General features: G+C 61.8%; 110 protein-coding genes and 1 pseudogene (2 of these 111 running past the window's edge). 18 read left to right on the top strand and 93 right to left on the bottom strand.

All coding sequences use genetic code 11. The features are described from left to right. Positions 1-84 carry the 3' end of a GGDEF domain-containing protein gene (locus HX830_RS11235; protein WP_177100159.1) on the top strand. It extends 843 nt beyond the left edge of the window, so only the last 84 of its 927 coding nucleotides appear in the window; its start codon lies beyond the left edge, outside the window; it ends in the stop codon at positions 82-84. 162 nt (positions 85-246) lie between these two features. On the opposite strand, the gene HX830_RS11230 is transcribed toward HX830_RS11235, so the two are convergent. From HX830_RS11230 to HX830_RS11200, 7 genes are all read right to left on the bottom strand, one after another. Continuing rightward, positions 247-1,011, bottom strand: a complete 765-nt coding sequence (locus tag HX830_RS11230; protein ID WP_152737565.1) for a TenA family transcriptional regulator — start codon at positions 1,009-1,011, stop codon at positions 247-249. Positions 1,012-1,090: 79 nt separating this feature from the next. Beyond that, positions 1,091-3,550, bottom strand: a complete 2,460-nt coding sequence (locus HX830_RS11225) for an EAL domain-containing protein (protein ID WP_177100157.1) — start codon at positions 3,548-3,550, stop codon at positions 1,091-1,093. Between the two features lie 213 nt (positions 3,551-3,763). Beyond that, positions 3,764-5,575 (bottom strand): ABC transporter ATP-binding protein, encoded by a 1,812-nt coding sequence (locus tag HX830_RS11220; protein ID WP_371317487.1) that lies wholly within the window; start codon positions 5,573-5,575, stop codon positions 3,764-3,766. Continuing rightward, positions 5,568-6,170 (bottom strand): DsbA family protein, encoded by a 603-nt coding sequence (locus HX830_RS11215; RefSeq protein ID WP_177100248.1) that lies wholly within the window; start codon positions 6,168-6,170, stop codon positions 5,568-5,570. Before HX830_RS11215 ends, HX830_RS11220 begins: the two co-directional genes overlap by 8 nt. A gap of 36 nt (positions 6,171-6,206) precedes the next feature. Further along, the gene (trhO, locus tag HX830_RS11210) at positions 6,207-7,145 is read right to left on the bottom strand and encodes an oxygen-dependent tRNA uridine(34) hydroxylase TrhO (RefSeq protein ID WP_152737263.1); all 939 of its coding nucleotides are present in this window, start codon (positions 7,143-7,145) and stop codon (positions 6,207-6,209) included. Between the two features lie 117 nt (positions 7,146-7,262). Further along, positions 7,263-7,559, bottom strand: coding sequence for a BolA family protein (locus HX830_RS11205; RefSeq protein WP_100939074.1), 297 nt, complete (start codon positions 7,557-7,559; stop codon positions 7,263-7,265). A gap of 12 nt (positions 7,560-7,571) precedes the next feature. Beyond that, a complete protein-coding gene (locus tag HX830_RS11200; RefSeq protein ID WP_103495908.1) occupies positions 7,572-8,096 on the bottom strand; it encodes a DUF2059 domain-containing protein in 525 nt (174 codons plus the stop codon). 191 nt (positions 8,097-8,287) lie between these two features. Between HX830_RS11200 and HX830_RS11195 the strand changes: the two genes are divergently transcribed. Beyond that, entirely contained in the window at positions 8,288-9,682 is a 1,395-nt protein-coding gene (locus HX830_RS11195) for a class II fumarate hydratase (RefSeq protein ID WP_103495909.1), read from the top strand. A gap of 9 nt (positions 9,683-9,691) precedes the next feature. Here the strand turns inward: HX830_RS11195 and HX830_RS11190 are convergent, their stop codons facing one another. Beyond that, positions 9,692-10,651, bottom strand: coding sequence for a DMT family transporter (locus tag HX830_RS11190; RefSeq protein WP_103495910.1), 960 nt, complete (start codon positions 10,649-10,651; stop codon positions 9,692-9,694). 211 nt (positions 10,652-10,862) lie between these two features. On the opposite strand from HX830_RS11190, the gene HX830_RS11185 reads away from it, so the two are divergent. Next, positions 10,863-11,072, top strand: a complete 210-nt coding sequence (locus HX830_RS11185) for a DUF6316 family protein (RefSeq protein WP_177100155.1) — start codon at positions 10,863-10,865, stop codon at positions 11,070-11,072. A gap of 20 nt (positions 11,073-11,092) precedes the next feature. Here the strand turns inward: HX830_RS11185 and HX830_RS11180 are convergent, their stop codons facing one another. Further along, on the bottom strand, positions 11,093-12,277 hold the full coding sequence (locus HX830_RS11180; RefSeq protein ID WP_177100153.1) for a thiolase family protein: 1,185 nt from the start codon (positions 12,275-12,277) through the stop codon (positions 11,093-11,095). A gap of 108 nt (positions 12,278-12,385) precedes the next feature. After that, a complete protein-coding gene (gene pap, locus HX830_RS11175; protein WP_103495913.1) occupies positions 12,386-13,894 on the bottom strand; it encodes a polyphosphate:AMP phosphotransferase in 1,509 nt (502 codons plus the stop codon). A 140-nt stretch (positions 13,895-14,034) separates the two neighbouring features. On the opposite strand from pap, the gene mnmC reads away from it, so the two are divergent. Next, positions 14,035-16,047 carry a bifunctional tRNA (5-methylaminomethyl-2-thiouridine)(34)-methyltransferase MnmD/FAD-dependent 5-carboxymethylaminomethyl-2-thiouridine(34) oxidoreductase MnmC gene (gene mnmC, locus HX830_RS11170; RefSeq protein WP_177100244.1) on the top strand — a complete coding sequence of 671 codons (2,013 nt, stop codon included), beginning with the start codon at positions 14,035-14,037 and terminating at the stop codon, positions 16,045-16,047. A 20-nt stretch (positions 16,048-16,067) separates the two neighbouring features. Here mnmC and HX830_RS11165 read toward each other — a convergent pair whose 3' ends face one another. After that, entirely contained in the window at positions 16,068-20,927 is a 4,860-nt protein-coding gene (locus tag HX830_RS11165; protein ID WP_256350445.1) for an NEL-type E3 ubiquitin ligase domain-containing protein, read from the bottom strand. A gap of 280 nt (positions 20,928-21,207) precedes the next feature. After that, complete coding sequence (locus HX830_RS11160; RefSeq protein WP_152737258.1) at positions 21,208-22,017, bottom strand: DNA/RNA non-specific endonuclease; 810 nt, start codon at positions 22,015-22,017, stop codon at positions 21,208-21,210. 185 nt (positions 22,018-22,202) lie between these two features. Here HX830_RS11160 and HX830_RS11155 point away from each other — a divergent pair, with 185 nt between their 5' ends. After that, positions 22,203-22,430: a YheU family protein gene (locus HX830_RS11155; protein WP_103495916.1), complete on the top strand. Its 228-nt coding sequence runs from the start codon at positions 22,203-22,205 to the stop codon at positions 22,428-22,430. Positions 22,431-22,433: 3 nt separating this feature from the next. Here HX830_RS11155 and csrA read toward each other — a convergent pair whose 3' ends face one another. The 3 genes from csrA to HX830_RS11140 all read right to left on the bottom strand — a co-directional run bounded on the left by csrA (position 22,434) and on the right by HX830_RS11140 (position 24,016). Then, positions 22,434-22,634: a carbon storage regulator CsrA gene (csrA, locus tag HX830_RS11150; protein ID WP_103495917.1), complete on the bottom strand. Its 201-nt coding sequence runs from the start codon at positions 22,632-22,634 to the stop codon at positions 22,434-22,436. Positions 22,635-22,802: 168 nt separating this feature from the next. Beyond that, positions 22,803-23,135 (bottom strand): YnfA family protein, encoded by a 333-nt coding sequence (locus HX830_RS11145; protein ID WP_103495918.1) that lies wholly within the window; start codon positions 23,133-23,135, stop codon positions 22,803-22,805. Between the two features lie 65 nt (positions 23,136-23,200). Continuing rightward, positions 23,201-24,016, bottom strand: a complete 816-nt coding sequence (locus HX830_RS11140) for an SDR family oxidoreductase (protein ID WP_103495919.1) — start codon at positions 24,014-24,016, stop codon at positions 23,201-23,203. 309 nt (positions 24,017-24,325) lie between these two features. Between HX830_RS11140 and HX830_RS11135 the strand changes: the two genes are divergently transcribed. Continuing rightward, positions 24,326-24,478 carry a DUF3309 family protein gene (locus tag HX830_RS11135; RefSeq protein ID WP_103495920.1) on the top strand — a complete coding sequence of 51 codons (153 nt, stop codon included), beginning with the start codon at positions 24,326-24,328 and terminating at the stop codon, positions 24,476-24,478. A 66-nt stretch (positions 24,479-24,544) separates the two neighbouring features. On the opposite strand, the gene speE is transcribed toward HX830_RS11135, so the two are convergent. The 4 genes from speE to HX830_RS11115 all read right to left on the bottom strand — a co-directional run bounded on the left by speE (position 24,545) and on the right by HX830_RS11115 (position 26,838). Then, positions 24,545-25,420: a polyamine aminopropyltransferase gene (speE, locus tag HX830_RS11130; RefSeq protein WP_103495921.1), complete on the bottom strand. Its 876-nt coding sequence runs from the start codon at positions 25,418-25,420 to the stop codon at positions 24,545-24,547. A 177-nt stretch (positions 25,421-25,597) separates the two neighbouring features. Further along, complete coding sequence (locus HX830_RS11125) at positions 25,598-25,786, bottom strand: hypothetical protein (RefSeq protein WP_100939216.1); 189 nt, start codon at positions 25,784-25,786, stop codon at positions 25,598-25,600. 243 nt (positions 25,787-26,029) lie between these two features. Next, complete coding sequence (locus HX830_RS11120) at positions 26,030-26,218, bottom strand: PLDc N-terminal domain-containing protein (protein ID WP_121138082.1); 189 nt, start codon at positions 26,216-26,218, stop codon at positions 26,030-26,032. A gap of 89 nt (positions 26,219-26,307) precedes the next feature. Next, positions 26,308-26,838 carry a hypothetical protein gene (locus HX830_RS11115; RefSeq protein ID WP_152737256.1) on the bottom strand — a complete coding sequence of 177 codons (531 nt, stop codon included), beginning with the start codon at positions 26,836-26,838 and terminating at the stop codon, positions 26,308-26,310. Positions 26,839-27,100: 262 nt separating this feature from the next. Here HX830_RS11115 and HX830_RS11110 point away from each other — a divergent pair, with 262 nt between their 5' ends. From HX830_RS11110 to HX830_RS11085, 6 genes are all read left to right on the top strand, one after another. Beyond that, entirely contained in the window at positions 27,101-27,877 is a 777-nt protein-coding gene (locus HX830_RS11110; RefSeq protein ID WP_152737255.1) for an ABC transporter substrate-binding protein, read from the top strand. A 92-nt stretch (positions 27,878-27,969) separates the two neighbouring features. Next, positions 27,970-28,659, top strand: coding sequence for an ABC transporter permease (locus HX830_RS11105; protein WP_103495924.1), 690 nt, complete (start codon positions 27,970-27,972; stop codon positions 28,657-28,659). Between the two features lie 14 nt (positions 28,660-28,673). Further along, positions 28,674-29,372: an ABC transporter permease gene (locus tag HX830_RS11100; protein ID WP_103495925.1), complete on the top strand. Its 699-nt coding sequence runs from the start codon at positions 28,674-28,676 to the stop codon at positions 29,370-29,372. 9 nt (positions 29,373-29,381) lie between these two features. Further along, entirely contained in the window at positions 29,382-30,494 is a 1,113-nt protein-coding gene (locus tag HX830_RS11095; protein WP_177100151.1) for a succinylglutamate desuccinylase/aspartoacylase family protein, read from the top strand. Positions 30,495-30,515: 21 nt separating this feature from the next. Next, positions 30,516-31,280: an ABC transporter ATP-binding protein gene (locus tag HX830_RS11090; RefSeq protein WP_103495927.1), complete on the top strand. Its 765-nt coding sequence runs from the start codon at positions 30,516-30,518 to the stop codon at positions 31,278-31,280. Between the two features lie 102 nt (positions 31,281-31,382). Beyond that, a complete protein-coding gene (locus tag HX830_RS11085) occupies positions 31,383-32,291 on the top strand; it encodes a MurR/RpiR family transcriptional regulator (RefSeq protein ID WP_100939052.1) in 909 nt (302 codons plus the stop codon). Between the two features lie 33 nt (positions 32,292-32,324). Here the strand turns inward: HX830_RS11085 and HX830_RS11080 are convergent, their stop codons facing one another. Further along, entirely contained in the window at positions 32,325-32,843 is a 519-nt protein-coding gene (locus HX830_RS11080; protein ID WP_103495928.1) for an ankyrin repeat domain-containing protein, read from the bottom strand. Between the two features lie 327 nt (positions 32,844-33,170). Between HX830_RS11080 and HX830_RS11075 the strand changes: the two genes are divergently transcribed. Further along, positions 33,171-33,443, top strand: coding sequence for a DUF3509 domain-containing protein (locus HX830_RS11075; RefSeq protein ID WP_103495929.1), 273 nt, complete (start codon positions 33,171-33,173; stop codon positions 33,441-33,443). Between the two features lie 94 nt (positions 33,444-33,537). On the opposite strand, the pseudogene HX830_RS32085 reads toward HX830_RS11075, so the two are convergent. The 6 genes and pseudogenes from HX830_RS32085 to aroC form a co-directional block, all read right to left on the bottom strand. Continuing rightward, a pseudogene (locus HX830_RS32085) lies at positions 33,538-33,717 on the bottom strand (helix-turn-helix domain-containing protein); the annotation flags it as partial. Positions 33,718-34,137: 420 nt separating this feature from the next. Further along, positions 34,138-34,821, bottom strand: a complete 684-nt coding sequence (gene mtnC / locus HX830_RS11065) for an acireductone synthase (RefSeq protein ID WP_103495930.1) — start codon at positions 34,819-34,821, stop codon at positions 34,138-34,140. Between the two features lie 29 nt (positions 34,822-34,850). Continuing rightward, a complete protein-coding gene (locus HX830_RS11060; protein WP_103495931.1) occupies positions 34,851-35,396 on the bottom strand; it encodes a 1,2-dihydroxy-3-keto-5-methylthiopentene dioxygenase in 546 nt (181 codons plus the stop codon). Between the two features lie 101 nt (positions 35,397-35,497). Continuing rightward, entirely contained in the window at positions 35,498-36,118 is a 621-nt protein-coding gene (locus HX830_RS11055; protein ID WP_177100147.1) for a methylthioribulose 1-phosphate dehydratase, read from the bottom strand. Continuing rightward, positions 36,115-37,275, bottom strand: coding sequence for an MFS transporter (locus HX830_RS11050; protein ID WP_177100145.1), 1,161 nt, complete (start codon positions 37,273-37,275; stop codon positions 36,115-36,117). Before HX830_RS11050 ends, HX830_RS11055 begins: the two co-directional genes overlap by 4 nt. Beyond that, positions 37,275-38,366, bottom strand: coding sequence for a chorismate synthase (aroC, locus tag HX830_RS11045; RefSeq protein ID WP_177100143.1), 1,092 nt, complete (start codon positions 38,364-38,366; stop codon positions 37,275-37,277). The genes HX830_RS11050 and aroC overlap by 1 nt, the downstream gene beginning before the upstream one ends. Positions 38,367-38,493: 127 nt before the next feature. On the opposite strand from aroC, the gene HX830_RS11040 reads away from it, so the two are divergent. Further along, positions 38,494-39,447: an alpha/beta hydrolase gene (locus HX830_RS11040; protein WP_256350444.1), complete on the top strand. Its 954-nt coding sequence runs from the start codon at positions 38,494-38,496 to the stop codon at positions 39,445-39,447. Positions 39,448-39,699: 252 nt separating this feature from the next. After that, the gene (locus HX830_RS11035; RefSeq protein WP_177100141.1) at positions 39,700-40,494 is read left to right on the top strand and encodes a hypothetical protein; all 795 of its coding nucleotides are present in this window, start codon (positions 39,700-39,702) and stop codon (positions 40,492-40,494) included. A 51-nt stretch (positions 40,495-40,545) separates the two neighbouring features. Here the strand turns inward: HX830_RS11035 and HX830_RS11030 are convergent, their stop codons facing one another. The 15 genes from HX830_RS11030 to HX830_RS10960 all read right to left on the bottom strand — a co-directional run bounded on the left by HX830_RS11030 (position 40,546) and on the right by HX830_RS10960 (position 55,723). After that, positions 40,546-40,938: a DUF2802 domain-containing protein gene (locus HX830_RS11030; protein ID WP_100939041.1), complete on the bottom strand. Its 393-nt coding sequence runs from the start codon at positions 40,936-40,938 to the stop codon at positions 40,546-40,548. Then, positions 40,939-41,421, bottom strand: a complete 483-nt coding sequence (locus tag HX830_RS11025) for a chemotaxis protein CheW (RefSeq protein ID WP_040069887.1) — start codon at positions 41,419-41,421, stop codon at positions 40,939-40,941. It lies immediately after the preceding gene. 73 nt (positions 41,422-41,494) lie between these two features. Then, positions 41,495-42,400, bottom strand: coding sequence for a CheW domain-containing protein (locus tag HX830_RS11020; protein ID WP_152737246.1), 906 nt, complete (start codon positions 42,398-42,400; stop codon positions 41,495-41,497). A gap of 84 nt (positions 42,401-42,484) precedes the next feature. Further along, positions 42,485-43,273: a ParA family protein gene (locus HX830_RS11015; protein ID WP_103495936.1), complete on the bottom strand. Its 789-nt coding sequence runs from the start codon at positions 43,271-43,273 to the stop codon at positions 42,485-42,487. Between the two features lie 51 nt (positions 43,274-43,324). Further along, the gene (gene motD, locus HX830_RS11010; protein WP_103495937.1) at positions 43,325-44,212 is read right to left on the bottom strand and encodes a flagellar motor protein MotD; all 888 of its coding nucleotides are present in this window, start codon (positions 44,210-44,212) and stop codon (positions 43,325-43,327) included. A gap of 10 nt (positions 44,213-44,222) precedes the next feature. Continuing rightward, on the bottom strand, positions 44,223-44,963 hold the full coding sequence (locus HX830_RS11005; protein WP_103495938.1) for a flagellar motor protein: 741 nt from the start codon (positions 44,961-44,963) through the stop codon (positions 44,223-44,225). Beyond that, complete coding sequence (locus HX830_RS11000; RefSeq protein ID WP_177100139.1) at positions 44,963-46,096, bottom strand: protein-glutamate methylesterase/protein-glutamine glutaminase; 1,134 nt, start codon at positions 46,094-46,096, stop codon at positions 44,963-44,965. Before HX830_RS11000 ends, HX830_RS11005 begins: the two co-directional genes overlap by 1 nt. A 52-nt stretch (positions 46,097-46,148) precedes the next feature. Continuing rightward, a complete protein-coding gene (locus HX830_RS10995; RefSeq protein ID WP_177100137.1) occupies positions 46,149-48,413 on the bottom strand; it encodes a chemotaxis protein CheA in 2,265 nt (754 codons plus the stop codon). Between the two features lie 14 nt (positions 48,414-48,427). Beyond that, positions 48,428-49,216, bottom strand: coding sequence for a protein phosphatase CheZ (locus HX830_RS10990; RefSeq protein WP_103495941.1), 789 nt, complete (start codon positions 49,214-49,216; stop codon positions 48,428-48,430). A gap of 22 nt (positions 49,217-49,238) precedes the next feature. Further along, positions 49,239-49,610, bottom strand: coding sequence for a chemotaxis response regulator CheY (locus HX830_RS10985; protein ID WP_003183998.1), 372 nt, complete (start codon positions 49,608-49,610; stop codon positions 49,239-49,241). A 172-nt stretch (positions 49,611-49,782) separates the two neighbouring features. Then, positions 49,783-50,523 (bottom strand): RNA polymerase sigma factor FliA, encoded by a 741-nt coding sequence (gene fliA / locus HX830_RS10980; protein WP_103495942.1) that lies wholly within the window; start codon positions 50,521-50,523, stop codon positions 49,783-49,785. Then, on the bottom strand, positions 50,520-51,353 hold the full coding sequence (fleN, locus tag HX830_RS10975; RefSeq protein WP_040069867.1) for a flagellar synthesis regulator FleN: 834 nt from the start codon (positions 51,351-51,353) through the stop codon (positions 50,520-50,522). The genes fliA and fleN overlap by 4 nt, the downstream gene beginning before the upstream one ends. A gap of 121 nt (positions 51,354-51,474) precedes the next feature. Continuing rightward, positions 51,475-52,803 (bottom strand): flagellar biosynthesis protein FlhF, encoded by a 1,329-nt coding sequence (gene flhF / locus HX830_RS10970; protein ID WP_103495943.1) that lies wholly within the window; start codon positions 52,801-52,803, stop codon positions 51,475-51,477. Between the two features lie 11 nt (positions 52,804-52,814). Further along, positions 52,815-54,944: a flagellar biosynthesis protein FlhA gene (gene flhA, locus HX830_RS10965; protein ID WP_177100135.1), complete on the bottom strand. Its 2,130-nt coding sequence runs from the start codon at positions 54,942-54,944 to the stop codon at positions 52,815-52,817. A gap of 119 nt (positions 54,945-55,063) precedes the next feature. Then, positions 55,064-55,723 carry a hypothetical protein gene (locus tag HX830_RS10960; RefSeq protein WP_177100133.1) on the bottom strand — a complete coding sequence of 220 codons (660 nt, stop codon included), beginning with the start codon at positions 55,721-55,723 and terminating at the stop codon, positions 55,064-55,066. A 544-nt stretch (positions 55,724-56,267) separates the two neighbouring features. Here HX830_RS10960 and HX830_RS10955 point away from each other — a divergent pair. Beyond that, on the top strand, positions 56,268-57,422 hold the full coding sequence (locus tag HX830_RS10955) for a hypothetical protein (RefSeq protein WP_177100131.1): 1,155 nt from the start codon (positions 56,268-56,270) through the stop codon (positions 57,420-57,422). Between the two features lie 38 nt (positions 57,423-57,460). Here HX830_RS10955 and flhB read toward each other — a convergent pair whose 3' ends face one another. The 51 genes from flhB to HX830_RS10700 form a co-directional block, all read right to left on the bottom strand. Continuing rightward, positions 57,461-58,600 carry a flagellar biosynthesis protein FlhB gene (flhB, locus tag HX830_RS10950; RefSeq protein WP_152738527.1) on the bottom strand — a complete coding sequence of 380 codons (1,140 nt, stop codon included), beginning with the start codon at positions 58,598-58,600 and terminating at the stop codon, positions 57,461-57,463. A 3-nt stretch (positions 58,601-58,603) separates the two neighbouring features. Further along, positions 58,604-59,386: a flagellar biosynthetic protein FliR gene (gene fliR, locus HX830_RS10945; RefSeq protein ID WP_103495948.1), complete on the bottom strand. Its 783-nt coding sequence runs from the start codon at positions 59,384-59,386 to the stop codon at positions 58,604-58,606. 1 nt (position 59,387) lies between these two features. Next, complete coding sequence (fliQ, locus tag HX830_RS10940; protein WP_100939027.1) at positions 59,388-59,657, bottom strand: flagellar biosynthesis protein FliQ; 270 nt, start codon at positions 59,655-59,657, stop codon at positions 59,388-59,390. Between the two features lie 15 nt (positions 59,658-59,672). Beyond that, on the bottom strand, positions 59,673-60,425 hold the full coding sequence (gene fliP / locus HX830_RS10935; RefSeq protein WP_152738523.1) for a flagellar type III secretion system pore protein FliP: 753 nt from the start codon (positions 60,423-60,425) through the stop codon (positions 59,673-59,675). Next, positions 60,425-60,859 carry a flagellar biosynthetic protein FliO gene (gene fliO / locus HX830_RS10930; RefSeq protein ID WP_152738520.1) on the bottom strand — a complete coding sequence of 145 codons (435 nt, stop codon included), beginning with the start codon at positions 60,857-60,859 and terminating at the stop codon, positions 60,425-60,427. The genes fliP and fliO overlap by 1 nt, the downstream gene beginning before the upstream one ends. After that, complete coding sequence (gene fliN / locus HX830_RS10925; protein ID WP_103495951.1) at positions 60,860-61,327, bottom strand: flagellar motor switch protein FliN; 468 nt, start codon at positions 61,325-61,327, stop codon at positions 60,860-60,862. It abuts the gene before it with no gap. Positions 61,328-61,383: 56 nt separating this feature from the next. Next, the gene (gene fliM, locus HX830_RS10920; protein ID WP_103495952.1) at positions 61,384-62,352 is read right to left on the bottom strand and encodes a flagellar motor switch protein FliM; all 969 of its coding nucleotides are present in this window, start codon (positions 62,350-62,352) and stop codon (positions 61,384-61,386) included. 9 nt (positions 62,353-62,361) lie between these two features. Beyond that, positions 62,362-62,868, bottom strand: a complete 507-nt coding sequence (fliL, locus tag HX830_RS10915; protein WP_103495953.1) for a flagellar basal body-associated protein FliL — start codon at positions 62,866-62,868, stop codon at positions 62,362-62,364. Between the two features lie 245 nt (positions 62,869-63,113). Next, on the bottom strand, positions 63,114-64,601 hold the full coding sequence (locus HX830_RS10910) for a flagellar hook-length control protein FliK (protein WP_177100128.1): 1,488 nt from the start codon (positions 64,599-64,601) through the stop codon (positions 63,114-63,116). Positions 64,602-64,705: 104 nt separating this feature from the next. Beyond that, a complete protein-coding gene (locus tag HX830_RS10905) occupies positions 64,706-65,050 on the bottom strand; it encodes an Hpt domain-containing protein (RefSeq protein ID WP_152738612.1) in 345 nt (114 codons plus the stop codon). Positions 65,051-65,091: 41 nt separating this feature from the next. Next, on the bottom strand, positions 65,092-66,798 hold the full coding sequence (locus HX830_RS10900; protein ID WP_103495956.1) for an ATP-binding SpoIIE family protein phosphatase: 1,707 nt from the start codon (positions 66,796-66,798) through the stop codon (positions 65,092-65,094). Between the two features lie 6 nt (positions 66,799-66,804). After that, positions 66,805-67,110, bottom strand: a complete 306-nt coding sequence (locus tag HX830_RS10895; RefSeq protein WP_040069840.1) for an STAS domain-containing protein — start codon at positions 67,108-67,110, stop codon at positions 66,805-66,807. Positions 67,111-67,198: 88 nt separating this feature from the next. Further along, positions 67,199-67,648: a flagellar export protein FliJ gene (gene fliJ / locus HX830_RS10890; protein ID WP_177100126.1), complete on the bottom strand. Its 450-nt coding sequence runs from the start codon at positions 67,646-67,648 to the stop codon at positions 67,199-67,201. A 6-nt stretch (positions 67,649-67,654) separates the two neighbouring features. Beyond that, a complete protein-coding gene (gene fliI / locus HX830_RS10885; protein ID WP_177100124.1) occupies positions 67,655-69,013 on the bottom strand; it encodes a flagellar protein export ATPase FliI in 1,359 nt (452 codons plus the stop codon). Further along, positions 69,003-69,785, bottom strand: a complete 783-nt coding sequence (gene fliH, locus HX830_RS10880; protein ID WP_177100122.1) for a flagellar assembly protein FliH — start codon at positions 69,783-69,785, stop codon at positions 69,003-69,005. Before fliH ends, fliI begins: the two co-directional genes overlap by 11 nt. A gap of 10 nt (positions 69,786-69,795) precedes the next feature. Next, on the bottom strand, positions 69,796-70,815 hold the full coding sequence (gene fliG / locus HX830_RS10875) for a flagellar motor switch protein FliG (RefSeq protein ID WP_100939016.1): 1,020 nt from the start codon (positions 70,813-70,815) through the stop codon (positions 69,796-69,798). Next, positions 70,808-72,595 carry a flagellar basal-body MS-ring/collar protein FliF gene (fliF, locus tag HX830_RS10870; protein ID WP_103495960.1) on the bottom strand — a complete coding sequence of 596 codons (1,788 nt, stop codon included), beginning with the start codon at positions 72,593-72,595 and terminating at the stop codon, positions 70,808-70,810. The genes fliG and fliF overlap by 8 nt, the downstream gene beginning before the upstream one ends. Positions 72,596-72,616: 21 nt before the next feature. Next, on the bottom strand, positions 72,617-72,946 hold the full coding sequence (fliE, locus tag HX830_RS10865; protein ID WP_103495961.1) for a flagellar hook-basal body complex protein FliE: 330 nt from the start codon (positions 72,944-72,946) through the stop codon (positions 72,617-72,619). A 132-nt stretch (positions 72,947-73,078) separates the two neighbouring features. Next, positions 73,079-74,491, bottom strand: coding sequence for a sigma-54-dependent response regulator transcription factor FleR (fleR, locus tag HX830_RS10860; RefSeq protein WP_177100120.1), 1,413 nt, complete (start codon positions 74,489-74,491; stop codon positions 73,079-73,081). Further along, positions 74,488-75,687: a sensor histidine kinase gene (locus tag HX830_RS10855; RefSeq protein WP_256350458.1), complete on the bottom strand. Its 1,200-nt coding sequence runs from the start codon at positions 75,685-75,687 to the stop codon at positions 74,488-74,490. Before HX830_RS10855 ends, fleR begins: the two co-directional genes overlap by 4 nt. A 128-nt stretch (positions 75,688-75,815) precedes the next feature. After that, positions 75,816-77,291 carry a sigma-54 dependent transcriptional regulator gene (locus tag HX830_RS10850; RefSeq protein WP_103495964.1) on the bottom strand — a complete coding sequence of 492 codons (1,476 nt, stop codon included), beginning with the start codon at positions 77,289-77,291 and terminating at the stop codon, positions 75,816-75,818. A 171-nt stretch (positions 77,292-77,462) separates the two neighbouring features. Beyond that, complete coding sequence (locus HX830_RS10845) at positions 77,463-77,759, bottom strand: flagellar protein FliT (protein ID WP_177100116.1); 297 nt, start codon at positions 77,757-77,759, stop codon at positions 77,463-77,465. A 10-nt stretch (positions 77,760-77,769) separates the two neighbouring features. Next, positions 77,770-78,165, bottom strand: a complete 396-nt coding sequence (gene fliS / locus HX830_RS10840) for a flagellar export chaperone FliS (RefSeq protein ID WP_177100114.1) — start codon at positions 78,163-78,165, stop codon at positions 77,770-77,772. A gap of 131 nt (positions 78,166-78,296) precedes the next feature. Next, a complete protein-coding gene (gene fliD, locus HX830_RS10835) occupies positions 78,297-79,721 on the bottom strand; it encodes a flagellar filament capping protein FliD (RefSeq protein ID WP_177100112.1) in 1,425 nt (474 codons plus the stop codon). An 82-nt stretch (positions 79,722-79,803) separates the two neighbouring features. Further along, positions 79,804-80,175, bottom strand: a complete 372-nt coding sequence (locus HX830_RS10830) for a flagellar protein FlaG (protein ID WP_177100110.1) — start codon at positions 80,173-80,175, stop codon at positions 79,804-79,806. A gap of 73 nt (positions 80,176-80,248) precedes the next feature. Then, positions 80,249-81,100: a flagellin domain-containing protein gene (locus tag HX830_RS10825; protein WP_177100108.1), complete on the bottom strand. Its 852-nt coding sequence runs from the start codon at positions 81,098-81,100 to the stop codon at positions 80,249-80,251. Positions 81,101-81,292: 192 nt separating this feature from the next. Next, positions 81,293-81,562, bottom strand: coding sequence for a hypothetical protein (locus tag HX830_RS10820; protein ID WP_152738491.1), 270 nt, complete (start codon positions 81,560-81,562; stop codon positions 81,293-81,295). Next, positions 81,559-82,851 (bottom strand): motility associated factor glycosyltransferase family protein, encoded by a 1,293-nt coding sequence (locus HX830_RS10815; RefSeq protein ID WP_177100106.1) that lies wholly within the window; start codon positions 82,849-82,851, stop codon positions 81,559-81,561. The genes HX830_RS10820 and HX830_RS10815 overlap by 4 nt, the downstream gene beginning before the upstream one ends. A gap of 79 nt (positions 82,852-82,930) precedes the next feature. Next, complete coding sequence (locus HX830_RS10810; protein WP_103495971.1) at positions 82,931-83,857, bottom strand: ketoacyl-ACP synthase III; 927 nt, start codon at positions 83,855-83,857, stop codon at positions 82,931-82,933. A gap of 229 nt (positions 83,858-84,086) precedes the next feature. Then, a complete protein-coding gene (gene pseI, locus HX830_RS10805) occupies positions 84,087-85,139 on the bottom strand; it encodes a pseudaminic acid synthase (RefSeq protein ID WP_152738483.1) in 1,053 nt (350 codons plus the stop codon). Beyond that, on the bottom strand, positions 85,132-86,637 hold the full coding sequence (gene pseG / locus HX830_RS10800) for a UDP-2,4-diacetamido-2,4,6-trideoxy-beta-L-altropyranose hydrolase (protein WP_177100104.1): 1,506 nt from the start codon (positions 86,635-86,637) through the stop codon (positions 85,132-85,134). Before pseG ends, pseI begins: the two co-directional genes overlap by 8 nt. After that, entirely contained in the window at positions 86,634-87,344 is a 711-nt protein-coding gene (gene pseF, locus HX830_RS10795; RefSeq protein WP_177100102.1) for a pseudaminic acid cytidylyltransferase, read from the bottom strand. The genes pseG and pseF overlap by 4 nt, the downstream gene beginning before the upstream one ends. Continuing rightward, positions 87,341-87,961 (bottom strand): pseudaminic acid biosynthesis-associated methylase, encoded by a 621-nt coding sequence (locus tag HX830_RS10790; protein ID WP_152738474.1) that lies wholly within the window; start codon positions 87,959-87,961, stop codon positions 87,341-87,343. Before HX830_RS10790 ends, pseF begins: the two co-directional genes overlap by 4 nt. A 34-nt stretch (positions 87,962-87,995) precedes the next feature. Then, positions 87,996-89,165, bottom strand: a complete 1,170-nt coding sequence (pseC, locus tag HX830_RS10785; RefSeq protein ID WP_177100100.1) for a UDP-4-amino-4,6-dideoxy-N-acetyl-beta-L-altrosamine transaminase — start codon at positions 89,163-89,165, stop codon at positions 87,996-87,998. Continuing rightward, positions 89,162-90,163 (bottom strand): UDP-N-acetylglucosamine 4,6-dehydratase (inverting), encoded by a 1,002-nt coding sequence (gene pseB / locus HX830_RS10780; RefSeq protein ID WP_177100097.1) that lies wholly within the window; start codon positions 90,161-90,163, stop codon positions 89,162-89,164. Before pseB ends, pseC begins: the two co-directional genes overlap by 4 nt. A gap of 30 nt (positions 90,164-90,193) precedes the next feature. Further along, a complete protein-coding gene (locus HX830_RS10775) occupies positions 90,194-93,136 on the bottom strand; it encodes a TIGR00180 family glycosyltransferase (RefSeq protein WP_177100096.1) in 2,943 nt (980 codons plus the stop codon). A gap of 53 nt (positions 93,137-93,189) precedes the next feature. Further along, complete coding sequence (locus HX830_RS10770) at positions 93,190-93,924, bottom strand: cephalosporin hydroxylase family protein (RefSeq protein ID WP_370868268.1); 735 nt, start codon at positions 93,922-93,924, stop codon at positions 93,190-93,192. 20 nt (positions 93,925-93,944) lie between these two features. After that, on the bottom strand, positions 93,945-95,015 hold the full coding sequence (locus HX830_RS10765; RefSeq protein ID WP_177100094.1) for a class I SAM-dependent methyltransferase: 1,071 nt from the start codon (positions 95,013-95,015) through the stop codon (positions 93,945-93,947). Continuing rightward, entirely contained in the window at positions 95,005-95,862 is an 858-nt protein-coding gene (locus HX830_RS10760) for an NAD-dependent epimerase/dehydratase family protein (RefSeq protein WP_103495997.1), read from the bottom strand. The genes HX830_RS10765 and HX830_RS10760 overlap by 11 nt, the downstream gene beginning before the upstream one ends. A gap of 5 nt (positions 95,863-95,867) precedes the next feature. After that, positions 95,868-97,094, bottom strand: coding sequence for a class I SAM-dependent methyltransferase (locus HX830_RS10755; RefSeq protein ID WP_103495981.1), 1,227 nt, complete (start codon positions 97,092-97,094; stop codon positions 95,868-95,870). Continuing rightward, the gene (locus HX830_RS10750; protein WP_177100092.1) at positions 97,091-97,651 is read right to left on the bottom strand and encodes a dTDP-4-dehydrorhamnose 3,5-epimerase family protein; all 561 of its coding nucleotides are present in this window, start codon (positions 97,649-97,651) and stop codon (positions 97,091-97,093) included. The genes HX830_RS10755 and HX830_RS10750 overlap by 4 nt, the downstream gene beginning before the upstream one ends. Next, positions 97,648-98,730 (bottom strand): CDP-glucose 4,6-dehydratase, encoded by a 1,083-nt coding sequence (rfbG, locus tag HX830_RS10745; RefSeq protein ID WP_177100090.1) that lies wholly within the window; start codon positions 98,728-98,730, stop codon positions 97,648-97,650. The genes HX830_RS10750 and rfbG overlap by 4 nt, the downstream gene beginning before the upstream one ends. Then, positions 98,712-99,485 (bottom strand): glucose-1-phosphate cytidylyltransferase, encoded by a 774-nt coding sequence (gene rfbF / locus HX830_RS10740; RefSeq protein WP_103495984.1) that lies wholly within the window; start codon positions 99,483-99,485, stop codon positions 98,712-98,714. Before rfbF ends, rfbG begins: the two co-directional genes overlap by 19 nt. A 170-nt stretch (positions 99,486-99,655) precedes the next feature. Then, on the bottom strand, positions 99,656-103,249 hold the full coding sequence (locus HX830_RS10735; RefSeq protein WP_177100088.1) for a glycosyltransferase: 3,594 nt from the start codon (positions 103,247-103,249) through the stop codon (positions 99,656-99,658). Positions 103,250-103,361: 112 nt separating this feature from the next. Continuing rightward, a complete protein-coding gene (locus HX830_RS10730) occupies positions 103,362-104,927 on the bottom strand; it encodes a flagellar hook-associated protein 3 (protein ID WP_177100086.1) in 1,566 nt (521 codons plus the stop codon). Between the two features lie 13 nt (positions 104,928-104,940). Then, complete coding sequence (gene flgK, locus HX830_RS10725; RefSeq protein ID WP_177100084.1) at positions 104,941-106,989, bottom strand: flagellar hook-associated protein FlgK; 2,049 nt, start codon at positions 106,987-106,989, stop codon at positions 104,941-104,943. 10 nt (positions 106,990-106,999) lie between these two features. Then, positions 107,000-108,295, bottom strand: coding sequence for a flagellar assembly peptidoglycan hydrolase FlgJ (gene flgJ / locus HX830_RS10720; RefSeq protein WP_177100082.1), 1,296 nt, complete (start codon positions 108,293-108,295; stop codon positions 107,000-107,002). Positions 108,296-108,305: 10 nt separating this feature from the next. Beyond that, positions 108,306-109,415 carry a flagellar basal body P-ring protein FlgI gene (locus HX830_RS10715; protein ID WP_152738450.1) on the bottom strand — a complete coding sequence of 370 codons (1,110 nt, stop codon included), beginning with the start codon at positions 109,413-109,415 and terminating at the stop codon, positions 108,306-108,308. A gap of 11 nt (positions 109,416-109,426) precedes the next feature. Beyond that, positions 109,427-110,104, bottom strand: coding sequence for a flagellar basal body L-ring protein FlgH (flgH, locus tag HX830_RS10710; RefSeq protein ID WP_177100080.1), 678 nt, complete (start codon positions 110,102-110,104; stop codon positions 109,427-109,429). A gap of 55 nt (positions 110,105-110,159) precedes the next feature. Further along, a complete protein-coding gene (gene flgG / locus HX830_RS10705; RefSeq protein WP_152738447.1) occupies positions 110,160-110,945 on the bottom strand; it encodes a flagellar basal-body rod protein FlgG in 786 nt (261 codons plus the stop codon). Between the two features lie 46 nt (positions 110,946-110,991). Then, positions 110,992-111,732: a flagellar basal body rod protein FlgF gene (locus tag HX830_RS10700; RefSeq protein ID WP_177100078.1), complete on the bottom strand. Its 741-nt coding sequence runs from the start codon at positions 111,730-111,732 to the stop codon at positions 110,992-110,994. A 333-nt stretch (positions 111,733-112,065) separates the two neighbouring features. On the opposite strand from HX830_RS10700, the gene HX830_RS10695 reads away from it, so the two are divergent. Together HX830_RS10695 and HX830_RS10690 are read left to right on the top strand one after the other, a co-directional pair. Continuing rightward, positions 112,066-112,932, top strand: coding sequence for a hypothetical protein (locus HX830_RS10695; RefSeq protein ID WP_103496529.1), 867 nt, complete (start codon positions 112,066-112,068; stop codon positions 112,930-112,932). Next, positions 112,929-113,651: a TylF/MycF/NovP-related O-methyltransferase gene (locus HX830_RS10690; protein ID WP_100938982.1), complete on the top strand. Its 723-nt coding sequence runs from the start codon at positions 112,929-112,931 to the stop codon at positions 113,649-113,651. The genes HX830_RS10695 and HX830_RS10690 overlap by 4 nt, the downstream gene beginning before the upstream one ends. Positions 113,652-113,675: 24 nt before the next feature. Here HX830_RS10690 and HX830_RS10685 read toward each other — a convergent pair whose 3' ends face one another. Further along, positions 113,676-114,245, bottom strand: partial view of a sigma-54-dependent transcriptional regulator gene (locus HX830_RS10685; protein ID WP_103496528.1) — the end only. Its footprint extends 990 nt past the window's final position; 570 of the gene's 1,560 nt are visible here — the last part of the coding sequence; its start codon lies beyond the right edge, outside the window — the gene reads right to left on this strand; it ends in the stop codon at positions 113,676-113,678.

Below are 114,245 nucleotides of genomic sequence, written 5' to 3'. Positions count from 1 at the left end.
ACCGAAAGCCTGCTGCGCCGCGCGGACAATGCCCTGTATGTGGCCAAGCGCGAAGGGCGCAACCGCCTGGCCATGGCAGGTTGAACGCGCGACACAAACCGGAAATTCAAGACTGCACGCAACCCCTGTAGGAGCCAGCTTGCTGGCGATGAGGCCTGTGAGCCTTGCATCGCCTGATCGGCCGCTATCGCCGGCAAGCCGGCTCCCACAGTGACTGCATCGAACTCAGGATCGAGGTGCCACCAGTCAACCCTCGGCGAGAGCGGCCTGGCGCTCGCGGGCGACCGGAGCCTTTTCCCCATGTTCCAACTGCATGCAACGTTCAAGGAACAGATACATGTAGTCATAGCTCTTGCAGATCGCCTGCCGCAGCTCGACCTGCAGTGCCTTGGCGGGATTATTGCCGGCCAGGGTACAGATGATTTCCAGGGCTTCCCACGGATGGGCATCATCGTACTGGGCATGCATCTTCAACCATTTCATCGCACGCTTGCGGTCTTCCTCCGGGAAAGCCGCGGCATAGACCCCCGTCGAACAGACCAGCGCCGACCACTCGCCGGTGGCCCCTTCAATGGCGTAGTTGGTCGCGGCAATCCCGACGATCAGCGCATCGGCCGAACTGGTATGCCAGCACCAATGACTCAGCGCGTGCAGCTCGGGCGCGACCTGTTGTGCCTGCAGGTCCTCGAGGGTCACGCCGTGGGCGCGGCTCCAATGCAGCCAATAGTCGGCGTGGTTCAGTTCCACGCGGATATTGCGCATCAGCCAACGCCGCGCCATGTCCTCGCCGGGATGGCGGGCAAAACGGGTCTTGGTGAGGTTCTGTGCCATGTATAACGCAAACTGTTCAACCACCGGCCAGCCGCCAATCAGATAGTGGCGCATGGTTTTCGCGCTCAACCTGTTGTCGCGCATCCGCTGGTAAAGTTCGTGTTCGACAACCCGGCGCTTGCTCTCGCTACAGTCCTGAATGAGCTGCTGCGCCCACGCGGGGTAGCTGGAGGCCTCCATAAGTGGGCCGGTTCTGCTGAAAGTGTCGATCACTGTCGGGCTCCTTCTGAGTGGTGATTTAAGCAGATCAGCAAAGGTTTCAGCGGAATGTACCAGGCGCCTTGAACAGGAGAGGCCGGGGTCGAGCGGGCCGACACAACAGGCTGTCACAGGTGAACAACTGCGGCCGCTCGACAATATAGCCTTGAGCATAGTCGACACCGATCTCGAGCAGGGCCTGCTCGATCTGCGGTGTTTCAACGAATTCTGCAATCGTTCGCTTCCCCATGACATGGCCGATGTGATTGATCACCTCGACCATGGCGCGGTTAATCGGGTCGTCCAGCATATCCTTTACGAAACTTCCATCGATCTTCAGGAAGTCTACAGGCAAATGTTTGAGATAGGCGAATGAAGACATTCCCGCGCAAAAGTCGTCCAACGAGAACCGACAGCCCAAGTTCTTGAGTTCATTGATAAATCGTATGGCGCTGCCGAGATTGGAAATGGCGCTGGTTTCAGTTATTTCGAAACAAATCATATCCGGCGGAATGCCATGCAGCTTGAACTGCTCATGCAGGAAGCCGAGGAAGCCGTCGTCGCCAATGGTGGTACCCGACAGATTGATCGCGCACATCGCCATCGCGCCCCCGCGCTTCTGGGCGATGCATTCGGCAATGACCTTGAAGACGTTCTGCACCACCCAGCGATCCAGTTGGGTCATCAGGCCATAACGCTCGGCGGCCGGGATAAAGCTGTCGGGCAGGATCATACGCCCGGCCTCGTCGTGCAAACGCAGGAGGATTTCCACATGCCCACCGGTGTGATCGGTGTGTCCCAGGGCGGCAATTTCCTGGGCATACAGGCAGAACCGGTTTTCCTCCAGGGCCATGTGCAAACGCTGGACCCAGGCCATCTCGCCGAAACGCAAGGACAACTCCGAATCGTCCGCGTGATACACCTGGACCCGGTTGCGACCCTTCTCCTTGGCCATGTAGCAGGCCATGTCCGCCGCCCGCAGCGAAGCCTCCAGGGTGGCCGGTGCCTGGGCAATGTGCACCAGGCCGATACTGACCGTGGTCACGAACGGCCGCCCTTTCCAGACGAAATGCAGGTTCTGCACGGTCTGCCGCAGGCCTTCGGCGATCTTTTCCGCGGCCTCCGACGGGCAGTTCTCCAGCAGGATGCCGAACTCGTCACCGCCCAGACGGGCCAGGGTATCGCCCTCGCGCAAGCCGGATTGCAGCAAGGCACAGATGTGCCGGAGCAATTCATCGCCGGCGGCATGACCGCAGGTGTCATTGACCAGCTTGAACTGGTCCAGGTCGAGGAACATCAAGGAGTGGCGTGCCGGTTGGCGGCTCAGGTTGTACAGCGCCTGTTCCAGGCGATACTCGAATTCACGCCGGTTGGCCAGGCCCGTCAAGGCGTCATGGGTGGCCTGCCAGGACAGGTTGGCAATGTACTGGCGCTCCTGGGTCATATCGTGCAGCACCAGCACCGTCCCACTGACTTTGCCGGCGTTGCGGATCGGCGCGCCCACCAGGGTCACCGACACGGTGCTGCCGTCCAGGCGCTGGATCAGCTTGGAATGCTCGCTGCCACCGCTCAGCCGGCCGCTGAGAATATGTTCGATCAGGGTAAAACCTTCCTCCTGGGCATTTTCGTCGAGCAGGTTGAACAGTGCCGCCAGGGGCAGGCCATGGGCCTGTCCGGCCTTCCAGTGGGTCAGGTGCTCGGCGGCCGGATTCATATAGGCGATGGCGCCTTCCACATCGGTGGTGATGACCCCGTCACCGATCGACTCAAGGGTAATCTGCGCCCGCTCTTTTTCCAGTTGCAAGGCATCGGCAAAGGCATGGCGCTGGGCCAGCAACTTGTGCGTGCGCAGCAAGGCCAGGGCGATCAGGCCCAGGGCGGTGGCCAGGTTGGTGATCAACAACAAGCGCAGAATGACCCGCGAACCTTCTCCCAGGGCATCGCTGAAGGCTTTAGCAGCCGGTGTCACGCCATCATTGATGGCAAAGATCTGGCTCTTCCAGCGCCGGATATCGTTGTTACTCTCCTGGTTGACCGAGATCGCCCGGTGCATCTGCTGGGCGACAGTGTCCAGTTGCAACAGATAACTGTCGCCCACCGCCCATTTTTCAATGGCTCGTTCCAGGTAACTGAAGTGCCGGAAGTTCAGGTATAACCAGATGATGCTGGAGGCATCGTCGGGGTGGTTGCCGCCTTGCAGTATCCCACGCCGAGCGGCCGCCAGGTCCGGGGTCGACGAATCCAGGGCGACCCGCAGGTCGTGTCCGCCCTGGGGCACGGCGATCGCTTCCTGGTATTTACGGAAGATCGTTTCGTCGCGACTATCGGCGTACAGGTTGAGGTAGTAGATGGCGTCCTTCTGGCCCTTGGACCAGAGGCTCTCGCCCGCCACATAACCGCGCACGGCGGACAGCACATACAGGCTCAGGCAGCCCAGCAGGGCCTGAAACAGGACAACAGCAATAAATGGCCAGACGATGCCCAACAGCCGTGGCGTTCCGAGAGTCCGCGTTTGCTTCATGAGATCCCTTGCATCAGCACTGCCAGATGAGCACTCGAGAGAAATCCACTTCTGATAGCACAGCCTAGGCTAATTTCCATGACACCGAAGGGATCAACCTCCCCCCTTCCAGATCACCGGAACTCATCCATCGTTCGCACACACAGAGAAAAAAGTCTTTCCTTCAGTCAATTCAACCACTAAGCACAGAAAACCCGATAAAACTCAAGCGCGTCAAATTTTTTGCAGGTGCCCGTACAACTTCGCGTAGAGGCCACCTTCGGCAATAAGCTGCTGATGGTCGCCGTCCTCGGCGATGCGCCCACCGTCGAATACCAGCACCCGATCCGCCTGTTTCACCGCAGACAGCCGGTGGGCAATGATCAGGGTCGTGCGACCGCTGAGAAACCGGCTCAGGGCCTGATGCAGGTTGTATTCGGTGGCTGCGTCGAGGGCCGAGGTCGCTTCATCGAGAATCACCACTTTGGGTTCGGCCAGGACCATCCGGGCAATCGCCAGACGCTGACGCTGACCACCGGACAAACGCACCCCGGAGCGCCCGACAATACTGTCCAGGCCTTGTGGCAACAGGTTGATCGTAGCGTCGAGCTGGGCAATTTCCAGTGCCCGCCAGCAAGCTTCATCGCTGCGCTCGCGGCCCATGGTCAGATTGGCGCGCACGGTATCGTTGAACAACGCCGGGTGCTGTAACACCACCGCGACGTTCTCGCGCACGGTGTCCAGGCCGATCTCGGCCTGGGACGCGCCGCCAAAGCGAATGGTCCCGGACTGGGGCGTGTAAAGACCCAGCAGCAGTTGCACCAGGGTGCTTTTACCGCCGCCGCTGGCGCCGACAATCGCGACTTTTTCGCCAGGGGCGATGGACAGGTCCAACTGATCGAGCACCGGTTCCTCGCCATAGGCAAAACTCAGGCCCTGTACCTCGATACCCACGGTGTCGCGCCCAATGAAAGGATCGACGCCACCGGGGTACTGCGGTTCATCGGCACGTGCCAGCAGTTCGTTGATCCGCTCGAGCGCACCGCCGGCGGCATAGAAGGCATATTGCAGGTTCAGCAACTGCTCCACCGGCCCGATCATGAACCAGAGATAACTGAACACCGCGAGCATCTGGCCGATGGACAGGTCCGAGAACAGCACCGTGAGCATCGCCGCCGCACGGAAGATATCGATGCCGAACTGGAACAGCAGCCCCGTGGCCCGGCTCGAGGCATCGCTTTTCCATTGCGACGCCACGGCGTAATCCCGTACTTCCCGGGCACGGGTCCCCAGACGGCCGAGGAAAAAGCCCTGGCGATTGCCGGCACGCACTTCCTGGATCGCGTCGAGGGTCTCGGTCAGGGCCTGGGTAAAACGCGAGGTGCTGTCGTTTTCCAGCTTCTTCAGATGCTTGACCCGCTTGCCCAACTGCACCGTGGCATAGATCACCAGCGGGTTGAACAGCAGGATCAGCAGCGCCAGCTTCCAGTGCATCCAGACCAGGATGGCCGAGGTGCCCACCAGCGTCAGCATCGCCACCAGAAAGCGGCTCAGGGTCTCGCCGACGAACTTGTCCAGGGTGTCCAGGTCGGTCACCAGGTGCGTGGTCACGGTGCCACTGCCGAGGCTTTCGTACTCGCCCAGGGAAATACGCTTCAAACGCTCGATCAACCGGGTGCGGATGCGGTAGACGATGTCCTTGGCCAGCCCGGCGAACAGCCGCGCCTGGACCACGTTGAACACCAGGGCCGCACAACGCAGGGTCAGGGTCACCAGCAGCATCAGGCCGATATAACCGACGGCGCGCTGCCAGGGATCGGGCAGCAGGTGGTTCATCACCTTGAGCGCGGCATCGCCGTGCCCCAGCAGGACCTCGTCCACCAGCAATGGCAACAGCAGGGGAATCGGCACACTGCACAAGGTCGCCAACACGGCCACCAGGTTGGCGATCCACAGCGCTTTCTTATGGTGCAGGGCCAGACGCCGGATTTCGGCCCAGCTCAAGCGGTCCACAGGGGGTTTGACGGGTTCGGGCTGTTCAAGCACTGGCCGCGCGCTCCAGCCATCGGCCGAGCAGCGGGGCAAGTTCAGCCAGCGGCTGGTAGCCATTGGTCAGCAGCGCCAACTGGCCATTACGTTCGGCCAGCAGGGTCGGGAAACCGGCAATCCCCAGGTCCTGGACCCAGGTGAAATCGGCCGCGGTGGCCGCGTGTTGCTCGGCCGTGTCGAAGGCGCCGGCAAACTCGATGCGCGGCAAACCGGCTTGCTCCGCCAGCTCCACCAGCACGCTGGCTTGGGTGACATCCCGACCCTCGACATAAAAGGCCCGCTGGATCAGCCCCACCAGCGTCCACGCACAGTCCGGCGCCAGGCTACGCGCGGTGATCACGGCGCGGCAGGCAGGCTCGGTGTCGTAGATGAAACCGTCAGGCAAGGCGCCGTCGAGCTTGAACGGTTGGCCGGTGGTCTCGGTGACCGCCTGCCAGTGCTCCATGATATAGCGCCGGGTGGTCGGCTCCAGCGCGGCGCCGCTGCCGGTGCGCAGGCCGCCCATCACCAGGTGCAGTTCGACCCCCGCCGCCTGGGCCTGCTTGACCAGTGCCTCGGCCACCGGGGCAAATCCCCAGCACCAGGAACACATCGGGTCCATCACATACAGCAGGCGCGCGGACATGGCTCAGCCCTCGGAAGATTGACGATAGTTGTAACCGATCGGGTGCGGCTGGTTGCGCGCCTTGGCCAGTTCGATCTGTTTCTGGCGGTCAATGGCGCTACGACGGGTTTTCTCGCTCAAGGTGTCCCAGCAATGCGGGCAACTGATCCCGGCCACGTAGTGCTCCGAGGCACGCTCCTCGACGCTGATCGGCGTACGACAGGCATGGCATTGATCGTAGTCGCCTTCGCTCAGGTCATGGCGCACGGTGACGCGGTTGTCGAAGACAAAGCAGTCGCCCTGCCACTTGCTCTGCTCCTGGGGTACCTCTTCGAGGTACTTGAGGATCCCGCCCTTGAGGTGATAGACCTCGTCGAACCCCTGGCTGAGCATGTAGCTGGAGGCCTTCTCGCAGCGAATGCCGCCGGTGCAGAACATTGCGACCTTCTTGTGTCTGGCCGGGTCGAAATGGGCTTTGATGTAGTCGGGGAATTCGCGAAAACTGGTGGTTTTCGGGTCGATGGCGCCTTCGAAGGTACCGATCGAAACTTCATAATCGTTGCGGGTGTCGATCAGCAACACTTCCGGGTCGGCGATCAACGCATTCCAGTTCTGTGGATCGACATAGGTGCCGACCTGCTTGTTCGGGTCCACGCCCTCGACCCCCAGGGTGACGATTTCCTTCTTCAGCTTGACCTTGGTCCGATAGAACGGCTGGTCGTCGCAATAGGATTCCTTGTGGTCGATGTCGATCATCCGCGGATCCAGCTTGAGCCAGGCGAGCAGGCCGTCGATGCCTTCGCGGCTACCGGAAACCGTACCGTTGATGCCTTCTTCGGCGATCAGCAGGGTGCCTTTGATACCGTTGTCGACCATCGCCTGCAGCAGTGGCTCGCGCAGGGCAACGTAATCTTCCAGGGTGACGAACTTATAAAGTGCCGCCACGACTATGGGTTGAGTCATGGGTGATTCTCTCCAGGTGGCTGCCCTCGCAAAGGGCGAACCGGATGCAAAAAAAACGCGCCGACAGTGCGGCGCGTTGCGGATTCTAGCAAAAAAACACCGGTCAAAAAACCAGCATCAATGCCCTCCGCCGGCGCAGACCGGCGATGCCGGGGCCACGCCGATTTTCACCCACTCTTCAGGGGTGTAGGTATGCAGGGCCAACGCATGGAATTCACTCATCAGGTCACCCAGGGCGGCATAGACCTTCTGGTGGCGCTTGACGCTGTTCAACCCGGCAAACTGTGCGCTGACCAGCACCGCCTTGAAGTGGGTCTGCAACCCACGGCTGTGCATATGGCTCTCGTCCAGGACTTGCAGGTGCTCGGGTTGCAGGGCGCCCAGTGCGGTTTCGATACGTTGCTGCATGCTCATTCCAGGCTCCGCTTACGGCTTTTTCTTGACCGCGGGTGCCGGCGCCTTGGGCGTCAGCTCGTTGGTCATGTCTTCCAGCAGCTTGTTCACCACCGGTACTGCGCTTTCCAGTTTGGCCTGGGTCATCTGGGCCGATTGCTGGGTCAGTTGCGGCATTTTTTCCAGGACTTTCTTGCCCAGTGGCGACTGGTAGAACGCGACCAGGTCCTTGAGTTCGGATTCGCTGAAGTTGTCGGTGTAGAGTTTGAGCATGTCAGGCTTGAGCTTGTTCCAGCCGATGGCCTGGTCCAGGGCGGCGTTGGCCTTGGCCTGGTAGGTGTCGAGCAACGGCTTTTTCGAGGCCGGTGCCTGGGTCTGCTCGAAGCGCTGGGCAAACATTTGCTGTACTTGCGCGTAGACCGGGGTGCCCAGCTTGTCGGCGTGGGCCAACGTCAGGAAAGCCTCGGCACTGGCGTTGTGGCTGGCGGTATCGGCGAAAACCTGGCCGCTGGCGCATACCAGAGCAACCGCGGTACAGATGGCACGAAGACGGGTCATCGAGTTTCCTTTCTAAACAGGCGAGGTAAAACCCCAAGGGCATCCATTCTGCGCCTAACAAAGTGTGTCACTCAACCCCGTGGCCAATGCTCGGGTGTCCGATGGTCGCGAAGAGAGTAAAACCTGGAAGGGAACCCACGCGTTCGATCAGGACCTAAACTGCGCTAACCCGCCATCAGGAGTGAAACCGAATGAGTCGCATCGAAACCGACAGCCTTGGCCAGGTAAACGTACCGGAAGAGGCCTACTGGGGCGCCCAGACCCAGCGTTCGCTGATCAACTTCGCCATCGGCACGGAAAAAATGCCCCTGGCGGTCATGCACGCCCTGGCGTTGATCAAGAAGGCCGCGGCCCGGGTCAACAACCGCAATGGCGACCTGCCCGCCGATATCGCCCGGCTGATCGAGCAGGCCGCCGACGAAGTGCTCGCCGGCGAACATGACGACCAGTTCCCGCTGGCGGTCTGGCAGACCGGCAGCGGCACCCAGAGCAATATGAACGCCAACGAAGTGATTGCCGGGCGGGCCAATGAACTGGCCGGCAAGGGCCGTGGCGGCAAATCGCCAGTACACCCCAACGATCACGTCAACCGCTCCCAGAGCTCCAACGACTGTTTTCCCACCGCCATGCACATCGCCGCCGTCCAGGCGGTGTACCAGCAGTTGCTGCCGGCGATGGCCGAACTGTCCGGCGGGCTGGCGGAACTGGCGGCACGCCATATGAAGCTGGTGAAGACCGGGCGCACCCATATGATGGATGCCACGCCGATCACCTTCGGCCAGGAGGTCTCGGCCTATATCGCGCAACTGAACTACGCCGAGCGGGCGATTCGCGCGGCCTTGCCGGCGGTCTGCGAACTGGCCCAGGGCGGCACCGCCGTCGGCACCGGGCTGAATGCGCCCCATGGTTTTGCCGAGGCGGTTGCCGCCGAACTCGCGGCGTTGTCCGGCTTGCCGTTTATCAGCGCGCCGAACAAATTCGCCGCCCTGGCCGGCCATGAGCCCCTGACCACCCTCTCCGGCGCCCTGAAAACCCTCGCCGTGGCCCTGATGAAAATCGCCAACGACCTGCGCCTGCTGGGTTCCGGGCCGCGTGCCGGATTTGCCGAGGTGAAGTTGCCGGCCAACGAACCGGGCAGTTCGATCATGCCCGGCAAGGTCAACCCGACCCAGTGCGAGGCGCTATCGATGCTGGCCTGCCAGGTCATGGGCAATGACGTGACGATCGGCTTTGCCGCCAGCCAGGGTCACTTGCAGTTGAATGTGTTCAAGCCGGTGATCATCCATAACCTGCTGCAGTCGATCCGACTGCTCGGCGATGGTTGCAGCAACTTCCAGCAGCATTGCATCGCCGGGCTGGAACCCGACCCGGTGCAGATGGCCGCGCACCTGGAGCGTGGCCTGATGCTGGTGACGGCGCTGAATCCGCATATCGGCTACGACAAGTCGGCCCAGATCGCCAAGAAGGCCTACAGCGAAAACCTCACCTTGCGTGAAGCGGCGCTGGCCCTCGGCTACCTGACCGACGCCGAGTTCGACGCCTGGGTCCGGCCGGAAAACATGCTTGAATCCGGCAAGAACGGCTGACGTCGAGCGTTAATTTGCCATCAAACGCACCCGCCGGGCCTTGAGCCCGGCCATCAGCGACGGCCCCAACGCCACCAGCGCCGAGCCCAGCACCACCAGCAACGCGCCGCCATACCCCAGGCCATTGATATCTTCGGGCTGTACGAAGCCGGGCCACAGCCAGGCCGCCAGGGCCACCGCGGCAAAGGTCACCAGCGGCGTGATCGCCAGGGTCGCACTGACCCGCGAGGCTTCCCAGTGCGCCAGGGCCTCGGCAAAGGCACCGTAGGCCACCAGGGTATTGAGGCAACAACCGAGCAACAACCAGCCTTGCAACGGACTCAGTTGCAGGACTTCGCTCGGGTGCACCCAGGGCGTGAGCAACAAGGCACAAAACAGGTAGATCACCATCATCACCTGCAACGAATTCCATACCGTCAGCAATTGCTTCTGGCTCAAGGCATAGAAGGTCCAGACCGTGGACGCCAGCAACACCATCAATACCCCGGCGGTGTAAGTCCCCAGGGAGGTCAGCAACTCTTCCAGGCGCTGATTGAAAAACAGCCCGAAGCCGAACAGCAGCACCAGCAAGCCGAGCCCCTGCCCCAGGCTGAAGCGCTCCTTGAACACGAACAGGCTGGCGATCAGCAGGAAAATCGGCCCCATCTGCACCACCAACTGCGCGGTGCCCGGACTGAGGCGGTTCAAGCCCATGAGGTAAAGCACGTAGTTGCCCACCAGGCCGAGCACCGCCATCAGCACCAGCCAGCCGCCTCGTGGCCCGAGGACATGCCGGCTCGGCAACCGCCGGGTCGCCGCCAGGTACACGAACAGAAAGCCCCCCGACACAATCAACCGGCACCAGGTCACGGTCACCGGGTCCATCACCTGCAATACCTGCTTGAGCTTGATCGGCAAAATGCCCCAGAGCACGGCGGTCAACAGCGCCAGGAACAGGCCATAGCCCCAGCGACCGGATGAGATATGCATGAAGAGTCCTGCGGACGTGTGGGGGAAGTCGCCATTCTAGGCCTTGCCAGGTCGGCAACACAGCCGGGGAAGACAGCCCGATACGACCTTGAGCATGCCAGAAACGCCGCCAATAAACTGGCCATGACCATTGATCGGAGGATCAGGTGAGCTATCTTCATAAGTTTTATGCTAGATTTCTGACAGCTACGCTCACCAGCGAGATTTCGCCATGTTCGGCAAACGCGCACAAGACAACACCGAGGCCACACATTTTCGCAGTGGCCGAGTGACGACCATCAACGGATTGTTTTTTTTCAGCACTCGGGAAAACACACTGGAAGGGCCGTTCTTTACTCGCACCGATGCCGAGCGCGAAACCCAGCTGTATGTAAAACGCATGCAGCGGGCCAATGCCATCCAGGCCAGCCAGACCCTGTAGCAACGGGGTCTGGTCCAGGTTCAGAGCAACGCTTCGAACAGCCCCGTCGCCCCCATCCCACCGCCCACGCACATGGTGACGATGCCATAACGCAACTTGCGTCGTTGCAGCTCACGCACCAGGTGCCCGACCTGGCGCGAGCCGGTCATGCCGAAGGGATGGCCGATGGAAATCGAACCGCCGTTGACGTTGTACTTGTCGTTGTCGATACCCAACCGATCACGGCTGTACAGGCACTGCGAGGCGAACGCTTCGTTCAACTCCCACAGATCGATATCCGCCACGCTCAGGCCCCTGGCCTTGAGCAGCCGCGGCACCGAGAACACCGGGCCGATGCCCATTTCGTCCGGTTCACAACCGGCCACGGCAAAACCACGGAACAAGGCCTTGGGCGTCAGCCCCAGTTCCAGGGCTTTTTCCAGGCTCATCACCAGGGTCATCGAAGCGCCGTCGGACAGTTGTGACGAGTTGCCCGCGGTCACCGAACCGTCTTCGGCAAACACCGGCTTCAAACCGGCCAGGCTTTGCAATGTGGTGTCCGGGCGATTGCAGTCATCACGCTCCACCACGCCTTGCAGATACTGGATCTGCCCGCTGGCCTTGTCTTCAACCGCATAGGTTACGGCCATGGGCACGATTTCATCGTCGAACAAACCGGCGGCCTGGGCGGCGGCCGTGCGCTGCTGGCTTTGCAACGCATACTGATCCTGCTGCTCACGACTGACACCATAGCGTCGGGCGACGATCTCGGCGGTCTGGCCCATGGGGAAATAGATCCCCGGCACCTGCTCCTTGAGCAGCGGGTTGATCAGGTTGTCGGTGTTGACGCTTTTCATCGTCAGGCTGATGGACTCGACGCCACCGGCAACGATGATCTCACTGCAACCGGATGCGATCTGGTTGGCGGCAATGGCAATCGCCTGCAACCCCGAGGAGCAGAAGCGATTGAGGGTCATGCCGGCGGTGCCGGTGCCCAGCTTCGACAACACCGCGACATTACGCCCGATGTTGTAGCCCTGGGCCCCCTCGTTGGAGCCGGCGCCGACGATGCAATCCTCGACGCTGGCCGGGTCTATGCCGTTGCGGCTGAGCAAGGCGTTGACGCAATGGGCCGCCATGTCATCCGGCCGGGTCTGGTTGAATTTGCCGCGAAAGGACTTGGCCAGGCCAGTCCGCACGCTGTCGACGATCACCACTTCACGCATGACCCACCTCGTTGATTGTTGTTGTCGGTTGGAAGGATCGAGCGAGCATAAGCCCACCCGATTCCCGACCGCGACAATCATTCATCCGGCGTATGCGCGGCCATCGTCCTACTTCGACTTACCCTTCTTCCCATATGCTTCGAAGGCGTCCTCGATGGCCCGGTTGATCGTGCGCAGCACCTTGACCCGGGCCCAGCGCTTGTCATTGGCTTCCACCAGCGTCCAGGGCGACACTTCGGTGCTGGTACGGTCGACCATATCGCCGATGGCATCGCGGTACAGCTCCCATTTCTCGCGGTTGCGCCAATCGTCTTCGGTGATCTTGAAGCGCTTGAACGGAATTTCTTCGCGAGCCTGGAAACGCTCCAATTGGGTTTGTTTATCGATGGCCAGCCAGAACTTCACCACGATCACTCCGGCCTCGCTCAGTTGCTCCTCGAAATCGTTGATTTCACTGTAGGCACGCATCCAGTCGGCCTGGCTGCAGAAGCCTTCAATCCGTTCTACCAATACACGGCCATACCAGGAACGGTCGAACACGGTGAACTTGCCACGCGGCGGGATATGCCGCCAGAACCGCCAGAGGTACGGCTGGGCACGTTCGTCCTCGGTCGGCGCGGCGATGGGGACGATACGGTACTGCCGTGGATCGAGCGCCGCGGCGACCCGGCGGATCGCTCCGCCCTTGCCCGCCGCATCATTGCCTTCGAACACCGCCACCAGCGCGTGCCGACGCATGCGCTTGTCCCGCAGCAGACCGGCCAGCCGCGCCTGTTCGGTAATCAGTTGTTCTTCATAGTCGTCCTTGTCCAGGTGCTGACTCAGGTCAAGGCTGTCCAGCAGACTGAGTTCGTCCACCCCCGACTGCAGCGGTGCGGCATTGGTCGGGCGCGGCTTGGCGTCCTTGGTCTTGAGCGCCGTCTGCAAGCCTTCGAGCAGGATCTTGCCCACGGTCAGGCTGCGGTAATGCGGATCGACACCTTCGATCACATGCCAGGGTGCATAGTCGTTGCTGGTACGACGCAGCACCCGCTCACCGAAATGCACGAACTTGTCGTAAGTCTCCGACTGCTGCCAATCCAGCGGGCTGATGCGCCAGCTGTGCAGGGGATCATCCTGGAGAGATTTGAGGCGGGCCTTCATCTGTTTCTTGGACAGGTGGAACCAGAACTTGAAGATCAGCGCACCTTCGTCGCAGAGCATGCGCTCCAGGCGCTCGGCGCCATTGATCGCCTGGTCCAGCACCGCGTCCTTGAAATGGCCGTGCACCCTTCCCTGCAACATCTGGCTGTACCAGTTGCCGAAGAACACCCCCATGCGCCCCTTGGCCGGCAACTGCCGCCAATAGCGCCAGGCCGGTGGCCGGGCCAGTTCTTCATCGGTCTGCTGGTCGAAGGTGCGGACCTCGATCAGACGCGGGTCCATCCATTCGTTGAGCAACTTGACCGTCTCGCCCTTGCCCGCCCCTTCAATGCCATTGATCAGCACAATGACCGGAAAGCGCTTTTGCTGCTGGAGTTCGAACTGCGCCTCCAGCAAGGCTTCACGCAGGGCCGGGACTTCGGCGTCGTAGGTTTCTTTGTCGATGGCGTGACCGATTTCGGCGGATTCAAACATGGGCGACTCCCTTCCAAGATAGAGCAAGACTAACGGATCGGACCACGCTGTGTGGCGGGAAATCCCCAGGCCTTGCCATGGATCAATCCAGCGCCCGGCAATGGGCTAGAATAGCCGCCTTGTTGCCGTCGAGTGCCCCCATGACCCGCGTATCGCCCACTCCTCCCAGCCACGCCCAGATCGACTGGGATGATCAAGGTCGCCCGCACTCTAGGGTCTTCGACGACGTCTATTTCTCCGACCAGTCGGGCCTGGACGAAACCCGCTACGTCTTTATCGAGCAAAATCGTCTGAAAGAGCGTTTCGAGGCCCTCGGGCCGAACGAGCGGCTGGTGATCGGCGAAACCGGCTTCGGCACCGGACTGAATTTCCTCTGCGCCTGGCAGTTGTTCGAAACCTGTGCGGTAGCGGGCGCCCGACTGCATTTCGTCAGCGTGGAAAAGTACCCACTGAGCCGCGCCGACCTGCAACGCGCCCTCAGCCTCTGGCCCGAACTGGCGACGTTCAGCGCGCAATTGCTCGGGCAGTATGTCGCCATTCACCAGGGCTTCCAGCGCCTGCTGCTGGACAATGGCCGGGTGACCCTGACACTGCTGGTCGGCGATGCCCTGGAACAGTTGCCGCAACTGGATGCCCGGATCGACGCCTGGTTCCTCGATGGCTTTGCCCCGGCGAAAAATCCCGAGATGTGGACACCCGAACTGTTCGCCGAACTGGCGCGACTGGCGGCCCCCGGCGCGACCCTGAGCACCTTCACCAGCACCGGCTGGGTCCGTCGCTCGTTGAATGCCGCGGGCTTCAAGATGCGCCGCACGCCGGGCATCGGCCATAAATGGGAAATCCTGCGGGGCGAATTTATCGGCTGGCCCGAAGACACCGCCGAACCGCCGCAGGCCAAGCCCTGGTTCTCCCGCCCACGACCGCCCGGCGGCGAACGCCGGGCCCTGGTGATCGGCGGCGGCCTGGCCGGTTGTGCCAGCGCGGCGAGCCTCGCCGCCCGTGGCTGGCAGGTCTGCCTGCTGGAGCGCCACGATGCCCTGGCCCGGGAAGCCTCGGGCAACCCGCAAGGCGTCCTCTACCTCAAGCTGTCGGCCCATGGCACCGCGCTGTCGCAACTGATCCTCAGCGGTTTCGGGCATACCCGGCGCTTGCTCGAGCAGTTGCACAAAGGCCTCGACTGGGACGACTGCGGCGTCTTGCAACTGGCCTTCGATGAGAAAGAGGCCGAGCGCCAGGCCCAATTGGCCAAGGCCTTCAGCCCCGAGTTGCTGCAGGTCCTCGATCAAGCCCAGGCCCAGGCCCGTGCCGGCGTGGCCCTCGAGCACGGCGGACTGTTCTTCCCGGAGGGCGGCTGGGTCCATCCGCCGGCCTTGTGCCAGTGGCAGGCTCATCACCCGAATATTGAAATACGCCCCCATAGCGACGCCGTCGAACTGCGCAAGGTCGACAACCAATGGCAGGCGTGGGACGCCGACACCCTGCTGGACAGCGCCCCGGTGGTGATACTTGCCGGCGCCGCCGAAGTGAAACGCTTCACCGCCAGCGCCGCGTTGCCGCTCAAGCGCATTCGCGGGCAGATCACCCGCCTGGCGCAGACCGCCGGCAGCGCCGCCTTGCACACCGTGGTCTGCGCCGAAGGTTATGTCGCCCCGGCACGCCTCGGTGAACATACCCTCGGGGCCAGCTTCGATTTCAAGAGCGAAGACCTGACTCCCACCACGGCGGAGCATATCGGCAACCTGGCATTGCTACAGGACATCTCGCCCGACCTGGCCCTGCGCTTGAACGCCGCGGGCTTGGCTCCAGAACAACTGCAAGGCCGGGCCGCCTTTCGCTGCACCAGCGCCGATTACCTGCCGATCGTCGGGCCGCTGGCGGACCCGCAAGCGTTCGCCGAGGCCTACGGCATCCTGGCCCGGGATGCCCGGCAGGTGCCACAGGTCCCCTGCCCCTGGCTCGAGGGCCTGTATATCAACAGCGGCCACGGCTCCCGTGGCCTGATCAGCGCACCGCTTTCGGGTGAGCTGCTGGCGGCGTGGCTGGAGAACGAACCGTTGCCGCTGCCCCGCAGCATTGCCGAGGCCTGTCATCCGAATCGTTTCGCCTTGCGCGCCCTGATTCGCGGCACGGTCAAGCCTCGGACGAACGCCTGAACCGGCGCCCCGACCAGACATCAGAGCGGGGCGGGATGCTCATCCAGTTCGTACTGGGTCAGCCCTTCGAGAAAACGTTGCTCCTCGGCGAGGCGGCTCTCCATCAACATCGACAAACTTCGGGAATACCTGTCGCTGAGCATCTCCGGGGAATTGTTCAGCAGTTGTTCCTCCTGCTCATGAAACGGCCTGTTGAAGAGGGCGAAATCCCGTGGGTACTTCTTCCTCAGGTAGTCGATCCAGAAATCGCGCGAAGCAATAAAGGTCTTCATGGCCGCTGTCGCCTCAGCCTGCCGTATGCGACCGCGGGCTTCCAGGATCTGCTCTTCGCTGACACCGGCAATGGATCTGAAGAACATCTCCTTCGGCTGCCCGGGCAAATACAGCGAACGTCCCAGGCCGACCCGATAGGCCAGATTCACTTCGATCTCATCCACCATACCGGCTGAAGGCCGCTCGGGCTGCTCGTACAGCGCCTTGACATGCTCCCGGGCAATCTCATCGATACGTTCCAGGCGAAACAGGCCCCGCGCCAACTTCAGCAACTCCGTCGGCTCACTACTCCTGAGCGCCAGAAACCGGGCCCTGGCCAGCAACATCCGGACTTCCAGGTGACTGAAGTTGCGTGCGGCGCTGTCCACACAGGTCAGCGGATCGGCCGCCAGGTCGAACAGCTCACGCCGCAACGTGGTGTTCTCGGCGGCTTCCGCCAGCACCTCCCAGACGCGTCGCGTCAAGTCGGCGCGAGTCTTCTGATATTCCGCGCTGCTGCCCAGGCGTCCCAACAACGCGAACAGTTCCCCGGAGCCCTCCTCTTGCCGCAAGTCATGCCACAGGTCGCGCAGGTTGTCGCGGCGCTCGCCCTCCTCGATATCGGCCAGCCAACGCTGACGCGCACTGTAGTCATCCAACGCCAACTCGGTATCGGGAATGCCGAAGGTAATGCCGGTGCGCGCCCGATAGGCGGCCAACAGGTTCTGGTGATACTCCGACAAGGGGTTGTTACGCAGAATGATCCGCCGATTGATCGGCGAAGGTGCCGTGTAGATCGCGTTCGGCACAACCTGAATCCGGTTGTCACGCAGATCCGCCTCGTACAGGCGAACCCGCGTCAACAGGCCCACTGGCAAACCGTCGATACCTGTCCCGCGCAGATGCAGGCGGCGTAAACGCGGCATCTGGCCAACATCCAGCAAGCTGACATCGAAGTTGCCGTTCAGGTTCAGGGTTTCAAGATCGTGCAAACCCGACAGCACACCGACGGCGTTCGGCGTCAGGGTGATCTGGTTGTCCTGCAGATACAGCTCCCTGAGCCGGCTCATATCGGCAATCGCATTCGGCAGGTACTCCAGCCGATTGTTATTCAACTCCAGCAGGCGCAGGTTGGGAAAACGCTCGAGAAAACCTTCTGGGATCCGACTGATTCTCATGTTCTTCAGCGAAAGCTCGGTGACATGATCAAAACTGATACCGGTGGGCAAACTTGGCAGGCTGTCGACGCGCAAGCCCGCCAGGCTCAGGCTGTGACCGATGGCCGCGCCATTTTCGTTGTAGGTAGCCGGTGTCTGCCGTCGCCAGCAACGCTCGATGATCTCGGCCGCCTGTTCACGGCTCTCGGCCATGCCTCCCAACCAGGCATGCGCCCTCACCGTCTGCCCTCCTCGCCAATCGGCCAGGGTCGAGCGCAGTTGCCGGAGCTCCTCTTCGAGCGCCTGGAGCCGAGCTCTGACCTCAAGAGGATCATCGCCAAAAGAAAAATAGAGATTGCGCGCCTCCGCCTCGCAGAGGTCTGGATACAGCCGGGTCAACCGGCGTAACCCGCGTCGCGAGCCATGGACAATGCCACGCCTGACACGCAGGCAACCGCCCATATAGCTGTCGCGCCATGTCGGCGAACGCGTTCCTGGCTTGCGTGGCGGCAGGCCGAGTATCTCTTCGAGCTCAGCCCGTGGACGCAGCAGGATCTTGGACATCAGCAACTGGTGCAGCAAGTCGGCCTCGCCCAGCTTGACCCCCATCGCCTCGCGCTCGCTCACCCGCAAGCCGCTCAATACCGCCGAGCTCAGGGCCTGGGGCCCATTGACCAGCGGCCCCAGGCTCAGGCCCTCATTATCAAAGGCTTGATAGCTCTGTGCAGTCCTGACCAGAACCCGGCGCCGGGGCAAGTCGTCATCGCCCATCTTGAACAACAGGCGTCCGTCGAAGCGCTCCTGGCGAATCTCCCAGCGCACATCCGCCGGCCACCCAACCATCGTTTTCAGGAGGGGCAACTGCAACCTGGCGCCATCCAGATCGCCCGTTTTTTTGAGAAAACCACCGTCCAGCGCGTGATTGACTCGAATCTCACGCCTGCTTTCGCCGGCCTTTTCAATCAATTCCAAGGGCAGACGCCCGCCAAGGCTCAAGCGCCCTTTCAGTACGTCGTCCGTCTGTCCCAGGATTTCACGCAAGACCCCGTCCGGTAAATCGGCAAAGCCTTGCCTGAGGCTCATCGGCAAGCCGACATTGGTCACGCAGCACAAACGGTAGAGGCGCTGGAACACCGTGGGGCGCTGTTCGCGTACATGGGTGCGCAGCAGCCCTTCCAGAAGCGCCGACGTCTGGTCGGGATCCGCCCCCGGACCGAGCAGCATCCGCTGCTCCTGGAGTGTCAGTTTGTCCAGGACCATCGCCAATCCATCCGCCTCGATGTCCCTGGAGCGGAGCATGAGCCGCATCGGTTGCGTTGTCAGATCCGCCCCGTACTCCTTGAGCGGCTTGCCTGCATCGTCCAGCAACATGAGCGTGCGATTCCGGGGCCAGCTCTCGAGGCTGGGCAGAATCTGCAGCTTCAGGTCGAGCACACGTGCCGCGGCCGATCTCGGCGCGGTGGACGGCACCAGCAGCCAGCTCAATTCATTGTCCAACCTGAAGCGCTGTATCGAGTCCATCAGGGAAGCCGGGAGCTTGGCATTATTCATATGCAGGCGACGCAATAGCGATTCGTCGAGTCGATGAATCGACAGGATCTCCTCGAGGTTTTTATCACTCAAAAACCGCACGTCAGGCCCCAGGCGACGCAGCAGGTGAACCGGATCGTGCCACTGTAAAGGCCATTCGTGAGCCAGCCTCCAGGCCCCGGCGCCATTGTGCTCAAGCCAGGGTTCGTAAGCCGACCCACGGTTCGGATGGCACAGACGCCAGGCCCCGGAAGCCTTATCCCGGTAGGCCCGGTAAGGCTCGCCGGCGATATCCAGATAACGGTGTCCATCGCCAGCATCGTCCCCCAGGTAAAAACCTTCAGGGTCCAGCCCTCTTTCCTCCAGTTCGGGGACATCATGGCGATAGGCGCGCAGGTCGGCCTGCCACAGCCGGTAGCGACCATCGCTCGACTTGATCGGCAGCAGGCTGTCAAAAAAGTCCGAGGGCCGCTGAAAAAAACCTTTGAGGGCCTTGCTCCCCCAGTGCATGACCACACCCAGGGCCACCATCGTCGCAATGTCCTCGGCCACCGACATCATGTGCGAGATCGCTTCGTCACGCTCACCGCGCCGCCAATCCTCATAGCCCTCATAGGTCTCCGCCAACAGTTGCCCGACCGCCACCCCCATCATCAGCAAACCCAGCCAGGGGTTGGCGAAGGCGGCCAGGTTGAGCAAGGTCATGCCCAGACCCAACAGCGACTGCCTCCTGGCCTCGCGGGCAGCCTCGTCAACATCTTCGGTCGGGACCGCCACGACCCGCCCATCGTCCTGAAGCCGCAGGATCTGTTGTCGATAGAGGTGAAAAAACAACTCGCCGCTCAGCAACTCCAGCTTCAACGATAAATCGGCAGACGGATTCAGGGACTTGGTGAAGTTTCCATAGGCATCCCGGGTCTCAAGGGTCAGGCGCCCCCTCAACTGCGACAGGAACCTCGGCAGATCGCGCTGGCTGACAAAACCACAGAAGAACGCTTCATACGAGGGCTGCCAAAGACGGCTACGCAGTTCGGCGTGGAATGCCGCGAGCGAGGCATAGAGTTTGAAGCGGGTGAGTGGATCATTGGGAATATGCACCAGTACCCGATCCTTCATCGCGGCCGTTTCGCTCGCTGGCACATTCTGCATCGTGAACAGACAAATACCCGGTAACGAAACACCCAGCACTTTCAATCCATTGACCACCATCCTTGAGCCATCCGGGGCAACGGCGATATTCCATTCGATCAACTTGCAGATCTGTTGATGGGCAATCTGATCGATGTCTTTTTTCATGTAAGCGATATAGGCATCCACCAGCATATCGGCTTTCTTTTGCTGGACGATGGCGGACTCAATGCGAAACTCGTCGTCATCCGCCGACTCCCCCTCACTTCCCTGGAGATGAAAAGCCTGGCACAGGTGATGCTGATAGACCCGGCCCAGATCAAGCTGGCGCACCAGTTCGACGAAATCCTCCAGGCTGACTTTTGGCACCCGCTTCGGGTCGCCACTCAGGCTTATATGGGATTTTGGAGGGAGGCGTTCGTCCGCCTCGAAGTTCTGCAACGCGGCCTCCAGCAAACTGCGACTGGTATAGGTCATCGGAAAGACTTGAGACGACTCGATGGGATAGCGCAGTGACGGCCATCGATCGGCAATTTTCACGTGGTCCCGGTAGATATCCAGGCCCGGCCCGAATCGACTCAGCAACGCGTGCTCCAGAACCGACGCGCAAAACTCCCGGACGGGTTTCAGGTCCTTGAACCGCTCGGACAGTTCCTCCTTGAAAAAAAGACTGCGCTGCAGGTGCTCGCGCAGGCGCGCGATATCTTCGGGGCGGGCCGCCAACAACCAGGGCGGAGCATGGGCATTGATCACATCTTCGTTTTCGCTTTGCTCGTCCAGGGCAGACGGCACAAAACTGGGAATAGCTGACATTTCAAATATCCTTTTTTAAAAGCCCGCCGCCGCGACTGATCAGGGCAGACAAAGGCCCCAGGCCGTTATCCGCCAAGGCCTGGGCCACTCGCGCTCCGGCAAATTGCGCCAGGGGCTGACAATGCTCGAGTGCCGCGTCCATTTCCATCGAGGGTATCAGTCTGCCGAAGCTTGAAACGCTCAAAAAATCTGTTATTTATCAGTAAGTTAAATCAAAAATAAAAATCCTTTCGGATAGCCGGATAACACCTCTGCGCGCAACACGCCGCGCCACCGGGGCTCAGCCCTGGTCGCAGTCGCGTGGCCGGGGCCAGGTACGCGCGGGTTTCTGCGCCTTGACCTCGTCGCTCGCTTCGATGCCGACGGTGTCACTCCCCAGCAAGGCCTCCAGTTCCGCGATGCTGCGGATGTAGCGGTCCAACGGCTCAAGCGTCGCCTGGTTGGGGATGTACCAACTGATGGCCTGGGTCTTGCCATCCGCATCGGTGGTCAAGATGGTTTTCCAGAAGGCATCAGGTGTGCGGATACCATGGGACTCGAGGAAGAAGTCATTCGCCGGGTTATCGTGGATCACCCCGCCGTAGACCTGTACCGGCGCCAGGTCGCGATAGCATTCCGAAACCTCCTCCGTTTGCACCCAGATCCCCTGGTTGAAGCGCGCGGCCTGGGGCACGATATTGCTCATGTAATGGGCCTGGCGAATCGCCAGGCCGCTGTGGTCCATTTGATTGGAGGGCACCAGATGCCCCCGGTCCCAGCCGGGTACCGCGCTGTATCCTCGAGTGGAAAATTGCGTCGGGCAGCCGGCGGGCAGATCAGGGTCCAGTTCAAAGCCCCTGGGCCGCTTGGCATTGCCCTTGTCGGCGGTCAACTGATACGCGTACCTGAGCGCCGTGCGATTTTCACAGTCATAGGTCAGGGTAAAGCCCTCGCGGACCAGGGTGATCTGCCCGGGAGGCGGCGCCAGATCCGGCAATGGCGAGACACAGCCGCCAAGGCCCAGCAACAGCCCCCCCAGGAGCGCTCGGCGGCCGGCACTGGTAAACGCCGCGTACGAAACCGGCCTGATGGGGTGTACTGCATTGTTCATTTTGATGTTCCTCATCAATAACGATCTGCCCTTGGCAGTCCGTCAGGAAGAGAACATTCTTTTGTTGCCTATGTCTGTCAGAACGGGACGAAATGAGCGAGGGGCCTGTCATTACACCTTGGCGTTATAGCCCGACAGGCCCTGGCACAGTAGCATCAGGCCCCTTAGCCGCCAGAGACGATTCCATGCTGATTCCCTACGACCAACTCGAACCCGACACCCTCACCCGCCTGATCGAAGACTTCGTCAGCCGCGACGGTACCGACAACGGTGACGACACGCCCCAGGAAACCCGCGTGCTGCGGGTACGCCATGCATTGAGCAAGGGCCAGGCGGTGATTCTCTTCGATCTCGAAAGCGAGCAATGTCAGTTGCTGCCCAGGCACGCGGTGCCGAAAGAGTTTTTCGACTGATCGTCAGACAACGGAGTCGCGGACAGGCTCCGGCTCCCCCAGTTGGGTCAGGATCCGACGGTAGATTTCCGCACGGTGCACATTGACGTTCTTCGGTGCCTCGACACCGAAACGAACGTGGTTACCGTTAATGGCGAGAATTCTCACGGTGATGTTATCGCCGATGGAAATCATCTCGCCGACGACGCGGCTCAGTACAAGCATGGCACTCAATCCTCAAGGGTTTATGAGCGCCCAAGACTGCCCGGCCCGATGAGCAGCTTCAATGCAGGCACGGCAAATCAGCCGGCCCTGACCCACAGGGCCGACTCGCCCTACAGAATAAGATTACTGGCTGAGCCAGGTCGGAGATTTTACCGAAGAGAGCCGGATTCAGGACGGTGAAAAGCGCGGCCCCAACAGAATGATGCTTGCACCGAGGACACAGAGCGCGGCGCCCAACCAGTCGGAACCGAGGGGCCGGATACGCTCGATCAGGCCCAACCAGGCAATCGAAGCAATGATGTAGATACCGCCGTAGGCCGCGTAGGCCCGACCGGCGTAGGTTGCCTCGACCTTGGTCAGCAGCAGCGCGAACAGCGTCAGGCTCAACAGCGCCGGGGCGACCCACCAGGCGCTCTTGCCCAAGCGCAGCCACATCCAGAAGGCATAACATCCGGCGATTTCAAACAGTGCCGCGAGAAAGAACCACAGGTAGTTGATCACAATAAACGCTCGTCAGGATTGCCCATTGCCGGCAACCCTAACCAGCCGTCGATCCGTGGGCAAGCTCAATGCGGGACTTGTTTGGCCTTGGCCCGCATCTTGTCGGCCATCACGGTCATTTCGTCATAGAGCAACTGCGGATTCTTCTGTTTGAGGGCCCAAGCCATGCGCCCTTGCTCGTGGGGCAGAATCATGAATTCGCCCAGGCCGACCCGGGTATAGATGTAGTCGGCGATGTCGCTCGCGCTGATCGGCGAGCTTTCCAGCAGCTTGCCGACCTGGGCCTTCATCGCCGGCGTAGGCCCGCGGAAAGAGTCCAGCAGATTGGTCTGGAAAAACGACGGGCAGACCACGTGCACGCCGACTTCCTGCTGCGCCAGTTCGATCAACAGGCTTTCCGACAACGCCACTACGCCAGCCTTGGCCACGTTGTAGTTGCTCATGGCCGGCCCCTGCATCAGCGCCGCCATGGAGGCGATATTGATGATCTTGCCCTTGCTCTGTTCCAGCAGCGGCAGGAACGCCTTGCAGCCCTTGACCACCCCCATCAGGTTGATCGCGATCTGCCAATCCCAGTCTTCGAGAGACAACTCGCTGAAGAACCCGCCCGAGGCAACACCGGCATTGTTGACGATCACATCGATGCCGCCGAATTTGACCTCACACGCCTGGGCGAATGCCGTCAACTGGCTGTAGTCGCGCACGTCGCAACGCTGGGTGAAACCATCGCCGCCAGCTTCGCGCACCAGCCTGAGGGTTTCCAGCAGGCCCGGCTCGCTGACATCCGACAGCGCCAGACGCCAGCCTTCGCGGGCCCAGCGCAGTGCGATTTCGCGGCCAAGACCGGAGCCGGCGCCAGTGATCATGATGCGATTGTGCATAGCAGATGCCTTGTGGGTTCTGAGGACGATGAGCGGCAGTGTAGCGAAGGACGCTCGAAGGCCCATGCACCATCAGATTGCTGAATGCTCCAGGCAAAGTGACGACTGAGGGGGAAGGCGCAGCTTTATTGTTCGACACCGCCAAGGTGGGAACGGTCGATCAATAAAACAATAAGACGAGGGGGCGAGAAAGGTCGGAAAAAAACTGAATTTTCTTCTCGGCGCTCAAGTCGGACTTATCAAGCAGCCTGTTATTCAACAGCTGAACGTGCGCGATAGCGTCTCGAAAAACAGAACAAGGAAAGCACCATGAGTCTTATTCTGATCGTCATCCTGATCCTGCTGCTGGTCGGTGGCCTGCCCGTTTTCCCACACTCCAGAAGCTGGGGTTATGGTCCATCGGGGGTGATCGGGACAGTCTTGATCGTACTGCTGATCCTGGTACTGCTCGGCAGGATATGAACCTGCTGGCTTGAGTCGGCTCGCGACGGTCCGGTTGACGATCATCGCGAGCCAGCGAGTGCGGTATCAGTCGTTGCTCGGTTTGTTCACGGCCTGCAACACGTATTGCGGCAAGGCAAACGCACCGAGATGGATCTCGGGATTGTAGTAGCGCGTGACAATACCGCTGCCAGCAAAGCGCTGGCGCAGGGTTTCCAGAGACAACTTGCGCGACGCGGTGTGGGTCGCGCCCCAGGCGAAGGTCATGGCACCGCCGATGTAGGTCGGTATCGCGGCCTGGTAGAAGTGCCAGTCCGGGAACAGGCTGCGCAGGCGTCCCGCGGTGGTCTGCACTTCGGCCAACTGCATGAACGGCGTACCGTTCTGGGTCACCAGGATGCCGCCTTCGTTCAGGCAGCGACGGCAGGCCTGGTAGAAATTTTCGGAAAACAGCACTTCACCGGGACCGATGGGGTCGGTGGAGTCGGAAATGATGACGTCGAACTTTTCTTCGGTGGTGGCGACGAAACGCATGCCGTCGTCGATCACCAGGTTCAGCCGCGCATCGTCGAACGCGCCCTTGGAGTGCTCCGGCAGGAACTGCTTGCACATCTCGACCACGGTGGCGTCGATCTCGACCATGGTGATGTGCTCGACGCCGCGATGCTTGGCCACTTCACGCAGCATGCCACCATCACCACCACCAATGATCAGCACGCGCTTGGCACTGCCATGGGCGAGGATAGGCACATGGGTGAGCATTTCGTGGTAGATGAACTCATCGGCCTCGGTGGTCTGGATGACACCGTCCAGGGCCATGACCCGGCCCATGCGGGCGTTTTCGAAGATCACCAGGTGCTGGTGCCCGGTGCGCACTTCGTGCAGCAGCTTGTCCATGCGAAAGCGCTGGCCGTAGCCTTCGTAGAGGGTTTCCTGGTAGTGGGTTTCAGGCGTATTGCTCATGGGAAGTGCTCCGGTGAAGGCGAGTGGCAACGGACGGTTCCCCGCCCATGGCGGGCTATCGAACAAGCAATGGGCACCAGCGGCCATAGCCTCGATAATCCGGGAAAGGCGCGCATTTTACGTTGCGAACTATGACAGGTCGAATCGTCCCGGGACAAAGGCCGCCGACTTCCACGGTCAAGGAACGAGATATTTGATCAGCAGTGCGGTGACTGTCGACACGGTACCGACAAAGCCAATGGCAATCGCGACCGGGTACCAGAACGTTTCACGGGTCATCTTCCCCGCCTCGGCATTGAGCTTGCGTTGCTCGGCGATAAGCTTGGCAATCTCGACATGGGTTTTCTCAAGCTGGGCCTGTTCCATACTCATCTCCTGCATGGGCTAATCCTTTAGCGTAGGGTTTCGGGACAGGTCCTCCCTTGAAGCCAGAGAAGAGACCTGGGGGCAAAGCTTCCAAGCTTTTTACCCTGCTCGAACCCTAGGACTTCATCCGTGTAAATACCATCAGCCCCCTACAACCAAAATCGTAGGCAATTTCCGAGACGCAACCAGAATGTGCCCCCTCTGCCAGGGTGGCACCTTGTTCAAGCGCGCATTTGACCGCCACTAGCGCAGATTGCCACGCGGCCCGGCGATGGCCCAGATGATCAGGCCGAGTACCGGCAGCAGGATGATCAGCAGGATCCAGAGGATCTTCATCCCGGTTTCGGCGCCGCTTTTCAGCACATTGAGGATGGCCCAGATATCCAGCGCCAGGATGATCAGGCCGATCAGGCCGTTGAAAGTGGAACCCATGGTCTTGCTCCTAGATGAGGATCTGCCCCCATAGGATAGCCGGCCGCCGCCAGGGTTCACTTTATTGCTGCGCGTTCAACCGCGGCGACTCAGACGTGCAGCGCGACTCTCAGGGCTTCCAGGGAGGGCGCGGCGGCAATCCCGACCTCTCCACACAGGGCCAGCACTCGCGGCAGGTCATTGCCGTAGACCAGCACCGCCTGCAGTTCGTCGTCGAGCAACTGGCTGAAGTTCACCAGTACGTAGCCGCCCATCTCCGGGTTCATGCTGCTCAATTGGACCTGGATACGGTTCAAGGCGGTCAAGGCCTCGACCTTGGCCAGCTGCTTGGGCTTGATATTGAAAGGCACGTCCTTGCCGAAGGACTCGACGATCCGGGCGAACAGGTCCATGTAGGTGTCGGCCTGGAACAGCACGGTCTCGGGCAGGCTACCGACCACCACCCACTCGCCCAGGGGAATCGGAAAACTGTCGTCGTAGTTGATGTCCGGATTGGCCGCCAGGAAACCGGCCTGGTCGGCGTAGGCCTGGGCTGCTTCATCGGCGATCTGCAGGATTTCGGCCTCGCTCATGCAGCCGGAGCTGATTTTGCTGATGAGTTCGACGAGGGCGGTTTTCATGGACAGGTCCTGCAGAGGAGAAAATGACGGCCGCGAAGAATACACCAATTCCCCCTGAAGCCGGTCCATCCGCGCCTGAATCCCTGTCGACGGGCTGGCGAACGGTATCACCATGGCACCATTTGGCATTTTTATTTTCATAAAATTGATTTATGAAATAAAACATGTCATTTATAGCCGCGACAAGATCAGGCGGAGCTACCCGCCACGCCAATCCGGACGGCACCTCGCCCACACTTCACAAACAACGGGAGTCAACAATATGAACAAGACAGGACTTCTAGGTGCCCTGGCCCTCTGCGCCTTCAGCATCCTGGCCCATGCCGACGAGGACAGTCTGCGTATCGGTATCGAAGCCGCTTACCCACCCTTCTCCTACAAGACCCCGGAAGGCAACCTCGGGGGGTTCGATTACGACATCGGCAATGCCCTGTGCGATGAAATGAAGGTCAAGTGCCAATGGGTGATCCAGGAGTTCGACGGGATGATCCCCTCGCTCAAGGTGCGCAAGATCGATGCGGTGCTGTCGTCGATGTCGATCACCGACGACCGCCTGAAATCCGTCGACTTCAGCGAAAAGTACTACCACACCCCAGGCAAGTTCGCGATGAAGGCCGGCAGCCTGATCAACGATCCGCTGGTGGATCTCAAGGGCAAGAAGGTCGGCGTGCAGCGCTCCTCCACCTACGACCGCTTCGCCACCGAACAACTGGAGAAAGCCGGCGTCGAGATCGTGCGCTATTCCTCACAGAACGAGGCCTTTCTTGACCTGGCGTCGGGTCGCCTGGACGCCACCCTCGCCGACATCGTCAACACCGACGAGAGCTTTATCAAAACCCCGGCGGGTAAAGGCTTCGCGCTGGTCGGCCGCGACATCAACGACCCGAAATACTTCGGCCGGGGCGCCGGTATCGCCCTGCGCAAGGGTGACACCGCGAACGCCGCGCGCCTGAACGCGGCCATCGATGCGATCCGCGCCAATGGCAAGTACCAGCAGATACAGGCCAAGTACTTCGCGTTCGATATCTACGGCGAGTAAACCTTCCCGTGACCTTGGCGCCGGCTTGCCGCGGGCGCCCTTCTCCCACTTGTCCCGCGCGCCCGACGGCGCTTCGGGCGAGGAGTTTCATCATGCTCCACGGTTACGGATCGAGCATCCTCGAGGGTGCCTGGCTGACCCTCAACCTGGCCCTGAGTGCGATGGCCATGGCCATTGTCCTGGGTCTGATCGGTGCCGCCTTTCGGTTATCCCCGCTCAAATGGCTGGCGATGCTGGGCGAGGGTTACACCACCCTTATCCGCGGCATCCCCGACCTGGTCCTGATTCTGCTGATTTTCTATGGCGGTCAGGATCTGGTGAATCGCCTGGCTCTTGCACTCGGCTACACCCACTACATCGACATCAACCCCTTCATGGCCGGTGTCTGCACCATGGGCTTCATTTTCGGCGCCTATCTCTCGGAAACCTTTCGCGGTGCCTTCATGGCCATTCCCGGCGGCCAGGGCGAGGCCGGGATGGCCTATGGCATGAGTGGCCTGCAGGTGTTCCGGCGGATCCTGCTGCCACAGATGATTCGCTTCGCCATTCCCGGTTTCACCAACAACTGGCTGGTGCTGACCAAGTCCACCGCGCTGATCTCGGTGATCGGCCTGCAGGACATGATGTTCAAGGCCAAGAACGCCGCCGATGCCACCCACGAACCCTTCACCTTCTTCCTCGCCGTGGCGGCGCTTTACCTGATGCTGACCAGCCTGTCGCTGCTGGTGCTGCGTTATCTGGAAAAACACTATTCGGTCGGCATCAAAGCCGTCGAGCTGTAAGTGGAGAGCCACCGATGATTCTCGATTACAACCTGATCTGGCAAAACCTGCCGCTGTATCTCGGGGGGGCCTTGCTGACCCTCAAGCTGCTGCTGATCTCCCTGGCCCTGGGCCTGATGCTGGCCATCCCCCTGGCGCTGCTGCGGGTCTCCCGCTCGCCGCTACTCAACTTCCCGGCCTGGCTGTACACCTACGTGATCCGCGGCACGCCGATGCTGGTGCAATTGTTCCTCATCTACTACGGCCTGGCGCAGTTCGAAGCAGTCCGCCAGAGCCTGCTCTGGCCCTATCTGTCGAGCGCGACCTTTTGCGCCTGCCTGGCCTTTGCAATCAACACCAGTGCCTACAGCGCAGAGTTGCTCGCCGGCAGCCTGAAGTCGACACCCGGCGGCGAAGTCGAGGCCGCCCGGGCCATGGGCATGTCGCGCATGACCCTGTACCGACGCATTCTCCTGCCCTCGGCCTTGCGCCGCGCGCTGCCGCAGTACAGCAACGAAGTGCTGATGATGCTGCAAACCACCAGCCTGGCGTCGATCGTCACCCTCGTCGATATCACCGGCGCGGCGCGCACCGTCAGCGCGCGCTTCTATTTGCCCTTCGAAGCCTTTATCACCGCCGGCCTGATCTACCTGGCCATGACCTTCGCCCTCGTGCGTCTGTTCAAGTTGGCCGAGCGCCATTGGCTGGCGTATCTGGCGCCACGCAAGCACTAAGGAACCCCCATGCAGCAGATCAACTACGTCCTGCCCTGGAGCGCCACGGGCACCGAGCGCCAGCTGTCACTGTTTCGCTTCGGCAGCGGCTCGCGCAAGGCCTACATCCAGGCCTCCCTGCACGCCGACGAACTGCCCGGCATGCGCGTCGCCGTCGAGCTCAAGCGCCGCCTGCGTGAACTGGAAGACCAGGGGCGCTTGATCGGTGTGATCGAACTGGTACCCATGGCGAACCCCATCGGCATCGGGCAGATGTTCCAGGCCACCCATCAGGGTCGCTTCGAGTTCTCCAGCGGCAGCAACTTCAATCGCGACTTCCCGCAACTGACCGACGCCGTGGCCCGGCAGTTGGAAGGCCAACTGGGCGCGGACGCCGTGACCAACGTCGGACTGATTCGTCGCGCCATGCTCACGGTTATCGAGCATCTGCCCCCGGCCACCTCGGAACTTGACGGTTTGCGTCGCCAGTTGTTGCGCCATGCCTGTGATGCCGATGTGGTGCTCGACCTGCACTGCGACTTCGAGTCGATCATGCTGCTCTACGCCCTGCCGCAAAACTGGTCGCGCCTGTGTTCCCTGGCCGCGCGCCTCGGCGCCGGAGCCGCCCTGCTGGCCGAGGATGCCGGCGGCAATGCCTTTGACGAAGCCTGTGCCAGCCCTTGGGTGCAACTGGCCAAACGCTTCCCACTGGCCAATATCCCCCTCGCCTGCATAGCCACGACCGTTGAGTTGCGAGGTATGGCCGACACCGATCGCGAGCCCTGCATCGCCAGCGCCGAGCAGATCCTCGGCTACCTGGCCGAACAGGGCCTGATCAGCGGTCAATGGCCGGCCGCGCCCGCCCTCTGCTGTGAAGCCACTCCGTTCGCTGGAGCGCAATATGCCTACGCGCCACACCCCGGCGTGGTCAGTTTCCTGCAGCCGCTGGGTGCGCGAGTCAAGGTCGGCGACCCGCTGTTCGAAGTCATCGACCCCGTGACCGACCAGCGCAGCGTGGTGACCGCCAGCACCGACGGCATTCTCTATGCCCGCGAACGTCTGCGTTTCGCCCAACCCGGCTTGTGGCTGGCGAAAGTCGCCGGTCGTACCCCTATTCGCCAAGGTCGCTTGCTCAGCGACTGACTTCAGCAGAGTGAACACAGCATGAACAAACTTGAAATTCAGGACCTGCACAAAAGCTACGGTGCTCACGAAGTGCTCAAGGGCGTGTCGCTGGAGGCAAAAGCCGGTGATGTGATCAGCCTCATCGGCTCCAGCGGCTCCGGTAAAAGCACTTTCCTGCGCTGCATCAATTTGCTTGAACAACCCAATGCCGGTCAGATACGGCTCAATGGTGAACAGCTCAAGCTGGTGGCCAACGCCTCGGGCGGGCTCAAGGCCGCCGAGCCGAAGCAACTGCAACGCATGCGTTCGCGACTGGCCATGGTGTTTCAGCACTTCAACCTGTGGTCGCACATGAGCGCCGTTGAAAATGTCATGGAGGCCCCTGTGCAGGTCCTCGGTGTGTCCAGGAAAGAAGCCCGGGAAAAGGCCGAACACTACTTGAACAAGGTCGGCGTGGGACACCGCCTGAACGCCTATCCGGCGCACATGTCCGGCGGCGAGCAGCAGCGTGTGGCGATAGCCCGGGCCCTGGCCATGGAACCGGAAGTGATGCTCTTCGACGAACCCACTTCGGCGCTCGACCCGGAGCTGGTCGGTGAAGTGCTCAAAGTCATGCAGGACCTGGCCCTGGAAGGTCGCACCATGGTCGTGGTGACCCATGAAATGGGCTTCGCCAGGGAGGTCTCCAACCAGTTGGTATTCCTCCACAAAGGCCAGGTCGAAGAACGCGGCAACCCGCGCGAAGTGCTGCGGGGGCCCCAGTCCGAACGTCTCCGGCAATTCCTCTGCGGCAGCTTGAAATAGCCGCCGCCTGACGCCCCGACCATTGCCGGCCCCGCACGTCGACGGCCGGCTTCGGATACACTGGCACCCGCCCTTCCACCCCCAGAACCTGTTGAGCCGGATATGCCGACCCCCTCGAAAAACACTACGGTCTATGCCGCACCGGTCATGCGCAAACTGGCGGAAATCGTTGCCGACCTGCAGCCCTCGTTGCGCAAGGTGGCCGACTTCATCCTGCGCCATCCGTTGAAAGCCGCGACCCTGACCATCGAGGAGATGGCCCAGGCCACCGCCACCTCGCCCGCCGCGGTCAACCGCCTGGCCAAGGCGCTGAACCTGGGTGGCTACACCGGTATGAAAGCCGAGCTGGTGGCGACCTTGCAGCAGATGGTGTCGCCGGTGGACAAACTGCGCAACGAACTGGCGCACCGCCCCGGTGGCGCCTTCGGCTTGCATGAGCAGATCGAGAGTGCCATTGGTAACCTCGGCACCACCGGCACCAACAACCACCCCGAGACCTTCGAAGCCTTTGTCACCTGCCTGACCCAGGCCCGCAAGATCTACATCCTCGGGTTTGGCAACAGCGTCTACATGGCCGGCCTCGCGGCTTCGACCCTGATGCCCTTCTGCGCCGACGCGACCGCCATCAGCATGGAGGGCGGTAACGAAAACGCCGCTTATCGACTGGCCGCCATTACCGACCAGGACATCCTCCTGGCGATCTCGCTGCCACGCTATTCCCTGGATACGTTGCAACTCTCGCGGTTTGCCCACGAGCGTGGCGCCACGGTGCTGGCCATCACCGACTCGCCGGCCTCGCCGCTGACCGGCATCGCCCAGCACGTGCTCTTTGCCCCGGCCGACCACGCCGTGTTGACCAGTTCCAACATCGCGGTACTAGCGTTGATCGAAGGCTTGGTAGCCGGGGTGATGGCGCGCAACAAGGAAGCCGTGAAACTGGCAACCGAACTCACGGAAAGCGTGATGTCCTACCTGCACATACCCGGCAGCAGCAAGCCAACGAAAAAGTGAGCATGGCCGCCGCGTGGTATTTGCAGCAGTGCGTCAGCCGAGGATTTTCTGCAACTGCGCCGCCGTGTCCTGGGCGCCCATGGTCTGTGCCGCGGCCAATGCGGTGACGCCGTTGGCGTCCTGGGCCCGGGGATCGGCGCCCTGGCTGAGCAGGTAATCGACAATCGTGGTGCGATTGAACATCGCCGCCATCATCAGCGCCGTGCGGCCGTCCTTCGACGTCCCCTCGACCTGGGCCCCGCCTTCGATCAGCAACCTGACCATCTCCAGGTCGCCCTTGAACGCCGCGCCGGCAATCGGGCTCTGGCCGTTATCGTTTTGTATCTGCGGATCAGCCTTGTGCTCCAGCAACACACGCACCGCATCGGCATGCCCGTGGTAACTGGCCAACATCAGCAAAGTGTCGCCCTTGTGGTTACGCAGGTTCGGCGGCAGGCCTTTGCTCAACAGGGCCGCAAGCATCGGCGCATCGCCCTTGCGCGCCACATCGAACACCTGTTCGGCGAACTCGGCGGCTTGGTCTTCGGTCATTTGTCGGGCCTGGTCGGACATGGAGCGCTCCTTGGCGTTGCTTGGACAGGGCTGTAAAGGACTCCAGTTTCCCGAGCCTCCTGCTCGCTGTCATGCCCTATTTTTCAAGCGCTTCCATAGAGACAATCAATAAAAGCCAGCGGGAGGTCCGGCGCCAGGCCTGCGCCAAACGACCAGACATCGGCAAAATGCAGGATGCACGATGGCCTTTCTTGCAAAATGCACGACCGCGTAAAACCAACAAAAACATAACTTATTGTTTTATAAGTAATTTTTTAAAATCCCATGCTGGCACAATCACTGCACCTATGACTCCATGCCCTACATGAGCTAAAGGAGTCCATAGACATGAGCCTGATCCAGGAAAAGTTTGCTTCGGTATTTTCCAACTACAAGGTCACGACCCAAGCGCGTCCGGATGGCGGCATCCTGCTGACCCTGCAGGCCAGCGACGGCAAGCAAGTCCGGCGCTCGGTTTCCTACGCGCAATTACACACCGCGGAACAACTCACCTGGGTGATCAGCGCCATTCGCCGCGACCTCGCCAGCGAGCCCGGTGAACTACCGTCGATCGCACTGTTGCAAAGCCAGAACCGCTTCGCACTGCCGACCTATCAGTAAGTCAGTAAGCAGAAAACCACAAGCACCCCGTTGAAGCCTGTCGGACTCTCCCGGCAGCCCTTCCACGGGTGCCATGCAACTTGCCTGCACCCTCTCACACCAAGCCACGATTAACCGCCTCTCCCACGGCATGCGCCCGATTGCTCACACCCAGTTTGTGATAGATATTGCGCAGATGAAACTTGACCGTGGCTTCGGAAACATCGCGAATAACGCTGATTTCCCAGACGGTTTTGCCCGCCCGCGCCCAGCGCAACACTTCCAGTTCCTTTTCGCTCAAGGTTTTGCTCTTTGACAACCGGCACCGGCGGGGCTTGTCCAGCGCGGGCAGGACGACAACGTGGGACGGTGCCTTGGAGGATTGAATAAAATCCTGTTTATTCCGCCCTCGCGAATCGGCAATATCGACCACCCTGCAAGAAACTCTGCGCACGACATCGGCACCCAGCATTTCGGGAACGTTCATGATTGTTTCTCCCTCTGGTTTCAATAGATCTCCCTGCCGTGACCAATGCTTCTTAGCCACAGACAAACACCCATCAAAAAACAGAGAGTTACACAGAAAGGGGATTTAACAAGCAACCACAAACACAAACAGGGATGCCCGACATTTCAACAGGCAATTTCCTACAACTTAAAACACACAAGGCCGACTCAAGTTTTAATCAAGACGACCGTCCATGCTCTGTTTAACCTAAAGTGTCGCCAGATCAATCTCGGCAAAACTGCTCACGTTCGGGTGGCCGGGCAGTTCTCCACCGTCGCGCGCCAGGCCGCAGGTCAGCATGCCAGCCTGGCGGGCGGCATCGAGTTCTTCGACGATATCCGAGAGGAACAGGATCTGGCTTGCCGGGCAACCGATGGCTTCGCTGATATGTCGATAAGACTGGACTTCGCGCTTGGGTCCCGAGGTGGTATCAAAATAACCGCTGAACAAGGGCGACAGGTCACCGGCCTCGGAACAGCCGAAGATCAGCTTCTGTGCCTGGATCGAGCCCGAGGAATACACATACAGCGCCAAGCCCTGCCCGTGCCAGTCCTGCAGCGCCCGGACCGCATCCGGGTACACATGCCCCTTGAGCTGACCGGCTTCATAACCCTGCTGCCAGACCATGCCTTGCAAGGCCTTGAGCGGCGTGGCCTTGCGGTCCTCGGCAAGCCAGTCGAGGAGAATCTCGATCACCCGCTCGACATCCGCCGCCGGCTCACCGCTGTCCAGCCGCACCGCCCCCAGTTGCACCGCCACCTCCGGGCGCTCGGCGTGTTGCCGGACAAAATCCGGCAAATGCCCGGCCGCGTAGGGAAACAGCACGTCGAAGACAAAGCTCACCGCACTGGTGGTGCCTTCGATATCCGTGAGGATGGCTTTGATCGGCATGTCGGATCCTTCTGGGTGGAATGGCGGACTCAGTCTTCGAGACGCGGGAAACGGTTGGCGATGTCCTCGCCGGTGAACTGGGCGACCCAGCCTTCGGGGTTGTTGAACAGGCGAATGGCGACGAAATGTGGGTGTTCGCCCATATCGAACCAGTGCGGCGTACCGGCCGGTACCGAAATCAGGTCGTTCTTTTCACAGAGCACGGCGTAGACATACTCGCCGATGTGCAGGGAGAACAGACCGCGACCGGCAACGAAGAAACGCACTTCGTCTTCGGCATGCCGGTGCTCGTCGAGGAACTTGGCGCGCAACTCAGCCTTCTGCGGGTGATCACTGTTCAGGCTGACGACGTCGACGGTGATGTAGCCGCGCTCGGTCATCAGACGGTCGATCTGTACCTGGTAGGCGGCGATCACCTCTTCCTGGCTGGCACCGGGCTGAATCGGCGCGGCAGCTTGCCAACGGTCGAAACGCACCCCTTGCTCGGCCAGGGTCGAAGCGATGTCGTCGACGTGGGTCAGGACCTTGTTCGGGAGGTCCGGGCTTGAAACGTGATAGACGGACAGGCTGCTCATGGGACTCTATTCCTCGACTGGGCTCTGCGTCGACCTGCTCTGGAGGCCGGTCCGACGCGCCGGATAATCAGATAATCAACAGTTCGTGCAAAAACCGATATTCAGGAAGACCGCAGCGAACGGACTTTCAACTCACATTCAAAGAGAAACTCGAACGCTTCGATCTGGCGCAGGGCGTCGCTCATGCGCGCCCCCCAGGTGTAGAGACCGTGCCCGCGAATCAGATAACCGACGCAATCGGGATGCACCTCGAGCCAAGGCTGCACCTTGGCTGCCAGCCGCGCAATATCCTGGTCATTATCGAAGATCGGTACCCGCACCCGGGACTCATGGGTCGTGACCCCGGAGAAAGCCTTTTGCAGCTCATAGTCTTCGAACTCGATGAACTCGCCGGGCGTCATCCGCGACAACACCGTGGCATTCACCGAATGGGTGTGCAACACCGCGCCGATCTCCCCGCGCCAGGTATAGAGCTGGGTGTGCAACAGGGTTTCGGCCGAGGGCTTCTTGCCCGGCTCCAGGCTGTTGCCCGCCAGGTCGGTGGCGAGCACATCGTCCGGGCCCAACTGCCCCTTGTGCTTGCCGGACACCGTCAGCAGCGCCTGGCTGGCCGACAGGCGGGTCGAATAGTTGCTGCTGGTGGCCGGCGACCAGCCGCGACCATACAGAAAGCGCCCGGCCTCGATGATCTCCAGGCTCAATTGTTCACGGGTCAGGTTCATGGCCGCTCCTCCTCCATGCGTGTGGCAATGATAATGGCCGCGGCCAGGGCCGCGAGGCTGGCGATGCTGAAGGTCCAGGCCGGCCCCAGGCTGTTCCAGCTATAACCGGCGTACAGCGCGCCCAAAGCCCCGCCCGTACCGGCCAGTGCAGCGTACAACGCCTGCCCCTGGCCTTGCTGGCGCGCGCCGAAGCTACGTTGCACGAAATGAATGGCAGAGGCGTGAAAGCTGGCAAAGGTCGCCGCGTGCAGCACCTGGGCGAACAACAGCACCGCCAGGTGATCGGCCAACGCGCCCAGCAGCAGCCAGCGCACGGCGGCCAGGAGGAAACTGGCCAGCAGCACCCGACGGACCGAAAAGCGCGCGAGGACCCGGCTCATGGCCAGGAACATCAGCACTTCCGCCACCACCCCCAGAGCCCAGAGCATGCCGATCAGCCCACGCGTGTAGCCGAGGCTTTCCAGGTGCAGGGTCAGGAAGGTGTAGTAAGGACCATGGCTCATCTGCATCAGCGCGACACAGGCATAGAACGCCAACACCCCGGGGCGGCGCAACTGTCGCAGAAAACCTTCGCCAGGCACTCTCGGGCCCTGGCTCGGCGGCTGGGCATTGGGCACCCAGGCGCTGCTCAGGACGATACCGGTCATGATCAGCACAATGGCCACCGGGTAGATATCCAGGCTCAGGGCCTCGAACAGGCGTCCGAGTGCCACCACCGTGAGGATGAAACCGATGGAACCCCACAAGCGGATCTGGCTGTAACGTGCCGCCTGGCCCTGGACCTTCAGATGGGCCAGGGTGATGACTTCGAACTGTGGCAGCACCGCGTGCCAGAAAAACGCATGCAGGGCCATGACCAGCGCCAGCCAGGCGTAGCTCTTGTCGAAGAAGATCAGCGAAAACGCCAGCAAGGTGCAGACCGCGCCGAAGCGCACGATCGCCAGGCGCCGGCCCGTGTAGTCACCCAGCCAGCCCCAGATATTCGGCGCCACGCAGCGCATCAGCATGGGAATCGCCACCAGCTCGCCAATCCGCGCCGGGGCAAACCCCAGATGGTGGAAGTACAGCGCCAGGAACGGCGCCGTCGCTCCCAGCAAGGCGAAGTAGAACAGGTAGAAACTGGACAACCGCCAGTAAGGGAGCGGCGCCCCCGGCATTACAACTGGCCCAGTACCGGTGTGCCGACCCGCACGTCCGCGTTCTGCCCGCGGTGACGCAGCAGGTGGTCCATCAGTACGATCGCCATCATCGCTTCGGCGATCGGGGTGGCACGGATGCCCACGCAAGGGTCATGACGGCCCTTGGTGATCACGTCCACCGGGTTGCCATGGATATCGATGGAGCGTCCCGGCGTAGTGATGCTCGAGGTCGGTTTGAGGGCCAGGTGCGCGACAATCGGCTGGCCGGAGGAAATCCCGCCAAGGATGCCGCCGGCGTTGTTGCTGAGGAAACCTTCCGGGGTCAGTTCGTCGCGATGTTCGGTGCCGCGCTGGGCCACGCAGGCAAAACCGGCACCGATCTCGACCCCCTTGACCGCGTTGATGCTCATCAGCCCATGGGCCAGTTCCGCATCCAGGCGGTCGAAGATCGGCTCGCCGAGGCCCGGCATCACGCCTTCGGCAACCACGGTGATCTTCGCACCGACCGAATCCTGGTCGCGCCGCAACTGGTCCATATAGGCTTCAAGCTCAGGCACCTTGTCCGGATCGGGACAGAAAAAGGCATTCTGCTCCACCGAGTCCCAGGTCTTGAACGGGATTTCGATAGGGCCCAGCTGGCTCATGTAGCCACGGATAACGATGCCCTGGCTGGCGAGGAATTTCTTCGCGATGGCACCGGCCGCCACGCGCATGGCGGTTTCCCGGGCGGAACTGCGGCCGCCGCCGCGATAATCGCGCCCACCGTATTTATGGTGATAGGTGTAGTCGGCGTGGGCCGGGCGGAACAGGTCCTTGATCGCCGAGTAGTCCTTGGACTTCTGGTCGGTGTTGCGGATCAGCAGGCCGATGGCGCAGCCGGTGGTACGGCCTTCGAAAACCCCGGAGAGGATCTCCACTTCGTCGGCTTCCTGGCGCTGGGTGGTGTGGCGGCTGGTGCCCGGCTTGCGGCGGTCGAGGTCGCGCTGCAGGTCGTCCAGGGACAACTCCAGGCCCGGAGGGCAGCCGTCGACAATGGCGACCAACGCCGGGCCATGGCTTTCGCCTGCGGTGGTGACAGTGAACAGCTTGCCGTAAGTATTGCCGGACATGCAGGGCGCTCCGCGAATCGAGTCTAGATCAAGCGTGGCAGTATACGCGGGCTATCCCCGTAGTTCATCCTCGAACCTTATCCTCGATGGCGAGTCGAACCGACACTCTGTAGATAATGGCGTGATAATGCTGCGATTGATTCTGATGGCCCTGACCCTGTTCAGCGGTTTTGCCCAAGCCTCCGTGCTGCTACAACAACCGATCACCCTGGACACCGGCAGCGGCGAGCTGTTCGGCTCGTTGCTGCTGCCGCGCTCCGACGCACCGGTACCCGTGGTGTTGATCGTGTCCGGCTCAGGCCCCACCGATCGCGATGGCAACAATCCCGATGGCGGTCGCACCGACAGCCTCAAGCGCCTGGCCGGGGTACTGGCCAGTCACAATATTGCCAGCGTGCGCTTCGACAAGCGTGGCGTGGCCGCCAGCCTGGCGGCCGCACCCGACGAGCGAACCCTGAGTATCGAGGGATATACGGCGGATGTGGTGGCCTGGGGCGAAAAGCTCAAGGCCGACCCGCGTTTCGGGCCACTGATCCTGCTCGGCCACAGCGAGGGCGCATTGATCGCCACCCTGGCGGCGCCCAAGCTGGACGTCGCGGCGCTGATCAGCGTCGCCGGCAGCGGCCGCCCGGTCGACAGCGTGGTCCGCCAGCAACTGGCCAATAACCTGCCGCCGGCCTTGATGTTGCGGGCCAACGCTCTGCTCGACAGCCTCAAGGCCGGGCACCTGGACAACGATATCCCCGCGCCGCTGATGCCGATTTTCCGTCCCAGCGTCCAGCCCTACCTGATCAGCCTGTTTCGCCAGGACCCGGCGGCGGCTTTCGCCCGCCTGAAGATACCCGCACTGATCGTCCAGGGCCGCAACGACATCCAGGTCGGCGTCGGCGATGCCGAGGCGCTCAAGGCCGCCAAGCCGGACGCGCAGCTGGCGCTGATTGACGGCATGAACCACGTGCTGCGTATCGTCCCCGAAGATATCAAGAGCCAGCTGGCCTCCTACAAGGACCCGCAACTGCCTCTGGCCGCCGAACTGGGCAGCCGGATCCTGGCCTTTATCGACGGGCTGCCGCATCACTGAGGCCCGGCTTGAGGGCGTCAAAAGCTTCGCGGGCAAGCCCAGCTCCTACAGTTCAGTGTCGTGTGTAAAATTTGTGTTCGACACTGGACTGTAGGAGCTGGGCTTGCCCGCGAAGAGGCCCTCAAGACCGCTACAGGACCGGTGCCAGGCCCAAGGGCACTTTCTGCTCCAGTCCTGCCAAAAACGGCCGATAAGTCATTGCCGGTACCGATATTGTGACCGGCAAGCTGGATACGGACAGGATCTTGCCGAATGACTGAACCCCAAGCCTCAACCGAAAACACCGCCGAAGCCGCCGAGGCCCCGCCCGTGGAGCTGCCGTGGGCGGACGTCCAGGCCGAGCACTTCAAGCTGCTGCGCCTGGCGCCCCTGCCCACCGAGCGCAGCACCGGCGCCCGCCCCCTGCGGTTTGTCCAGTTCGGCTACGCCGAGCGCCATAGCAAGGAACGCAGCCTGCTGCGCCTGGAGATCCAGCTGCCGGGACAACGGGTGCGCAAGGAACAGAACCACCTGGACGTGTGGGTCGACCACAGCACCCAGCGCGTGCATTTCGGACCGGAAAGCGGCTTGCAGGTCGAGCCGATGAATCGCGGTATCGGACGTTTCCTGGCCGCCCAGGCCGCGATCTGGGCCCAGAAGAAAGGCTCACATTACGTGGTCGATGGCGCCACCCTGCAAAACAAGGACGCCTTGAACGAAGACACCCGCCTGCGCCGCGATCACTTCCTGAAAGTCCAGGGTTACGAAGTCGAATACGCGGATGCCCCCCTGCACCTCAAGGGCAGCTACAAGGACGTGCGGGTCGGCGACCTGCGCACGGCGTGGAACACCGAAAAACTGCAATTCGTCGAAATACTCGAAGCGGCGCAGATGCTGCAGACCGCCGAACAGAACCTGCTGGAACAGGAAGTGAAGCTGCGCCAGCAGGAAGAACGCGTGAGCAAATTCAAGCGTGAAGACACCGGCCTGCGCTTCACCATCACCTGCCTGGTGGCCTTTGCGATGTTCCAGGCCGGCTTGCTGATCTGGATCGCGACCCGTCACTGAACCTTGTGGCGCCCATCCAAGGGCGCCAGGGTCAGGCCAACGGCGAAGGCTTCAACCCCGATGCAACTTGCTCATCAGTTCCGCCTCGGCCTGGGTCAGGCCGCAGGACTGCGTCAATTCATCAACGCTGGCCCCCATCCCCACCAGCCGTGCCGCCTGGGCGAAGGACAGGCTCGACGGATCACGCTGCTCCAGCTGGGCAAGCTTTTCCGGCAAGGGTGCGACGACGGCCCGCAGCTCGTGCAGGTCCTCGCCCATGCGCACGGTGCCGTTCTGGAAGTTATCCACGCGCCGCGCCAGCTCCTTGATGCGTTGGTCCCGCAACGCATCGCCCTCGGCCTGCTGCCCGGCAATCAGACGCTGGTTGCGGGCATAGACCACAAACATCCCTACGGTCCCGGCCCACAACAGGGCCAGGAGAATAACGGCGACCTCAAGAATCAATCAGATGCTCTCCAGCTCGGACCATTCTTCTTCGCTCATCATCTTGTCCAGCTCAACCAGAATCAGCAGTTCGTTGTTCTTGTTGCACACGCCCTGGATGAACTTGGCCGATTCGTCGTTACCCACGTTCGGCGCGGTTTCGACTTCCGACTGACGCAGATAGACCACTTCGGCCACGCTGTCGACCATGATACCGACCACTTGCTTGTCGGCCTCGATGATCACGATACGGGTGTTGTCGTTCACTTCGGTCGGCATCAGGCCGAAACGCTGGCGGGTGTCGATCACGGTGACCACGTTGCCGCGCAGGTTGATGATCCCCAGCACGTAGCTCGGTGCACCCGGTACCGGGGCGATCTCGGTGTAGCGCAGGACTTCCTGGACGCGCATCACGTTGATCCCATAGGACTCGTTATCCAGCTTGAAGGTTACCCATTGCAGGATCGGATCTTCGGAACTCTGTGCGGACGACGACTTATTCATACCCCTGACCCTCAATGACCGTTGATACGGTGTGTGCTCTGGCAAGCCTCGCGGGGGGACCGCGAGGACGCCGTTATTTGTTCGTTGGTTTGCTGGCTGGTTTACCGGCCGGCTTGTTCGTTTGCAGATGTTTCACCGCACCGCTGGCGATCAGTTCAGCCAGTTCGGAGACGTCGAGCAACGCACACATGTGTTCGATGACCGTGCCGGCCAGCCACGGCCGCTGTCCACGATGGGTACGCCATTTGATTTCGTTGGGGTCCAGGCGCAGGGAACGGCTGACCTGATGCACCGCCAGCCCCCATTCGTAGCCCTGGACCGAGATCACATATTGCAGCCCCTGGCGGAAATCGTCGCGATAGCGGTCCGGCATCACCCAGCGCGCGGTATCCAGCACTTTCAGGTTGCCGGCCTGGCTCGGCAGGATCCCGAGGAACCATTCCGGCTGTCCGAACAATGGCGTCAGCTCGTGCCCCGCCAGCGAATAGATCGACCCCAGGCAGACCAGCGGCACCGCCAGGGTCAGCCCGGCGACGTCGAACAGCAGGCATTCGAAAGGCTCGGCCGCCCAATGGGGACGCTCGTCGCCCTGCATCGGTGGCGGCGGGATATTCGCCGCGGGCGGCAGATGCACCTCGACCACCGGCTCCACCACCACGGGCGCGACCGGCACAACCTGCGGTATCGCCACCGGCGCTTCCAACACCACTGGCACTGGCGCAGGCGCCGCCACCACGGGAGCGGCAACCACGGCTTGCGCGGCCAGGGCATCGCGGGCCTGCTCTTCGAGCACGGCGGCCTGGAACTCGTCCAGCTCGCTGGCCGCGCTCGGCTCTACCAGCAGCGGTACCGCGACCGGCACCTCGACGGCGACGGCGATTTCCACCGGCAACTCTTCGGTCGCCTCCTGCAGCAGTGCATCCAGATAGGATTGCAGCGCCACTTGCGGCCGTGTGGTGATTTCGACAGGACGGATCATGTGCATGCCCATGGAGATGTCCCGTTACAGTAACCTGTAAAGGGTATCGGCTGGACAGGCAGATGACTTGAGGACTGGGACACGTCAGGCCACCTGCGGAATGAGTTGTTGGGTGAGCAAGTGCTTGAGCAAGGCCCGATAGGCCAGCACGCCCCGGCTCTTGCCGTCGAACTGCGACGGTGTGACACCCGCCCGGCTGGCATCGCGCAGGCGCGTGTCGACCGGAATGTAGCCTTCCCAGATGGTCTCCGGGAACTTGTCGCGCAGGACCCGCAGAGTCCCCATGGACGCCTGGGTCCGGCGATCGAACAAGGTCGGTACGATGGTGTAGGGCAAGGCCTGCTTGCGTGAACGGTTGATCATCGCCAGGGTGTTGACCATCCGCTCCAGGCCCTTGACCGCCAGATGTTCGGTCTGCACCGGCACCACCAGTTGCTGGCTCGCCGCCAAGGCGTTGACCATCAGCACACCCAACAGCGGCGGGCTGTCGATCACCGCGTAATCGAAATCCTGCCACAACTGCGCCAGACTCTTGGCGATCACCAGGCCCAGGCCGCTCTGGCCCGGCGACAAGCGCTCAAGGGTCGCCAGGGCGGTGCTGGAGGGCAACAGGGAAATCCGTTCGTCGCTGGTGGACAGCAGCAATTGCCCGGGCAAGCCCACAGGCACCGTGCCCCGGTGCTGGAACAGGTCGAAGGTGCTGTGTTCCAGGGTATCGGGGTCATAACCGAAATAGCTGGTCATCGAGCCGTGGGGGTCGAGGTCGACCACGACCACGCGCTTGCCCGCCTCGGCCAGCAATCCGGCTAAAGCGATGGAGGAAGTGGTCTTACCGACGCCACCCTTTTGATTGGCTACTGCCCAGACTCTCATTCAGTGTATTCCTCCCGCCCGGCGTCAAGCCGGCCGAGAAATAGCGCCAAGTTATAGAGCAGGTGCCGGAGATTTGACGGCCTTCTCGCGTACCGCTTGCTTTATCGCTGGCGGTGCAGTTTGTGTGCCAGCACGCTTCAAGGCCGCGTCCGGTGTTGCATTGGCCGTACCGGTACCGGTCAGGCTGCGGCGTACGTCGAGATTACGCGACACCACCAGCACCACCCGCCGGTTGCGCGCCCGACCTTCGGCGGTGGCATTGTTGGCCACCGGCTGGAACTCGCCATACCCCACCGATGCCAGCCGGCCGGGGTTGACCCCGTCCATGGCCATCATCCGCACGATACTCGCCGAACGGGCCGAGGACAGCTCCCAGTTGGTGGGATATTGCGCGGTACGGATCGGCTGGTCGTCGGTAAAGCCTTCGACGTGGATCGGGTTGTCGAAGGGTTTGAGGATCTTCGCCACCTTCTCGATGATGTTGAACGCCATGTCACTGGGCATTGCATCGCCGCTGCCGAACAGCAGGCTGGAGTTGAGTTCGATCTCGACCCACAGTTCGTTGCCGCGCACGGTCATCTGGTTGGAACTGATCAGGTCGCCGAACGCCGCGCTGATATCGTCGGCGATGCTCTTGAGCGGGTCCTTGGCCCCCTGGCCGATGGCGGCATCGGTCTGATCGACATCCTTGATCAGCGGGTCGGCAGGCTTGACCGTGACCGGGCGCTCGTCACCGATGGGAATCGGCTTGAGGCTGCGGTCGGCGTCGTTGAAGACCCCGACCAGCGCCTGGGAGATCACCTTGTACTTGCCTTCGTTGATCGAGGAAATCGAGTACATGACCACGAAAAAGGCGAACAGCAGCGTGATGAAGTCAGCGTAGGAAACCAACCAGCGCTCGTGATTCACATGCTCTTCGTGTTGGCGACGTCTGGCCATGTCTACTCCATCACTCCATGAAGCCTTGCAGCTTCAATTCAATGGAGCGCGGGTTCTCGCCCTCGGCAATCGACAGGATGCCCTCGAGGAGCATTTCCCGATAACGCGACTGGCGAAAGGCAATCGACTTGAGCTTGCTGGCCACCGGCAGCAGTATCAGGTTGGCACTGGCCACGCCGTAGATGGTCGCGACAAAGGCCACGGCAATCCCGCTACCCAGTTGCGAGGGGTCGCCGAGGTTGCCCATCACGTGAATCAAGCCCATCACCGCACCGATGATACCGATGGTCGGCGCATAGCCGCCCATGCTTTCGAAGACCTTGGCGGCCTCGATATCACGGCTTTCCTGGGTGTAGAAGTCCACTTCGAGGATGCTGCGGATGGCTTCCGGCTCGGCACCGTCGACCAGCAGTTGCAGGCCCTTGCGCGAGTAGGTGTCGGGCTCGGCCTCGGCGATGCTTTCCAGGCCCAACAGGCCTTCCTTGCGCGCCGTCAGACTCCAGTTGACCACGCGCTCGACGCCGGCAGGCAGATCGATACGCGGTGGAAAGAGGATCCAGATAAGAATCTGCATGGCGCGCTTGAACGCGCTCATCGGCGATTGCAGCAAAGCCGCGCCGATGGTCCCGCCCAGCACGATCAAGGCGGCCGGACCGTTGGCCAGGGCCCCCAGGTGACCACCTTCGAGGAAGTTGCCGCCGATGATGGCGACAAACGCCAGAATCATCCCGATAAGGCTCAACACATCCATCAGAGACAAGCCTCGACCAGGTGCTTGCCGATTTCATCGAGGCTGTACACCGCATCGGCCAGCTCAGCCTTGACGATGGCCATGGGCATGCCGTAGATCACGCAACTGGCTTCGTCCTGGGCCCAGATGGCACTGCCGCCCTGCTTGAGCAGGCGCGCGCCTTCACGACCATCGGCGCCCATGCCGGTGAGAACCACCGCCAGAACTTTGTCACCGTAGGACTTGGCCGCGGAACCAAAGGTGATATCCACACAAGGCTTGTAGTTCAGACGCTCATCGCCTGGCAGGATTTTCACCGCGCCACGCCCGTCGATCATCATCTGCTTGCCGCCCGGAGCGAGCAGGGCCAGCCCGGGACGCAGGATGTCGCCATCCTCGGCTTCCTTGACGCTGATCTGGCAAAGCTTGTCCAGACGTTCGGCAAAAGCCTTGGTGAAGGCCGCCGGCATATGCTGGATCAACACGATGGGCGCCGGGAAGCTGGCCGGCAACTGGGTCAGGACCCGCTGCAGGGCTACCGGACCACCGGTGGAGGTACCGATGGCAACCAGCTTGTAGGCCTTGCGCTTCGGCGCGCCGGAGGTCGAGACCGCGGCGTGTGCGGGCGCCGGAGCGCGACTGGCCACCGGGGTGGTGCGCACGGGGGCCGGAGCCGGGCTGCCGTAGCTGCTGGACACCGGTGTCGGCGTAGGGGCCGGAGACGGCGCGGCAGCAGGCACACTGCTGAAGCGGCGGTTACTGCGCGAAATGCTGTGAACCTTCTCGCACAGCAGCTGCTTGACCTTCTCCGGGTTGCGCGAGATATCTTCGAAATTCTTCGGCAGGAAGTCCACGGCCCCGGCGTCCAGCGCATCGAGGGTGACCCGGGCGCCTTCGTGGGTGAGGGACGAGAACATCAGCACCGGCGTCGGGCAGCGCTGCATGATATGCCGCACCGCCGTGATGCCGTCCATCATCGGCATCTCGTAGTCCATGGTGATCACGTCCGGCTTGAGGGCCAGGGCCTGATCGATGGCTTCTTTACCGTTGGTCGCCGTACCGACGACCTGAATGCTTGGATCCGCCGAAAGAATTTCCGAGACGCGGCGGCGGAAAAACCCCGAATCATCCACCACCAGGACCTTGACTACCATAAACACTCCGTTAGGCACGGCGGCGGGCTTAAGCCCAGCCGCCGGGCCAGAATCAAATACGCCGTGCGGCGTAACGCTTGAGCATGCTCGGCACGTCGAGAATCAGGGCAATGCGACCGTCACCGGTAATGGTGGCGCCCGACATGCCCGGGGTCCCTTGCAGCATCTTGCCCAGCGGTTTGATGACCACTTCTTCCTGGCCGACCAACTGATCGACGACAAAGCCGATCCGCTGGGTGCCCACCGAAAGGATCACCACGTGGCCTTCACGCTGCTCTTCATGAGCGGCCGAGCTGACCAGCCAGCGCTTGAGGTAGAACAGCGGCAGGGCCTTGTCGCGGACGATCACCACTTCCTGGCCGTCGACCACGTTGGTGCGCGACAGATCGAGGTGGAAGATCTCGTTGACGTTGACCAGCGGGAAGGCAAAAGCCTGGTTGCCGAGCATGACCATCAGGGTCGGCATGATCGCCAGGGTCAACGGGACCTTGATGACGATCTTCGAGCCCTTGCCCTTGGTCGAGTAGATGTTGATGGTACCGTTGAGCTGGGCGATCTTGGTTTTCACCACGTCCATGCCCACGCCACGCCCTGACACGTCGGAAATCTCGGTCTTGGTCGAGAAGCCCGGGGCGAAGATCAGGTTGAAACAGTCGGTCTCGCTCAGGCGATCGGCCGCATCCTTGTCCATCAGGCCCTTCTTCACCGCGATACTGCGCAGCACGTCGGCGTCCATGCCCTTGCCGTCATCGGAGATCGACAGCAGGATGTGGTCGCCTTCCTGCTCGGCGGAGAGGATGACCCGACCGCTGCGGGACTTGCCCATGGCTTCGCGGTCGGCCGGTTCTTCGATACCGTGGTCGACCGAGTTGCGCACCAAGTGGACCAGCGGGTCGGCCAGGGCCTCCACCAGGTTCTTGTCGAGGTCGGTCTCTTCGCCCACCAGTTCCAGGTTGATCTCTTTCTTCAACTGCCGGGCCAGGTCGCGAACCAGGCGCGGGAAGCGGCCGAAGACTTTCTTGATCGGCTGCATGCGGGTTTTCATCACCGCGGTCTGCAGGTCGGCGGTTACCACGTCGAGATTGGACACGGCCTTGGACATGGCTTCATCGCCGCTGTTCAAGCCCAGGCGCACCAGGCGGTTACGCACCAGCACCAGTTCGCCGACCATGTTCATGATTTCGTCCAGGCGCGCGGTGTCGACCCGCACGGTGGTTTCCGCTTCGCTGGCGGCCGGCTTGTCGCCTGCGGCAGCGGCAGGAGCCGGGGCACGGGCCGGAGCCGGTGCGGCAGCGGCGGCAGATGCGGGTGCGGCCTTGGCCGGAGCAGGTGTCGCGGCCGGGGCCTTGGCAACAGGTGCGGGGGCGGCAGCGGCAGCCGGTTTGGTCGCGACCGCCGTGGTCGCGGCCACTTCGGTGAACTTGCCCTTGCCATGCAGCTCGTCGAGCAGCGATTCGAATTCCTGGTCGGTGATCAGGTCGCCGCTTGCAGCGCCGGTTTTCTCGGCCGCCTGAGCCGCAGCCGGAGTGGTATCGAGCGCCTCGACCTTGAACGAACCCTTGCCATGCAACTGGTCGAGCAAGGCTTCGAATTCGTCGTCGGTGATATCGCTACTTTTTTCAGCCCCACCGCTGGCCGCCGCCGGTGCTGCCGGCGGAGTCGGCGCCGCGACGGCATCCGGCGCGAACTGGCCCTTGCCGTGCAACTGGTCGAGCAGGGATTCGAACTCGGCGTCGGTGATTTCATCGCCACCAGCCTCGCCTTGTACCGCAGCCACGGCCTTGGGCGCCTCGGCTTCGGCCTTGACGCTGTTCAGGGAGTCGAGCAGCATTTCGAATTCGTTATCGGTGATGTCGCCGGATTCGCTTTCAGCGACCGGTTCCGGCTCCGCCACTTCGGCCACTGGCGCGGCCACTTCCTCGGCACCCGCCGGCTCCGCCAGGCGCGCCAAGGCCGCCAGCAGCTCCGGAGTCGCCGCAGTGATCGGGCCACGTTCACGGACTTCGCTGAACATGCCATTCACCGCATCCAGCGCTTCCAGGACCACGTCCATCAGCTCCGAGTCGACGCGTCGCTCCCCCTTGCGCAGGATGTCGAACACGTTCTCGGCGATGTGACAGCACTCCACCAGCTCGTTGAGCTGGAGGAAGCCGGCGCCCCCTTTTACAGTGTGAAAACCGCGAAAGATTGCATTGAGCAGATCCGCATCATCTGGCCGGCTTTCCAGCTCGACCAGTTGTTCGGACAGTTGCTCCAGAATCTCGCCGGCCTCAACCAGAAAATCCTGAAGGATCTCTTCATCGGCGCCGAAGCTCATGTGTTTGGGTGCTCCTAGAATCCAAGACTGGAAAGCAAATCGTCGACATCGTCCTGACCGGACATAACGTCTTCACGTTTATCGGCATGAATCTGCGGACCTTCACCCTGGGCCATCTGTTTTTGTGGGTCTTTTTCGGCAAGAAGCGCATCGCGGTCATGTTCGATACCGGCAAAGCGGTCGACCTGACTGGCCATCAGCACCAATTTGAGCAGATTGCTTTCCACTTCGGTGACCATCTGGGTCACGCGCTTGATCACCTGGCCGGTAAGGTCCTGGTAATCCTGGGCCAGCAGAATATCGTTCAGTTCGCTCGAAACAGCGCGGGTTTCCTGCTCGCTGCGGGACAGGAAGGTCTCGACCCGCCGCGCCAGCTCGCGAAACTCCTGGGCACCGACTTCGCGCCGCATGAAACGGCCCCAGTCGGCACCCAGGGCCTTGGCCTCGACGTTCAGGCCAGTGATCCTCGGGGTCGCACTCTCCACCAGGTCCATGGTGCGATTGGCCGCTGCTTCGGTCAGCCTGACCACATAGGACAGGCGCTCGGTGGCGTCGGTGATCTGCGACACTTCCTCGGCCTGCGGCATATGCGGGTCGATCTGGAAGTTGACAATGGCGCTGTGCAATTCGCGGGTGAGCTTGCCGACTTCCAGGTACAGGCCACGGTCACGGGTCTGATTCAGCTCATGGATCATTTGCACCGCGTCGCCAAACCGGCCTTTTTCAAGGCTGTCGACCAGCTCGCGGGCATGTTTTTTCAGGGTTAGTTCAAAATCACCCAGTGAAGATTCGTTGTGCTCCATAGCGCCCCCGTGGTGGACTTCATCAACCGATGCGTTCGAAGATCTTCTCGATCTTCTCTTTCAACGCCTGGGCCGTGAATGGTTTGACCACATAGCCGTTTACACCGGCCTGGGCAGCTTCGATGATCTGCTCGCGCTTGGCTTCAGCGGTCACCATCAGCACCGGCAGGTGCTTGAGCTTTTCATCGGCGCGCACGTGGCGCAGCAGATCGATACCGGTCATGCCGGGCATGTTCCAGTCGGTGACCAGAAAGTCGATGCTACCGCTGTTGAGGACGGGAATCGCGGTAGTACCGTCGTCCGCCTCAACCGTGTTGGTGAACCCGAGGTCACGCAACAGGTTCTTGATGATCCGCCGCATCGTTGAAAAATCATCAACGATGAGGATTTTCATGTTCTTGTCCAATTCGACCTCCAAGCAGTCTTAAACGCGTACAGCACCTGGACGCGCTGTTCAATCAATTCGGCACAGCACTCAACGACTGCATGGAAACGCCATCCGGCCGAGTCACCCGCAAGACGTCAAACGCCCTGCCGGTCTCGTTCGCAGTGTTCCCACACTGCCCTCAGCGCGCTCGCCACTCCCCCAAACGCCCCCGCAAACGGGCCGCGCACTGGCTGTGTAACTGGCTGACTCGCGACTCGCTGACCCCCAGCACCTCACCAATTTCCTTGAGGTTCAGCTCCTCGTCGTAGTACAGCGCCAAGACCAGTCGCTCACGCTCCGGCAAATTGGCAATCGCATCCGCCAGCGCTGCCTGGAAGCGTTCATCCTCCAGGTCGCGCGACGGCTCGAGATGAGCACTTGCGCCGTCCTCGTGCAGCCCTTCATGGTCGCCGTCCTGCAACAGGTCGTCGAAACTGAACAGGCGGCTGCCCAAGGTATCGTTCAAAATCCCGTAATAATCGTCGAGACTCAATTGGAGTTCGGCTGCAACCTCGTGATCTTTAGCGTCACGGCCGGTTTTTGCTTCAATTGCGCGAATTGCGTCACTGACCATACGGGTATTGCGGTGTACCGAACGTGGTGCCCAGTCGCCCTTGCGCACTTCATCGAGCATCGCGCCGCGGATACGAATGCCGGCATAGGTCTCGAAACTGGCACCCTTGCTCGCGTCGTACTTGGTCGAGACTTCCAGCAGCCCGATCATCCCGGCCTGGATCAGATCCTCGACCTGGACACTGGCCGGCAACCGCGCCAGCAGGTGATAGGCGATACGTTTGACCAACGGTGCGTAACGTTCAATCAATTCATATTGGCTGTCACGCGACGACTTGGAATACATGCGATAGCCACTGGCAGTCATAGCACCGGTCCCGCACTCGTTTGATGCACCAGACGCTCGACGAAAAACTCCAGGTGCCCCCGTGGATTGGCGGGAAGCGGCCAGGTGTCGACCTTCTGAGCGATAGCCTTGAACGCCAAGGCACATTTCGAACGAGGGAATGCCTCGTAGACCGCACGCTGCTTTTGCACGGCCTTGCGCACACACTCGTCATAAGGAACGGCGCCGACGTATTGTAAGGCCACGTCCAGGAAACGATCCGTGACCTTGGTCAACTTGGCGAACAGGTTGCGGCCTTCCTGCGGGCTCTGGGCCATGTTGGCCAGCACGCGGAAGCGGTTCATGCCGTAGTCGCGGTTGAGCAACTTGATCAAGGCGTAGGCATCGGTGATCGATGTCGGCTCGTCGCAGACCACCAGCAGCACTTCCTGGGCCGCGCGGACGAAGCTGACCACCGACTCACCAATGCCCGCGGCGGTGTCGATCACCAGCACGTCGAGGTTGTCGCCGATATCGCTGAATGCCTGGATCAAGCCGGCATGCTGCGCCGGGCTCAGGTGCACCATGCTCTGGGTCCCCGAGGCCGCCGGCACGATACGAATCCCGCCCGGGCCTTGCAACAGCACATCGCGCAGCTCACAGCGGCCTTCGACCACGTCGGCCAGGGTACGTTTGGGTGTCAGGCCCAGCAGGACGTCGACATTCGCCAGCCCCAGATCCGCATCCAGCAGCATGACGCGCCGGCCAAGCTCAGCCAGGGCCAGGGATAAATTCACTGACACGTTGGTCTTCCCGACGCCACCTTTGCCGCCGGTCACCGCGATCACCTGTACGGGATGCATGCTGCCCATGTTCTCTTCTTACCTTGTCTTGCTTAGACGGAAGGCCACATAACTGGCTGCGCGTTCACTTGTCGGAACAATGCGTGGCAGACCATCGATGTAGGTAATTTGCAACGTCTGAATACTCATCTCAACCCACCCGTTTTGACGGGCTGTGGTAGATATCAGCGAACATATCGGCCATGGCTTCCTCGCTGGGTTCTTCCTGCATTTGCACACTGACCGCCCTGGACACCAATTGATGCCGGCGCGGCAGGTGTAGATCATCCGGAATGCGTGGCCCGTCGGTCAGGTAGGCCACTGGTAATTCGTGACTGATGGCCAGGCTCAGCACTTCGCCGAGGCTCGCCGTTTCATCAAGTTTAGTCAGGATGCAACCGGCCAGCCCGCAGCGCTTGTAGCTGTGGTAGGCGGCGGTCAGCACCTGTTTCTGGCTGGTGGTGGCCAGGACCAGATAATTCTTCGCCTTGATCCCGCGTCCGGCCAGGCTTTCCAGTTGCATGCGCAACGCCGGATCGCTGGCCTGCAGTCCGGCGGTGTCGATCAGCACCACGCGCTTGCGCAGCAGCGGGTCGAGGGCCTGGGCCAAGGACTGGCCCGGGTCGACATGGGTCACCGAGACGTTGAGGATCCGCCCCAGGGTCTTGAGTTGCTCCTGGGCACCGATACGGAAGCTGTCCATGCTCACCAGCGCGATGTTCTGCGCGCCGTACTTGAGCACGTAACGCGCCGCCAGCTTGGCCAGGGTGGTGGTCTTGCCCATGCCGGCCGGGCCGACCATGGCGATCACACCGCCTTCTTCCAGTGGCTCGATCTCGGGCGTGACGATCATCCGCGCCAGGTGCGCCAGCAGCATGCGCCAGGCCTGGCGCGGCTCCTCGATCCCGTTCACCAGTTCCAGCAGGTCCCGCGACAACGGCCCGGACAGGCCGATACGCTGCAGGCGACGCCAGAGGTTGGCCTGTTGCGGCTGACGACCTTGCAACTGGTTCCAGGCCAGGGAGCCGAGCTGGACTTCCAGCAGCTCGCGCAGGCCGTTGAGCTCCGAACGCATCGAGTCGAATACTCGCTGGTCCACCGCCGGGGCGTGTGCGACAGGCGCTGGCGCCGGGCGCCGCGGCTCTTCGAAAGTCGGTTCGATCAGCGGCTCGGCGGCGGTCAGCGGCAGGCCGGCGAACAGTTGGCGATTGGTCGTGGCGTCGGTATCGCCGTCGCTGCGCAGGCTCAGCTCGGCCTGGGCGGTAACGATACGCGACTGAGTCTTGCGCAGCTCGTCTTCGAGTTCCATGTTCGGCACCCGCGGCGACAGCGCCGAGAGCTTGTAGTCCAGGGCAGCCGTCAGCTCGACACCGCCCGCAATCCGGCGGTTGCCGATAATGGCCGCGTCGGAGCCCAGCTCATCACGAACGAGCTTCATGGCCTGACGCATATCGGCGGCGAAAAAACGCTTAACTTGCATAACCCACTACCTCAGCCGTTGGGCCCTACTGTCGCAACGATGGTCACTTGCTTGTTGTCCGGAATTTCCTGGTAGGCCAAGACATGCAGACTTGGCACCGCCAGTCGTCCAAACCGCGAAAGCATCGCGCGAACCGGTCCAGCTACCAGCAGGATCACCGGCTGCCCTTGCATTTCCTGGCGCTGGGCGGCGTCGATCAACGAACGCTGGAGTTTCTCAGCCATGCTCGGCTCCAGAAGAACGCCTTCTTCCGAGCCTTGTCCGGCCTTCTGCAGACTATTGAGCAATATCTGTTCCAACCTTGGTTCCAAGGTGATCACAGGCAGCTCGGACTCAAGCCCCACAATGCTTTGGACGATTGCGCGGGACAATCCGACGCGAACCGCGGCAACCATAGCGGCAGTATCTTGACTCTTGCTGGCATTGTTGGCGATCGCTTCGGCAATGCTGCGGATATCCCGGACCGGCACGTGTTCGGCGAGCAGGGCTTGCAGTACCTTGAGCAGATGCGACAGGGAAATGATCCCCGGCACCAGCTCTTCGGCCAGCTTCGGCGAGCCCTTGGCCAGCAACTGCATGAGTTGCTGGACTTCCTCGTGGCCGATCAGTTCGCTGGAGTGCTTGTAGAGAATCTGGTTGAGGTGCGTCGCCACCACGGTACTGGCGTCGACCACGGTATACCCCAGGGACTGCGCCTGGGACCGCTGGCTGACCTCGATCCAGACCGCCTCCAGGCCGAAGGCCGGGTCTTTGGCGGTGATCCCGTTGAGGGGACCGTAGACCTGCCCCGGGTTGATCGCCAGTTCGCGATCCGGGTAGATCTCGGCTTCGGCCAGGGTCACGCCCATCAGGGTCAGGCGGTAGGCGCTGGGTGCCAGGTCGAGGTTGTCACGAATATGCACCGTGGGCATCAGGAAGCCCAGGTCCTGGGAGAGCTTCTTGCGCACCCCCTTGATCCGCGCCAGCAACTGCCCGCCCTGGTTACGGTCCACCAGCGGAATCAGGCGATAACCGACTTCCAGGCCGATCATGTCGATGGGGCTCACGTCATCCCAACCCAGTTCCTTGGTTTCCTGGGTTCGCGCCGGCGACGGCAGCAGCTCCTGCTGGCGCTGGACTTCGGCCAGGGCCTGGACCTTGGCGACGTTCTGTTTTTTCCAGACCAGATAGGCGATGCCGCCGGCGACGGCCGCCAGGCTGATAAAGGAAAAGTGCGGCATGCCCGGCACCAGGCCCATCACCGCCATCAGGCCGGCGGCGACACCGAGGGCCTTGGGGGAGGCGAACATCTGCCGGCTGATCTGCTTGCCCATGTCTTCCGAGCCGGAAGCCCGGGTCACCATGATCGCCGCCGCTGTGGATAACAACAGTGATGGCAATTGCGCCACCAAACCGTCACCGATGGTCAGCAGGGCGTAGACCTTGCCGGCGTCGGCAAAACTCATATGGTGCTGAAAGATCCCGACCGCCATGCCGCCGATCAGGTTGATGAACAGAATCAGCAGGCCGGCGACGGCGTCACCGCGGACGAACTTGCTGGCACCGTCCATGGAACCGTAGAACTCGGCTTCCTGGGCGACTTCCAGGCGGCGCAGCTTGGCCTGTGGCTGATCGATCAGGCCGGCGTTGAGGTCGGCGTCGATCGCCATCTGCTTGCCGGGCATCGCATCGAGGGTGAAGCGCGCGCTCACCTCGGAAATCCGTCCGGCGCCCTTGGTGACCACGACGAAGTTGATGATCATCAAGATCGCGAAGACCACGATACCGACCACGTAGTTGCCGCCGATCACCACCTCGCCGAAGGCCTGGATCACCTTACCGGCGGAGGCATGACCTTCCTGGCCGTGGAGCATGACCACCCGGGTCGACGCCACGTTCAGCGCCAGGCGCAGCAGCGTGGCGATCAGCAGGATGGTCGGGAATACCGCGAAATCCAGCGGTCGCAGGGCGTAGACGCAGACCAGCAGGACGACAATCGACAGGGCAATGTTGAAGGTGAAGAACACGTCCAGCAGAAACGCCGGCACCGGCAACATCATCATCGCCAGCATGATCAACAGCAGCACCGGCACACCGAGGTTGCCGCGGCCGAGGCTGCTCAGGTTGCTGCGCGCCGAGTTGAGAAGTTGAGAGCGATCCACCGGTATTCCTCGTCACCTTGAAGCAAACTTTTGACGCCGGGAGCGTCATAGGCCTGCCACTGCAAGAAGCCTTCCAACTTTTGCAGTCCAAGGTAACGAGCCGCCTCGAACCAGGGGTTCTACTGGGCGACCCGGATGTCGTTCGCGGTCAACTTGCCAAACTGCAGATCACTCCCTTTCACGTACAGGATCCCGCGATTCAACCAGGCATCCTCGACCTTGACCTGGTCTTCATGGAAATACCCCAGAACGACAATCGCCGTCGGGGCACGCGAAAGCAGGTCATGCCCCAGCATCAAATTGAGTGCCCACTGAAATTCGATGATGGGCAAATCGGCAATGACGATCCGGCGCTTGCGGTCGCTCCAGCGGAAGTCCTGCTGGGCCGTGATAAAGACATCATCGTCGAAAAACTCGAAAACCGGCTTGCCGTAACGCCTCGAAAGCCCATTGGCGGACCAATCACTCATATAGTCATTCGGATTGCTGAATACCCCGCAGAGTTGCTCGAATGAACGAATACTTCCCGCATTGCCGGAAAAGTAATTGTACGAATAGTGATAGGCCAGACCGGCCAACTCGGGACGGATGGCGTTGATAGGAGCATCGAGGTAACCCGGAATATGGGTGTTGGCTGCTTCTTTGAAACGTTCAAAATCCAGTAACAACCTGAAAGTGATCGAATAGCCGATCGCACCGATTTCAGGTTTGTCCTCCAACCTGCCCGATACAAATAGCAACCCCATCCCTTCCAGCCGCTCATATTGCTCGTTGCTCATGATCGTTCGCTCCCATGATGGCCATCCCTGAGAAGAATGAAACCTCCATGGAGCCTATAAGGCGCCAGGCAAACGAACGCAGTCTACTGTCAGAATTGACAGTTTTATGCAAAAAGCACTGCCACTGGTCGTGCCGCCGAGACAAGAGCTGGCGCAGGGTGCGCAACGAAGAAGACGTGCAGCCAAAAAAACCACTCTGATAGCCTCATCCCCGCCCTATTGTCGCTTTAGTTAAAAACAATCCAATAAACCACACTCTTAGTACAACTCAACATAAAAAACTGTCAGTTCTGACAGTTCACGAGAAATCTTCCCCCCCCCTATCATCGTTATGCAACACGGAATGACAAGCACACATCGAATATCCGCCATCGCGGGGTTAGCTTGCCCCTACCCCTCCAAACTCAACGGATGCAGATTCATCCAAACAAAGAGAGACACCCTCATGAAAGGACCCACTCAAAACTTAACTGCTCCTGGAAGCATAGATAGTGAATTTGGATTTCTAGGCTCGTTCTCTGACTTCAGGACGGGCACTCTGCTCATGAGCATCGCTGGTCTGCGCCCCCGCGGAGAAATACTCTTTGTCGGGACGCATCTGGAAAACAACCAACTGAGTTTTCAACTGGCGCAACTCACCAATCTGGGACGCCTTGATCCGTCTTTTGGCCCAGATGGCACCGGCAGCCTCCTCGGCGTATTCAAAACAGGAAGCGAGGCCACCGCCACTGGGGCTCAGATACTCAAGGATGGCAAAATACTCTTGGCCGGCCATCACCGTTCATTCGCAGGAGAGTCCCGAATTGCACTGGCACGCTTCCTGGAAAATGGGGCGCCTGACGAAAGTTTTGGCAATAAGGGCAGCGTTATTCTCCCTCGTCTCACCGACGCGCCACCCAACCTCCCCCAGGACCACCTTTCCACCCTGAGAAACCGCAGAACGCTGCTGAGCCACCCCAGGTCAAATATCGTTGTGGACCCCGATGAAAAAATTATCATCGGACAAAACGCGCTTTTGCTGAGGCTGGAAAAAAACGGAGAGATCGACCATAGCTTTAACCAGACCGGTCATCTTAATCCTAATACCGTCATCAACGCGGTTGCTGTGTCGGCCGATCGAAAAATCACCATCGCGGGAGTGGATAGCGAAGGGGCCAACTTGGCACGCTTCAATGTCGATGGTTCTCCAGACCTCGACTTCGGGCACGGCGGCAGGACTTCATTCGGCGTAGGTTATCCTTCAGCCGCCATAAGCCTGTCCCTACATGATGACGGGCGTATATTCGCAACCGGTGTGTCAGACATGGATCCCGGCGATATATGGGGAGCCGGGCTCAGGGGATTGCTCGCGGCATTCACCGCCAATGGTCGCCTGGATCCGGCATTTAATAATGGCGCGCCCCTGGTGAGCGACTTTGGCATTACAGACGGCATGGGCTGGTTTGATATAGGCGGTACACCCGATGAAATAGTTGTCGTGGGTTATGCAGGTTTGCTGTCAAGGGAGAGCGGCCTTATCGCACGCTATCTGGCCAATGGTAATCTCGACACCACCTTTGGCAATGGATCAGGATACGTCAGACGATTTTTTCCAGGCTCACGCGGTGTATGGGAGTCAGTGATCGTCCAGCCGGACAAAGGCATCGTAGTTACGGGTGATACCCCGAGGAACGTCGTCTCCCGCTACCTCGGAACATAGGCCAGGCGGCCCGGAGGCTCGGTGTTTTTCGGGCCTGTTCAGGAATCGCGGCGTAAATCCGGCGGAATCGGCAGGTCGCCCTTGAGCGGGTCGGGGCGCTTGCCCTTGCCGGCACGGTACTGGCGGATCTGGAAGACGTACGCCAGCACTTGTGCCACCGCCAGGTACAGGCCCGCCGGAATCTCCTGATCCAACTCGGTGGAGTAGTAGATCGAACGCGCCAGGGCCGGCGATTCGAGCAACAGGACGTCGTGTTCGACGGCGATCTCGCGGATCTTCAGGGCCAGGAAGTCACTGCCCTTGGCCAGCAACACCGGCGCCCCGCCCTTCTCCGCGTCGTATTTGAGCGCCACGGCATAGTGGGTCGGGTTGGTGATCACCACATCCGCCTCGGGAATCGCCGCCATCATCCGCCGCTGGGACATTTCGCGCTGCAACTGGCGAATCCGCTGCTTGACCTCCGGCCGCCCCTCCTGGTCCTTGTGTTCGTCACGTATTTCCTGCTTGGTCATCAACAGGCGCTGGTGGGCGGTATAGAGCTGCACCGGGACATCCACCGCGGCAATGATCAACAGCCCCAGGGACATCCACAAGGTACTCCAGCCCACCAGCTGCAGGCTGTGGATGACCGCCGACTCCAGCGGTTCATGGGCGATCCGTACCAGGTCGTCGATATCCGAGGACAACACCGACAGCCCGACGAACAGAATGATGGTGAACTTGCCGACCGCCTTGAGCAGCTCCATCACCGACTTGGCCGAGAACATCCGCTTGATCCCCGGGAAGGGGTTCATCCGACTGAACTTCGGGGCCAGGGTGCCGGGCGAGAACAACCACCCGCCGAGGGCGATCGGCCCGATCAGGGCGGCGGCCAGGGCGGTCAGCAGGATCGGCTGCACGGCCCAGATAGCCATTTCCCCGGAGCGCATGAGAAAAATCCCCATGTAGCGCTGGTCGAGCACCACTTCCCGGCTCAGGGTGAAATTCATGCGCATCAACTCGGCCAGATCCTGGGCCAGGGCGCCGCCGAACACCAGCAGCGCGCCGGCACCTGCCATCATCACGGCAAAGGTATTGAGTTCCTTGGAGCGGGCAACCTCACCCTTCTCCCGGGCATCTTTTTTCTTTTTGTCCGTGGGGTCTTCTGTCTTGTCCTGGCCGCTCTCGCTCTCTGCCATGGTTCAGCGCACCCGTGCCAGTCCACGTAAAAACTGCAGGGCCTCATCGGCTAGCGGTTGATACTGGTTGAGAATATCGCCCAGGCTGACCCAGAGAATGATCATCCCCAGCACCAGGATCAGCGGAAAACCAATGGAGAAGATGTTCAGCTGCGGCGCGGCACGGGTCATGATGCCGAACGCGATGTTCACCACCAGCAACGCGGTGATCGCCGGCAGCACCAGTACCAACGCCGCCCCGAGCACCCAGCCGAGCTTGCCGGAGATTTCCCATAAATCCGTGGTCGACAGCCCGCTGCCCACCGGAAAGGTGGTGAAACTCTCGGTCAGCACTTCGATGACCACCAGATGACCGTTCATGGCCAGGAACATCAGCGTCACCAGCATGGTGAAGAACTGTCCGATCACCGCCGCCGAGACACCGTTGACCGGGTCGACCATGGACGCGAAGCCCATGCCCATCTGGATCGCGATGATCTGTCCGGCCACCACGAAGGCCTGGAAAAACAATTGCAGGGAAAAACCGAGCAAGGCACCGAAGATGATCTGCTCGGCGATCAGCAGCAACCCGCTCAGGTCCAGCGGATGCACCTCGGGCATCGGCGGCAGGCCGGGGGCGATGACCACCGTGATTGCCAGGATGAAATACATGCGGATCCGGCGCGGCAACAGGGTGGTCCCGAAGACCGGCATGGTCATGATCACCGCGCCGACCCGAAACGCCGGCAGCATGAAGCTCGCGACCCAGCTGCTGATCTGCGTGTCGGTCAGCGCGAGCAGCGACATATCAGCCGATGACCTGCGGAATGCTGCCGTACAGCGACAGGATGTACTCCATGAACTTCTGCACCAGCCAAGGCCCGGCGACAATCAGGGTGACCAGCATCACTAACATGCGCGGCAGGAAGCTCAGGGTCTGTTCGTTGATCTGGGTGGCGGCCTGGAATATCGCCACAATCAAGCCCACCACCAGGCTCGGGATCACCAGCACGGCGACCATCAGGGTGGTCAGCCAGAGGGCATCACGGAATATGTCGACTGCGACTTCAGGAGTCATTACACATCACTCGCTCTAGACACCGCCAAAACTGCTGGCCAGGGTACCGATGATCAATGCCCAGCCATCCACCAGCACGAACAACATGATCTTGAACGGCAGGGAAATAATCAGTGGCGACAGCATCATCATCCCCATGGCCATCAGCACACTGGCCACCACCAGGTCGATGATCAGGAAGGGAATGAAGATCATGAAGCCGATCTGGAACGCGGTCTTCAATTCCGAGGTGATGAAGGCCGGCACGATAATGGTCAGCGGCGCCTGGTCGGGGGTGGCGATGTCGGTGCGCTTGGACAGGCGCATGAACAGCTCCAGGTCACTGGTGCGGATCTGCGCCAGCATGAACTCCTTGATCGGCACTTCGGCCTTGAGCACTGCATCCTGGGCCGTCATCTTGTCGGCCAGGTAGGGCTGCAGGGCGTCATGGTTCACCTTGTCGTAGACCGGCGCCATGATGAACATGGTCAGGAACAGCGCCATGCCGGTGAGGATCTGGTTCGACGGCGTCGACTGCAGGCCCAGGGCCTGGCGCAGGATCGAGAAGACAATGATGATCCGGGTGAAACTGGTCATCAGCATGACGAACGCCGGGATAAAGCTCAGCGCCGTCATGATCAGCAGGATTTGCAGGTTGACCGAGTATTCCTGCTGGCCGTTGGCCCCGGTGCCGAGGGTGATCGCCGGGATCGACAATGGATCGGCCGCCAGCGCCAGAGGCGCCGCCAGCAGCAAGGCCAACGTCAAGACAAACCGCAAAGCACCCATCACTTCTTATCCTTACCCAGCAATTCCATCAGGCGCTGAGCGAATTCAGGCGTGGCCTGCTCGCCGCTCGGCACCTGGACCGGTTCCTTGAGCACATGCAGCGGGGTGATGGTGCCCGGCGACAGCCCGAGCAGGATCTGCTCGTTGCCGACCTGCACCAGCACCAGACGGTCACGCGGCCCGAGGGCACGCGAGCCGATCAGTTCGATGACCTGCCGCCCCTTCGCCCCCGGCCCGACCTGTTGCATACGGCGCAGCAGCCAGGCGAGGACAAAGATGATCCCCAGCACCAGCAGCAAGCCGAGCACCAGTTGCGTCAGTTGCCCGGCCATGCTGCCGGGCGTACTCGGCGTGGCCGCTGTCGCCGTGGCCAGCGGTTCGGCCGCCCAGGCACTGAGCGGCGACAGCAGCAGGATGCCGAGAAGCCTGTTCATTCAGCGCAACTTCTTGATGCGTTCGCTCGGGCTGATCACGTCGGTCAGACGGATACCGAACTTTTCGTTGACCACCACCACTTCACCGTGGGCGATCAGCGTGCCATTGACCAGCACGTCCAACGGCTCGCCGGCCAGGCGATCGAGTTCGATCACCGAACCCTGGTTCAATTGCAGCAGGTTGCGGATATTGATATCGGTGCTGCCGACTTCCATGGAAATCGACACCGGAATATCGAGGATCACTTCCAGGTTCGGACCGTCCAGGGTCACCGGGTCGTTGTTCTTCGGCACACTGCCGAACTCTTCCATGGGCAGGCGGCTGCCGCCCGACGAATTGCCGGAGTCAGCCGCCAGCAAGGCATCGATATCGGACTGGCCGGCATCGCCGGTTTCTTCCAGGGCAGCCGCCCATTCGTCGGCCAGGGCCTGGTCGTCGGCGGAAGTCATATCGTTATCATTAGCCATCAGTTGTCCTCGGCAAGCAGAAATTCAGTTAACACAGCGCATTCCTGATCGACACCCTAGCGGCGCCCGATCGCCTCAATCACTTGCAGTGCCAGGTTGCCCTTGTGGGAACCGAGCTTGACCTTGAACGACGGCACGCCATTGGCGCGCATCACCATCTCTTCCGGCAGTTCCACCGGAATCACATCACCCGGTTGCATGTGCAGGATGTCCCGCAGGCGCAACTGGCGACGGGCGACCGTAGCGCTGAGGGGCACGGCCACATCGAGCACGTCTTCGCGCAGGGCCTTGACCCAGCGCTCGTCCTGGTCGTCCAGGTCCGATTGGAAACCGGCGTCGAGCATTTCCCGCACCGGTTCGATCATCGAGTACGGCATGGTCACGTGCAGGTCGCCGCCGCCACCGTCAAGTTCGATATGGAAGGTCGACACCACCACCGCTTCGCTGGGACCGACGATGTTGGCCATGGCCGGGTTCACTTCCGAGTTGATGTACTCGAAATTGACTTCCATGATCGCCTGCCAGGCTTCCTTGAGGTCGATGAACGCCTGCTCCAGCACCATGCGCACCACCCGCAGTTCAGTGGGGGTGAATTCACGGCCTTCGATCTTGGCGTGGCGGCCGTCGCCGCCGAAAAAGTTGTCCACCAGCTTGAACACCAGCTTGGCGTCGAGAATGAACAGGGCGGTGCCGCGCAACGGCTTGATCTTCACCAGGTTGAGGCTGGTGGGGACATAGAGCGAGTGCACGTATTCGCCGAACTTCATCACCTGGACGCCGCCGACCGCCACGTCGGCGGAACGGCGCAGCATGTTGAACATGCTGATGCGGGTGTAGCGGGCGAAACGTTCGTTGATCATTTCCAGGGTCGGCATGCGTCCGCGGACGATGCGATCCTGGCTGGTCAGGTCGTAACTTTTGACACTGCCGGGCTCGGCAGCGGTTTCGGTCTGTACCAGACCGTCATCGACGCCATGCAAGAGGGCGTCGATCTCATCCTGGGACAGCAGATCCTGCACGGCCATGTCGTGATCCTACTGCAATACGTAGTTAGTGAAGAGCAGCTGTTCGACCACCACTTTGCCGACTTCCTTCTGCGCCACTTCCTGCACGCTGGCAGTGGCTTTCTGGCGCAGCAGTTCCTGGCCGACCGGGGTCGCGAGGGTTTCGTAGGTCTGGCCGGAGAACAGCATCACCAGGTTGTTACGGATCACCGGCATGTGCACCTTGAGGGCATCCAGGTCGGCCTGGTTACGCGCCAGCAAGGTGATGCTCACCTGCATGTAGCGCTGGCGGCCGCTGGCGTCCTTGAAGTTGGTGACAAAGGCCGGGGCCATGGGCTCGTAGATCGCCGGCTGCTTGCCGCTGGGGGCGGCTTCGGCCACTGCCGGTGCCGGCTTGCTCTGGGCACTGTGCATGAAATACCAGGTCGCACCCACTGACAGGCCGATGGCCAGCAGCACGCCCAGCACAATGACGATGATCAGCTTGAGTTTGCTTTTACTGCCGGGTTCTTTTACCGCTGCTTCGCTCTTCGCCATGCCAATAATCCGTCACTATTCGATTTTTCATAGTCGCACGGCAAGGCTGGAGCAAGTGTTATGCCAGATCGGGCATGAGGGAAGTACTGTCTTCGAAATACAGCGGAACCTGTAGGAGCAGGGCTTGTCGGGACGCCGTAGCGCCGCGATGAGACCCTTGAGACCGCCAAAAGCTTCGCTGGCAAGCCATGCTCCTACAGTACCGTGTGCAGCCGAAAAATGGATGCACACCGAAAGCCCCGGGATCAGGCGTAATAGTCGACCGCGCTGGAGCCGACCACCACGCTGGTGCTGGCGGCAGCGGCCGCTTCGCTGACCGTGGCAACCGATAGCTCATCCTCGCTGTCGCCACTGAGGCTACCGCCACTGCCGCTACCTCTGTGCGCCTGCTGTTGTTGCTGCTGCGCGCCCTGGCCCTGGCCGGCCCAGCCACGGGCCTGGTCGGAAACCGTGACATCGGCCTGACCCAGACCTTGCTGTTGCAGCATGTCCCGCAGGCGCGGCATGTTGCCTTCAAGGGCATCGCGCACCCCGGCGTGGGCGCTGATGAAGCTGATCTGCGTCGGTTGGTCGGCGGACATGTTCACCTTGATATCCAGACGCCCCAGCTCGGCGGGCTGCAACTGGATCTCCGCCGACTTGAGGTTGGCGCTGGAGAGGTACATGACCCGATTGACCACTTCTTCGCTCCAACCGCTCTGGTGCATCGCCAACGGCTGGTTGGCCGGCAGTGCATTCGCGGTCTTGGGCGTGGCCGCCTGGGTCAGCGCCGCCAGGCGATTGGCGAAGTCGTCGACCCGGGTGTCACTGGAGGCACTCTTGATATCCTTGAGACCGTCATCGATCAGGGTCTTGAAGGATTTGTCGCCGCCCTGGTCGCTGCCGTCCGGATCGGTCTTCTGATCCAGCATCGTCACGACGTTATTGGCCTGGTTCTGCGCCAGCGTCGAATCGGTGGCGTCGGTGTTGGCGCTGGTGTTGTCGGTGGATTTCGCAGAAGCCTGGCCGCCACTCGATACGTGACCGCCCTGCTCCATGGCCAGGCGTACCGCCGGCAGATTGTCCAACGGGTCGGCGGCCGGATCGAAATCATCGCCAGCGGCGGGGGTTGTCGCGGCAGCCGGTTTGGCCGCGGCGCTGACCGCTGCCGCCACCGGCGCCTGGACCAGGGCCGGGTCGACCGGCGTTGCCGGAGCCGGAGCCTGGGTCGCCGCAGCAGCGGCCGCCTGGAGCAGAGCCGGATCAACGGCCGGGTCCGGCGTCGCTACGGCGACCGGGGTATCGGTCGCCGTGGTGTCGGTACCGTCGCTGGAAGCGGTCTTGTCGTCGGACTTGGCCGTATCGGTCGAGGCCGTCGTGCCGTCGGCCGCGGTCTTGTCAGAGGCGCCCTTGTCATCGGCGGACGCTGTCTTGCCATCCACCTTGGTCGTTTTGTCGGCAGGCAAGGATTTGCCGCTACCGGCAACCGATGACTGCGCGGAGGCATTCGGGTTGTCGGCCTTGCTGGCCGGTGCGTCCGGCTTGGCCGGCGCCACGGGGGCCTTGTCCGCCATCGACTTGAGCGGATTGAAGGCGACCTTCACCGGATTGCTCTGGGTGCTCTGGTAGACCTGCGCAAAGCTGAAAGCATTGTCCTTGGGCGGTGCGACAACGCTCGGCGCAGGAATGACAGGGTCCGCCTGCGGCTTGACGGCAGCGTTGGCCTGGAGGAGCGAATTAGGGACGAGTGACATGGATACGGTCTCCGCTGCACAAGGATCGTAAGTACAGTGCAGGAAGCAAAAGCAAGGTTCGGGCCATCTTTGCCCGACCGACTCGGATGCTCCCCTTACCGGGGCTAGGGCCGGACCGGAAAGCGCTCGCGCTCGCTTTCGTAAAAACGCCGCACCACTTCATATTCACGGTCGATCTGGTTGATCAGCTCTTCGACACCGACCCGCGGCGATTGCGCGGCCAACTGCTCCAGCTGCCGGCAAAGTTCGGCCAGGCGCAATGCGCCCATGTTGCTGCTGCTGCCCTTGAAACTGTGGGCCGCCGCGCCGAGATCCACAGCATTGCTCGCCTGGTGCAATTGCCCCAGGCGTTTGCTCGAATCCTCGAGAAAGGTATCCAGCAACAGCGGATACTCATCCTCCATGATGTCCTGCAATGCACTGAGTGCATCGCGGTCCAGATGTTCCATATCGTTGTTCACTTGATCGCTCCCTGCTCCACACACGCGAATTATGCCTGAGCCTCCCACGAAAACTCCACGTGGGCGCTGCGCCCGCCGTCCGACCAGCAGGCATTACGGCCGAGCTGGCGCACCAGCCCCACACCACGCCCCGACAGCCGTTCGGCCCCCACGGGACGCTCCATCACACGGGTCACGTCAAAACCCTTACCGCTGTCATCGACCTGTATGCTCAACCGACCGCCCTCGCCCTGCGGGATCACCTGCAGGCGTACACGGACGAAGCCCTCCTCCAGTTCGAGCAGTCGCCGATTGCGTTGCTCATAGTATTGCGCAAATCCCTGCACATCGCGCTTGAGGCTCGAATCCAGGCCGAGGACACCATGTTCCAGGGCGTTGGAGTAGAGCTCGGCGAGAACGCTGTAGAGCGCCCCGCTCTGGGTGCGCAGGCCATGCACCTCCATCAGCAGCTGCAGCATGTACGGCAACGGATTGAAGCGTTTGAGGGTGGCTGCGCGAAATTCGAAGCTCACCGACCAGTCCAGCGGGCAGGACTCGCCGCTGTCGGAGTAGATCATGGCGTTCGGCAACTGCTGCGTCGGTGCCGGCAAACTGACCTGGACCATGCTCACATCATCGCGGGCCTCGCCGCGAAAGCGATGCAAGGCGTCCTGGATATCCTCGAACAGGCGATCCGGCTCCCGATTGGCGGCGAAGACTTCCTGCAGGCGCTCGACGCCGAACAACTGCTCGTCGCTGTTGCAGGTATCGATCACCCCGTCGGAGAGCAGAAATACCCGATCGCCCTGGGCCATGGGGTAGACGTCGGTGCGGTGGTCGAACGACTCGGCCCCCAGCACCCCCAACGGCAGGTTCCGCGCCACCAGCGGCTGGCGCTCTCCCGTGGCGACCCGATGCAGGTAGCCGTCCGGCATGCCGCCATTCCACACCTCCACCACCTGGCGCTGCGAGCTCAGGCAGAGAAAGGTCGCGCAGCAGAACATGTCCACCGGCAGGATGCGCTTGAGCTTGGCATTCATCTCCCGCAGGGTTTCCGCCAGGCCATAGCCCTTGGCGGTCATGCCGTAGAAGACTTCCGCCAGCGGCATCGCCCCGACCGCCGCCGGCAGGCCATGGCCGGTGAAGTCGCCGAGCAGCACATGCATGTCACCGGCCGGGGTATAGGCCGCCAGCAACAGGTCACCGTTGAACAGCGCATAAGGCGATTGCATATAGCGGATATTTGGCGCGTTCAGACAGCCGGCGTGAGCCACCTTGTCGAACACCGCCTTGGCCACCCGCTGTTCGTTGAGCAGGTAGTCATGGTGCCGGGCAATCAGGTCGCGCTGTTGCAGAACGGTGTCCTGAAGGCGCCGGAGACGGTCCATGGCCTTGATCTTGGCCCCGAGGATCACCTGGTTGTAGGGTTTTTCCAGAAAGTCGTCGCCGCCAGCCTCCAGGCAACGCACCAGCCCATCGACTTCGGTCATGGAGGTGAGGAAGATGATCGGCACCAGCGACTCGCCGGCCAGCAACTTGATCCGCCGCGCCGCTTCGAAACCGTCCATCACCGGCATCATCGCGTCCATCAGGACCAATTGCGGCCGCTGCGCCTCGAACAGGGCCACCGCCTCGGCGCCATTGCTGGCGGTCAGCACTCCGTGGCCCTGACGCCTGACGATGCTCGAGAGCAATAAACGATCGGCCGCACCATCCTCGGCGATCAGTACCGTCAGCGACTCCGCTCCCGACTGCATGCAAGGTCAGCCGATATCGAAGAGTTTGTCGAAATTGGAGATGGCGAGGATCTTGCGCACGTCCGAGTTGCTGTTGATCACCCGTACATCGGAATGATCACCACCGGCGTGATCGCGCAACAAGAGCAACATGCCCAGCGCGGAGCTGTCCAGATAGGTCGCCTCTTTCAGATCGACCACAATGGACGACGGTTTCTTGGCAAGTCCCTCGTAAGACTCACGAAATTCCTGATGCCGGCCAAAATCGAAACGCCCCTTGATCGAGATCGTCAATTTTGCGCCATCGGGCGATACTTCTGCGACTACAGCCATGATCCTGCTTCCTTGTCAGTGGCGACGTGTACAAGGTTTAGCACCCCACCGAGGGTAGGGCAACCGTGAGCGTCAAAAATCCTGCAGATCAATACGGACTCTGCCGGGGCAAACGCTGGGACAGCTCATCCAGCAACTTCTGTTCACGCTTGTCTTCCAGATGGCGCGCCTCGTCGACATAACGTTGCACCAGCTTGCGCAAGCCTTCGACCCGGGCGTAGGCCTGCTGCCAGGCCTCGCGCGCCTTGTCGAGATTGTTCTGGTGCCAGGCCAGGCTCTGGCGCTGCTGGCCGACCGCGGTATCCAACTGGGTGAGGAACTGCTGGTAGCCCAGCAACCACTGGCCGGAGACTCCAAGGCTGCCACGCTGGATCCACTGTTCCTGGTATTCGAGACGAAAACGCTCGAGATCCTCCAGCTTGTTTTGCGCGACCCGCACCTGCCCCTGGAAATAGCCGAGACGCTGGACCGCGGTACGCTCGGTATTTTCGGCCATATCGACCACCGGGGCCAGGCGCGCGGCACGGCTCAGGGCCATGATCGATTAACCGCCGGCCACGGGAGCGAACACCGACGCCAGGTGCGCATCGCTTTCGCCCAGGCTGATATTGGCGTTCAGACCCTGGCGCAGGTACTGGACCATCGCCGGCTGCAGGGCAATCGCCGTGTCGGTCTCGCGATCGCCGCCGGCGACATAGGCACCGACGCTGATCAGGTCGCGACTCTGCTGGTAACGCGACCAGAGCTGCTTGAAGTGCTGGGCGCGGCTCATGTGTTCAGGGCTGACCACCGCCGGCATGACCCGGCTGATGGACGCTTCGATATCGATCGCCGGGTAATGGCCTTCCTCGGCCAGGCGCCGGGACAGGACGATATGGCCGTCGAGCACGCCCCGCGCCGAGTCGGCAATCGGGTCCTGCTGGTCATCGCCTTCGGACAGCACGGTGTAGAACGCGGTGATCGAGCCGCCGCCGGCCTCGGCGTTACCGGCCCGCTCCACCAGCTTGGGCAGCTTGGCGAACACTGACGGTGGATAGCCCTTGGTCGCCGGTGGTTCGCCGATGGCCAGGGCGATTTCCCGCTGGGCCTGGGCAAAACGGGTCAGGGAATCCATGAGCAACAGGACATTCTTGCCCTTGTCGCGGAAATACTCGGCAATCCGCGTGCAGTACATGGCCGCGCGCAAACGCATCAGCGGTGCATCATCCGCCGGCGAAGCCACCACCACCGAGCGTTTGAGGCCTTCCTCGCCGAGGATGTGCTCGATGAATTCCTTCACCTCGCGACCCCGTTCGCCGATCAGGCCGACGACGATGATGTCGGCCTCGGTGAAGCGGGTCATCATGCCCAGCAGCACGCTCTTGCCCACGCCGGTACCGGCGAAGAGTCCGAGGCGCTGGCCGCGGCCCACGGTCAACAAACCATTGATGCAGCGAATGCCCACGTCCAGCGGCTGGCTGATGGGGTCGCGGTTGAGCGGGTTGATGGTCGGACCGTCCATCGGCACCCAGTCCTCGGCCTTCATCCCGCCCTTGCCGTCGAGGGCACGGCCGGCGCCGTCCAGTACCCGCCCGAGCATGCTCATGCCCATGGGCAGGCGCCCGGTATCGGCCAGCGGCACCACCCTGGCACCCGGCGCAATGCCGGCCACGCTGCCTACCGGCATCAGGAAGACCTTGCCACCGGAAAACCCCATCACCTCGGCCTCGACCTGCACCGGGTGATAACTGTCGTCGTTGATGACCATGCAGCGCGCGCCCATGGCGGCACGCAAGCCCTCGGCTTCGAGGGTCAGACCGACCATGCGCAACAGGCGTCCTTCGAGAATCGGCTGCCCAGGCAGGTCGATGGCTTCAGCGTAACCGCTCAAGCGCTTGGCGAAGCTGGTGCGTTCAAGACGCATCGGACAGGTCCGCTGCGGGAGCCGTCGTCAGCGCTTCCTCCAGCTCCAGGGCCATGTCCGGCACCGCCGGGTGCAGGGATTGCTCGTGGAGCTGATCGAACAACTGTGCGATGGCCTTGCTGATACGGGTTTCAATGGTCGCATCGATCCGACTGTGCTCGGTTTCGACCCGGCAGCCGCCGGCCAGCAGGGCCTCGTCCTCGACGATGCGCCAGCTGGCTTCGTGGCGCTCGCGCAGGGCCTTGACCTGGTCGAAGTCCTGGGGGTTGATGTGCAAGCGGACATTCTCGGCGCCCAGCGGCAACAGCTTGAGGGCTTCGCGCAGGACATGCTCGATCTGGCTGGAATCGGTCTTCAGCTCACGCTGGATGACCTCGCGGACCATATGCTCGACCAGCCCCACCAGGCCCTGCTCGATCTGCCGGTCCTGCTCGGCGATGGGCGCGAACAGATTGCCCATCAGCGCTTCCAGGGACTTGAGCTTGGCACTGAGGGCGACTTCGGCTTCCTGGCGGACCTTGAGCTGGGTACTGTGGAAACCTTCGCGTTCGCCCACGGCAAAGCCTTCGTTGTAGGCTTCCTGGCGAATGCTTTCGAGTTCTTCAAGGGTCAGCGGCTGGACTTCCTCCAGCGGCACTTCTTCCATCTCGGCCGGCGGTTCTTCCACCGGCTCGGGTTCAGGCTCCTCGACATGCGGGTCGAAACTGGGCAGCGACCAGAGGTCGAAACCGCCCACGTCCCGGGCGCGGATCAGATCGGTTGGATCAGTCATGGCTTGATCCTTAGATCATCTCTTCGCCGCCCTTGCCACCGAGCACGATCTCTCCGGCTTCGGCCATACGGCGGGCGATGGTAAGGATTTCCTTCTGCGCGGTCTCCACGTCGCTGACGCGAACCGGACCCTTGGCTTCGAGGTCGTCGCGCAGCAGTTCCGCCGCACGCTTGGACATGTTCTTGAAGATCTTTTCCTTGACGCCTTCGTCGGAGCCCTTGAGCGCCAGCACCAGCACGTCCGAAGACACTTCGCGCAGCAGCGCCTGGATACCGCGGTCGTCGACGTCGGAGAGGTTGTTGAAGACGAACATGAGGTCTTCGATCTGGGTCGACAGGTCCTCGTCGACTTCGCGGATCGAGTCCATCAACTGGCCTTCGATCGAGCTGTCGAGGAAGTTCATGATGTCCGCGGCACGCTTGATACCGCCCAGGGTGGTCCGGGCCGCGTTGGAGTTGCCGGAGAACTGCTTCTCGAGAATCTGGTTGAGTTCCTTGAGGGCCGCCGGCTGCACAGTGTTCAGCGACGAGACCCGCAGGATGATGTCCAGGCGCACCTTGTGGTCGAAGTTGTTCAGCACTTCGCCGGCCTGGTCGGGGTCGAGGTACGCCACGACGATCGCCTGGATCTGCGGGTGCTCGTAACGGATCACATCCGCCACCGCCCGCGGTTCCATCCACTTGAGGCTGTCCAGGCCGCTGGTGTTGCCGCCCAGCAGGATCCGGTCGATCAGGCCGTTGGCCTTGTCTTCGCCCAGGGCCTGGGTCAGCATCTTGCGCACGTAGTCATCGGAGCCGACGCCCAGGCTGGTCTGGTCGCCGACGATCTCGACGAACTCGCTCATGACCTGCTCGACCTGCTCGCGGTGCACGTTGCGCATCTGCGCCATCGCCACGCCGACCCGCTGGACTTCCTTGGGGCCCATGTGGCGCAACACTTGTGCAGCATCCGTGGAGCCCAGCGACAGCAGCAGGATCGCGGCTTTGTCGACCCGGGTCAGCTTCTGGTTGACGGCGGCGTTATTACTCATCGGCGTTAATCCACTCTTTGACGACCTGTGCCACACGGCCCGGATCTTCGGCTACCAGACTCTTGATGGCGTTCAGCTGTGCGTCATAACCTTCACTCGGGCTCGGCAGCAGGATGCTCTGCGGACCGCCCAGGCTGACGCGGTCGTTGGCCAGTTCGCCATCCAGGCCGCCCATGCCACCGAGTTCGACGTCGCCGCCAAAACCGGCCAACTGCTTGCCCTTGCCGCCATTGGTGATGTTGTTGAGTACCGGACGCAGCACACCGAATACCAGTACCAGGATGAACAATACGCCCAGTACCTGCTTGACCACATCCCAGAACCAGGGTTGCGAGTAGAACGGAATATCGGCGATCACTTCCCCGCGCTCGGCGGAGAACGGCACGTTGATCACGCTGACGCTGTCGCCGCGGCTGGCCTCGAAACCGACGGCATCCTGGACCAGGCGGGTGAAGCGCGCCAGTTCGTCGGCGCTCCACGGCGAACGGGTGGTCTCGCCATTGGTCGGGTTGATCTTGACCTGATCGTCAACCACCACCGCCACCGACAGACGGGTCACGCGACCTTGCTGTTGCTTGGTGTGGCTGATGGAGCGATCCAGTTCGAAGTTCTTGGTCGATTGTTGACGCTTGTCCGCCGGATACGGCGCCAGCATCGGTTGGCCGGTGGCCGGGTCCATGATCTGCTGGCCGTTGGCATCGAGCAGCGGCTGGCCGGCGGCGATGGCGCCGGAAGAAGCCGCTGCGCCGCCGGTGGTCTGCGGCGCGGTGGCCGGGCCTGGCGGTTGGTTGCTCAGAGCACCCGGCACGCCTTGTGGGCCGCTGCTGGCGGTGCGCTGTTCGGTGGTCGACTGTTCGCTGCGCAGCGCCGGCTGGTCAGGGTTGAATTGTTCGGAGGTCGACTCGACCGCGCTGAAGTCCACGTCGGCGGAGACTTCGGCCTTGTAGCGATCGTTGCCCAGCACCGGTTGCAGGATGTTGTGCACCCGCTGGGTGAGCATGCTTTCCATGCGCCGGCTGTAATCGAACTGCTTGCCGGCCATGCTCAATTCAGAATTTTGCGCCTGGTCGGAGAGCAGGTTGCCTTTCTGGTCGACGACGGTGACCTGCGACTTGCTGAGTTCCGGAACACTGGTGGCCACCAGATTGATAATCGCGAGCACCTGTCCGGGCTCAAGGGTGCGGCCGGAATACATCTCGACCAATACCGAAGCGCTGGGCTTGCGCTCATCGCGAACGAACACCGAGCTTTTCGGGATCGCCAGGTGCACGCGGGCGGCCTTGATGTTGTTCAGGCTGGAAATGGTCCGCGCCAGTTCGCCTTCCAGGCCGCGCCGATAACGGGTCGCCTCCATGAACTGGCTGGTGCCCAGGCCCTGGTCCTTGTCGAGAATTTCGAAACCGATGTTGCCGTCGCTCGGCGTCACGCCGGCGGCGGCCAGCTTGAGGCGGGCGCGGGACACGTCATCGGCTTTGACCAGCAGCGCGCCGGAGTTCGGCTCGACGGTGTAGGGAATATCCGCCGCCGCCAGGGTTTCCATGACCTGCTTGGCATCCATACCGGCCAGGCTGCCATACAGCGGCCGGTAGTCAGGCTGTTGGGACCACAACACCACGGCAAAGCCGATCGCCACGCTGGCCGCCAGGCCGACCATCAGGCCAACCTGACGGAGCATGGTCATTTCGGAAAGATTTTCCAGAAAGGACAACCCGAACAGCGGCGGTTTACCGTCTGCGGGGCCGGACTTGGCCGGTACGTTATCGGCGAGAACTTCTGCCATGACTATTTACGTCCCTAACCCTTAGACCGGCATCTGCATGATGTCTTGATACGCCTGGACCAGCTTGTTGCGCACCTGGGTCAAGGCCTGGAACGAGACACTGGCTTTCTGCGAGGCGATCATGACGTCCGTCAGGTCGACACCGCTCTTGCCGATTTCGAACGCCGTGGACAGCTGGCCAGAGGCTTGCTGCACGTCGTTGACCTTGTTGATGGCATTGCCGAGCAAATCGGAAAAGCTGCTGCCACTGACTTCCGGCGCGGCCACAGCCGATTTGGGTTGAGCCATGGCATCCATTTGCATGGAGCGCATGTCCAGCATCAATCGATTAAATTCAACACCCTGGCTCATGAACGTCTCTCTCCGGCGGCCTGCATTTTTTTGACACTTGTGCAGCTGTTAGTGAAGGGTTAGCAACAAGGGTGCCAGCTCCTTGTCGTTCTCGAACAAAATCCGATACACGACGCACAAGCCCGAATCGGCCTAGCTGGCAAACAGATAGGCCTCGACATCCATTCCGGCATCGCGCATCTGCGCCAGTTTGTAGCGCAGCGTACGCGGGCTGATACCCAGTCGCTCGGCGGCCTCCTTGCGCCGCCCGCGCTCGGCGCGCAGGGTGTCGATGATCATCTGGAATTCGCGCCGACGCAGGTCGTCGCCCAGGCCACCCGCCTGCTCCCCCGCTGCCGCCTCGACCAGCACCGGCTCGCCGACAGACGGCCGGTTGGTCAGCGCGAGCCCTGGCAGCGGCGCCGCGCCGACCGGGCCGGCCAGGCAGAAATCCTCGGCCTGGATCAGCCCCCCCTGCTGCAGGATCAGCGCCCGCTGGATCGCATTGTCCAGCTCGCGCACATTGCCCGGCCACGGATAGCCGATCAGACAAGCCTGCGCCTGGGCCGACAGTCGAACAGAGGCATGTTTCATTTTGGCGCTGTGCTTGGCAAGTAGACGTTCGGCCAACGGCAGAATATCGGCGGTACGCTCGCGCAACGGACGCCAGGCCAGCGGAAAAACCGACAGGCGATAGTAAAGGTCTTCACGGAAGCGTCCCGCCGCCACTTCTCCCGCCAGGTCGCGGTTGGTGGTGGCCACCACGCGGATATCCAGGGTGATCGGTTTGCGTGCACCGACCCGCTCGACCTCGCGCTCCTGGAGCACACGCAGCAGCTTGGCCTGGAGACCCAGGGGCATTTCGGAAATCTCATCGAGCAGGATAGTCCCGCCATCGGCCTGCTCGAACTTGCCGGCCTGGGCCGCGATGGCCCCCGTGAACGAGCCCTTTTCGTGGCCGAACAGGGTGGCCTCAAGCATATTGTCGGGAATCGCCGCGCAGTTGATGGCGATAAACGGCTGGCTGGCACGGGGTGATTGCTGGTGGATATACCGCGCCAACACCTCCTTGCCGGTGCCGGACTCGCCAGAAATCAGCACCGTCGAATCGCTGCGCGCCACCCGCGCCGCCAGCTCGAGCAACTGCGCACTGGCCGGCTCCGAGGCGATCGGCCCCTCGCTGTCTACCGCGCCCGGCTGCCCCAGGGCATGCCGAGCCACCAGATCGAGCAGGGCCTTGGGCTCGAACGGTTTGACCAGGTAATCGGCCGCGCCCTGGCGCATCGCATCCACCGCCCGCTCCACCGCCCCGTGGGCGGTCATCAGCAATACCGGCAATTGCGGCTGGCGCGCGCGCAGCAGGCCGAGCAACTGATGCCCGTCCATGCCCGGCATATTGACGTCACTGATCACCAGGCCGAACGACTCCGCGGCCACTGCCTCCAGTGCTTCCTCGGCCGAACCGACCGCGTGGAACCGATGCCCGGCCAGCAGCAAGGTATCGGCCAGCGCCTCACGCAAGGCATGATCGTCCTCGACCAGCAGGACCTTGAGCAGCGGTCTCATTGTTGAGCCTCCTCCATGGCGCCAGGAATCAGCGGCAGGCAGACCATCGCACAGGTGCCACGCCCCAGCCGCGATTGTAATTGCATGTCACCCTGATGCGCCCGGGCAACGGCCTTGACCACCGCCAGGCCGAGGCCGGTGCCGGTGGTCTTGGTGGTAAAGAAGGGTTCGCCCAGGCGCAGCAGCACGGTCGGGTCGATACCCGAGCCATTGTCACTGACGCACAGGCGCAAGGTCGCGCCACGGGCGTACAGGTGCACCTTCAGGCGCACCTGGCCGGTGGTAGCCTGCTGGGCGTTTTCGATCAGGTTCAGCAGCGCGCCCACCAGGGTGTCGCGATTGCACAGCAACTCACCGACATGACTGTCGCACTGCCAGCGCACCGAAGCTCCCTGGACATGGGTCTGCGCCGCTGCCTGCAGCGCCTGCATCAAGCCATTGGGCGTCAGCCGATCGGTCAGCGGCAGCTCGCCACGGGCGAACACCAGCATATCGCGGACCTGGTGCTCCAACTCGTGCAGGCGCTCCTTCAAGCGCCCGGCAAAGCGTTGCTGGGTCTCGACCGGCAAGGCCTGCTCGGCGAGATGGCTGGCATAGAGCAAGGCCGCCGAGAGCGGCGTACGGATCTGGTGCGCGAGGGACGCAACCATACGTCCGAGCGAGGACAAGCGCTCGTGCCGGGCCAGTTGATCCTGCAGGCGACGGGTTTCAGTCAGGTCATTGAGCAGCACCAACTGACCCGGCTCGGCATCCAGCGAGCGGGTGGAGATCGACAGACGCCGACCGTCCTTGAGGGAGATTTCATGACCGTCGTCTTCACGTGGAGCAAAGCAACGAGCGATCACCTGACGCCAGAGCTCGCCGACCAGAGGCAGGCCGAGCAACTCCCGGGCCGCCGGATTGGCTTCGCTGACGATCCCCAGGGAATCGATGACGATGACCCCGCCCGGCAACAGGTCGAGCAGGTTCTGCAAACGATTGGCCAAGCGCTCTTTTTCCGCCAGTTCGGCCATGCGCTGGGCGCTGACCACGGCCAGCTCGCCCTTGAGCTCGGTGACCCGGGCCTCAAGCAGGCTGTAGGAATCGTTGAGTTGCGTCGACATCTGATTGAACAGCGAGAAAGCCTGCTCCAGACCCAACCGACCGGCCTGCTCGACGGACGACGAAGATCCCGAGGCTTCAGGGACAGGTGACATCGGGGCGGCTTGGGGCATGGTGCTCTCTCGCTTGGCTGACCGTCATTTAAACGGAACGTTACAAGAGACTTAGCAATACCCGTGCCGAAAAAAAACCAGCCATTTTTCAGCAGCTTGAAAAACAGGCGTCAATCATCCGCCTGTTCATCACCCTCGCGACGGCTCATCCCGTACTTGCGCATCTTCTCCACCAGGGTGGTGCGACGGATACGCAGGCGCTCGGCGGCGCGCGCCACGATGCCATTGGCGTCGTCCAGCGCTTGCTGGATCAGGCCCTGCTCGAGGCCACCGAGGTAGTCCTTGAGGTCCAGGCCTTCGGGCGGCAGCATTGCCGAGGTGGTGAAGTCCGGGGTATGGCCGTTGATCGCGACCCGCTCTTCGAGATCGCTGCGCAAGCTGTCCACCAGTTGCTCGTCTTCGTCATCGACGTAGCGGAATTTCTTCGGCAGTTCGGCGACGCCGATCACCCCATACGGATGCATGATCGCCATGCGCTCCACCAGGTTGGCCAGTTCGCGGACGTTGCCCGGCCAGGCGTGACGGCACAGCGACATGATCGCCGCCGAATTGAAGCGAATGGAACCGCGCTTTTCGTGTTCCATGCGCGAGATCAATTCGTTCATCAGCAACGGAATGTCTTCGACCCGCTCACGCAGCGGCGCCATCTCGATGGGGAACACGTTCAGGCGGTAGTAGAGATCTTCACGAAAGCTGCCGACCTCGATCATGCTTTCGAGGTTCTTGTGGGTGGCCGCGATGATGCGCACATCGATGCTCTGGGTCTTGTTGCTGCCCACGCGCTCGAAGGTCCGCTCCTGCAGCACGCGCAACAGCTTGACCTGCATCGGCAGCGGCATGTCACCGATCTCGTCGAGGAACAGCGTACCGCCGTTGGCCAACTCGAAACGCCCGGCACGGGTGGTGATAGCCCCGGTAAAGGCGCCCTTCTCGTGACCGAACAGTTCGCTTTCCAGCAACTCGGCCGGGATCGCCCCGCAGTTGACCGGTACGAACGGCGCATCGCGGCGCTTGGAGTGATAGTGCAGGTTGCGCGCCACCACTTCCTTGCCGGTGCCGGACTCGCCAAGGATCAGCACGCTGGCGTCGGTGTCGGCCACTTGCTGCATCATCTGGCGCACATGCTGGATGGCACGACTGGTGCCGACCAGGCTGCGGAACAGGTTGGGCTCGCGCTGACGGCCGCGCTCACGGGCCTGGTCATACATCTCGCGATAGACCTGGGCGCGGTGCAGGGAGTCGAGCAACTTGCTGTAGCTGGGTGGCATCTCCAGGCTGGACAGGACCCGGCGACGCTGGTCTTCGGGCAGGTCGGCAGAAGAAATTTCGCCGAGAAGCAACACGGGAAGGAACTCATCCCAGGTTGACAGTGTCCTAAGCAAGCCTGTCAGTCCGCTCACGGCATTGACCGTCCCGATCAGGACGCACAATACCTCACGACTGGACGACAAGGGGCCGACCATCTGCTGCCAGTCATCGCTGGTGCAGGAAATATTTTCTTCGCCGAGAAAATTTAAGATCACCGCCAGGTCGCGGCGGCGAACGCTATCGTCATCGATCAGCAGAATTTTGGTTTCACGCCACATGCAATAGCAACTTCCCTAGTCAACTCGATGCCCGGTATGGGTGGGGCAAGCTAGACATCCGAGGCCGGACAGGGCCTCCAAGGACGACTGAAATCTGGAAACAGCACTAGTTAAGTCAAAAAAGCGTACATAGTCAAATTTATGGCGCAATACGGTTCGATTAACCCAACATTAACCGAACAGATGGTAAACCTTTGCGGCGTTCCTTGCTTGCTGGATCTTCGACATCTCATCGACTATTGACTGACGCTCCCCCATGGCCGCCTCCAGCAACATGCGATAGACGTGCAGCAACTCTTCCAGCTTGACACGCAATGCATCCTCGTCCAGACCCGTCTCGCCCAACACATCTTCCATGCAAGCGCGGCAGGCAAGGTCCAGCTGGGTGATGGCCTCCCAGTCACGCTCGGCCAAAGCCTTTACCAGGGCTTCGCGGGTTTCTTCGATACGCTGCAGTACGAGACTCATGATGCACTCCTTAGAACTGCGGACCCGGCGGTGCGATAGCGTCCCAACCTTCCTTGACCGTTGTCAGCAGGCCGGCGACTTCGTCGAGCATCCCGATGTCCGACTTTACATTGGCTTGCAGCAGGCGCGTCATCATATAGGCGTAAAGACTGTCCAGATCGCTCAGCGAATCGGCTGACTTTTCCAGGTCCAGGCCTTCGCGCAAGCCACCAACAATATCGATGGCCTTGCCGATGGCGACACCCTTGGCGGCGACGTCCTTGCGCTCGATGGCGCCTTTGGCCTGGGCGATGCGATCCAGACCACCTTCCATCAACATCTGCACCAGACGGTGAGGACTGGCCTCGGAGGTCTGTGCCTGGGCTCCCACCTTCTGGTATTGCCGAAGGGCCAACATCGGATTCATGTTCTACCTCATTGCCACTCAAGAGTTCGTATAGGAAGTGTATCGCCTTTGAGTCATAAAACTTTAGACCCGGAAAACAAAAACCCGGCAAGCGGTCAGCGCAGCCGGGTTTTTGGCGTGGACGCCGGGGATCAGCCCGACTTCTGCGCGTCCAACGAGGTGAAGAACGATGTGATGCTGCTGGCGGTCGCCTTCAACTGCCCGACCAACAGGTCCATGGCGTTGTACTTGGCCGTCAGGGTAGCGGTCAGGCTGGTGACATGCAGGTCCAGCGCCGCCTGCTGATTGGTCAGGTCACTGGACTGGGTGTTCAGGCTGTCACTGCGCTGATCGAGCACACCGCCGGTCTGGACATAGGGGGCAATCGCCGCGGTCATCCGCGCCAACACACCGTCCGCGCCGGCGTTGGCGGTGGTACCGGTAAACAGCGTCTGCACCTGACCACTCAGGCCATCAGTGGTCATGGCCCGGTTGAACGTCGTGGAGTTGAAGTTCAGGTTACCCGTAGTCGGATCAGTCCCTACACCCAGTTGCGAGAGCACCGCCAACTGACTACCCGGCCCAGGCGTGGTAAGCACGCCACGGATACTGGAAATCAGGGCGCGAGGCAAAGAGTCACCGGTGAACGCCGCCGGCTGGTTATTACCACTGGAATCGGTCGTTGCGGTACTGAGGGTGCCGATGGTCGTCATCAGGCTGTTGTAGGCGTTCACAAACGTCTGGATAGAACTCTGCAGACCGGTGGTGTTGGTACCCACGGTGACCGTGGAACTCGACCCCGCCGAGAGCAGATTCAGTGTCAGGCCACTGACGGCCCCGGTGACGGTATTGGTCTTGCTGGTGACCGCCAGGCCATCAATGGTGATTGATGCATCCTTGGCCAGACCATTGACCGCCCCGGTGCTGGTAGCCGTCGGGGGATTGGCCATCGCCTGGGTGCCATCGATTTCCAGGCCGGCAATACCGCTGACCGACAAGTCGGAACCGGCGCCGGTGGTGGTGGAACCGAACACAAGACGCGAAGCACCGCTACTGTCGGTCACGATGTTGGCGGAAATACCGTTGCTCGCCAGCGTGGAGTTGACCGCGTCACGGGTGCTCTGCAGCGTTGCATTGGCCGGAATGGTGACATTGTAATTAGTGCCATTTTGAGTGATGGTCAGGGTACCACTCGGAATGGCACTGGTCGCACCGCCGGAAAAAGCAGCACTGGAAACCTTCGAACTCGTGGCGAGGTTACCCACCTGGATATTGTAGTTACCGGCTACCGCGGTATTGTCAGTGGTGGCCGTCAATACGGACGGCGATCCGGAGGTTGCCGAGAAGCCAGCGAACTGCGGAGTAGTCGTGCTATTGAGGGCGGCCAGCGCGGTCTGGAAGGTCGTCAGCGCACTTTTCAGCGAACCCACACCAGAAAGCTTAAGCGTAACGCTTTTTGTCGAGGTATCTATCTGAGTCTGGGCGGCCGCTTTATCGGAGCCGACCAACGCGTTCACGATCGAGGTGATATCCAGGCCGGAACCCAGGCCCACAGACGGTGAAATTGGACTTGCCATGTTTATCTCCCTTCAATTTGCAGTCAGTCTTTTGACCCCTATCAGCGCCAAAAGTACCTGCACACACGATTCATGCCAGCTGTCAGGCTTTCGCGTCAAACAGCACACTACTCGCTGAACTCAAACTGTCAGCCAGTTTCAAGGCTTCCGCCGTAGGGATCTGTCGGATCACTTCACCACTGTCACTGGCGATCACCTTGACCACGACTTGCCCGGAGTGCTCGTCGATGGAAAATTCCAGGTTGCGCTTGATCGATTGAACGAACTTCTCGATATCCTGCACAGCCTGCTTGAGTCTGCCGGAAGAATCCGAATCCTTGCTGGTGGCCGAAACGGGTGTTACCGGATCCGCCTGAGGCGCCGCCGTGGCCGATACCGACTTGTCAGCAACAGGACTGGAACTGGCCGGCGCAACAGCTGGGTAAGACAGACTAAGCTTTACACTCATGTCCATATCTATCACCTCTCAACGTGAAAAAGCGAGAGAGTGTGACAAGCACACCCCCCCGCCAAAACTCATTCCGAAATTACTGAAGCAGCTTCAGTACAGCGGAAGGCAGTTGGTTGGCCTGAGCCAGAACCGAGGTAGAAGCCTGTTGCAGGGTTTGTTGCTTGGTCAGTTCAGCGGTTTCAGCGGCGAAGTCGGTGTCTTGTACGCGACCCTGTGCAGCGGTCACGTTCTGAGTCACGTTGTTCAGTACGTCGATGGTGCTGGTCAGACGGTTTTGCGAAGCACCGAGGTTGGCACGGGTAGCACCGATGGCAGCGATTGCAGCGTCGATCGCGGTGATCGCGTTATCAATGTTGGAAGCTGCGGCGGCGCTGGTAGCACCGGTCAGAACCAGAGTACCGCTGTCCACGGACAGGCTGACGGCGTCGAACTTGGAGCTCAGGGTCAGGCTGATCTGGTTGGCGGTACCGGTGTTGGAACCCACTTGCAGGGTAACTACGCCAGCCGAACCGTTCAGCAGGAACTTGCCGTTGATCTGGGTGCTCGCGGAGATACGAGTCAATTCGTCCGACATCTGGGCGAATTCAGAGTTGGTTGCGGTCTGGTCGGCGGTGCTGTTGGTACCGTTACGGGCTTGAACAGCCAGTTCACGCATACGCTGCAGAATGTCGGTGTCGGTTGCCATCGCGCCGTCGGCGGTCTGTGCCAGGGAGATACCGTCGTTGGCGTTTTTGATCGCAACGGTCTGACCACGGATCTGGCTGGTCATACGAGTAGCGATCTGCATGCCAGCGGCGTCGTCAGAAGCGCTGTTGATTCGCAGACCGGAAGACAGGCGCTCCATGGCGGTGGAGAGAGCACCGGCGGCCTTGTTCAGGTTCTGTTGGACACCCAGGGAAGTGGTGTTGGTATTTACGCTCAAAGACATGACGAAATCCTCGTTGGTTGGGTACTGCGGCTTCCGGCCCTGGCAAGCGCCGGGTATGGCCTAGAGAACCTTCGTAATAGTTATCGTCGGGATTGCAAGTTGCTTGAGGGCTTTTTTCAAAAATTTTGCCATCACCCTGCCACCCCTTTGAAAACAAGGGCTTGGCGCCCTGTTCCAGGAGGAAAAATGACGTCAGGGAATTGCCGCCGACTCCAGCAGCCCCACCAGTTCGTACTCCATCCAGTCGGCCAGCCCCAACCAGTCCTGGGATTCCTGGCAAACCAGCATTCGGGTCAGCAGTTGCGCCCACTGCTGCCGAACCTCCCCAGGCGCGCTCGCCAACGCCAACTGCGCGGCATCGAACACCTCGACCATGTTCAAGGCCGCCTCCACATCACGACCCAGACGAAACAGCCCGGCGCATTCGCGGGCATCCTCGACACACTGCGCCAGCCGGCTCATTGGACAAACTCCTGGTCGAACCCGGTACCGACGATCTGCGCCCCTGCCCTGCTGCTGTTGAGGAATGCCACCTGCGGGTGACGGGCGATATAGCGCTCCAACTCCACCAGGTAACGACGGAAGTTCAACTGCGTCCTGACCCGTTGCCCCTGGCCGTCCAGTACCCAGTGCTGCGCCAGCTCGACACCCGGGCCGAGATCGCCATCCTTCCAGCCCGCATGGGTCTTGTTCATCGGGAAGGCGAAGTCGGCGCCGAACAGGGTGATGCGCGCCGCGCCCATCTTCACCGCCAGGTCGACCGCCGGGTGCAGCACGCTGCCGCCGACGAACAACAGGCCGCGCCGACACCGCTCACGTACCGAGGCATAGATCGGACTGATGGAATAGCCGCCGTAACGCGGGCCTTTCCAGGCGTGCAGCACCTGGGGATCGCTCATCGGCATATAGACCAGGGGAATACCGTCGGACGCTTCGACGGGCAAATGCCGGAAACCGATGCGCTGGTCGATGCTGACCACGATATCCGGCCGGATCCCCTGCTCACGCAAAGGCCGGTAGGCAGTGTCGACACTGATGAACAACGGCCGGTCCGGCTGCTCGCTGATCGCGCGCAGCTTGGCGAACTGCTGCTCCAGCGTCGGCCCGGTGCCGATCACATAGATATGCTGGCCCGGACGCGTCGCAAACAGCTCGGAGACATCGCGGTCCGCGCCAAACACCTCGCGGGTGTCCAGCAGACGCTGGACGATAACCGCGGACTGCGGATCGAACTCGCGATTATTGAAGGTCAGGTGTACTTCGCCGACCAGACGATCACGCATCCGCGCATTGCAATCATCGGCCAGCACCAGTTCGGCCGGCAGGGCAAAAAACGGCAAGAGAATCTCGGGATGGTCGGCGGCGTAGCTCAGATCGACCCGAGGATCGGTCAGCCAGGATTGCTGATCCAACAGCCCCAGCACCAACTTGAACAACGCGCCATTGAGGACATGGACACACAGGCGTTTCAGGGTCGGGCGCTCCAGCAGGATCTGTTGCAGATCGCCCAAGCCGGTGCCGTAAAGGTGCAGCAAGTCGCTGTCCGGCGGCAGACTGGCGGCCTGCAGGCGGGCCTCGGCGACGCGATCATGCCGACTGGTGAGCTGGATGCCACCCACGCTCAGGGTCGAGCCCAGCCCTTCCAGCAGTTCGACCGGCAACGACTCGCTGTCCTCGGCCAATAGCCGCGCCAGCAAACCCGGCCAACGGTCGCCGATGACCTGCAGATTCTGCTCGAAACTTTCGCTCATGCCGCCGCCCTCAACATCCGCGCAAAAAAATGGCGCTCAAGGTTATCTCACCTGGAGCGCCATTTTGCGACCCTTGGCATCAAGGCCGATGAATAATCGCCGATCCCCACGACAAGCCCACGCCAAAGCCACTGAGGGCCACGCGCTTCCAGGTCGAGTCCAGGACATGTTTCTCCAGCAACAACGGAATACTCGACGACACCGTGTTACCGGTCTCAACCATGTCCTTGATGAACTTCTCCGGCTCGCCCTCGAAACGCCGCGCCACGGCATCCACGATCGCCGCGCTGCCCTGGTGAATGCAGAACGCATCGATATCGTCCGCCTGCAGGCCGGACTCTTCCAGCAACTCGTGCAGGTGCGCCGGAACCTTGAGCAAGGCGAAGTTGAAGACCTGGCGGCCGTTCATGAAAAACACGCCATTGCTGACCTTCAGATGCGGCGCGCCGGACCCGTCGGTGCCGAACTTGGCCTTGCCCAACTGCCAGGGCGCGTCTTCACCCATCCAGGTGGCCGTCGCCGCATCGCCGAAAAGCATGGTGGTGTTGCGATCTTCCGGATCGACGATCTTCGAATACGGGTCGGCGGTGACCAACAGGCCGTTCTTCAGACCCGCCGCTTCCATGAAACCCTTGATCGCGTAGATGCCATAGACATAACCGGAGCAACCCAGGGAAATATCGAACGCCGCCACGTTGGTGGGCAGGCCGAGTTTGTCCTGGACGATGGCGGCGGTATGCGGCAGGCCTTCCTCATCGCCGTTCTGGGTGACCACGATCAGTGCGTCGATGGATTCGCGCTTGAGCTCGGGATTGCGGGCGAACAGCGCATTCACGGCTTCGACACACAGGTCCGAGGTTTCCTGACCGTCATCCTTGCGTGGCAGGAAGGCCGAACCGATCTTGCCGAGGATGAAGGCTTCATCCTTCTCGAATTTTGCACCTTGTGCGTAATTGTCCACGCCGGCTACAGGCACGTAGCTCGCAATGCTCTTTATGCCAATCATTACGGCTTCCCAATAATAAACAGCTGAAAACCCTCGTTCACCAGGACCAAGGGCTGCCGACAAACAGAGATTTGACGCCGCCCACGGGGGAGCGACTGCCGGAAGAGTAAAAGGCTATCACCGGACCCTTTATGAGCCGGGCGCCATCTTCCAGGTCGATACAATACAGTGAAGATGCGCGTTATGACTCGCAGGTCACGCTATTTTGCCGAATCAGCGCGACAAAACACTATTCGACCAGCGACCAGGACAGCGGCGTCCCACGCTTGAGGGCCTGTCGGGCCGTGCGCCCGAGCACGGCGTCGAGATGCCGGGGTGCCAGTCCCAGGCCGGGGCGGATCGCCCGCAGGTTGTCGGCGCTGAAGGTTTCCCCCACGGCCATATCACGGGTGATATACAGCGAGCGGCGATACACCAGGGACTTGCGTTCCGCCTCGGTGACGCCGTAGTGCACCTGGCCCAGGGCCTGCCAGGCGCGTTCGGTCTCGATGACCAGGCTGGCCAGTTCCGCCGGCTCCAGGGAAAAGCTCGAGTCCACCCCGCCATCAGCGCGATCCAGGGTGAAATGTTTCTCCACCACCGTTGCCCCCAGGGCCACCGCGGCTACCGCCACCCCCACGCCCATGGAGTGATCGGACAAGCCGACCTGGCAGCCGAACAATTCGCGCAGGTGAGGAATGGTTCGCACATGGCTGTTTTCCGGGCTGGCCGGGTAGGTGCTGGTGCATTTGAGCAGTACCAGGTCCTTGCAACCGGCAGCCCGGGCGGCGCGCACGCTCTCATCCAGCTCGGCGACACTGGCCATGCCGGTGGAAATGATCAGCGGCTTGCCGGTCGCGGCCACACGCCGGATCAACGGCAGGTCGGTGTTTTCGAAGCTGGCGATCTTGTAGGCCGGCACGTCGAGGCTTTCGAGAAAGTCCACCGCCGTTTCATCGAAAGGCGTGGAAAACGCCAACATGCCCAGCTCCCGGGCACGGGCGAAGATCGGCGCGTGCCACTCCCAGGGCGTATGGGCCTTTTCATACAAGGCATAGAGCGACGAGCCAGCCCATAGGCTGGCCGGGTCCTGGATAAAGAACTCGCCTTCGTCCAGGTCCAGGGTCATGGTCTCGGCGGTATAGGTTTGCAGCTTGAGCGCATGGGCACCGGCCTTGGCCGCCGCTTCGACAATGCGCAGCGCCACCTCCAGCGACTGGTTATGGTTGCCGCTCATCTCGGCAATGATGAAGGGTGGCGCGTCCGCGCCTATCACCCGCTGGCCGATCTTGAAACTAGTCATGGTGCTGATCCTTTACCACGCGCTCGAAACGGCAAGCCGACTGGACATAGCCGCCGTGACGGAACAATTCGATGGAAGCCGGATTATCCGGCAGTACCTGGGCGTCGATCACCGTCACCTGCGGCCAGTGCTCGCCCACGACGGCTTCGCCACGAGCCAGCAGCACCCGGCCCCAACCGAGGCCGGCGCGGCCCTGGAACAGATACAGCGAGACTTCCGCGCGACTGCCCGCCAGATCGTAGCGCAGCACGCCCACCGGGCCATCCGCGGCCTCGGCGATCAATAGCAGGCGTCCGGGGTTGAGCAGGCTCGCGGCCAGCCAGGCCTGATGCGCCTCCCAGCCGATGGGCTCGGGACTCAACGAGGCACGGCGTACCGACTCGGCATTACGGCCGTCGAACAACAACTGCGAATCCGCGACCGTGGCCCGCCGCAAGGCCAGACTGGAGCCGGCCAAGGCCACGGCAAACCGTCGCGCCCCCAGCCCATCCACCAGACGCCGCGACTGTGCGGCCAGGCTGCGCCGCAGACTGACATTGCCCAGGACAAAACCGATGGCCTGGCGCAGGCTGTCGACCGTCACCTCATCGCTGCTGCCCAGGTAGACATGCACCCCGGCGGCCGCCAGCCGCTCGGCATTCGCCCGCTGATTCTCCGCCACGGCAATGCACAGGGTCGGCAGGCCGAGGACCGCACGTTCCCAACTGGTACCGCCACCGGCCCCGATAAACAGATCGGCCCGGGCCATCAGCGCGGCGAAATCGCTGACAAAAGTCTGCACCCGCCACTGCGGACGATCAACCGCCATGGCCTGGATCGAAGCCAGCATCGGGTTGGCGGTGCCGGCGATAAAATCCACTTCCAACTCGTTGAAGTCCGCCAGGGCCTGCATGGCCTTCCAGGTTTCGCCGGCCGCATCCAGGCCGCCAAAATTCACCATTACCCGCCGGGGCTGCAAGACGATCGGCACAGCCCCCTGGCGGAACTCATCACGAATCAGCGCGTAACGGGGACCGAAGAGCTCACGGCAGGGCCGCAAGCAGCGGTGGGCGTACTCGGGGTCGCCGGCGGTGAAATTCTGGTCGAAGAGCAGATCCACGGCATGCTGGCGATTGTTCAGGTCGTCGATCGCCGCAATCTGCCGCGCCCACTGGCGAGCGGCGGTTTGCCAGGCGTGATCGAGGCCATAGTGATCGACGATAATCCAGTCGAAGACCGGCTCGGTGACCAGGCAGGCACCCAGCGCGGCGATATCCGCCTGCCACGGCAACGGGGCCTCGATGTCCGCACCGGGCTCCTCGCCTGCGTACTCGGCCGGCAACGCCAGGGCCTGAAAGCCCTGCTCGGCGATGCGTGCCAACGAATGGCCGGGCAAGGCCCGACAGGCGAACAGCACCTCGGCGCCGCCACTGCGCAGCACTTGCGCGAGGCTCAGGCAGCGCGCCACATGCCCGCTGCCAATGGCCGGCGAGGCATCGGCACGGATCAACACTCTCATGGCTCCAGCTCTCCACCAACCAGCAACGCGCTGTAAAGGTACTCGGCGCGCCGCCAGTCCTCGTCGGTGTCGATGTCCTGGACCAGATGGCGCGGCAGGATGACCGGCAGGCTTTTTTCCGAAAACAGCACGTCGCCTCGCAGCCAGGCCGCGCTGCGCCCCCAGTAGAACTGCCCGGCATCCTGGAAGGCGCGGGGCAGATCCTGGGAACGGGTCTGTCGATGCTCGGGATACAGCGGCGTCAGCGCGCCGTCCGCGCCGAGCGTCAAAGCGCGCTGTACCGGAAAACCGAATTCGCAAACCGAAAACGCAAAGGACTTTTCAGCATGGGCTTCGAGCAGCTCCAGCCCCTGGCGCAAAAAACGCGCCTGCAACAACGGCGCCGTGGCGTAGATACAGCAGGCATGCTCAAACAGGTATCCGGCCTGCTGCAAGGCCTCCACCGCATGGGCGATCACAGCGGCAGTACCGGTGAAATCATCGGCCAGGGCCGCCGGACGCATAAACGGCACCTGTGCCCCCCGGGCCCGGGCCAGGGCAGCGATTTCCTCGTCATCGGTACTGACAATCACCCGCTCGAACAACCCCGAATCGAGCGCCAGGCGAATCGAACGGGCAATCATCGGCTCGCCATGGAACAGCTTGAGATTCTTGCGCGGGATGCGCTTGCTGCCACCACGCGCCGGAATGATTGCAATCGCACTCAAGGACGTTTTTCCAGCAGGAACCAGTTGATATCGTCGGTCGGAAACTGCGGATCGCGGTGGTAACTGAAGCCGTAGTCCAGCAGTTGCAGGTCCGGATAACGATCGAGCATTTCCCCGGCAAAGTCACGCTTGAACAACTTGCCGCTGTTACCACGATAGGACACTTCCACCGGCACCGGGTTGTAGTACTCGGCAATCAGGATATAGCGTCCGCTCAGGGTATATAGCTGATCATAGGCCGTGGCCAGCAGCTCAGGCGCCAGGTGGATCAGCACGCCCTTGCTCAGGGTCAGGTCGAAGGTCCGCTCGCGCGGGTAATCGAACAACGAGCCGTGCCAGATCTCGGCGATGCCCAGGTCACGGGCCTGCTCGCAGGCCTTGGCGTTGATCTCCACGCCCTGCAGGGCGCACTCGGGCAGGAGCTGGTGCAAGGCCAGCAGGTTGTTGCCGGTGTTGGTGCCCAGTTCCAGCAGGCTGGAGAGCCGGCCGGTGCGCGCCAGGGCCTTGGCGAACAGCGCCAGGTTGGCGGCGACCAGCGCCTGCCCCTGGTTGCGACCCACGTATTGGTCGCCGAACTCGCCACGCCAGAACACTTCCTGTTCGCTGAACTCACGCATGTCGGGTGTTTATCCTCGGGCCATTGAGCGTCGTTTAACCGACAAGATTTCGTAATTGTTCGACCACATAGTCCTGCTGCTCCTCGGTGAGCAGCGGGAACAACGGCAGGCTGAGGGCTTCGCCGAAGTAACGCTCGGCTTCGGGGAAGTCACCGTCCTTGAAGCCCTGCTCGCGGTAGTAGGGTTGCAGGTGCACGGGAATGTAATGCAGGTTCACCCCGATGCCGGCTGCGCGCAAGGCGTCGAAGACTTCGCGCTGGCTGACCCTCATCTGTTCAAGCTGCAAGCGCACCACGTACAGGTGCCAGGCGGACTCGGCACCCGCCTGGGCCACCGGCAATTGCAGCGGCAGGTCGGCCAGCAAAAGGTCATAGCGGCCGGCCAGTTCACGGCGACGGGCGACAAAGCTGTCGAGCCGGGCCGTTTGCGACAGCCCCAGCGCGGCGTGCAGGTCGGTCATCCGGTAATTGAAGCCCAGTTCCAGTTGCTGGTAGTACCACAGCCCTTGCGCGGGAACGTTCATCTGCGCCGGATCACCGGTGATCCCATGGCTGCGCAGACGACGCAGGCGCTCGGCCAGTTCGGGGCTATTGGTCAGGACCATGCCGCCTTCGGCCGAGGTGATGATCTTCACCGGATGGAAACTGAAGATGGTCATCGCGGCAAAGGCACCGCAACCCACCGGTCGCCCGAGGTAGGATGCGCCGACCGCATGGGACGCATCCTCGATCAGCGTGAAGCCATAGCGCTCGGACAATGCGGCGATGGCGCGCATATCGCAACTCTGGCCGGCAAAGGCCACGGCCACCACCACCTTGGGCAACCGCCCGCTGGCCTCGGCAACCTCAAGTTTGCGCGCCAGCAGGCCGGCATCGAGATTCAAGGTCAGGGGGTCGATGTCGACGAAGTCCACCTCGGCGCCGCAGTAGCGAGCGCAGTTGGCCGAGGCGACAAAGGTATTCGGGCTGGTCCACAAGCGATCCCCCGGCCCCAGGTCCGCCGCCAGGCAGGCGATATGCAAGGCCGCCGTGGCATTGCACACCGCCACGGCAAAATCGGCCTGGCAATGTTCGGCCAACGCCGCCTCGAAGCGCGGGATGGTCGGTCCCTGGGTCAACCAGGGCGACTTGAGCACCTCGACCACCGCATCGATATCGGCCTGTTCGATGCTCTGGCAACCATAAGGAATCTGATAAGGCGTCATACCGGCAGCCCGGCGTGCAGATCGGCAATCTGCATCACGTTCAGGAAGTCTGGGTTGGTATCGGAACGGTATTCGAAGTCCTCATCCACCGCCTTGCCGCGCTCTCCCAGACCGTCCACGGCGAAATCGACATCGACGCTGGTGAAACGAATCGATGGCTGGATGGTGTAGTGGTCGGCGAACTCCAGGGTCATGCGCGCGTCGTCCAGCGGCACCATCAACTCATGCAGCTTCTCGCCCGGCCGAATGCCCACGTGTTTGTGCGGCAGATGCCCGGCCATGCCGGACGCCAGGTCGACGATGCGGATCGACGGGATCTTCGGTACGAACACTTCACCACCGTGCATGCGCGCGAAGCTGTCGAGCACGAACTGCACACCATGGTCGAGGGTGATCCAGAAGCGGGTCATGCGCTCGTCGGTGATCGGCAGTTCCCGGGCCCCCTCGGCAATCAGCTTGTTGAAAAACGGCACCACCGAACCCCGAGAGCCGGCCACGTTGCCGTAGCGCACCACGGCAAAGCGGGTCGCCTGCTCGCCGGCGATATTGTTGGCGGCGACGAACAACTTGTCCGACAGCAGCTTGGTGGCCCCATAGAGGTTGATCGGGCTGGCCGCCTTGTCGGTGGACAGGGCGACAACCTTCTGCACGCCATTATCGATGGCCGCGGCAATGATATTTTCCGCCCCGTTGACGTTGGTGCGAATGCACTCGGTGGGGTTGTACTCGGCCGCCGGCACCTGTTTCAGGGCCGCGGCATGCACGACAAAATCGATCCCGCGCATGGCCAGGCGCAAGCGCTCGGCATCCCGGACATCACCGAGAAAATAGCGCATGCACGGCGCGTTGAACGTCTGCTGCATCTCGTACTGCTTGAGCTCGTCGCGCGAGAACACCACCACCCGCCGCGGCTGGTACTGCTCCAGCAGACGACGGATGAAGTTGCGGCCGAACGAGCCGGTGCCGCCGGAGATGAAAATCGATTTGCCGTTGAACATACCGTGAGTCCCTTTAACTGTCTGCCAGGCTTAAACGAGCAACTGCGCCCATCCCACTGGACTGGCACTGCCCAGACTGAAACCTTTTCCTGTCAGGGACAGGTGCGGGTTGTAGGCCGGGTCGCGCTGGAAGTTCACCGCCCACTTCTCGAGCAGGGCCGCCAGAGCCTCTGGCGCCTCGGGCAGAAGACCCGGGTGGAACACTTGCACTTGCGGCGTCCACGACACCAGGCCGCCGACCTGGCCGATCTTGAGACACAGATCGACATCGGCGAAGGCCTCGGCGAAGTCGCCTTCGTCCAGGCCACCGACCGCCTCGAAGAACGCCTTGCGCACCATCAGGCACGCCGCCGAGACCGCCGAATAGTTCTGCTCCACCGCCAGCCGCTGCATATAGCCCCTGGCATCCGTCTTTTCACCGACAAAAGGCGAACCGACACCACCGTTCAAGCCGAGAATCAGCCCGGCCTGGGAGACCTTGGTATCACGGCTGTAGAGCTTGGCGCCGACCACGCCGACTTCCGGGCGCAAGGCCTGGTTGAGCAGCGACTCGATCCAGTTGGGGTTGACCACTTCGCTGTCTTGCGCGAGCAGCACCAGGTACTCACCCAGGGCCTGATCTGCCGCCGCGTTGCAGAATGCCGAGGTGCTCGACCAGTCGGCTTGCAACACACTGACTTTACCGGCCTGAGGCTGTTCTCGGAGCCAGGTCGCGAGGGCTTCGCTGTAGCTCGGGTGATCGGCCACCAGCACTTCGTATTTCAGGTAGCGGGTTTTTTGCAGCACTGCGCTCAGGCAGCGCTCCAGTTCGGCGAAGTCGGCCTGGCCATGGAGAATGATCGACACCAGCGGGCGTTCGGTATGCCGATAATCGACAAAGTAGCTGCCCGGATTCTGCGAAGTGACCTGGGCCTTGTAGCCCCGCGTGCCCAGATGGCGCAGCAACGCCAGGCGCTCATGGGCGTTCTCTTCAAGTGCCGGTACGCTGGAAATCAGCAATGGCTCGTCCAGATGGGCCAGTCCGGCCATGCCGCCCTGCTCGATCAGACGCAGCAGCAGATCGAATTCCAGGGCTTTGCTGAAGTCGGCCTTGTAGCCGCCAACCTCCAGCAACACTTCACGGCGAATCAACCAGTGCCTGGCCATCAGCGCCGGTACGCTTTGCAGCAGGTCGAGGTTGAAGCTCGGACGGAACACATCGATCAGCGCGCCATTGGCGTCGCGCTGGATTTCATCGGTGGCCACCGCACGGCAACCTTCGGCCTCACGCAGTTCGAGACTGGCGCGCAACAGGCCACTGGCGGTGAACTCATCCCCCGCCTCGGCCAGTAGCAACCAGTCACAGGGCAGTTGGCGGATCGTCTGGTTCAACTTGTCGACCAGATTGCCCGGTGTCACCCGGATAAAGTGCAAGGTGTTCTGCAGGGTAGTCGCCGCCTGCGGCTCGCCCGTGGTGAAGACGACGATGCGGAAGGCCTTGCTGTGCCCTTCCAGCAGGCTGTCGAGGGTGACCTGCAACTTGCCGATGTCGTTGTTCAGGTCCAGTACCAGCAGGCCGAAGACCGGACCGCTGCCCTGCGCGATCTGGTAATCGCCAATCACCTCAAGCTCGCCGGCGGACGGCTCACGGGCTTTCAGCCAGTCGAGCAGGCGTCCCGAGAGCATCGCCTCGAAGGTCGAGCGATTGTCTTCGGTGGAAACGGCGTCCAGGCGCTCGGCCCAGGCGAACATATCCCGCGCCTCTTCCTCTTCGCCGAGAATCTCCAGTTGCCGGGCCAGGCGCTTGACCACCCGCCGGTTGAACAGGTTGCACTCCTGGGCCTGCCACAGGCGGTCCGCCACGCTTTCCGGGGTGTCGTTGTTGTGCGCGCGCATCAGCGCGTCCTGACGGGTCCATACACCCTCCAGTCCCATCAGTTGCACACGACCGGCCGGCATCGCATGGAGCAGGAATTCGAACTGGGTCAACTGATCGAAAAATGCCTGGTTGTAGTAAGGCATTTCCACGTACTGCTTGGGCCCGAAGCGCCGCACGGGTGCGTCCTTGATGCTGATCCAGGTGGACTCGAACAGCCCTTCCATGGTCAGTGCCCGCCCAGTGCGCAAGCTGTCGGTCATGGCTTCGAAACTTTCCAGGGCGAAGGCTTTGCCCTGTGCCGGATCAAGCCCTTCGATCGCGGTAGGCAGGGAGGCCAGGAACTCGGCAAAGGCCTCGCGTTCGGCCACCGACTTGGCATCGGTGTAGGTCAGCGAGTGGTAGACCTCGGTGCTGTGTTCCGAATCGCCATAGTTGACCTCACGGACCACATAGGGAATCGGCAGGATCCGCGCCTTGGCCCGGGCGAGCATGTAGTAGACATGGCCGATTTCCTGCCATTGGAAACTGGTGCCTTCAGGCAAGGCCGAATGCCAGTCGCGCATCAGGGCGGTACGATGGACGGCGTAGAACGGCGGCAGGTATTGGTACATATAGTCCACCACGCGATCCTGGGCCCGCTCGGAGGCGTAGTCCTCACAGACCTTCTTGTCGCGACGGTAGTAGCTGACGCTGCCCGCCAACGACAGGTACATCATGCAGTAACCATGGCACATGCCGTAGTCGGCATTGTTCTCCAGGAACGCAACCGCCTCGGCCAACGCCCCGTGAACGATAAAGTCGTCGTCGGCGGCAAACACCATGTACGGCGTGGTCACGCTCATCACGCCATGGGCGAACTTGTTCTGCAATTTCCAGTAGTCGTACTGCGGCACGTGCAGGTACTCGATCGAGTCATGCCCCTGCGCGACTTCGGCGTAGGCCACGGGGGAAGAGTCCAGCACCAGCAGTTTGCAAGGCAACGCGCTATAGAACTTCACCGCCCGACGCAGGAACGCCGGCCGGTTATGGGTAACCAGCACCACGGTCAACAAATCACCCAGGAGCTGCACATTCCCCTGACGCGATGCCTGTTCAGAAACGTACTTGCCTTGCATAACCTTTCCCCAAAACTGCGAATCGACCAATGAACTCAGGATGATGTGGCTATTTAGCGAACCCGGCGCAGGTAGCCGTCAGGCGCGACGGTGACCAGCAGCTTGTTCTCCAGCTGCTTATCGATCTCGAAATCGCTGTTCTCTTGCAGGTACGCCCAGACCGCGGTCTTCGGGTTGTCACCCGGGCCCCATGGACGATCAGGGAAAAACTCCGGCGGCATGTCCTCGACCACCGTATCCATCACCACGCAGTAGCTGCCGACGGAAACCAGCGGCGCGTAAAGGCGCAGCTCTTCCAGTACGTGATCGTGGGTATGGTTGGAATCCAGGACCAGGATGACCTTCTTGCCCGCGGCAGCCGCACGGACCTGCTCGGCGGTCGACTGCTCGATGCTCGAACCCTCGATCATGCGGATGCGCTTGCTCATCGGATGGCTCTCGATGGCCTCGCGGTTGTGCCGGCGGATATCAAGGTCGATGCCCAGCACTTCGCCGTGGCCTTGCAGCTCAAGCAGCGAGGCGTAGTAGATGATCGAACCGCCATGGGCGATACCACACTCGATCACCAGGTCCGGCTTGACCTGCCAGATGATCTCCTGCATCGCCATCATGTCCTGGGGCAGTTGAATGATCGGCCGGCCCATCCAGGAGAAGTGGTAGCTGTACTTGTGCTTGGCCGACTCGTTGAAGAAGTCGCGGGCCAGGCCCTGGAGTTTTTCGTCCTGGCCCTGGGCGGCGATTTCGGCTTGGCATTCGGCTTCGAAGGCTTGCATAACGGTCTTGGTCATCATTCAGTCTCGGCAAAAGTTCATTGAAAGGAGGCGCTGTCGACGGCGTGGTAGACGTAACGTCCGCCCGTCATGCGCTTGATTTCTTCGAGGTAATTGGAGTTCATCACAAACAGGTTGGCGCCAATGGGCAAGGCATCCAGGGCTTCCTCCGGCGACGACACGCGCACACCGCTGAGGGGCAGATAGCGCCCCTGCTTGGCCGGGTTGATATCCACCACCTGGTCCACCGCCACTCCCGCCCGCTGCAGGAACAGCGAATAGATCACCCCCTTGGAGGACGCGCCCCAGATACACGAGCCTTGCTCGGGCGCCTCGCGGATGATGCGGATCGCCTTGGCCAGGCTGGCGGTGAAGTCATTCGGCAGCTGTTGGCGCGGAACCGGCTCGGTCGGCGTCAGGCGCAGGCTGCCGAGGTCGGCGACGATATACAGGTACTGCCCGCCGAACAGATGGCCGGCCTCGTGCACGGTGCCGAACAAGCGGCGCAGGTCATCGAGACGGAAGTAGTTGACGTGTTCGTAGAACAGGTCGAACCAGGCCCGGTGCTCGACGATCCAGTCAAAGCACGGCACCTCGATATAGATCTGCCCGCCCTGGTTGGCCTCGGCCATCGCCGCCAGGAACGCCACCGGGTCGGCGATATGCTCCAGCACGTGGCGCAACACCAGGGCATCGGCGGCCAGGCCGAGGCCACGGGTGAACGGTGCCTTGATCACTTCGGGGTTGCTGCCTTCGTAGGCCGGGTCGATACCGGTGATGGCGTAGCCGAGGCCGCGCAGCAGCTCGAGGAAATAACCCTTGCCGCAACCGACCTCAATCAGGCTCCGGCCCTTGAAGTGCCGGGCAATGATGCCTTCCACGTCGCTCAAGTGCTGCTGGAACTGGCCGGAATGGGCCTGCTCGTTCTGATAGTCGCTGTCGTAGCTCAACTTGTCGGCATCGAAGGCCTGGTTGAAGATCAAGCCGCTGACTTCGTCCTGTACCAGCACGATATCGGCGCGGGCCGAAGCCCTGGCCGAGGCCGCGTCGGCAAAGGTGCGGTTTTGCAGGACCGGCAGATCACCTGCCCGATACAACTCATGCGCCATGTTCGACTCCCAGTAGCTGTTGCAGTCGCTCGGCCACGGCCCAGAACGCCATGGGCTCGTGACTGGCATAACCGTAGTGACCCAGGTTCAGCGCGATGGACGATCCGCGCTCGCGCAGACGCTGCTCGACCAGGGTCCGGACCGCAATCGGGCGGCCGCTGGCGCAATTGACCACGCCGGAAAAATCCCGCTGTTCCAGCAACCGGGCCAGGTAATCGGCGGCCACTTCAATGGCCAGGTAATCACGCAGTTGCTCGCCGGCCGACATGTTGAAGTGACTGTCACCGGCCGCGATGGCACGGTCCAAGCTGGCCAGCAGGCTGTTGGGGTTCTGCCCCTCGCCATGCAAATAGAACAGGCGCGCCCACTGCAGGTTGAACGGCATCTGCTGGCGCAACGTCTCCAGGAACAGGCGCAGGGTGTTCTTCGCCAGTCCGTAGGGATTGCTCGGCTGCGCCGGCGTCGCTTCGCTCAACGGCCCACTCTGCAAGCCATATTCGAAGCAGGTGCCGGTCACCAGGACCTGGGGCACACCGGCTTCGACCGCCTGCTTGATAAAACGGTAATCGGCGAACAGGTTGTGTTCGAAGTGAAACAGCGCCTGGTAGTTCGGCAACCCCGGCCAGGCCAGGTGGGCCAGGGCATCGACGCCCTGGGTCAGCATGGCAACATCAAGGTCCACGGCATGCACGTCGGCGGCGATAAACTCCACATCGTCGATCCACGGCAACTTGCGCGCGGCCTCGGGATCGCGAGCCACGGCCCGCACCGAATGCCCGCGCGCCAGCAAGGCCGAGACCAGATGGCGACCGACAAAGCCGGTCGCACCGGTCACCAGCACTTTCAGGCCGCTCACAGGATCGTCAACTCGGGTACGGCGACGACAAAACGCCCGCCCCATTCACGCACCACGGCCTGCTGCTGACTCACTTCCTGCAACAGGTTCCACGGCAACACCAGCACGTAGTCGGGCTTTTCCGCCTCGATACGCTCAGGCGAGACCACGGGAATACGACTGCCAGGGAGAAACTTGCCCTGCTTGTGCGGGTTGGCATCGGCGACCCAGGCCAGCAGGTCCGGACGGACCCCGGCATAGTTGAGCAAGGTGTTGCCCTTGGCCGCCGCGCCATAACCGACCACGCGCTTGCCTTCGGCCTTGGCCTGCAACAGGAAACGCAACAGCTCGTGCTTGATGCGCTCGGCGGCCGGCGCCAGGGTGGCGTAGAACGCCGGGGTTTTCACCCCCGCGGCCAGCTCGGCGTCCAGCACCTGGCGGACCACCGTCTGCACCGGGCGACGCGCACCGTCGGCGCGCTGCACGAAGACCCGCAGTGAACCGCCATGGGTCGGCAAGCCGCCGACGTCGAAGATTTCCAGGCCATTGCGCACGCACAAGGCCTGCACCGCGGTCAGCGACAGGTAGGAATAGTGCTCGTGATACAAGGTATCGAACTGCTTCCCGGCAATCAGGGCCAGCAGGTGCGGGAACTCGAAGGTGGCCACTCCCGTGGGCTTGAGCAGCGTCGCGAAGCCCTGGAGAAAATCATTGATGTCCGGCACATGGGCCAGCACGTTGTTGGCCGCCATCAGGTCAGCCGCCCAACCCTCCTCGCGCAACTGCAACGCGGTATCGCGCCCGAAGAACAGCTCGCGGATCTCCAGGCCTTTGTCCCGCGCCGCCTGGGCGGTGCTGCGGGTCGGCTCGACACCCAGGCAGCGGATACCGCGCCCGGCGACATACTGCAGCAGGTAGCCATCGTTGGCGGCCACCTCCACCACGCGGCTGTCCGCGGTCAGTTCGAAGCGCTCGACCATCTCGGTCACATAGCGCTCGGCATGCTCCAGCCAGGTACTGGAAAACGAACTGAAATAGGCGTAGTCGGCGTCGAACAGCGTATCGGCACGGGTGTAGTCCTCGGTCTGCACCAGCCAGCAGCCCTGGCACACCGCGACTTTCAACGGCAGCCACGGCTCGGCCTGCTCCAACTGGTCAGCCCGCAGGTAGGCATTGGACGGTGGCGAAGTCCCCAGATCGATCAACGGCAAGACCAGCGGGGTGCCGCAACCTCGGCAGTTCATAAACGCACTCCAGGGAAAGACGCATCGATCAGGGGGTGACTGCTGTCCCTGGGCGACAGATTTTTGACAGCCTCGGGCCAGGCGATTGCCAGGCGCGGGTCGAGCACTGACAGACCGCCCTCGGACGCGGGCGTGTAGTCGGCGCTGTGCAGGTAAAGCAGTTCAGCATCGTCGCTGAGGGTCTGGAAACCGTGGGCGAAGCCGGCGGGAATCAACAGGCCGCGACCGTCGCCGGCACGCAGGTACTCGGCGTGCCAATGCAGGAAGGTCGGCGAATCCGCACGCAGGTCCACCGCCACATCCCAGACTTCGCCACGCAGGCAGGTGATCAGCTTGGCCTCCGGGGCCTGGGCATTCTGATAATGCAGGCCGCGCACGCTGCCACGCTCGCGGGTGCAGGAGTGGTTGATCTGGCGGATATGAAACGGCTCGCCGAACGCACTCAGGCTGCCTTCGCAGAACAACCGGGAAAAATGCCCGCGCTGATCGGCGTGATGCTTGTGCTGTACGCTGAACAGCCCCTTGAGGGGCAAGGCATGAATCAGGAACTCACTCAAAGCTCACCCCGGTACAGATTCAATTGCGCCAGGGTCACGCTGCGCATGTCCTCGGCGTTTTTCCAGGCCAGGTGCCAATCGAGGGTGTGTTCCAGGCATTGCTGCAAGGACCAGCGCGGTTGCCAGCCGAGCAACTGCCGGGCGCGACTGCTGTCCAGGCGCAACAGACCGGCCTCGTGCAGCTCGCTGGGCTCGACCCGCAGGCCCGGCGCCTGGGGCCAGCGCCCGGCGAGTCGAGCGACGACGTCGCCGACACTGCACATGTCGTCCTCGCCAGGCCCGAAGTTCCACGCCCCGGCCGCTTCCGGCCCACGCTCATACAGCGCGGCGGCCAGTTGCAGGTAACCGGCCAGCGGCTCCAGCGCATGCTGCCAGGGCCGTACCGCCTGTGGATAACGCAGGGTCACCGGCTCATCCGCCGACCAGGCCCGGAGCACGTCGGGAATCAGCCGTTCCGGGGAGAAGTCGCCGCCGCCCAGGACGTTGCCGGCCCGCGCGGTCGCCACCGCCAGGCCATGGGCCTCGTAGCGTTCGGCCGGGAAAAAGGAGGCCACATAGGACTGCGCCAACAGTTCGCAACAGGCCTTGCTGCTGCTGTAGGGATCATGGCCGCCGAGGGCTTCGTTCTCGCGATAGGGCCAGGCCCACTCCTGGTTGGCGTAGACCTTGTCGGTGGTGACCAGCACACAGGCACGCACCCCACCGACCTGACGAATCGCTTCCAACAGGTTGAGGGTACCCATGACATTGCTCGAATAGGTGCCGAGCGGATCGCGATAGGCTTCGCGCACCAGCGGCTGGGCCGCCAGGTGCAGGACAATTTCCGGTTCGGTCTCGGCGATCAGTTCAAGCAAGGCGCCGAGGTCGCGCAGGTCGCCGCGCTGGTCGTTGAGACTCTCGCCGACCCGGGCCAGTTCGAACAGGCTGGGGTCGGTACTGGGATCGAGGGCGAAGCCGCTGACCTGGGCACCCAGGCTCTCGAGCCACAGTGCCAACCAACTGCCCTTGAACCCGGTATGGCCGGTCAGCAGGACCCGCTTGCCGCTCCAGAATGCCCGGCTCAGTCCCACTGCTTCCATGGGGCCTCCCCGCTCTGCCACAGTTGCTCCAGGTGATTCTTGTCCCGCAGGGTGTCCATCGGATGCCAGAAGCCGTCGTGCTGGAAGGCGTTCAGTTGCCCCAGGGTGGCCAGTTCGGCCAAGGGTTCGGCTTCCCAGACGGTGCTATCGTCACTGAGCAGCGACAGCACCTTGGGCGACAGGACGAAGAAACCGCCATTGATCCAACCGCCATCGCCACGGGGCTTTTCGATAAAGCCACGGACCATGTCACCGTCGCGCTCCAGCGCGCCGTAGCGGCCTGGCGGCTGTACGGCAGTGACCGTCGCCAACTTGCCGCTGGAAAGGTGGAAGTCCACCAGCGCGCCGATGTTCAGGTCCGAGACGCCGTCGCCGTAGGTGAAGCAGAAGGCCTCTTCGTTCTCCAGGTAACGCCCGGCACGACGCAGGCGGCCGCCGGTCATGGTGTCTTCGCCGGTGTCGATCAGGGTAACGCGCCATGGCTCGCTGTAGTTCTGGTGAACGTCCATGCGATTGTTGCTCATGTCGAAGGTGACGTCGGAGGTGTGCAGGAAGTAGTTGGCGAAGAAGTCCTTGATGGCGTAGCCCTTGTACCCCAGGCAGATCACGAAGTCGTGGATACCGTGGGCCGAGTACTGCTTCATGATGTGCCAGAGAATTGGCTTGCCGCCGATCTCGATCATCGGCTTGGGCTTGAGGTGCGATTCCTCGCTGATCCGCGTGCCCAGGCCACCCGCCAGAATAACTGCCTTCATCAACGTCCCCTCTTGTTCGACACAGGGCCTGCTCAGGCGCTGTGGGACTTCCCAGACTGCCGGGTCAAATCGCGCCAGCGGCACGCGGCCCGTGGGCCGCGTCGCCAAATGCACGATTTATGGCGATATGCAGGGGGACTTGCAGGAAACGCGCCAGCTCCACAGCGGGATCAATCGGCCAGCCAGCCGTTCTCCCAGTAACGCAGGTTGTCGCCACGCAACATGTAGTCGCGCAGGACGATCTCACGCAGTTCATCCCCCATGCGGTAGCTGGCATCGGGATCGGACAGGTGCATGCGAATCGCCTGCAGCCACTCATCGGTGGAGTTGCTCTTGACCTTGGTGCACGGCAGGTAGCCGGTATAGGCCTTGGTATCGGTGCAGATCACCGGATAGCCGCAGGCGCCGTATTCCAACAGCCGCAGGTTGCTCTTGCAGTCGTTGAAGATGTGGAACTCCAACGGCGCCAGGGCCAGGTCCAGGTTCAGGCTGGCCAGCTTCGCCGGGTACACCTCCAGCCCGATCACCCCATGGAACTCATGCATGTAAGGGCGCAAATCGTCCGGGCACATGCCGAAAAAGACCCAGTCGACCTCTGTCGCCAGCTCGCGCACGACCTCGGCGATCACCGCCAGATCGCCGGAGTGACTGGTACCGCCGCCCCAACCGACACGGGGCTTTTTCGAGGTCCGGCGCTGTCCCTTCAAGCCCGTCCACAGGTGGGTCGCGAGCATATTGGGAACGACCCGGATATCGCTGTGCATGGACGACAGGGCATCGGCCAGCGGCTCGGTCGACACCACGACCCGATCACACAGGCCGATGCCGCGACGAACCAGCGCCTCCATCTCGTCACGGGTCGGCATGTTGCGCACATGGGCGTTTTTCTTGGTCGGCTGGATCACATAGTCATCCAGCTCGTAGACGCGCCGGGCATTCGAGTAAGTCTTCAGTGGCACGCACTCATTGATCGGCCCTTCGGTATAACGCCCCTGCAGCACGATAACGTCAGGAGACTGACGCTCCACTTCGATAATCGACGGCATTTCATACATGACCCGCCCCACCGCCCGCCCCGCGGCCTGCAGTTCGATCAGTGGCTGCGTCACCCGGTAATGGCCGATGGCCGAGGCATTCACCGGAATGGCCAGAACCCTCGGCAGGCTGCGAACCGAAAACGGACTCCAGCCGGACAGCAAACCCGGCTCAAGACCAAAACTGCCGTTGCCCATGGCGCGCAAGCCAAGGTTGGGGTTGTAGGCAGGATCCCGAGCGATCACGGGCAGCCAGCGCAGGTAGAATGCCTCTTGCTCACGCTCACGCTCGGCTTGCTGGTCCGCCTCGAGCATAACGCTTGGGCGAGCCCCCAGGGCCAGTTGTGCATGCGGGGTCCAAACCACCAGATAACCGCTGCGCCCGATCTTCAAGCACAAATCGACTTCACTGAGCGTCTGCACAAACTGTGCTTCATCCAGCCCCTGCACATGATCGAACACGCTCTTGCGCACCATCAGACAATCGGCGCCGACCGCACTCAGGTCATGGGCCACCTGCAAACGATGCATGTAACCCGCGGACTGCAGAGACTCGCCATAGAAAGGCACGCCTGCCGGCCCATGCAACCCAAGCACCAGACCGGCATGTACCACACGCCCGTCGGCATTGAACAACTTGGGGCCCACTACGCCGACTTCCGGACGCTGCGCATGGTTGAGCATCTCGTCGAGCCAGAAGCCGTCGGTCACCACCAGATAGGGGTTGAACAGCAACAGATAGTCGCCCCTGGCGTGCCCGGCAGCGGCGTTGATGACGGCAGCCTGGCCCTGCTGGGCAAAGGTCAATACGCGCAAACGCGCGCTACCCATGCTCGCCATGGCGCTCAGCCAAGCCAGCGCCTCGGGACTTTCACTGCCGTTGTCCACCAGCAGCAGCTCGTATTCGCTGTAAGCGGTTTTTTCCAACAAGGTTTCGACACAACGCTGCACCGCCGCCAACTGATCCTTGCAGACGATGATGATCGAGACCAGCGGTCGATCGGCGTGCAGATAATCCACACGGTTGAACAGCGCCTGCCCTCTGTCACGCAACTCATGGGCCACGCCGAGACGCTGCAGATGCGCCTCGAGCAGGGGGGCGTTGCGCTCCAGCAACTCGGGCAGTGACATCCACTGCGAAAGCGAAAACACCGACTCCACCAACACCTCGGTGATATGCCCGACCACCTGGGTACCGAATTGCTCGACCAGCCGCCAAAGCAGGTCGTGAGGCGCCAATTCACCGTGTCGCGATTCAAAGCCACCGAGCGCCAGGAAAGGCTCGCGCTTGAAGGCCAGCGCACGCCCCACATACGGATAGCTGCGCATCAGATCCAGGTTGAAGTCGGACTTGAACACCGGCTCCGCCGGCTCGCCATCGCGCAAACAGCTCTCGTCGCTATAGAAACAGCATTCCTCCCCGGCCTGCACGATGCGATCAGCCAGCACCAGCAGCGCGGGTTCCACCAGGCGATCCCCGGCACGCAACAGATAAAACCAGTCGGCGCCGTCAATCTGGGCCAACAACTCATTGAGTTGCTGCTGCCAGTCCTCCAGCAAAGGCAAGGTAAATACCCGGTCCAACAGCACGGCTTCGCTACAGGCGTCGGACAGTACCAGTGTCAACTCCGCGGGATAGAGCTGCCCGGCCAGACTCTGCAGGGAACTGTCCAGGGCGGCGAAACTGCCCTCGCGATCGATCACCACCGCCACGATCTTCGGCTGCCACGGCCACTCGAGCAGAGCATCGGGCAGCAGTTTGCGCTCGGGTTCCGTCAGGGTCCGACACGCCAGCCACTGGGCATACATTTCGGAAAAACTGTCGCTGGTAACGCCGACGCGCCAAATCTCGGTAGTCTGCTTGGTGCCCAGGGTCCTCAGCAACGCCAGTTCGCCCCAGACCCGTGGCGACTCATCGGCACGGGTCAGCGGCAACAAACGGACCCAGCCAGGGGCCGGAGCCGACTCACCACTGCGCGCCTTGAGCATTTGCAGTAGCCATTCACGCTCCGAGAGCAGCGCATCAAGCATCGCCTGCTGCCGGCTGGGTCGCTCCGGGTAACGGCGCTCGACACTCAGGACGTGGTTCAGCATCACCATATTGCCACGACGCAACAGGCAGATATAAAGCGCGAACTCCAGTGAAGCAACAAAACAATGCCCCGGCTGGGTCAAGGCGGGCAGCCATTCCAGCACATCCGCACGGCGCAACAGCGCATTGCTGAAACCACCCAGGATATTGACCGGAAAGGTCTCGAAAATCGCCAGCAGGTCTTCGCCCTTGAAGACCGAGCAAGTAGGCGCCAACGTAGCGTTCTCAAGACGAATCGGCAGTTGCAGATCGTCAGCGTCCCAGAACATGCGTTGCGCCAGCACCAGATTGACGTCGACCTGCTCGGCCAGCACCCGTGCCTGGCGCTCGATACAGGCGCCAAACAGCTGGTCGTCATCATAGAGAAACTTGATGAATTCGCCCCGGGCCAACTCAAGCCCCGCGAGCACGTTAGCCACATGCCCCAGCTTGCGCGCGTTACGGACATAACGTACCGCCCGCCCCGCCTCTTCACTCATGGTCTCGACCAGACGGCCAATTTCGTCATCCTGGCTGTCATCGCACACGATGATTTCGAGATTGCCGTAGCTCTGGCCCAAGGCACTGTGCAGGGCTTTGCCAAAAAAGCGTGGATTGACGGCGGGAATGACGAGACTGACGAGTGGGACTGGGTTCACGACGGGGCTCGCAAGCGGCGCGACTCACCCGATCGGACGAGCCACTGGAACCGCTGAAAAAGGCGGTTGATGGAGGCGCGAGAGCCACGATGGCTCCCGCGCCCGGGTCGAATCAGATCTTGTTGAACAGGCCCAATTGACTGATTTTGCTGAAGGCCAACTGCGCCGCCTGCAACATGGTCTGCTGCAGGGTCAGCTGGGTCATGACCGCCGCCGGATCGGCGTTGACAATCACCCCCTGGCTGGTGGTGTTGGCTATGACCAGGCTCTGGTTGGTGGCGTCCTGGGCATCCAGGACCTGGCCGCGAGTACCGATGGCAGTGACCGCACTGCCCGCCTGCTCCATGGCGCTGGTGACGTTGCTGACACCGGCGTTCATGGTCGCCAGCAGTTTTTGCTGGGCAACCGGATTGCCATCGGCCGGCGTGTTCAACGCACCAATCATCTGGTTCAGGGTGTCGAGGATATTCTGGGTCTGATGATTGTTCGGCTGGACCACAAACTGGTCACCGGCAGTCGGCGCACCGCTCAAGGTCAGACTGACCCCCGCCGCCGTCGCCGTCGAACCGGCCATGGTGCCTGAGGACACCGGCCGGCTGCTGGCCGTGATCGGCGAGGCGTAGAGATCATAGTTCGTGGCACTGGTGAACTTGAGAATCGCCCCGCTGGTAGGGAAGGTGCTGTCGTAGGCCGCCTGGTTGGTTGTCGTCGCCCCGGTCACCACCGTGGTCGACGGGTTGCCGGCGCTGCGCGAGGTATTGAAGGTATCCGGCTGCGCCGCCAAGGTAAAGGTATGCCCGGCAATCACGGTGTCCGGCACATCGCCGGACTGCAGGTTGAGGTTCAGACCCAGGTCCACGCCACGGAAGGTGACCGTCTGGTTCGCGCCGTTGCTGTTGCTGATCACGCCGTTCTGGCTGGCTTCGGAAGTGACGTCGTTGCCGCCGGCATCGGTGATCTTGATCTGGGTACTGCTGAGGAAGCTGACGGTATACGGCTGGCCGGCGGTGAACTTGGCGTCGTAGGTCGCACTGTTGCTGACCTGGCCGTTGGACAGGGTGACGCGACCGTCGTCCACGGCCGGCGAAGTCATGGTGACCTGGGTACGGGCGGTGTTGATCGACTGTTGGAACGCGTCCCAACCGGTCACGTTGCTGGCCACCGAATTATTGTCACCAACGGCCAGGTTCATCTGCGACTGATCGCCGTTGTAGCTGTAGGTGCCGTCGGAGTTGGCGCTATAAGGCGGAGTACTGGTCTTCGAACCGGCGAACAGGTAGTTACCGTTGGCATCCTGGCTGTTCATCAGCCCGAGGACCGTCTGCTGGATCTGCCCCAATTGCTGGGCGTAGGCCTTGCGATCGGCATCGGTGTTAGTACCGTTGATGGCCGACAGCCCGATTTCGCGGGCCGATTGCATGGCATTCTGAATCGCGGTCAAGGCCGTTTCCGACTGGCTGAACGAGCTTTTGAGCGAGCTGATATTACTCGAGTACTGGGTCAGCGCAGCGCTTTGCTGGCCCAGTTGCAACAGCCGCGCCGCGCCCACCGGGTCATCGGCGGCGGTGTTGAACTTGACCAGGCTACTGGCCTCGGCACTGGTCTTGAGCGTGTCGTTGTAGCCGCGCTGGTAGTTGGCAGCCGTGGTTTCGTAATACTGGGCGGTGGAAATGCGCATGAATCACGACTCCTTAAAGGCTGCTGAGCAGCGTGCTGAAGATGGCCTGGGCGGCTTTGATAATCTGCGACGCGGCCGTGTAGTACTGCTGGTACTTGACCAGGTTGGCGGACTCTTCGTCCAGGTTGACGCCGGACAGGGAGCTTTGAGCGCTCGTGGCGTTGGTCAGGATGGTCGTCGTCGCCGTGTTGTCCGAGGTCGCCTGGGCCGCCTTGGTACCGACAGTGGAGATCAACGAGCCATACGCATCGGAGATGCTGCTGCCGCCGCTCGTGGCACCGGTGCCCACGGTCTTGCTGTTTTGCAGGGCGGCCAGGGCGGTGCTGTTGCGGTTGTCCGAAGAGCCGGCACCGGTCATCGACATGGTGAAGCTTTCACCGGATTTCGGGTTACCGCTGACCGTGGTCTGAACCGTGAAGGTCTTCTGCACGCCTGCGCCGTCCAACACCGGGTTGCCGCTGGCGTCGACCATGTTGATTTTCAGGTTCAGTGTGTTGGCCTGCCCCGGCACGATGGTCCCGGTGCCCATCACGTTGCCCTGGGCATCGGTCAGGGTGTAGCCCTGGGTACCCGCGGTCGCACCGGTACCCGGTGCGCCGAAGACGATCTTGGCCGGCGTGCCGTACTGGATTGCATCCTGCAACTGCGCGTTGTTCGTCGCGTTGGACGTGCCCAACTGGTCAACCAGGGTCGGCTGGGTGTAGGTACCGCCGTTGTTGGCACTGGTGACACCGGCCAGCGGCGCCGCGGCGGCAATGTTCTGCGCGTTGGTCATCACCGTCTGGATATCACTGGCACCGCTGCGGGTCGGGGTCACCTTGAAGCTGTCGCCGGCACTCATCGCGCCGCCGGTCAGGCTCAGGGTGATCCCGTCGATCACCGGTGGCGGCGTGGTGGCGGTGCTGAAGGAGCCCATGGCGGTGCCGTCCGAGCGCGTGACGCTGTAGTTGGTCGCGCTGCTGAAGGTCACCTGGTAATCGTTGGTGGTCAGCGCACCGGTGTCGGCGATGGTCACGTTCAGGTTGCCGGAACCGACGCTGTTGTTCGCGTTGGCGATGCTGCGCTGGCTGATCAGGGTGGCGCTGTTGATATCGTTGAAGATCGGCGAACCGAAGTTGCCGTTCTTGTCGATGCCCTGGGCCTGCTGCTTGTTCATCTGGTCGGCCGCGACCATGGCAATACGCCCCAACGCGTTGATCGAAGGGTCGAGCACATCGCTGCGATAGCGCAGCAAGCCACCGATCTCGCCACCGGTCACGGTCGAGGTGATGTCGATGGTGCTGGTCCCGCGATCCAGTTGCAAGGCCGACTGGCTCGGGTCGTCCTTGCTCGGCACGGCGGACAGGGTGTTGGTGCTGTTGCCCATCACCAGCGGCTGACCGCTGCCGATGTAGACGTCATAACTCGAACCACGCTGAACCACCTGGGTACCGACCAGTTCGGACAGTTGGCGAACCGCCTCGTCACGCTGGTCCAGCAGGTCGTTCGGCGCACCGGCGGCGGTGCTGATCTTGGAAATCTGATCGTTGTACTGGGCGATGGTGCTCGCCAGCTTGTTCACCTGGCCGGCCATGTCCGACAGGTTGGTGTTGATCCCGGTGTTCTGGGCGCTCAACTGCTGGGAGAGGGAGTTGAGCTTGCTGCTCAACGCCTGGGCGCTGGCCAGCGTGGTCTGGCGGGACGCATCATCCGTCGGGGTGGTCGACACGCTTTGCAGGGAAGTGAAGAACTGCTGCAACGAAGCGGTCATGCCGGTGTTGGTATCCGACAGCATGGAGTCGGTCGGCGTGACCTGGGCCAGGTACGAGGACGAATCGCTGTTGAGCGAAGTCGCGGTTTGCAACTGCGCATCCAGGTAGGCACTGTAGACCCGGCGGACATCCGCCAGGGTCGTGCCGGTACCGATGAACACGTTGCCGTATTGCTGCGAGGCAGAGCTGGTCTGAACGGTTGACTGACGTGAATAGCCGGCCGTATCAACGTTGGAAATGTTGTTGCCGGTGGTGTTCAAAGCCGTCGAGGCCGCGTTCAACCCCGTCATACCAATATTGAGCAAGCTCATGATTCAGACCTTATAAATTCGTGGAAGCGCCCGCCGCAGCGTAGTTCTGGTAGCTCTTCATCTGTTTTGCTATTTGCGAAATCTTGCTGGCGTAGTCCGGGTCGGTGGCATACCCGGCCTTTTGCAACTCGCGTACAAACTGTTCAGGTTTATCGGCCGACTTCAGCACATCTTGATAGCGATTATTACTTTGCAGCATGGTCACCAGATCGTGGAAGCTGTCCTGGTAGGAGGCATAGGAACGGAAGTCCGCCGTCTCCTTGACCATCTGGCCATTTTTGAACTCGCTGGTGATGGCGCGGGCCTGCGGCCCTTGCCAACTGCTGCCGGCCTTGATGCCGAACAGGTTGTGACTGCTGCTGCCGTCCTGCTGGCGCATGACCGATTTGCCCCAACCGGTTTCCAGGGCTGCCTGGGCCACTAGGTAACGCGGGTCGACACCGATGCGCCTGGCCGCCTGTTCCGCCATCGGCAGCATGGTGGCGACGAATTCGTCGGGCGAACTGAACGCCTGTTTGGCCGGCGCCAACGGCGGCTGGGCCACGGCGCGACCATAGATCTGCATGCGCGTGGTAGGCACATTGCTCAAGCCGTGGATGGCCTGACCCTGGAGCACGGAATCGCTGGCGGCGCTGTTGCGCGCCGGCACAGCCTGGGCGTTGACCGTGGCCAGGCTGCCGTCGGCCGACGGCACCAGCCCGGCGACCAGGCGATCAGTCAACTTGCTCGGCAACGCCAGGCGGCGCTCGTTGAGCTTGGCCATGTCGTTGTGCAGGCTGCCGTCGCTGTTGTGGATCGGGCTGGCGACCCGCGAGGCCCACAACGGCCGCTGGCCATTGGAGCGCGCGAATGGTGAAGCCGCGGTCGCGGCCGTGGTGGTGCCAGCATTGATCGGTGTCGGCACCGGCGTTTCGCCCGCAACCGTACCGGCCGGCGGCCCGACCTTGAGCCCGCCCTGGGAGGGATGCGTCGGTTTGTTCTTGCTCATCTGGCGCACCAGCACATCGGCCAGGCCGATACCGCCACCCTGGCGCGACATGGTCACGGCCAACTGATGGTCGTACATTTCCTGGTATTGCTTGGTCGCCGGGGTATTGAGCGGATTGTCCTGGGCCATTACATCAGTGGCCGCGCGCGCGGACTTGAGCATTTCGCCAACGAACAGCGACTCGAACTCCTGCGCCACCTTGCGAATGTTGGCATCGCTGTCGCGGTTGCCGACCTTCAGGCTGTTCATCCGGTTCAGGTCGCTGTAGGCACCGGAGTCGCCGGTGCTTGCCAACCCGCTCTTGCGCATATCCACCATAGCGACGGCCTCAAATCACGATCAGGTCGGCTTGCAAGGCGCCGGCCTGTTTCAAGGCTTCGAGGATCGCCATCAAGTCGCCTGGCGCCGCACCCACCTGGTTCACCGCACGGACGATCTCGTCCAGGGTGGTCCCCGGGCCAAACTTGAACATCGGCTTGGCTTCCTGCTGGGCGTTGACCCGCGAACGCGGTACCACCGCCGTGGTGCCATTGGACAGCGGCCCCGGCTGGCTGACGATCGGGTCTTCGGTAATAGTCACGGTCAGGCTGCCGTGGGTCACCGCGGCCGGCGACACCTTGACGTTCTGGCCGATCACGATGGTACCGGTACGCGAGTTGATGATGACTTTCGCCACCGCCTGGCCCGGATCGACCTCGAGGTTTTCCAGCATCGACAGGTAGTCGACCCGCTGGCTCGGATCCAGCGGCGCGGTGACGCGAATCGAGCCGCCGTCGATGGCCTGGGCCACGCCCGGGCCGAGCAGGTCGTTGACCTTGTCGACGATCCGCTTGGCGGTGGTGAAGTCGGAACGGTTGAGGTTCAGGGTCAGGCTGTTGCCCTGGTTGAAACCACTCGGTACCGCGCGCTCCACCGAAGCCCCACCGGGAATACGGCCGGCCGACGGAACGTTGACGGTGATCTTCGAACCGTCCGCGCCAGAAGCATCGAAACCGCCCACCACCAGGTTGCCCTGGGCGATGGCGTAGACGTTGCCGTCGATACCCTTGAGCGGCGTCATCAACAGGGTGCCGCCGCGCAGGCTCTTGGCGTTACCGATGGACGAGACGGTGATATCCACCACCTGCCCCGGCTTGGCGAACGCCGGCAGGTCGGCACTGATCGACACCGCCGCGACGTTCTTCAACTGCACGGTACCGGCGTTGGCCGGCACCTTGATGCCGAACTGCGAGAGCATGTTGTTGAAGGTCTGCAGGGTGAACGGTGTCTGCGTGGTCTGGTCACCCGAACCGTTGAGACCGACCACCAGGCCATAACCAATCAGCTGGTTGGAGCGCACACCGGAAATACTGGCGATGTCCTTCAACCGCTCGGCCTGGGCACCGAGAGCGGTGGACATCAGCAGCACAGCCGCCATCAGATGCTTGAGATTGAACATGGTCGTAGCACCTAGAAAGGCCAGAGCGGGCTGAGGAAGAAGCGGTCGAGCCAACCCGGCTGGCTCGTATCGGCGAAGGCGCCGGTACCCGAGTAGGTAATGCGCGCATCGGCCACGCGAGTGGACGGAACGGTGTTATCGGTGGCGATATCATCCGCCCGGATCATCCCGGCGATGCGCACCAGCTCATTGCCGGTATTGAGGGTCAACCACTTCTCGCCCCGTACGGCGATGATGCCGTTGGGCAGCACGTCAGCCACGGTCACGGTGATCGAGCCGGTCAGGCTGTTGCTCTGCGCGGCCTTGGAGGAACCGTCGGTGGTCTTGGTACCGCCATAGCCGATATTCAGGTTTGCGTTGCCGCTGGTCACCGCCGAGCCGAAGAGCGTGGTCAGGCCAAAGTTGTTGGCATCTTTCTTCGACAGGTCGGAGTTGGCATTTTTGCTCGCCTGGGTGGCTTCATTAAGGGTAATGGTGACAATGTCACCGACCCGGAAAGCCTTGCGGTCGCCATACAGGTTCTGCTCGAAGCCGGCCTGGTAGATCGAACCGTTGTTCGCCGCGGCGGGCAACGGGGTACGCGGCAACACCGGCGCGTAATACGGGTCATTGGGCTTGGGTGGCGGGCTCATGCAGCCGGCCAACAGCGCCATCGCGCTCAACGCGAGCATGGAAAACAACCGATTCATGACCCTATTACCTCACGGTGTTGCAGGCGCCCTTCAGGCCGCCTCATAGACTTGATTACAGGTTCTGTGCGACGTACTGGAGCATCTGGTCGGCGGTGGAAATCACCTTGGAGTTCATCTCGTAGGCACGCTGGGTGGTGATCATGTTGACCATTTCTTCCACGGTGCTGACGTTGGAAGTTTCCAGGGTGCTCTGCTCGGTGGTACCGAAACCGTTGAGACCCGGGGTGCCGACCTGCGGCGCGCCGCTGGCGGCGGTTTCCAGAAACAGGTTGCCGCCCTTGGCCTGCAGGCCGGCCGGGTTGATGAAGTCGGCGGTCTGGATATTGCCGATCACTTGCGAAGTCGGGCTGCCGGCGACGGTGATCGAGACCGTGCCGTCCTGGCCGACGGTGAAGGTCTGGGCGTTGTTCGGGATGATGATCGCCGGCTGCAGGGTGAAACCGTTGGCGGTGACGATCTGCCCGGTGTTGCTCAGGTGGAAGGTACCGTCACGGGTGTAGGCCGTGGTGCCGTCCGGTTGCAGGATCTGGAAGAAACCGCGACCGTTGACGGCCATGTCCAGCGGCTGGTCGGTGGTTTGCAGGCTACCGGCGGCGAAGTTCTTCTGGGTGCCGACGATCCGCACACCGGTACCCAGTTGCAGGCCCGACGGCAGTTCGCTGTCCTGGGTCGACTCGGCACCCGGCTGACGCTTGATCTGGTACAGCAGGTCCTGGAACTCGGCGCGATCACGCTTGAAGCCGGTGGTCGAGACGTTGGCCAAGTTGTTGGAAATAGTCGTCAGGTTGGTGTCTTGTGCCGCCAAACCTGTTTTTGCAACCCATAGAGCCGGAAGCATTCTGTTCTCCTTCGCGCGCCTGTTTTACGGCGCTACGTTCTGGTGATTAGCTGTTCTGCAAGACCCGAGCCATAGCCGTGTCATCTTCTTTGGCGGTGTTCATCATCTTGATGTGCAATTCGAACTGCTTGGACAGGGCCAGCACCGAGGTCATTTCCTCCACGGCATTGACGTTGCTGCCCACCAGGAAGCCCGAGACCACCTTGACGTTGGCGTCGACCGGCGCGGTCGTGCCGTCCTTGGTATGCACCACGGCATCCGGCCCCTTGATCATGTTCTTCAGATCCGGGTTGACCAGCTTGATGCGGTCGACTTCCGCCACCACCCGCGGCCCTTCGCCCATGGCGCGAATGCTGATGGTGCCGTCCTCGCCCACTTCGATCTTCGACTCGGGTGGCACGGCGATCGGCCCGCCATTGCCCATGACCGGCATGCCGTTGCCGGCACGCAGCACCCCGAGGGCGTCAATATTCATGCTCGCGGTGCGCACGTAACCTTCGCCGCCGTCAGGTGTCTGCACGGCCACCCAGCCGTCACCGGCCACCGCCACGTCGAGATCGCGACCGGTCTCGACCATCGGACCCGAGTCGAAATCCGTGCCCGGGCGCTCGGACATGGCGTAGGCACGTGACGGAAAGCTGTCACCGAACACCGGCATGGAACGAGCCTGTTCCAGGTCACGTTGAAAACCGTTGGTCGAGAGGTTCGCCAGATTGTTGGCATGGGCCTTTTGCGCCAGAGCATTCTGGGCCGCACCGGTCATTGCCACGTAAAGGTACTTGTCCACAGTCTTTCCTCTTCCTGACGGGCGTTTGCCGCCACCGCTGTACTGCGAGAGGCGCAAGCAATTTCCGAACCAACTTTTTTCTTGACGCAGGACAAGCCCTCGTGACGGGGCTTGAGTACCTTTGGCTGGCTTTCAAGGTCTTGAGGGCAGACGAAAAAACGGCGCGGTTATGCCGCTGGCGGCAAGTATCGGTCGTTTCCCCTCGTGCGGTGGGCGCCAGAAAACCACCCTGGAATAGACCTTGCAAGCCAACCCGGCAGACGGCAACCAACGTCAAGTTTGCCCCGTGACTGCCGACATTCAGAATTAGCCACAGTATTCAGGAGGGCTGACGTGAACCTGTACATCAACCAACTACAGAAAAAAGCTGACTTCAAGGAAGAGATCTATTCAGGCGCCATCTTCCTGGACACCCAGTTGGCGACCGCCAAGGAGCTCTGTGGTTTTGCCAAGGAAAGCATCACCCTGGCCTTTGACGGCGAGACCGATCACCAGTCCCTGCACACGATGATGCCGGTCGAGGAATTCGTCAGCCGGGTGACCCGCCTCAAGGGCCAGTTCACCAACAGCCAGCGCGTCAAGGACCTGATCCTGGCGTTCATCCATGAAGTCGGCATCGACCCGCGCGAGTACATCTTCGATGTGCCGCGCCTGCGCGTCGTGCCCAACTACAACTACCTGCACGCCGGCGTCAGCTACGCCTACAAGCCCCATCGCGACACCTGGTACGGCAGCGTCGATTGCCAGATCAACACCTGGATGCCGGTCTACACCATCGCCCCGAACCAGACCATGATGATCAACGCCGGCTACTTCGAAAAGCCGGTGCTCAACACCTCGAAGGACTGGAGCCTGAACGACTGGATCAACAACCAGCGGCACAAGGCCAAGGAAAACCTGACCGAGGAAGTGCGCGTGCACCCGGTACCCCTGGCCGACATCGATACGTCGTCGGAAGTCCGCATTGCCGGCAACACCGGTGAGATGCTGATCTTCTCCGGTTCACATTTGCATGGCACCGTACCCAATTACACCGAACAGACCCGCTTCAGCGTGGACTTCCGCCTGATGCACCTGGACGACCTGCAACACAAGCGCGGCGCCCCCAACGTCGACAGCGCCTGCCCGGATGTCGGGGCCGGCTTCAAAGACTACTTCCACGCCCACGACTTCTCGAATTTCCAAGGAATCTATCAATGACCAAGCGCCGCATTACGCCTGCCGAGGCTCAATACAACGAAACCCGTGCCGGCGTGCTCAAGCGGGTCGATGCCGAATACGTGGCCGACGCGCCGTTCGTGTTCGCCAACCGCATCAACGTGACCGCCGCCCTGTCGCGCATGGAGCTGTTCAAGAAGGTCATGGACGTGCCGGGCGCGATCATCGAATGCGGCGTGTACAAGGGCAACTCGCTGATGCTCTACATGCACCTGTCGATGATCCTCGAGCCGTACGCGATCAACCGTTCGATCGTCGGCTTCGACACCTTCGAAGGCTTCACCAGCATCAACAAGGATGAAGACCCGGCCGACATCAACGAGAACATGTTCTCCGACACCGACCAGTCGCTGATCCAGGACATGATCGATGCCAACGACCTGCTGCGTCCGGTCAACCGCATCCCGCGCTGCGAACTGGTCAAGGGCGATATCTGCAAGACCGTGCCGGAATTCGTCAAGTCCCGTCCGGACCTGGTGGTGGCCATGCTGATCCTCGATACCGACCTCTACGAACCGACCAAGGTCGCCCTGGAAACCTTCCTGCCGTACATGCCCAAAGGTGCCATCGTGGTACTCGACGAAGTTGCCTATCGCAACTTCCCGGGTGAAACCAAGGCCCTGCGCGAAGTGTTCGACATGAACAAGATCGAGCTCAAGCGCCTGCCGTTCGACTCGTGCGTGGGTTACTTCCACATCTGATCGAGCCAGGGGCGGGAGGCCTGGTTACTGCCCGCCCTTGACGACCTCATATTCCTTCAGCTTGTTGGCAATGGTGGTATGGGAAACCCCCAGCCGCTTGCCCAGCAAGCGACTGCTCGGATGCTCCGAGTACAGGCGCTCCAGCACCGCCCGCTCGAACCGCCCGACAATCTCGTCCAACCCGCCCTCCAGGGAAAAATCCCCCAGGGGTTGGCGCACGCCATAGTCCGGCAACCGGATATGCTCGGCCTTGACCACCCCGCCCTCGCAGAGGGAAACCGCCTGGAACAGCACGTTCTCCAACTGCCGGACATTGCCCGGCCAGTGATAGTGCGCAAGACGATCCATCGCCGCCGGCGCCAGCTTCGGCAAGGGGCAACCGATCTGCCGACTGGCCTGGTCGAGAAAATGCTCCACCAACGGGGTCAGCCCGTCCAGGCACTCACGCAGGGGCGGGATATGCAGGGACAACACGTTGAGACGGTGATAGAGGTCCTGGCGAAACTCACCCCGCGAACACAGCTCCGAGAGGTCGACCTGGGTCGCGCAGATCACCCGCACATCCAGGTACACCTCCTCGTCGCTGCCGACCCG

The sequence above is a fragment of the Pseudomonas gingeri genome (genome assembly GCF_013385425.1).
Lineage (GTDB): Bacteria > Pseudomonadota > Gammaproteobacteria > Pseudomonadales > Pseudomonadaceae > Aquipseudomonas > Aquipseudomonas gingeri_D.
This window is presented reverse-complemented; position numbering and strand designations above follow the sequence as displayed.

Coding starts and splice junctions, on each gene's coding strand:
- HX830_RS11230 (WP_152737565.1), bottom strand. CDS start 1,011: ATGGAGGCCTCCAGCTACCCCGCGTGGGCGCAGCAGCTCATTCAGGAC.
- HX830_RS11225 (WP_177100157.1), bottom strand. CDS start 3,550: ATGAAGCAAACGCGGACTCTCGGAACGCCACGGCTGTTGGGCATCGTC.
- HX830_RS11215 (WP_177100248.1), bottom strand. CDS start 6,170: ATGTGTTCCTGGTGCTGGGGATTTGCCCCGGTGGCCGAGGCACTGGTC.
- trhO (WP_152737263.1), bottom strand. CDS start 7,145: ATGACTCAACCCATAGTCGTGGCGGCACTTTATAAGTTCGTCACCCTG.
- HX830_RS11205 (WP_100939074.1), bottom strand. CDS start 7,559: ATGAGCATGCAGCAACGTATCGAAACCGCACTGGGCGCCCTGCAACCC.
- HX830_RS11200 (WP_103495908.1), bottom strand. CDS start 8,096: ATGACCCGTCTTCGTGCCATCTGTACCGCGGTTGCTCTGGTATGCGCC.
- HX830_RS11195 (WP_103495909.1), top strand. CDS start 8,288: ATGAGTCGCATCGAAACCGACAGCCTTGGCCAGGTAAACGTACCGGAA.
- HX830_RS11190 (WP_103495910.1), bottom strand. CDS start 10,651: ATGCATATCTCATCCGGTCGCTGGGGCTATGGCCTGTTCCTGGCGCTG.
- HX830_RS11185 (WP_177100155.1), top strand. CDS start 10,863: ATGTTCGGCAAACGCGCACAAGACAACACCGAGGCCACACATTTTCGC.
- HX830_RS11180 (WP_177100153.1), bottom strand. CDS start 12,277: ATGCGTGAAGTGGTGATCGTCGACAGCGTGCGGACTGGCCTGGCCAAG.
- pap (WP_103495913.1), bottom strand. CDS start 13,894: ATGTTTGAATCCGCCGAAATCGGTCACGCCATCGACAAAGAAACCTAC.
- mnmC (WP_177100244.1), top strand. CDS start 14,035: ATGACCCGCGTATCGCCCACTCCTCCCAGCCACGCCCAGATCGACTGG.
- HX830_RS11165 (WP_256350445.1), bottom strand. CDS start 20,927: ATGTCAGCTATTCCCAGTTTTGTGCCGTCTGCCCTGGACGAGCAAAGC.
- HX830_RS11160 (WP_152737258.1), bottom strand. CDS start 22,017: ATGAACAATGCAGTACACCCCATCAGGCCGGTTTCGTACGCGGCGTTT.
- HX830_RS11155 (WP_103495916.1), top strand. CDS start 22,203: ATGCTGATTCCCTACGACCAACTCGAACCCGACACCCTCACCCGCCTG.
- csrA (WP_103495917.1), bottom strand. CDS start 22,634: ATGCTTGTACTGAGCCGCGTCGTCGGCGAGATGATTTCCATCGGCGAT.
- HX830_RS11140 (WP_103495919.1), bottom strand. CDS start 24,016: ATGCACAATCGCATCATGATCACTGGCGCCGGCTCCGGTCTTGGCCGC.
- HX830_RS11135 (WP_103495920.1), top strand. CDS start 24,326: ATGAGTCTTATTCTGATCGTCATCCTGATCCTGCTGCTGGTCGGTGGC.
- speE (WP_103495921.1), bottom strand. CDS start 25,420: ATGAGCAATACGCCTGAAACCCACTACCAGGAAACCCTCTACGAAGGC.
- HX830_RS11125 (WP_100939216.1), bottom strand. CDS start 25,786: ATGGAACAGGCCCAGCTTGAGAAAACCCATGTCGAGATTGCCAAGCTT.
- HX830_RS11120 (WP_121138082.1), bottom strand. CDS start 26,218: ATGGGTTCCACTTTCAACGGCCTGATCGGCCTGATCATCCTGGCGCTG.
- HX830_RS11115 (WP_152737256.1), bottom strand. CDS start 26,838: ATGAAAACCGCCCTCGTCGAACTCATCAGCAAAATCAGCTCCGGCTGC.
- HX830_RS11110 (WP_152737255.1), top strand. CDS start 27,101: ATGAACAAGACAGGACTTCTAGGTGCCCTGGCCCTCTGCGCCTTCAGC.
- HX830_RS11105 (WP_103495924.1), top strand. CDS start 27,970: ATGCTCCACGGTTACGGATCGAGCATCCTCGAGGGTGCCTGGCTGACC.
- HX830_RS11100 (WP_103495925.1), top strand. CDS start 28,674: ATGATTCTCGATTACAACCTGATCTGGCAAAACCTGCCGCTGTATCTC.
- HX830_RS11095 (WP_177100151.1), top strand. CDS start 29,382: ATGCAGCAGATCAACTACGTCCTGCCCTGGAGCGCCACGGGCACCGAG.
- HX830_RS11090 (WP_103495927.1), top strand. CDS start 30,516: ATGAACAAACTTGAAATTCAGGACCTGCACAAAAGCTACGGTGCTCAC.
- HX830_RS11085 (WP_100939052.1), top strand. CDS start 31,383: ATGCCGACCCCCTCGAAAAACACTACGGTCTATGCCGCACCGGTCATG.
- HX830_RS11080 (WP_103495928.1), bottom strand. CDS start 32,843: ATGTCCGACCAGGCCCGACAAATGACCGAAGACCAAGCCGCCGAGTTC.
- HX830_RS11075 (WP_103495929.1), top strand. CDS start 33,171: ATGAGCCTGATCCAGGAAAAGTTTGCTTCGGTATTTTCCAACTACAAG.
- mtnC (WP_103495930.1), bottom strand. CDS start 34,821: ATGCCGATCAAAGCCATCCTCACGGATATCGAAGGCACCACCAGTGCG.
- HX830_RS11060 (WP_103495931.1), bottom strand. CDS start 35,396: ATGAGCAGCCTGTCCGTCTATCACGTTTCAAGCCCGGACCTCCCGAAC.
- HX830_RS11055 (WP_177100147.1), bottom strand. CDS start 36,118: ATGAACCTGACCCGTGAACAATTGAGCCTGGAGATCATCGAGGCCGGG.
- HX830_RS11050 (WP_177100145.1), bottom strand. CDS start 37,275: ATGCCGGGGGCGCCGCTCCCTTACTGGCGGTTGTCCAGTTTCTACCTG.
- aroC (WP_177100143.1), bottom strand. CDS start 38,366: ATGTCCGGCAATACTTACGGCAAGCTGTTCACTGTCACCACCGCAGGC.
- HX830_RS11040 (WP_256350444.1), top strand. CDS start 38,494: ATGCTGCGATTGATTCTGATGGCCCTGACCCTGTTCAGCGGTTTTGCC.
- HX830_RS11035 (WP_177100141.1), top strand. CDS start 39,700: ATGACTGAACCCCAAGCCTCAACCGAAAACACCGCCGAAGCCGCCGAG.
- HX830_RS11025 (WP_040069887.1), bottom strand. CDS start 41,421: ATGAATAAGTCGTCGTCCGCACAGAGTTCCGAAGATCCGATCCTGCAA.
- HX830_RS11020 (WP_152737246.1), bottom strand. CDS start 42,400: ATGATCCGTCCTGTCGAAATCACCACACGGCCGCAAGTGGCGCTGCAA.
- HX830_RS11015 (WP_103495936.1), bottom strand. CDS start 43,273: ATGAGAGTCTGGGCAGTAGCCAATCAAAAGGGTGGCGTCGGTAAGACC.
- motD (WP_103495937.1), bottom strand. CDS start 44,212: ATGGCCAGACGTCGCCAACACGAAGAGCATGTGAATCACGAGCGCTGG.
- HX830_RS11005 (WP_103495938.1), bottom strand. CDS start 44,963: ATGGATGTGTTGAGCCTTATCGGGATGATTCTGGCGTTTGTCGCCATC.
- HX830_RS11000 (WP_177100139.1), bottom strand. CDS start 46,096: ATGGTAGTCAAGGTCCTGGTGGTGGATGATTCGGGGTTTTTCCGCCGC.
- HX830_RS10995 (WP_177100137.1), bottom strand. CDS start 48,413: ATGAGCTTCGGCGCCGATGAAGAGATCCTTCAGGATTTTCTGGTTGAG.
- HX830_RS10990 (WP_103495941.1), bottom strand. CDS start 49,216: ATGGAGCACAACGAATCTTCACTGGGTGATTTTGAACTAACCCTGAAA.
- HX830_RS10985 (WP_003183998.1), bottom strand. CDS start 49,610: ATGAAAATCCTCATCGTTGATGATTTTTCAACGATGCGGCGGATCATC.
- fliA (WP_103495942.1), bottom strand. CDS start 50,523: ATGACTGCCAGTGGCTATCGCATGTATTCCAAGTCGTCGCGTGACAGC.
- fleN (WP_040069867.1), bottom strand. CDS start 51,353: ATGGGCAGCATGCATCCCGTACAGGTGATCGCGGTGACCGGCGGCAAA.
- flhF (WP_103495943.1), bottom strand. CDS start 52,803: ATGCAAGTTAAGCGTTTTTTCGCCGCCGATATGCGTCAGGCCATGAAG.
- HX830_RS10960 (WP_177100133.1), bottom strand. CDS start 55,723: ATGAGCAACGAGCAATATGAGCGGCTGGAAGGGATGGGGTTGCTATTT.
- HX830_RS10955 (WP_177100131.1), top strand. CDS start 56,268: ATGAGCATCGCTGGTCTGCGCCCCCGCGGAGAAATACTCTTTGTCGGG.
- flhB (WP_152738527.1), bottom strand. CDS start 58,600: ATGGCAGAGAGCGAGAGCGGCCAGGACAAGACAGAAGACCCCACGGAC.
- fliR (WP_103495948.1), bottom strand. CDS start 59,386: ATGTCGCTGCTCGCGCTGACCGACACGCAGATCAGCAGCTGGGTCGCG.
- fliQ (WP_100939027.1), bottom strand. CDS start 59,657: ATGACTCCTGAAGTCGCAGTCGACATATTCCGTGATGCCCTCTGGCTG.
- fliP (WP_152738523.1), bottom strand. CDS start 60,425: ATGGGTGCTTTGCGGTTTGTCTTGACGTTGGCCTTGCTGCTGGCGGCG.
- fliO (WP_152738520.1), bottom strand. CDS start 60,859: ATGAACAGGCTTCTCGGCATCCTGCTGCTGTCGCCGCTCAGTGCCTGG.
- fliN (WP_103495951.1), bottom strand. CDS start 61,327: ATGGCTAATGATAACGATATGACTTCCGCCGACGACCAGGCCCTGGCC.
- fliM (WP_103495952.1), bottom strand. CDS start 62,352: ATGGCCGTGCAGGATCTGCTGTCCCAGGATGAGATCGACGCCCTCTTG.
- fliL (WP_103495953.1), bottom strand. CDS start 62,868: ATGGCGAAGAGCGAAGCAGCGGTAAAAGAACCCGGCAGTAAAAGCAAA.
- HX830_RS10910 (WP_177100128.1), bottom strand. CDS start 64,601: ATGTCACTCGTCCCTAATTCGCTCCTCCAGGCCAACGCTGCCGTCAAG.
- HX830_RS10905 (WP_152738612.1), bottom strand. CDS start 65,050: ATGGAACATCTGGACCGCGATGCACTCAGTGCATTGCAGGACATCATG.
- HX830_RS10900 (WP_103495956.1), bottom strand. CDS start 66,798: ATGCAGTCGGGAGCGGAGTCGCTGACGGTACTGATCGCCGAGGATGGT.
- HX830_RS10895 (WP_040069840.1), bottom strand. CDS start 67,110: ATGGCTGTAGTCGCAGAAGTATCGCCCGATGGCGCAAAATTGACGATC.
- fliJ (WP_177100126.1), bottom strand. CDS start 67,648: ATGGCCCTGAGCCGTGCCGCGCGCCTGGCCCCGGTGGTCGATATGGCC.
- fliI (WP_177100124.1), bottom strand. CDS start 69,013: ATGCGTCTTGAACGCACCAGCTTCGCCAAGCGCTTGAGCGGTTACGCT.
- fliH (WP_177100122.1), bottom strand. CDS start 69,785: ATGACTGATCCAACCGATCTGATCCGCGCCCGGGACGTGGGCGGTTTC.
- fliG (WP_100939016.1), bottom strand. CDS start 70,815: ATGAGTAATAACGCCGCCGTCAACCAGAAGCTGACCCGGGTCGACAAA.
- fliF (WP_103495960.1), bottom strand. CDS start 72,595: ATGGCAGAAGTTCTCGCCGATAACGTACCGGCCAAGTCCGGCCCCGCA.
- fliE (WP_103495961.1), bottom strand. CDS start 72,946: ATGAGCCAGGGTGTTGAATTTAATCGATTGATGCTGGACATGCGCTCC.
- fleR (WP_177100120.1), bottom strand. CDS start 74,491: ATGAGACCGCTGCTCAAGGTCCTGCTGGTCGAGGACGATCATGCCTTG.
- HX830_RS10855 (WP_256350458.1), bottom strand. CDS start 75,687: ATGTCACCTGTCCCTGAAGCCTCGGGATCTTCGTCGTCCGTCGAGCAG.
- HX830_RS10850 (WP_103495964.1), bottom strand. CDS start 77,291: ATGTGGCGTGAAACCAAAATTCTGCTGATCGATGACGATAGCGTTCGC.
- HX830_RS10845 (WP_177100116.1), bottom strand. CDS start 77,759: ATGAGTCTCGTACTGCAGCGTATCGAAGAAACCCGCGAAGCCCTGGTA.
- fliS (WP_177100114.1), bottom strand. CDS start 78,165: ATGAATCCGATGTTGGCCCTTCGGCAATACCAGAAGGTGGGAGCCCAG.
- fliD (WP_177100112.1), bottom strand. CDS start 79,721: ATGGCAAGTCCAATTTCACCGTCTGTGGGCCTGGGTTCCGGCCTGGAT.
- HX830_RS10830 (WP_177100110.1), bottom strand. CDS start 80,175: ATGGACATGAGTGTAAAGCTTAGTCTGTCTTACCCAGCTGTTGCGCCG.
- HX830_RS10825 (WP_177100108.1), bottom strand. CDS start 81,100: ATGTCTTTGAGCGTAAATACCAACACCACTTCCCTGGGTGTCCAACAG.
- HX830_RS10820 (WP_152738491.1), bottom strand. CDS start 81,562: ATGAGCCGGCTGGCGCAGTGTGTCGAGGATGCCCGCGAATGCGCCGGG.
- HX830_RS10815 (WP_177100106.1), bottom strand. CDS start 82,851: ATGAGCGAAAGTTTCGAGCAGAATCTGCAGGTCATCGGCGACCGTTGG.
- HX830_RS10810 (WP_103495971.1), bottom strand. CDS start 83,857: ATGATTGGCATAAAGAGCATTGCGAGCTACGTGCCTGTAGCCGGCGTG.
- pseI (WP_152738483.1), bottom strand. CDS start 85,139: ATGACTAGTTTCAAGATCGGCCAGCGGGTGATAGGCGCGGACGCGCCA.
- pseG (WP_177100104.1), bottom strand. CDS start 86,637: ATGAGAGTGTTGATCCGTGCCGATGCCTCGCCGGCCATTGGCAGCGGG.
- HX830_RS10790 (WP_152738474.1), bottom strand. CDS start 87,961: ATGCGTGAGTTCAGCGAACAGGAAGTGTTCTGGCGTGGCGAGTTCGGC.
- pseC (WP_177100100.1), bottom strand. CDS start 89,165: ATGACGCCTTATCAGATTCCTTATGGTTGCCAGAGCATCGAACAGGCC.
- pseB (WP_177100097.1), bottom strand. CDS start 90,163: ATGTTCAACGGCAAATCGATTTTCATCTCCGGCGGCACCGGCTCGTTC.
- HX830_RS10775 (WP_177100096.1), bottom strand. CDS start 93,136: ATGCAAGGCAAGTACGTTTCTGAACAGGCATCGCGTCAGGGGAATGTG.
- HX830_RS10770 (WP_370868268.1), bottom strand. CDS start 93,924: ATGACCAAGACCGTTATGCAAGCCTTCGAAGCCGAATGCCAAGCCGAA.
- HX830_RS10765 (WP_177100094.1), bottom strand. CDS start 95,015: ATGGCGCATGAGTTGTATCGGGCAGGTGATCTGCCGGTCCTGCAAAAC.
- HX830_RS10755 (WP_103495981.1), bottom strand. CDS start 97,094: ATGAACTGCCGAGGTTGCGGCACCCCGCTGGTCTTGCCGTTGATCGAT.
- rfbG (WP_177100090.1), bottom strand. CDS start 98,730: ATGGAAGCAGTGGGACTGAGCCGGGCATTCTGGAGCGGCAAGCGGGTC.
- rfbF (WP_103495984.1), bottom strand. CDS start 99,485: ATGAAGGCAGTTATTCTGGCGGGTGGCCTGGGCACGCGGATCAGCGAG.
- HX830_RS10730 (WP_177100086.1), bottom strand. CDS start 104,927: ATGCGCATTTCCACCGCCCAGTATTACGAAACCACGGCTGCCAACTAC.
- flgK (WP_177100084.1), bottom strand. CDS start 106,989: ATGAGCTTGCTCAATATTGGTATGACGGGGTTGAACGCGGCCTCGACG.
- flgJ (WP_177100082.1), bottom strand. CDS start 108,295: ATGGTGGATATGCGCAAGAGCGGGTTGGCAAGCACCGGCGACTCCGGT.
- HX830_RS10715 (WP_152738450.1), bottom strand. CDS start 109,415: ATGTTCAATCTCAAGCATCTGATGGCGGCTGTGCTGCTGATGTCCACC.
- flgH (WP_177100080.1), bottom strand. CDS start 110,104: ATGAATCGGTTGTTTTCCATGCTCGCGTTGAGCGCGATGGCGCTGTTG.
- flgG (WP_152738447.1), bottom strand. CDS start 110,945: ATGCTTCCGGCTCTATGGGTTGCAAAAACAGGTTTGGCGGCACAAGAC.
- HX830_RS10690 (WP_100938982.1), top strand. CDS start 112,929: ATGACCAAGCGCCGCATTACGCCTGCCGAGGCTCAATACAACGAAACC.